The 115,343-nt window shown below is 38.9% G+C and carries 110 protein-coding genes, 2 tRNA genes, 1 pseudogene and 1 riboswitch (2 of these 114 running past the window's edge); of the genes and pseudogenes, 52 read left to right on the top strand and 61 right to left on the bottom strand.

Annotation, left to right across the window (positions count from 1 at the left end):
• Positions 1-1,251, bottom strand: the 5' portion of a protein-coding gene (locus PLEUR7319_RS0115580; RefSeq protein ID WP_019506158.1) for an ATP-binding protein. It extends 1,071 nt beyond the left edge of the window; only the first 1,251 of its 2,322 coding nucleotides appear in the window; its start codon is at positions 1,249-1,251; its stop codon lies off the left edge, out of view.
• A 468-nt stretch (positions 1,252-1,719) separates the two neighbouring features.
• Here PLEUR7319_RS0115580 and purE point away from each other — a divergent pair, with 468 nt between their 5' ends.
• The 3 genes from purE (at position 1,720) to PLEUR7319_RS0115565 (ending at position 4,284) form a co-directional block, all read left to right on the top strand.
• Positions 1,720-2,217 (top strand): 5-(carboxyamino)imidazole ribonucleotide mutase, encoded by a 498-nt coding sequence (gene purE / locus PLEUR7319_RS0115575; RefSeq protein ID WP_202804296.1) that lies wholly within the window; start codon positions 1,720-1,722, stop codon positions 2,215-2,217.
• A gap of 184 nt (positions 2,218-2,401) precedes the next feature.
• Complete coding sequence (gene crtR, locus PLEUR7319_RS0115570) at positions 2,402-3,277, top strand: beta-carotene hydroxylase (protein ID WP_019506156.1); 876 nt, start codon at positions 2,402-2,404, stop codon at positions 3,275-3,277.
• A gap of 68 nt (positions 3,278-3,345) precedes the next feature.
• A complete protein-coding gene (locus tag PLEUR7319_RS0115565; protein WP_019506155.1) occupies positions 3,346-4,284 on the top strand; it encodes an o-succinylbenzoate synthase in 939 nt (312 codons plus the stop codon).
• A gap of 89 nt (positions 4,285-4,373) precedes the next feature.
• On the opposite strand, the gene PLEUR7319_RS0115560 is transcribed toward PLEUR7319_RS0115565, so the two are convergent.
• A complete protein-coding gene (locus PLEUR7319_RS0115560) occupies positions 4,374-4,634 on the bottom strand; it encodes a sulfiredoxin (protein ID WP_019506154.1) in 261 nt (86 codons plus the stop codon).
• A 74-nt stretch (positions 4,635-4,708) separates the two neighbouring features.
• Between PLEUR7319_RS0115560 and PLEUR7319_RS35545 the strand changes: the two genes are divergently transcribed.
• Entirely contained in the window at positions 4,709-5,494 is a 786-nt protein-coding gene (locus PLEUR7319_RS35545; protein WP_083892487.1) for a WD40 repeat domain-containing protein, read from the top strand.
• A 173-nt stretch (positions 5,495-5,667) separates the two neighbouring features.
• On the opposite strand, the gene PLEUR7319_RS0115550 is transcribed toward PLEUR7319_RS35545, so the two are convergent.
• Positions 5,668-6,507, bottom strand: coding sequence for an IS5 family transposase (locus PLEUR7319_RS0115550; protein WP_019506152.1), 840 nt, complete (start codon positions 6,505-6,507; stop codon positions 5,668-5,670).
• On the bottom strand, positions 6,497-8,041 hold the full coding sequence (locus PLEUR7319_RS35540; RefSeq protein ID WP_019506151.1) for a DUF6399 domain-containing protein: 1,545 nt from the start codon (positions 8,039-8,041) through the stop codon (positions 6,497-6,499). Before PLEUR7319_RS35540 ends, PLEUR7319_RS0115550 begins: the two co-directional genes overlap by 11 nt.
• A gap of 84 nt (positions 8,042-8,125) precedes the next feature.
• Between PLEUR7319_RS35540 and PLEUR7319_RS0115540 the strand changes: the two genes are divergently transcribed.
• Positions 8,126-8,527, top strand: a complete 402-nt coding sequence (locus tag PLEUR7319_RS0115540) for a hypothetical protein (protein WP_019506150.1) — start codon at positions 8,126-8,128, stop codon at positions 8,525-8,527.
• Positions 8,524-8,745 carry a hypothetical protein gene (locus tag PLEUR7319_RS0115535; protein ID WP_019506149.1) on the top strand — a complete coding sequence of 74 codons (222 nt, stop codon included), beginning with the start codon at positions 8,524-8,526 and terminating at the stop codon, positions 8,743-8,745. Before PLEUR7319_RS0115540 ends, PLEUR7319_RS0115535 begins: the two co-directional genes overlap by 4 nt.
• A gap of 113 nt (positions 8,746-8,858) precedes the next feature.
• On the opposite strand, the gene PLEUR7319_RS0115530 is transcribed toward PLEUR7319_RS0115535, so the two are convergent.
• Positions 8,859-9,929 (bottom strand): P1 family peptidase, encoded by a 1,071-nt coding sequence (locus tag PLEUR7319_RS0115530; RefSeq protein ID WP_019506148.1) that lies wholly within the window; start codon positions 9,927-9,929, stop codon positions 8,859-8,861.
• Positions 9,930-10,034: 105 nt separating this feature from the next.
• Positions 10,035-10,307 carry a hypothetical protein gene (locus PLEUR7319_RS0115525; RefSeq protein WP_019506147.1) on the bottom strand — a complete coding sequence of 91 codons (273 nt, stop codon included), beginning with the start codon at positions 10,305-10,307 and terminating at the stop codon, positions 10,035-10,037.
• Positions 10,308-10,452: 145 nt separating this feature from the next.
• Here PLEUR7319_RS0115525 and PLEUR7319_RS0115520 point away from each other — a divergent pair, with 145 nt between their 5' ends.
• Entirely contained in the window at positions 10,453-11,625 is a 1,173-nt protein-coding gene (locus PLEUR7319_RS0115520) for a hypothetical protein (RefSeq protein ID WP_019506146.1), read from the top strand.
• Positions 11,626-11,729: 104 nt separating this feature from the next.
• On the opposite strand, the pseudogene PLEUR7319_RS43520 reads toward PLEUR7319_RS0115520, so the two are convergent.
• The 6 genes and pseudogenes from PLEUR7319_RS43520 to PLEUR7319_RS35530 form a co-directional block, all read right to left on the bottom strand.
• Positions 11,730-11,852 (bottom strand): annotated as a pseudogene (locus tag PLEUR7319_RS43520) (IS4 family transposase); the annotation flags it as partial.
• A 551-nt stretch (positions 11,853-12,403) separates the two neighbouring features.
• Positions 12,404-13,060: a hypothetical protein gene (locus PLEUR7319_RS40110; RefSeq protein ID WP_083892485.1), complete on the bottom strand. Its 657-nt coding sequence runs from the start codon at positions 13,058-13,060 to the stop codon at positions 12,404-12,406.
• 293 nt (positions 13,061-13,353) lie between these two features.
• Positions 13,354-14,280, bottom strand: a complete 927-nt coding sequence (locus PLEUR7319_RS38195; protein ID WP_019506143.1) for a DUF5895 domain-containing protein — start codon at positions 14,278-14,280, stop codon at positions 13,354-13,356.
• Between the two features lie 36 nt (positions 14,281-14,316).
• Positions 14,317-14,616, bottom strand: a complete 300-nt coding sequence (locus tag PLEUR7319_RS0115500; protein WP_019506142.1) for a hypothetical protein — start codon at positions 14,614-14,616, stop codon at positions 14,317-14,319.
• 80 nt (positions 14,617-14,696) lie between these two features.
• Positions 14,697-14,927, bottom strand: a complete 231-nt coding sequence (locus PLEUR7319_RS0115495) for a hypothetical protein (RefSeq protein WP_144054318.1) — start codon at positions 14,925-14,927, stop codon at positions 14,697-14,699.
• A gap of 60 nt (positions 14,928-14,987) precedes the next feature.
• Positions 14,988-15,257, bottom strand: a complete 270-nt coding sequence (locus PLEUR7319_RS35530; RefSeq protein WP_019506140.1) for a hypothetical protein — start codon at positions 15,255-15,257, stop codon at positions 14,988-14,990.
• A gap of 304 nt (positions 15,258-15,561) precedes the next feature.
• On the opposite strand from PLEUR7319_RS35530, the gene PLEUR7319_RS35525 reads away from it, so the two are divergent.
• From PLEUR7319_RS35525 to PLEUR7319_RS0115460, 5 genes are all read left to right on the top strand, one after another.
• Complete coding sequence (locus tag PLEUR7319_RS35525; protein WP_083892562.1) at positions 15,562-15,747, top strand: hypothetical protein; 186 nt, start codon at positions 15,562-15,564, stop codon at positions 15,745-15,747.
• A 193-nt stretch (positions 15,748-15,940) separates the two neighbouring features.
• Positions 15,941-18,484 (top strand): VapE domain-containing protein, encoded by a 2,544-nt coding sequence (locus PLEUR7319_RS38190; RefSeq protein ID WP_019506137.1) that lies wholly within the window; start codon positions 15,941-15,943, stop codon positions 18,482-18,484.
• A gap of 95 nt (positions 18,485-18,579) precedes the next feature.
• The gene (locus PLEUR7319_RS0115470) at positions 18,580-18,948 is read left to right on the top strand and encodes a four helix bundle protein (protein WP_019506136.1); all 369 of its coding nucleotides are present in this window, start codon (positions 18,580-18,582) and stop codon (positions 18,946-18,948) included.
• A gap of 333 nt (positions 18,949-19,281) precedes the next feature.
• Entirely contained in the window at positions 19,282-19,524 is a 243-nt protein-coding gene (locus PLEUR7319_RS0115465; protein ID WP_019506135.1) for an AbrB/MazE/SpoVT family DNA-binding domain-containing protein, read from the top strand.
• Complete coding sequence (locus PLEUR7319_RS0115460; RefSeq protein WP_019506134.1) at positions 19,514-19,855, top strand: type II toxin-antitoxin system PemK/MazF family toxin; 342 nt, start codon at positions 19,514-19,516, stop codon at positions 19,853-19,855. Before PLEUR7319_RS0115465 ends, PLEUR7319_RS0115460 begins: the two co-directional genes overlap by 11 nt.
• Positions 19,856-20,027: 172 nt before the next feature.
• On the opposite strand, the gene PLEUR7319_RS38895 is transcribed toward PLEUR7319_RS0115460, so the two are convergent.
• Both PLEUR7319_RS38895 and PLEUR7319_RS0115440 read right to left on the bottom strand, forming a co-directional pair.
• Positions 20,028-21,505 (bottom strand): IS5 family transposase gene (locus PLEUR7319_RS38895; protein ID WP_371265370.1). Its coding sequence is split into 2 segments (ribosomal slippage): positions 20,028-21,071 and positions 21,074-21,505, totalling 1,476 coding nucleotides; the frame shifts between segments, so codons are not numbered across the junction.
• Positions 21,506-22,298: 793 nt separating this feature from the next.
• On the bottom strand, positions 22,299-24,224 hold the full coding sequence (locus PLEUR7319_RS0115440; RefSeq protein WP_019506132.1) for an ABC-F family ATP-binding cassette domain-containing protein: 1,926 nt from the start codon (positions 24,222-24,224) through the stop codon (positions 22,299-22,301).
• Between the two features lie 196 nt (positions 24,225-24,420).
• On the opposite strand from PLEUR7319_RS0115440, the gene PLEUR7319_RS0115435 reads away from it, so the two are divergent.
• Both PLEUR7319_RS0115435 and PLEUR7319_RS0115430 read left to right on the top strand, forming a co-directional pair.
• On the top strand, positions 24,421-25,104 hold the full coding sequence (locus PLEUR7319_RS0115435; RefSeq protein ID WP_026102547.1) for a glycerophosphodiester phosphodiesterase family protein: 684 nt from the start codon (positions 24,421-24,423) through the stop codon (positions 25,102-25,104).
• Positions 25,105-25,128: 24 nt separating this feature from the next.
• Positions 25,129-26,064: a lysylphosphatidylglycerol synthase domain-containing protein gene (locus PLEUR7319_RS0115430; RefSeq protein WP_019506130.1), complete on the top strand. Its 936-nt coding sequence runs from the start codon at positions 25,129-25,131 to the stop codon at positions 26,062-26,064.
• Positions 26,065-26,092: 28 nt separating this feature from the next.
• Here PLEUR7319_RS0115430 and PLEUR7319_RS0115425 read toward each other — a convergent pair whose 3' ends face one another.
• The 3 genes from PLEUR7319_RS0115425 to PLEUR7319_RS0115415 form a co-directional block, all read right to left on the bottom strand.
• Entirely contained in the window at positions 26,093-26,479 is a 387-nt protein-coding gene (locus PLEUR7319_RS0115425) for a response regulator (RefSeq protein ID WP_019506129.1), read from the bottom strand.
• 123 nt (positions 26,480-26,602) lie between these two features.
• The gene (locus PLEUR7319_RS0115420) at positions 26,603-28,105 is read right to left on the bottom strand and encodes an ATP-binding protein (RefSeq protein ID WP_019506128.1); all 1,503 of its coding nucleotides are present in this window, start codon (positions 28,103-28,105) and stop codon (positions 26,603-26,605) included.
• A gap of 536 nt (positions 28,106-28,641) precedes the next feature.
• Positions 28,642-28,992, bottom strand: a complete 351-nt coding sequence (locus PLEUR7319_RS0115415; protein WP_019506127.1) for a hypothetical protein — start codon at positions 28,990-28,992, stop codon at positions 28,642-28,644.
• 169 nt (positions 28,993-29,161) lie between these two features.
• Between PLEUR7319_RS0115415 and PLEUR7319_RS35510 the strand changes: the two genes are divergently transcribed.
• Positions 29,162-29,944, top strand: coding sequence for a DUF3747 domain-containing protein (locus tag PLEUR7319_RS35510; RefSeq protein ID WP_019506126.1), 783 nt, complete (start codon positions 29,162-29,164; stop codon positions 29,942-29,944).
• Between the two features lie 114 nt (positions 29,945-30,058).
• Here the strand turns inward: PLEUR7319_RS35510 and PLEUR7319_RS0115405 are convergent, their stop codons facing one another.
• Positions 30,059-32,098, bottom strand: coding sequence for an elongation factor G (locus PLEUR7319_RS0115405; RefSeq protein WP_019506125.1), 2,040 nt, complete (start codon positions 32,096-32,098; stop codon positions 30,059-30,061).
• Positions 32,099-32,693: 595 nt separating this feature from the next.
• On the opposite strand from PLEUR7319_RS0115405, the gene PLEUR7319_RS0115400 reads away from it, so the two are divergent.
• From PLEUR7319_RS0115400 to PLEUR7319_RS0115365, 8 genes are all read left to right on the top strand, one after another.
• Positions 32,694-33,035, top strand: coding sequence for a hypothetical protein (locus PLEUR7319_RS0115400; protein WP_019506124.1), 342 nt, complete (start codon positions 32,694-32,696; stop codon positions 33,033-33,035).
• Positions 33,036-33,518: 483 nt separating this feature from the next.
• The gene (locus PLEUR7319_RS35505; RefSeq protein WP_144054317.1) at positions 33,519-34,115 is read left to right on the top strand and encodes a hypothetical protein; all 597 of its coding nucleotides are present in this window, start codon (positions 33,519-33,521) and stop codon (positions 34,113-34,115) included.
• 24 nt (positions 34,116-34,139) lie between these two features.
• Positions 34,140-34,607, top strand: a complete 468-nt coding sequence (locus PLEUR7319_RS0115390) for a hypothetical protein (protein ID WP_019506122.1) — start codon at positions 34,140-34,142, stop codon at positions 34,605-34,607.
• Between the two features lie 59 nt (positions 34,608-34,666).
• Entirely contained in the window at positions 34,667-35,617 is a 951-nt protein-coding gene (locus PLEUR7319_RS0115385; protein ID WP_019506121.1) for a VOC family protein, read from the top strand.
• Positions 35,618-36,064: 447 nt separating this feature from the next.
• The gene (locus PLEUR7319_RS0115380) at positions 36,065-36,967 is read left to right on the top strand and encodes an SMP-30/gluconolactonase/LRE family protein (protein WP_019506120.1); all 903 of its coding nucleotides are present in this window, start codon (positions 36,065-36,067) and stop codon (positions 36,965-36,967) included.
• Positions 36,968-36,988: 21 nt separating this feature from the next.
• Positions 36,989-37,483 (top strand): DoxX family protein, encoded by a 495-nt coding sequence (locus tag PLEUR7319_RS0115375; protein ID WP_019506119.1) that lies wholly within the window; start codon positions 36,989-36,991, stop codon positions 37,481-37,483.
• Between the two features lie 95 nt (positions 37,484-37,578).
• The gene (locus PLEUR7319_RS0115370; RefSeq protein WP_019506118.1) at positions 37,579-39,135 is read left to right on the top strand and encodes a GMC oxidoreductase; all 1,557 of its coding nucleotides are present in this window, start codon (positions 37,579-37,581) and stop codon (positions 39,133-39,135) included.
• An 89-nt stretch (positions 39,136-39,224) separates the two neighbouring features.
• Entirely contained in the window at positions 39,225-39,683 is a 459-nt protein-coding gene (locus tag PLEUR7319_RS0115365) for a universal stress protein (RefSeq protein WP_019506117.1), read from the top strand.
• 100 nt (positions 39,684-39,783) lie between these two features.
• On the opposite strand, the gene PLEUR7319_RS0115360 is transcribed toward PLEUR7319_RS0115365, so the two are convergent.
• Entirely contained in the window at positions 39,784-41,562 is a 1,779-nt protein-coding gene (locus PLEUR7319_RS0115360) for a fatty acyl-AMP ligase (protein ID WP_019506116.1), read from the bottom strand.
• Positions 41,563-41,785: 223 nt separating this feature from the next.
• On the opposite strand from PLEUR7319_RS0115360, the gene PLEUR7319_RS0115355 reads away from it, so the two are divergent.
• On the top strand, positions 41,786-42,973 hold the full coding sequence (locus PLEUR7319_RS0115355) for a class I SAM-dependent methyltransferase (protein ID WP_019506115.1): 1,188 nt from the start codon (positions 41,786-41,788) through the stop codon (positions 42,971-42,973).
• Positions 42,974-43,092: 119 nt separating this feature from the next.
• Here PLEUR7319_RS0115355 and PLEUR7319_RS0115350 read toward each other — a convergent pair whose 3' ends face one another.
• From PLEUR7319_RS0115350 to glnA, 3 genes are all read right to left on the bottom strand, one after another.
• On the bottom strand, positions 43,093-44,577 hold the full coding sequence (locus PLEUR7319_RS0115350) for an ammonium transporter (RefSeq protein WP_019506114.1): 1,485 nt from the start codon (positions 44,575-44,577) through the stop codon (positions 43,093-43,095).
• A 744-nt stretch (positions 44,578-45,321) separates the two neighbouring features.
• The gene (locus tag PLEUR7319_RS0115345; RefSeq protein ID WP_019506113.1) at positions 45,322-47,496 is read right to left on the bottom strand and encodes a glutamine synthetase III; all 2,175 of its coding nucleotides are present in this window, start codon (positions 47,494-47,496) and stop codon (positions 45,322-45,324) included.
• A gap of 264 nt (positions 47,497-47,760) precedes the next feature.
• Positions 47,761-49,182, bottom strand: a complete 1,422-nt coding sequence (gene glnA, locus PLEUR7319_RS0115340) for a type I glutamate--ammonia ligase (protein WP_019506112.1) — start codon at positions 49,180-49,182, stop codon at positions 47,761-47,763.
• A gap of 344 nt (positions 49,183-49,526) precedes the next feature.
• On the opposite strand from glnA, the gene apcB reads away from it, so the two are divergent.
• The 4 genes from apcB (at position 49,527) to PLEUR7319_RS0115320 (ending at position 55,648) form a co-directional block, all read left to right on the top strand.
• The gene (gene apcB / locus PLEUR7319_RS0115335) at positions 49,527-50,036 is read left to right on the top strand and encodes an allophycocyanin subunit beta (protein ID WP_019506111.1); all 510 of its coding nucleotides are present in this window, start codon (positions 49,527-49,529) and stop codon (positions 50,034-50,036) included.
• 382 nt (positions 50,037-50,418) lie between these two features.
• Positions 50,419-50,730 carry a co-chaperone GroES gene (groES, locus tag PLEUR7319_RS0115330; RefSeq protein WP_019506110.1) on the top strand — a complete coding sequence of 104 codons (312 nt, stop codon included), beginning with the start codon at positions 50,419-50,421 and terminating at the stop codon, positions 50,728-50,730.
• 236 nt (positions 50,731-50,966) lie between these two features.
• On the top strand, positions 50,967-52,592 hold the full coding sequence (gene groL / locus PLEUR7319_RS0115325) for a chaperonin GroEL (RefSeq protein ID WP_019506109.1): 1,626 nt from the start codon (positions 50,967-50,969) through the stop codon (positions 52,590-52,592).
• Positions 52,593-53,065: 473 nt separating this feature from the next.
• Complete coding sequence (locus PLEUR7319_RS0115320; protein ID WP_019506108.1) at positions 53,066-55,648, top strand: DUF3536 domain-containing protein; 2,583 nt, start codon at positions 53,066-53,068, stop codon at positions 55,646-55,648.
• 211 nt (positions 55,649-55,859) lie between these two features.
• Here PLEUR7319_RS0115320 and PLEUR7319_RS35500 read toward each other — a convergent pair whose 3' ends face one another.
• From PLEUR7319_RS35500 to PLEUR7319_RS35495, 4 genes are all read right to left on the bottom strand, one after another.
• Positions 55,860-56,570, bottom strand: coding sequence for a calcium-binding protein (locus PLEUR7319_RS35500; RefSeq protein WP_019506107.1), 711 nt, complete (start codon positions 56,568-56,570; stop codon positions 55,860-55,862).
• 710 nt (positions 56,571-57,280) lie between these two features.
• Positions 57,281-57,442, bottom strand: a complete 162-nt coding sequence (locus PLEUR7319_RS41335) for a hypothetical protein (RefSeq protein ID WP_019506106.1) — start codon at positions 57,440-57,442, stop codon at positions 57,281-57,283.
• 36 nt (positions 57,443-57,478) lie between these two features.
• Positions 57,479-60,028, bottom strand: coding sequence for a carbamoyltransferase HypF (gene hypF / locus PLEUR7319_RS0115305; RefSeq protein WP_019506105.1), 2,550 nt, complete (start codon positions 60,026-60,028; stop codon positions 57,479-57,481).
• Between the two features lie 360 nt (positions 60,029-60,388).
• The gene (locus PLEUR7319_RS35495) at positions 60,389-61,246 is read right to left on the bottom strand and encodes a CHASE2 domain-containing protein (RefSeq protein WP_019506104.1); all 858 of its coding nucleotides are present in this window, start codon (positions 61,244-61,246) and stop codon (positions 60,389-60,391) included.
• A gap of 444 nt (positions 61,247-61,690) precedes the next feature.
• Here PLEUR7319_RS35495 and pyk point away from each other — a divergent pair, with 444 nt between their 5' ends.
• The gene (pyk, locus tag PLEUR7319_RS0115295; protein WP_036798944.1) at positions 61,691-63,112 is read left to right on the top strand and encodes a pyruvate kinase; all 1,422 of its coding nucleotides are present in this window, start codon (positions 61,691-61,693) and stop codon (positions 63,110-63,112) included.
• Positions 63,113-63,250: 138 nt separating this feature from the next.
• On the opposite strand, the gene PLEUR7319_RS0115290 is transcribed toward pyk, so the two are convergent.
• The gene (locus PLEUR7319_RS0115290) at positions 63,251-64,402 is read right to left on the bottom strand and encodes a glycosyltransferase (protein WP_026102543.1); all 1,152 of its coding nucleotides are present in this window, start codon (positions 64,400-64,402) and stop codon (positions 63,251-63,253) included.
• 241 nt (positions 64,403-64,643) lie between these two features.
• On the bottom strand, positions 64,644-65,789 hold the full coding sequence (locus PLEUR7319_RS0115285; RefSeq protein ID WP_019506101.1) for a hypothetical protein: 1,146 nt from the start codon (positions 65,787-65,789) through the stop codon (positions 64,644-64,646).
• Positions 65,790-66,199: 410 nt separating this feature from the next.
• Between PLEUR7319_RS0115285 and shc the strand changes: the two genes are divergently transcribed.
• Positions 66,200-68,146 (top strand): squalene--hopene cyclase, encoded by a 1,947-nt coding sequence (gene shc / locus PLEUR7319_RS0115280; RefSeq protein ID WP_019506100.1) that lies wholly within the window; start codon positions 66,200-66,202, stop codon positions 68,144-68,146.
• A gap of 275 nt (positions 68,147-68,421) precedes the next feature.
• Here shc and psaC read toward each other — a convergent pair whose 3' ends face one another.
• Entirely contained in the window at positions 68,422-68,667 is a 246-nt protein-coding gene (gene psaC, locus PLEUR7319_RS0115275) for a photosystem I iron-sulfur center protein PsaC (protein WP_026102542.1), read from the bottom strand.
• Positions 68,668-68,913: 246 nt separating this feature from the next.
• On the opposite strand from psaC, the gene PLEUR7319_RS0115270 reads away from it, so the two are divergent.
• Positions 68,914-69,408 (top strand): J domain-containing protein, encoded by a 495-nt coding sequence (locus tag PLEUR7319_RS0115270; protein WP_019506098.1) that lies wholly within the window; start codon positions 68,914-68,916, stop codon positions 69,406-69,408.
• Positions 69,409-69,642: 234 nt separating this feature from the next.
• Here the strand turns inward: PLEUR7319_RS0115270 and PLEUR7319_RS0115265 are convergent, their stop codons facing one another.
• Complete coding sequence (locus PLEUR7319_RS0115265) at positions 69,643-70,455, bottom strand: inositol monophosphatase family protein (protein ID WP_019506097.1); 813 nt, start codon at positions 70,453-70,455, stop codon at positions 69,643-69,645.
• Positions 70,456-70,483: 28 nt separating this feature from the next.
• Positions 70,484-71,011: a hypothetical protein gene (locus tag PLEUR7319_RS0115260; RefSeq protein ID WP_019506096.1), complete on the bottom strand. Its 528-nt coding sequence runs from the start codon at positions 71,009-71,011 to the stop codon at positions 70,484-70,486.
• Positions 71,012-71,100: 89 nt separating this feature from the next.
• Between PLEUR7319_RS0115260 and rseP the strand changes: the two genes are divergently transcribed.
• Both rseP and nth read left to right on the top strand, forming a co-directional pair.
• Positions 71,101-72,192: an RIP metalloprotease RseP gene (gene rseP / locus PLEUR7319_RS0115255; protein ID WP_019506095.1), complete on the top strand. Its 1,092-nt coding sequence runs from the start codon at positions 71,101-71,103 to the stop codon at positions 72,190-72,192.
• 4 nt (positions 72,193-72,196) lie between these two features.
• Entirely contained in the window at positions 72,197-72,910 is a 714-nt protein-coding gene (gene nth / locus PLEUR7319_RS0115250) for an endonuclease III (RefSeq protein ID WP_019506094.1), read from the top strand.
• 13 nt (positions 72,911-72,923) lie between these two features.
• Here the strand turns inward: nth and PLEUR7319_RS35490 are convergent, their stop codons facing one another.
• On the bottom strand, positions 72,924-73,730 hold the full coding sequence (locus PLEUR7319_RS35490; protein ID WP_019506093.1) for a DUF4079 domain-containing protein: 807 nt from the start codon (positions 73,728-73,730) through the stop codon (positions 72,924-72,926).
• A gap of 103 nt (positions 73,731-73,833) precedes the next feature.
• On the opposite strand from PLEUR7319_RS35490, the gene PLEUR7319_RS0115240 reads away from it, so the two are divergent.
• Entirely contained in the window at positions 73,834-75,885 is a 2,052-nt protein-coding gene (locus tag PLEUR7319_RS0115240) for a glycosyltransferase family 2 protein (protein ID WP_019506092.1), read from the top strand.
• A 19-nt stretch (positions 75,886-75,904) separates the two neighbouring features.
• Here the strand turns inward: PLEUR7319_RS0115240 and PLEUR7319_RS0115235 are convergent, their stop codons facing one another.
• Positions 75,905-76,243 carry a co-chaperone YbbN gene (locus tag PLEUR7319_RS0115235; protein WP_019506091.1) on the bottom strand — a complete coding sequence of 113 codons (339 nt, stop codon included), beginning with the start codon at positions 76,241-76,243 and terminating at the stop codon, positions 75,905-75,907.
• Between the two features lie 91 nt (positions 76,244-76,334).
• Positions 76,335-77,051, bottom strand: a complete 717-nt coding sequence (locus PLEUR7319_RS0115230) for an NnrU family protein (protein WP_019506090.1) — start codon at positions 77,049-77,051, stop codon at positions 76,335-76,337.
• Between the two features lie 188 nt (positions 77,052-77,239).
• On the opposite strand from PLEUR7319_RS0115230, the gene PLEUR7319_RS0115225 reads away from it, so the two are divergent.
• The 3 genes from PLEUR7319_RS0115225 (at position 77,240) to PLEUR7319_RS0115215 (ending at position 80,415) form a co-directional block, all read left to right on the top strand.
• Positions 77,240-78,214 carry a LysR family transcriptional regulator gene (locus PLEUR7319_RS0115225; RefSeq protein WP_019506089.1) on the top strand — a complete coding sequence of 325 codons (975 nt, stop codon included), beginning with the start codon at positions 77,240-77,242 and terminating at the stop codon, positions 78,212-78,214.
• A 60-nt stretch (positions 78,215-78,274) separates the two neighbouring features.
• The gene (locus PLEUR7319_RS0115220) at positions 78,275-79,714 is read left to right on the top strand and encodes a serine/threonine-protein kinase (protein WP_019506088.1); all 1,440 of its coding nucleotides are present in this window, start codon (positions 78,275-78,277) and stop codon (positions 79,712-79,714) included.
• A gap of 140 nt (positions 79,715-79,854) precedes the next feature.
• Positions 79,855-80,415, top strand: a complete 561-nt coding sequence (locus PLEUR7319_RS0115215; RefSeq protein ID WP_019506087.1) for a hypothetical protein — start codon at positions 79,855-79,857, stop codon at positions 80,413-80,415.
• A 225-nt stretch (positions 80,416-80,640) separates the two neighbouring features.
• On the opposite strand, the gene PLEUR7319_RS0115205 is transcribed toward PLEUR7319_RS0115215, so the two are convergent.
• From PLEUR7319_RS0115205 to PLEUR7319_RS41650, 3 genes are read right to left on the bottom strand one after another with little or no spacing between them, the layout of a single operon-like run.
• Positions 80,641-83,358, bottom strand: coding sequence for a UPF0182 family protein (locus PLEUR7319_RS0115205; RefSeq protein WP_019506085.1), 2,718 nt, complete (start codon positions 83,356-83,358; stop codon positions 80,641-80,643).
• A gap of 19 nt (positions 83,359-83,377) precedes the next feature.
• Positions 83,378-83,704 (bottom strand): HPF/RaiA family ribosome-associated protein, encoded by a 327-nt coding sequence (locus tag PLEUR7319_RS0115200; protein ID WP_019506084.1) that lies wholly within the window; start codon positions 83,702-83,704, stop codon positions 83,378-83,380.
• Between the two features lie 23 nt (positions 83,705-83,727).
• Complete coding sequence (locus PLEUR7319_RS41650) at positions 83,728-83,889, bottom strand: hypothetical protein (protein WP_019506083.1); 162 nt, start codon at positions 83,887-83,889, stop codon at positions 83,728-83,730.
• A 1,059-nt stretch (positions 83,890-84,948) separates the two neighbouring features.
• Here PLEUR7319_RS41650 and PLEUR7319_RS0115190 point away from each other — a divergent pair.
• The 3 genes from PLEUR7319_RS0115190 to PLEUR7319_RS0115180 all read left to right on the top strand — a co-directional run bounded on the left by PLEUR7319_RS0115190 (position 84,949) and on the right by PLEUR7319_RS0115180 (position 87,132).
• Positions 84,949-86,031, top strand: a complete 1,083-nt coding sequence (locus tag PLEUR7319_RS0115190) for a DJ-1/PfpI family protein (RefSeq protein ID WP_019506082.1) — start codon at positions 84,949-84,951, stop codon at positions 86,029-86,031.
• A 66-nt stretch (positions 86,032-86,097) separates the two neighbouring features.
• Positions 86,098-86,346 carry a hypothetical protein gene (locus PLEUR7319_RS0115185; protein ID WP_019506081.1) on the top strand — a complete coding sequence of 83 codons (249 nt, stop codon included), beginning with the start codon at positions 86,098-86,100 and terminating at the stop codon, positions 86,344-86,346.
• Between the two features lie 438 nt (positions 86,347-86,784).
• Positions 86,785-87,132 (top strand): hypothetical protein, encoded by a 348-nt coding sequence (locus PLEUR7319_RS0115180; protein WP_019506080.1) that lies wholly within the window; start codon positions 86,785-86,787, stop codon positions 87,130-87,132.
• A 123-nt stretch (positions 87,133-87,255) separates the two neighbouring features.
• Here PLEUR7319_RS0115180 and PLEUR7319_RS35485 read toward each other — a convergent pair whose 3' ends face one another.
• From PLEUR7319_RS35485 to PLEUR7319_RS0115160, 4 genes are all read right to left on the bottom strand, one after another.
• A complete protein-coding gene (locus PLEUR7319_RS35485) occupies positions 87,256-88,359 on the bottom strand; it encodes a serine protease (protein WP_083892483.1) in 1,104 nt (367 codons plus the stop codon).
• A 41-nt stretch (positions 88,360-88,400) separates the two neighbouring features.
• Positions 88,401-88,937 carry a COP23 domain-containing protein gene (locus PLEUR7319_RS0115170; protein ID WP_026102540.1) on the bottom strand — a complete coding sequence of 179 codons (537 nt, stop codon included), beginning with the start codon at positions 88,935-88,937 and terminating at the stop codon, positions 88,401-88,403.
• Positions 88,938-89,074: 137 nt separating this feature from the next.
• Positions 89,075-90,124, bottom strand: coding sequence for a cobalamin biosynthesis protein CobW (gene cobW / locus PLEUR7319_RS0115165; protein WP_019506077.1), 1,050 nt, complete (start codon positions 90,122-90,124; stop codon positions 89,075-89,077).
• A gap of 37 nt (positions 90,125-90,161) precedes the next feature.
• Positions 90,162-90,833 carry a HupE/UreJ family protein gene (locus PLEUR7319_RS0115160; protein ID WP_026102539.1) on the bottom strand — a complete coding sequence of 224 codons (672 nt, stop codon included), beginning with the start codon at positions 90,831-90,833 and terminating at the stop codon, positions 90,162-90,164.
• A gap of 299 nt (positions 90,834-91,132) precedes the next feature.
• Positions 91,133-91,284: riboswitch (cobalamin riboswitch) on the bottom strand.
• 111 nt (positions 91,285-91,395) lie between these two features.
• Here PLEUR7319_RS0115160 and PLEUR7319_RS0115155 point away from each other — a divergent pair.
• From PLEUR7319_RS0115155 to PLEUR7319_RS41645, 3 genes are all read left to right on the top strand, one after another.
• A complete protein-coding gene (locus tag PLEUR7319_RS0115155) occupies positions 91,396-93,633 on the top strand; it encodes a ComEC/Rec2 family competence protein (RefSeq protein ID WP_019506075.1) in 2,238 nt (745 codons plus the stop codon).
• 63 nt (positions 93,634-93,696) lie between these two features.
• Positions 93,697-93,783: transfer RNA gene (locus tag PLEUR7319_RS0115150), tRNA-Ser, on the top strand.
• Positions 93,784-93,862: 79 nt separating this feature from the next.
• Positions 93,863-94,465, top strand: coding sequence for a hypothetical protein (locus tag PLEUR7319_RS41645; protein WP_026102538.1), 603 nt, complete (start codon positions 93,863-93,865; stop codon positions 94,463-94,465).
• Between the two features lie 104 nt (positions 94,466-94,569).
• On the opposite strand, the gene PLEUR7319_RS0115140 is transcribed toward PLEUR7319_RS41645, so the two are convergent.
• The 3 genes from PLEUR7319_RS0115140 to PLEUR7319_RS0115130 all read right to left on the bottom strand — a co-directional run bounded on the left by PLEUR7319_RS0115140 (position 94,570) and on the right by PLEUR7319_RS0115130 (position 97,264).
• Entirely contained in the window at positions 94,570-94,755 is a 186-nt protein-coding gene (locus tag PLEUR7319_RS0115140; RefSeq protein WP_026102537.1) for a hypothetical protein, read from the bottom strand.
• A gap of 13 nt (positions 94,756-94,768) precedes the next feature.
• Entirely contained in the window at positions 94,769-95,662 is an 894-nt protein-coding gene (locus tag PLEUR7319_RS0115135) for an SPFH domain-containing protein (RefSeq protein WP_019506073.1), read from the bottom strand.
• 210 nt (positions 95,663-95,872) lie between these two features.
• Positions 95,873-97,264: an RNA-guided endonuclease TnpB family protein gene (locus tag PLEUR7319_RS0115130; RefSeq protein WP_019506072.1), complete on the bottom strand. Its 1,392-nt coding sequence runs from the start codon at positions 97,262-97,264 to the stop codon at positions 95,873-95,875.
• A 56-nt stretch (positions 97,265-97,320) separates the two neighbouring features.
• Here PLEUR7319_RS0115130 and tnpA point away from each other — a divergent pair, with 56 nt between their 5' ends.
• Positions 97,321-97,731, top strand: coding sequence for an IS200/IS605 family transposase (gene tnpA / locus PLEUR7319_RS0115125; protein WP_026102536.1), 411 nt, complete (start codon positions 97,321-97,323; stop codon positions 97,729-97,731).
• Positions 97,728-98,507, top strand: a complete 780-nt coding sequence (locus PLEUR7319_RS35480; protein ID WP_083892482.1) for an RNA-guided endonuclease TnpB family protein — start codon at positions 97,728-97,730, stop codon at positions 98,505-98,507. Before tnpA ends, PLEUR7319_RS35480 begins: the two co-directional genes overlap by 4 nt.
• Before the next feature lie 169 nt (positions 98,508-98,676).
• Here PLEUR7319_RS35480 and PLEUR7319_RS39455 read toward each other — a convergent pair whose 3' ends face one another.
• Both PLEUR7319_RS39455 and PLEUR7319_RS42725 read right to left on the bottom strand, forming a co-directional pair.
• Complete coding sequence (locus PLEUR7319_RS39455; protein WP_083892481.1) at positions 98,677-98,838, bottom strand: dienelactone hydrolase family protein; 162 nt, start codon at positions 98,836-98,838, stop codon at positions 98,677-98,679.
• 193 nt (positions 98,839-99,031) lie between these two features.
• Complete coding sequence (locus PLEUR7319_RS42725) at positions 99,032-99,250, bottom strand: hypothetical protein (RefSeq protein ID WP_019506069.1); 219 nt, start codon at positions 99,248-99,250, stop codon at positions 99,032-99,034.
• A 396-nt stretch (positions 99,251-99,646) separates the two neighbouring features.
• Between PLEUR7319_RS42725 and PLEUR7319_RS35475 the strand changes: the two genes are divergently transcribed.
• The 3 genes from PLEUR7319_RS35475 to sufU all read left to right on the top strand — a co-directional run bounded on the left by PLEUR7319_RS35475 (position 99,647) and on the right by sufU (position 101,193).
• Complete coding sequence (locus tag PLEUR7319_RS35475) at positions 99,647-99,988, top strand: hypothetical protein (RefSeq protein WP_019506067.1); 342 nt, start codon at positions 99,647-99,649, stop codon at positions 99,986-99,988.
• A gap of 172 nt (positions 99,989-100,160) precedes the next feature.
• Entirely contained in the window at positions 100,161-100,763 is a 603-nt protein-coding gene (locus tag PLEUR7319_RS0115100; RefSeq protein WP_036800089.1) for an NTP transferase domain-containing protein, read from the top strand.
• A complete protein-coding gene (gene sufU, locus PLEUR7319_RS0115095) occupies positions 100,753-101,193 on the top strand; it encodes a Fe-S cluster assembly sulfur transfer protein SufU (RefSeq protein ID WP_019506065.1) in 441 nt (146 codons plus the stop codon). Before PLEUR7319_RS0115100 ends, sufU begins: the two co-directional genes overlap by 11 nt.
• On the opposite strand, the gene PLEUR7319_RS0115090 is transcribed toward sufU, so the two are convergent.
• Together PLEUR7319_RS0115090 and PLEUR7319_RS0115085 are read right to left on the bottom strand one after the other, a co-directional pair.
• Positions 101,180-102,466 carry a cell wall metabolism sensor histidine kinase WalK gene (locus PLEUR7319_RS0115090; protein ID WP_019506064.1) on the bottom strand — a complete coding sequence of 429 codons (1,287 nt, stop codon included), beginning with the start codon at positions 102,464-102,466 and terminating at the stop codon, positions 101,180-101,182. The genes sufU and PLEUR7319_RS0115090 overlap by 14 nt on opposite strands.
• Positions 102,467-102,807: 341 nt before the next feature.
• Positions 102,808-102,990 carry a hypothetical protein gene (locus tag PLEUR7319_RS0115085; RefSeq protein ID WP_019506063.1) on the bottom strand — a complete coding sequence of 61 codons (183 nt, stop codon included), beginning with the start codon at positions 102,988-102,990 and terminating at the stop codon, positions 102,808-102,810.
• A 112-nt stretch (positions 102,991-103,102) separates the two neighbouring features.
• Here PLEUR7319_RS0115085 and PLEUR7319_RS0115080 point away from each other — a divergent pair, with 112 nt between their 5' ends.
• Positions 103,103-103,705 carry a Coq4 family protein gene (locus PLEUR7319_RS0115080; protein WP_019506062.1) on the top strand — a complete coding sequence of 201 codons (603 nt, stop codon included), beginning with the start codon at positions 103,103-103,105 and terminating at the stop codon, positions 103,703-103,705.
• A gap of 35 nt (positions 103,706-103,740) precedes the next feature.
• On the opposite strand, the gene rppA is transcribed toward PLEUR7319_RS0115080, so the two are convergent.
• Positions 103,741-104,415 carry a two-component system response regulator RppA gene (gene rppA / locus PLEUR7319_RS0115075; protein WP_019506061.1) on the bottom strand — a complete coding sequence of 225 codons (675 nt, stop codon included), beginning with the start codon at positions 104,413-104,415 and terminating at the stop codon, positions 103,741-103,743.
• A 101-nt stretch (positions 104,416-104,516) separates the two neighbouring features.
• Between rppA and PLEUR7319_RS0115070 the strand changes: the two genes are divergently transcribed.
• The gene (locus PLEUR7319_RS0115070) at positions 104,517-104,867 is read left to right on the top strand and encodes a hypothetical protein (protein ID WP_019506060.1); all 351 of its coding nucleotides are present in this window, start codon (positions 104,517-104,519) and stop codon (positions 104,865-104,867) included.
• Positions 104,868-105,560: 693 nt separating this feature from the next.
• On the top strand, positions 105,561-106,514 hold the full coding sequence (locus PLEUR7319_RS0115065) for an ion channel (protein WP_019506059.1): 954 nt from the start codon (positions 105,561-105,563) through the stop codon (positions 106,512-106,514).
• A gap of 276 nt (positions 106,515-106,790) precedes the next feature.
• On the opposite strand, the gene PLEUR7319_RS41325 is transcribed toward PLEUR7319_RS0115065, so the two are convergent.
• The 11 genes from PLEUR7319_RS41325 to PLEUR7319_RS0115010 form a co-directional block, all read right to left on the bottom strand.
• Positions 106,791-106,955, bottom strand: a complete 165-nt coding sequence (locus tag PLEUR7319_RS41325) for a hypothetical protein (protein ID WP_019506058.1) — start codon at positions 106,953-106,955, stop codon at positions 106,791-106,793.
• A 546-nt stretch (positions 106,956-107,501) separates the two neighbouring features.
• Positions 107,502-108,623 carry a shikimate kinase gene (locus PLEUR7319_RS0115055; RefSeq protein WP_019506057.1) on the bottom strand — a complete coding sequence of 374 codons (1,122 nt, stop codon included), beginning with the start codon at positions 108,621-108,623 and terminating at the stop codon, positions 107,502-107,504.
• Positions 108,624-108,987: 364 nt separating this feature from the next.
• A complete protein-coding gene (locus tag PLEUR7319_RS0115050; protein ID WP_019506056.1) occupies positions 108,988-110,730 on the bottom strand; it encodes a serine hydrolase in 1,743 nt (580 codons plus the stop codon).
• 151 nt (positions 110,731-110,881) lie between these two features.
• A complete protein-coding gene (locus PLEUR7319_RS0115045) occupies positions 110,882-111,247 on the bottom strand; it encodes a VOC family protein (protein ID WP_019506055.1) in 366 nt (121 codons plus the stop codon).
• A 47-nt stretch (positions 111,248-111,294) separates the two neighbouring features.
• The gene (locus tag PLEUR7319_RS0115040) at positions 111,295-111,747 is read right to left on the bottom strand and encodes an N-acetyltransferase (protein ID WP_019506054.1); all 453 of its coding nucleotides are present in this window, start codon (positions 111,745-111,747) and stop codon (positions 111,295-111,297) included.
• Between the two features lie 23 nt (positions 111,748-111,770).
• Positions 111,771-111,980, bottom strand: coding sequence for a hypothetical protein (locus PLEUR7319_RS0115035; RefSeq protein ID WP_019506053.1), 210 nt, complete (start codon positions 111,978-111,980; stop codon positions 111,771-111,773).
• Positions 111,981-112,170: 190 nt separating this feature from the next.
• On the bottom strand, positions 112,171-112,746 hold the full coding sequence (locus tag PLEUR7319_RS0115030) for a hypothetical protein (protein ID WP_019506052.1): 576 nt from the start codon (positions 112,744-112,746) through the stop codon (positions 112,171-112,173).
• 44 nt (positions 112,747-112,790) lie between these two features.
• Positions 112,791-112,872: transfer RNA gene (locus tag PLEUR7319_RS0115025), tRNA-Leu, on the bottom strand.
• A 51-nt stretch (positions 112,873-112,923) separates the two neighbouring features.
• Positions 112,924-113,475, bottom strand: coding sequence for a Spy/CpxP family protein refolding chaperone (locus PLEUR7319_RS38175; protein WP_237743580.1), 552 nt, complete (start codon positions 113,473-113,475; stop codon positions 112,924-112,926).
• Between the two features lie 121 nt (positions 113,476-113,596).
• Positions 113,597-114,013 (bottom strand): hypothetical protein, encoded by a 417-nt coding sequence (locus PLEUR7319_RS0115015; protein WP_019506050.1) that lies wholly within the window; start codon positions 114,011-114,013, stop codon positions 113,597-113,599.
• A gap of 51 nt (positions 114,014-114,064) precedes the next feature.
• Positions 114,065-114,709, bottom strand: coding sequence for a sigma-70 family RNA polymerase sigma factor (locus tag PLEUR7319_RS0115010; protein ID WP_019506049.1), 645 nt, complete (start codon positions 114,707-114,709; stop codon positions 114,065-114,067).
• An 81-nt stretch (positions 114,710-114,790) separates the two neighbouring features.
• Between PLEUR7319_RS0115010 and PLEUR7319_RS0115005 the strand changes: the two genes are divergently transcribed.
• Entirely contained in the window at positions 114,791-115,066 is a 276-nt protein-coding gene (locus PLEUR7319_RS0115005) for an HNH endonuclease (RefSeq protein ID WP_019506048.1), read from the top strand.
• Positions 115,067-115,184: 118 nt separating this feature from the next.
• Here the strand turns inward: PLEUR7319_RS0115005 and PLEUR7319_RS0115000 are convergent, their stop codons facing one another.
• A protein-coding gene (locus PLEUR7319_RS0115000; RefSeq protein ID WP_019506047.1) for a DUF1338 domain-containing protein crosses the window boundary here: on the bottom strand, positions 115,185-115,343 show its end. Its footprint extends 759 nt past the window's final position; only the last 159 of its 918 coding nucleotides appear in the window; its start codon lies off the right edge, out of view; the stop codon is at positions 115,185-115,187.

The raw sequence follows: 115,343 nt of genomic DNA, 5'->3' as shown, positions 1-115,343 counted from the left end.
TTCAGGATAAATCTCTGCTAAGGAATCGGTATAAAATACCTCTTCATTAATATTTTTATAGAGCCACTGTACCAAAAAACTAAGTTCTTCTTCTGTGGGTGTTTCCCCCACTAAAGTCCAATTTCCATTGAAACAAACCGCTGCTCCATCTGCTGCTGCTAAATCGAGAAAATCAGACTCATCTTTGACTAATCCATCGACAAAATTGGCTGATTCTGTCATCTGGTCAACTAGCTGCGATCGCATGGTAGCTAGCTTCATCCGATAGTCATAATCTTCACTTTCTTCTCGATTAGAAATTTCAGAAAAAATAACTCGCCCTAAGAATTCACAGGCTTTTCGTAATTCATAAGGGACGTACTTAGGGGTTAAATGATGGCAGGCAATTAATCCCCAGAGCTTGCCATCTTCAATCAAGGAAATAGTTAATGATGCACCTACCCCCATGTTATGGAGATATTCTAGATGGCAATTATAAGGACTTCTTAAAATGGAGAGCGTAAGATCTACAGAGCGATCGCTGTGGGGGTTTTTAGCGGGGAACAATTCTACAGGTTCGGCATAGGCATCAGGAATAAGTCTGATCCAATTGGAACTAAACAGCTTTCTAGCTGGCTTGGGAATATCGGAAGCAGGAAAATGTAGATTGAGATATGGTTCGAGATGGTCTAATTTTTCCTCTGCGATTACTGCACCATGATCGTCTTCGTCAAACTTATAGAGCATGACTCGATCAAATCCCGTTACTTTGCGCACCTCATGAACAATAATTTGGCAAAAATCTGACAAACTGGCAGTCTCTTGCAATTGATTAATCGAAGCTCTTGCCAGATGATAAAAACTGAGGAAAGGAATATTTTCTTGAGATGCTGCTGGCTCTAACTCTAAGATTAAAATACCATCTTTATTGCGATGAAAAACTCCATCAAAGATGACATATTCATCCCCTTCTTTTCTCGCCCATATTTTAGTTGGGTTGATAAAGTCAAGGTTATCTTGATTCACTCCTCGTTGAATAATTTCAAATTGAAATGGATCGAGTAGCTCTTCTAGGGTGTGCCCAATCATCTCCTCAGGATGAATACCAAATACCGAATAAGAATTCGTAGTTGTCTGGACTATTTTTAGCTCTGGCTCTTGTAGAACCAAAATAACCCCATGAGGCTGAATCAAACTAGAAGTATGAATTGCTTGCTTTTCTAATTCATTTAGACTACTAATACTGGCAAGTCGAATCCTAGTATCTTTCACTATTTTGCTCCTATATTTTAGGTTGTGGTGATGAACAGTAATCGGTAGAGCTTTATTGGTATTTGGGAGACATTGATTGAACTTAAAGTTGCTTAGATTTTTCCTCAGTTAAGTTTTGGCGAGTTTTACCAAATCCCCAATTTTTCTGATTTGATACGAGAAAATGAAATTAAGATTGAGTTAATGATTGAACTAATTAATTTTTTTCGATTTTAAATAGGTACTCTTACTAGAATAATCAACTAAAACTAGTTAATTATTGGGATTAAAATTTGTAATGCACTTCTTAAAGAACAAACACAAAAATTCAATTTAAGTAGTCTAAGATGAATTAATTTAACCGTTTCTTCTAAATTCTTGCTTTTGATTTCCTCTTTATTGCTTTCCTTTTCCCAAACAAGATAAGATACGGAGTTTAGAATTGAGCAAAGAATCTTGAGTGAAAATACATCATTAGTAGGAATTATTATGGGCAGTGATACCGATCTGCCTACTATGGAAAAAGCGATCGCCGTATGTGAATTCTTTAATATTAACCATGAAGTAGCTATTATTTCAGCTCACCGTACTCCTGAAAGGATGGTTAATTATGCCCGCAATGCCCACAAAAAAGGGATCAGAGTAATTATTGCCGGTGCAGGAGGGGCGGCTCATTTACCAGGAATGGTAGCTTCTTTAACTCCTTTGCCAGTCATCGGCGTACCGATTACTACTCGCCAATTAAATGGAGTGGACTCATTATATTCGATTGTGCAGATGCCTAGAGGAATTCCGGTGGCTACAGTTGCTATTGGCAATGCTCAAAATGCTGGTTTGCTGGCGGTACAAATTTTGGCTACTAGCGATCCACAATTACAAAACAAAGTAGAACTATATCGGCAGAACTTATCACAAATGGTACTTGACAAACAAGAGCAACTTGATAAATTGGGTTATCAAGCCTACCTGGCAGGGATGAAAAATTAATAATTTTTCCTGGTGGATCATTTCGATCGAGGTATAACTTCTCTTAATAATTAATAGTTAAACTGATTAATTTTTAAATGAGAAAACATTAGAGTATTCTTTACAATTCTTTACCCGCACTAGAAATTAGTGTAAACTACCTGAGGAAAGTTATATATCAAAAGTAAGAGGAGCGAAGGAAAAGATGCAGTCGGCCCAGACACTGCGAACAGTATCAAGAGAGTATTTAAAAGCTCCTGGTGGATTGAACCCCAATGTGTTGATGGTGATTGCAGCGATCGTGTTGCTGACTATATCGACCGCTGGTTATTTTACAGGGAAGATTCCTGGTTGGTGTTGTTTTATGGCCAATGTTTTGGCATTACATTTGTCAGGAACAGTGATTCACGATGCTTCTCATAATAGCGCCCACAGCAATCGTGTAGTAAATTCGATATTAGGGCATTGTAGTGCCTTGATGCTGGGATTTGCCTTTCCTGTTTTTACTAGGGTGCATCTGCAACATCATGCTCATGTTAACGATCCCGAAAATGATCCCGATCATTTTGTCTCTACTGGTGGTCCTTTGTGGCTAATTGCCGCCCGTTTTTTTTACCATGAATTCTTTTTCTTTCAAAGACGTTTGTGGCGTAAGTATGAGTTACTGGAATGGTTTCTCAGCCGATTAGTCTTAGTTACTATAGTTGGTTTGGGTATCCATTATGACTTTATTGGTTATGTCATGAACTTTTGGTTTGTTCCTGCTTTGGTTGTGGGAATAGCACTGGGATTATTTTTTGATTATTTACCTCATCGTCCTTTTAAAGAACGCGATCGCTGGAAAAATTCTCGGGTGTATCCTAGCCCAATTTTGAACTTGCTAATTTTAGGGCAGAATTATCACTTAGTACACCATCTTTGGCCCTCTATTCCCTGGTATAAATATCAAGCAGCTTACTATGATACCAAGCCTTTGTTAGATGCTAAAGGTTGTGAACAATCATTAGGTCTTTGGGATGGTAAAAACTTTCTCAGCTTTTTATACGATATATTTTTAGGCATTCGTTTCCATAAACATTGATATGAGTTCGGAGTTCGGAGTTCGGAGTTATTAATTTTAGAGTTTAGGTACTCTTTTAAAATTAAATAATGGACGAGAGATTTAAATTCAAATTTGATATTTATCAACGTCGCTTTAAATACCCCTTACGTACTAGTTATGGTGTCTGGAAAGTACGTGAGGGGATTATTATTAGTCTTGAAGATCGAGCAGGTAAAGTTGCTCAAGGAGAAATCGCTCCTCTATCTTGGTTTGGCTCAGAAACCATGACTCAAGCATTAGAGTTTTGTCAGCATTTAGGGAAAATAATTACTGTTGCGGATATTGCTGCTATTCCCGATCGCCTTCCTGCTTGTCAATTTGCTTTTGAATCTGCTTGGTTGGATCTAATACAAGCTCAAGATAATAGACAGCCTGATGATTTAGACTATTGTTATTTATTGCCTGCTGGAGAGCAAGCTCTAACTACTTGGCAAGAAATATATCAAACTCAATCAGCAACTACTTTTAAGTGGAAGATTGGGGTTTATCCTTTAGCAACAGAAATTGAAATTTTACAGCAATTAGTTAGTATTCTTCCGCCACAGACTAAATTAAGATTGGATGCCAATGGAGGCTTAAATCTTCAACAGGCGCGAAAGTTGTTAGAAGTGACGGATACTCTTAAGGCGATCGAATTTGTGGAACAGCCATTACCCCCTAATAATTTTGCTGAAATTCTGCAATTAAGCCAAGAATACTCAACATCTTTAGCATTAGATGAATCGGTAGCTAGTTACGAACAGCTAAAATATGTCTATCAACGAGGTTGGCGCGGAGTATTTGTGATCAAGGCGGCGATTATGGGCTTTCCTAGTAAACTTAATAAATTTTGTCAAGATAATTCTCTGGATATTGTTTTCTCATCCGTTTTTGAAACCAAAATTGGTCGCTGTGCAATATTAAAATTAGCGCAAAAACTGTATCATCCTCGTGCTGTAGGTTTTGGTGTCAACCATCTGCTAAATGACTCCGCTTCAAAATTATAGCAATACCGACTTACATTAGGACACTGATTACTGATTACTTACGAGTAATCAAATGAACTTGTCCTAATACAACTTTGTACGGCTATAAACTATGCCATATGCGCTCTTAATACAGAACGGGGAGCCCTTCGCACCCGACATTTGATTGTTTCTTTCCCTAAAAGTTGATGAGCTTCATAGCGATGACAACCAGAAAAACCGTAATATTGTCCTTCAACTTCCAAGACATCAATCGGTTCAAGTAATCCGTCTTCAGCAATTGAATTAGCTAAGCTGATTACTTTTGCTCGGTCTGTCTGTCTGGGTAGAGGTCGATGAATTTGATTGACTGGAATTTCTCGAATTTGCATAGTAATGAACTCAAATCAAGGTGTAAACTTTTAACTTCTACAACATCAACTACTAATGTCGAGTTGACTTTTTTATGCGAACCACAACGAGAAGAAAGGTTTTAAAATATGGAGTTTTGACGTTGGCAGGAATGACTTTAGTCGCCCTGCTTACAAAAATATTAAAACCATCCTCAGACGAATCTCAATTTGCAATCGAGCTAATTGACAATATTCAGATTACCCCATCAGAAGAAATCTGGTCTTTAGCTATTTCGCCCAATGGTCAAACTTTAGTTAGTAGTAGCGAAGATGAAAATATTAGAAGTTGGAATTTGACAACTGGCGAAACCAAGGGGATAATCTTTGCTCATAATGAGATAGTGTATGCTCTAGCATTTAGTCCTGATGGTCAAGTCTTTGCCAGTGCGGGTAAAGATAAAAGGATAAAAATCTGGAATGCTCAAGATAGAAGCCAGTTAGGATTGCTTCAAGGACATCAAGATGCAGTCAGAGCGATCGCCATTAGTCCTGATGGTCAATATTTAGTTAGTGGTAGTTGGGATAAAACCGTTAAAGTTTGGCAACTAGAAAGCGGTGAGTTAATTACGACTTTTGAAGGTCATCAAGATCGTGTTGTCACCGTAGCCATCAGTAACGATTCTCAAGTTGTATTTAGTGGCTCGATTGATAATACGATTAAAGTATGGAGCATCAAAGAGGCTCAATTAATCACTACCCTCTCGCAGCATGATGATTGGGTTTTGGCATTAGCTACTAGTCAGCAAAAAAATTTGTTAGTTAGTAGTGGCAAAGACAGCACTCTTAAACTTTGGCAATATCAATCAATAGAACTCTTGCAAAAGTTTTTTATGGTATGATAATCGTTTATTTTTAAAAATTTCTGTGGGTTAAAATAATGGAAGTTGAGGATTCTTTGAGTAAGTAAAAATAGAGCGATCGCTAAATAAAAAAAAATGGCAGCATAAATTATTTCAGGAAATTTAATAATGACTGAAATCAGGAAAATTAATCTAGTTTTTCATCAAATTACTTAAGCTAATTCGTAATTATAAATACCTGCTATTAAATTACTTCTTAAACCAAATCTTCGGTGACGATTTCGATAGGGAAAAGATAATATTTTAAAGATTTTTAGCCGACGGTTAACGTGTTCCACGGCAATTCTTAACCGATTTAATTCACGATTATATTTCTTCTGGTCTTTGGTTAACTTTTTCTTTTTAGATTTCTTAATTGGGGTTTCACTCAAATTATGAAGTTTAGCAATTCCTTGATATCCTTTATCAGCTATTACCTTAAGGAATTGATGAAATTTCGTCTGACTATTTTTAAACAGTTTAAAATCATGCATTTTGCCTTTTGAGTGGGCCAAACATATAATTTGATTACTTTTTTGTCCAAAAACTACTTGAGTTTTTAAAGTATGCTCTCTTTGTTTGCCACTATAAAATCTTTTTTGATGTTTGGTAGGTCTTTCAATTGGACTCTCCATAACATCCATTAAAATCAAGTCTTCATCAAGAGACGAATCTAATAATTTCTTCTTTCCTGGCAAACTAAATTTTCGAGATTTAATTAAGATGTTTTCGATTTTTCTAACTAAACGATATACCGTAGATTCAGCTATTTTCCAATCTTTTGATATATGAAAATATGTTCGATATTCTCTCCAATACTGTAGAGTTACTAATATTTGATCTTCAATAATTAGTTTGCTTGGACGACCAGGTTTTTTCTTTTGCTTTTGTTCTGCCTTGACCAACCGTATCATCAGTCGAAAAGTTTGACGTTTTACTCCAGTAAATCGCTTAAATTCTCTTGAAGAAAGTTTACGAACTCGCCAATATTTCCTGCTTAATTTAGTAAACAAGTAAATCTTTCAATATACCATAAAAAACTTTTGCAAGAGTTCTATTGTTCTCAAGATACTCAAACAAGTCGGGAAATTTGCGCCCAAATAATCTCTCAGCCGCAGTAGTGCCATCGGTTCGTTTAAGAGCGAAATTATGAATCACAGTAGAGACTTTTAAACGGTTGCTGGATAGTCCTCGTCGATTATGATGAACTTGAGAAAGATATCCATTACGCCCCTCCACAGCAGAAGAACAACGTTGAAACTTACTGACCATCCAAATCGCCCAATGCTGCCATTGCTCTCGCTCCAAGGAACTCAAACTCATTGTCATCGGATGAATCCGGAGAAACTCTTGTGTTTTCCAGGAAGCTGCTTGATAATCCCCTCTCAAATCAGGATTTTTGGTGCGCTGAACCTGTTGTTGCCAATAAGCTGCGGGCAGTAAATAGTCCTTGACCCAGTGAACAAGATTGATCTCACATCCACAAGCAGCTAAACATTGGTCAACCCAAGACCACCAAAGATCAACTATGGCAGATAATGATTCAATTTGATTTTTCATCGCCCTGAGACTATTGCGAGAATCTTTAAGCTGATGAGTTTGTCTGAGAGTTTGAAGCGTATGAAGGATCGATTGAAGCTCCATTGCAACAGTTTCCGTAGTTTGAGGTCGATTCTCATTAAGGGCAAAAGGATGTAAACAGGTGCTGAGGCGATGACAGCAATTGTCATAGGTGAGCCTTGATTGTTGTAATAGTCTTTGATTGGTTTCTATTTGTGCGATTAATTCTGGTTCGGCTCTCTTCTCTGTTTGCATTTTTAGTTGTTTTTGGAGCTTAGCTCCTAAACAGTTAAGTTCTAGAGCCAGACTGCGGTTTAAGTTATAAAGAACATGAAATAAGTCCGCAATCGAAGTTGTGCCTAAATCTTTAAGAGCTAGTTTGACTATGGCCTTCGCTCGGTCACTCACTAAATATTTAACTGTCAATCCCAATGGTTTAAATACTTGAGTGACTTTTTCTTGCCAAGTCTCAAACTGACAATCTTCCGTGATCTCTTCGACAAAAATATAACCCGAAGGTAAATCGAGCATCACCAAAATAACTTGGTCAAAAAAGGTTTCATCTGCCGCCGCACAAACTTCGACCTGAGATGAGCTGGTTCTTAATTGTTGTTCTTGTTGTCGTTGATAGTCAATGATTTTCAACTCTATTTGAGACCTTAAACTGCGTAATGCCGTGGGTGAAACTCCTATGTGTCGCTGTAAGCGCAGTAAATGGAAAAATTGAGAGAGTCTCTCACAACCAATTCCCCCCTGAAGAGCAAAGACAAAAATGGTTGCTAAAACCAATAAGCGAAGCCAGTCCTGTCCCGCTTCCGTTTCCCATAAAGAAGATTCTGGATGTTGATTTCGCCGTGCTATTCGATGGTATAGTCGATGTGCACTACTTTTGGAGAGCTTCGTTTTCTTGGCCAAACGGCGAAACGATGTTTTACCCCATTCATATCCGGCTTGAAATACAGCTTGACAACGTTGTCGTAAATTCATGATGAGTCAGAATTGACTTTGTTCGCGAAACAGTTTCGCGAACAAAGCTACAATTATATTTAGTCGCACCTCCACATTTCAACCATGTCTGACAAAACTTCACCGGCTCGACAACAGGAAAAACTCAATCGTGCGGAAAGATTATTAGCTACGATTGCTACTCTCGAAGCTCAGATTGAGAAGATTTCGGCATCGGGAGAAGTCGCGCCCCCAGGCTGTTGTCTAGCTCGCTACCAAGCACGAGGTCAGTACAAGGCTTACTGGTATTACAAACTACAAGCAGTAGAACCGATCTTTGTCTCGAAACAAGGATCGGGCAAACCTTCCCGTTACAAACATTTGGGTGCTGCGGGGACTCCTGCTCATGTTGATGCTGTTCAGATGGTAATAAGAAGAGTTCAAATTGATGAACTCCAAAAATCAATTGATGCGCTTCGAGATAGTTGGTCAGATTTATATTCTGATATTTCTGATAAACCAACATGAGTAGTGACAGATTTACTCCACATCAGAAACTAATTATTCAGCGAGCAATTTTGTTCGCAGAAATGATTCGCGAACTCTTTCTTCTTTTTGTCCCGCCTTACGTTGGTTGCCGCAGGATTTATATATCAATACAGGATTTAGCGATTGGCTGCGCCACCGCTGAAAGCGATCGCAATAACCATGGAATGGTTAAGGTCGGGGTAGGGTTTAGGGATTAGGGAGGATCTCTCTTATGTTAAGACGTCTAACATCGAGTTCTTCGATTCAAGTATCCACTTAAATTTGAATTTTCAAACATGCTCTCTAAATATTTGCTAGTGAATTGTAACGACTATAGATCGTCAACTCCTGGATAAGAAGGAATTCCTTTAGCAGCGGTCACAGCACGAAAGATCGCCTGGGATGTTACTTCGGCAGCTATAGAGCCAATTTCTGTCACGTCATCCGAATCTAACTCTCCTGTAGCTACAGAGAACAAAGTATCGCCGTCAAAAGGTGTATGGGCGGGTACTATAGAGCGAGCCAAACCACTGTGAGCCATCCGAGCTATCTGAGTAACTTGAGCTTGATTCAAAGAGGCATTGGTGGCAACCACACCAATAGTCGTGTTTTGTCCAAAATCAACAGTAGACGACCCCAATTGCTGTAAAATCTCTTTTGCATTTAGAAGTTCTTTGCCATCCTGAGTCCTAATACCCGCAACAACGTTTCCCGTTTGAGGATTGATCGCACTACCTACTGCGTTAACCACAACAATAGCTCCCACCGTGATGCCGTTTGTCAAAGTTACAGAATACGTACCGACTCCTGACTTCATCGCTCTTTCGTTACCGAGCAATTTTCCCACGGTTGCCCCCGCTCCCGCTCCTACGTTACCTTCTAAAACTTTTTCCGATGTAGCAGCTAGTGCTGCCTGATAACCACAGTTACTGTCGGGTCTAATTTCTGGGCGATCGCCAACTTGAAGATCGAATAAAATAGCAGCAGGAACTATGGGTATTCTCAATTCCCCCACTGGAAATCCGCTTTCTCTTTCTTCCAAGTACCGCACAACCCCTGAAGCAGCATCTAATCCAAAAGCACTGCCACCAGCCAAAGAGATGCCGTGTACTTCTTGGACTACATTAACTGGATCGAGTAAAGCAGTTTCTCGCGTCCCTGGTGCAAAACCGCGAATATCAACACCTGCAACTGCTCCTTTTTCGATCAAAATTGCCGTACAGCCTGTAGGTCGCTGTTTTAGGGTATGATGCCCCACCTTGATTCCTGCCACATCAGTTATTCCTTCCCCTGGAGAATAGACAACTGATTTTTGCGCCGACGAATAAGAGATATTCAGACCCCAAAAAATAAAAATTGTGGCGAAAAAAAATAAAACCGATCTTAGTTTTGGTTTGAACATTCTATGTAGTAATATAGCCTTTCTCATATTGGTAAGATATACCTGGGTTTGGTTGGAGACTGGAGATTAGATAAGGATGACTAGAAATTAGTTGTTCGTGGATAATTATCCTTCTGTTTGAAGATCGAGCCTAAAAATGCCCTGACCAGGAACGAGAAGCCTTTTGGGATCGAGTTCGGCTTTTAAAGCTGTAAATGTTTTCCAACTGTCGTCAAAGTGACTTATCCAGTCTTCTCGACTAAAAGGCAGGGCGTTAACTGGATAGCTTTTTCCGCCTAGATCTCTGGCTCGCTCGAACAGAGAGCGATTCTTGACTAGCAATGTATTTATTACTTCTGGATCTGGTTTTGCAGTCTGAAGAATACTAAAAAGATACACAATTTCTGGCGTTGTTCAAACGAGGGTTACAGTTGGAGGAAAAATCACTTGCTTAAATAGTACATATGCTCTAAAAGCTCGACAACAAAGAAGTATTGAATATGGTTAAATTAGGGAGAATCAGCCCAATTTATGAGTAAAGCGAGTGAATTCAACTTCTTCTGTAGCTTCTGGTCTTCAACCTCTTCAGCGTCAAGCAATGGCGGTTAAAGTTCTGACCAAACAAGAACCCATAACCGAGATAGCCAAGGAAGAACAAGTCAGTCGTAAGTTTGTCTATCAACAACAAGCCATTGCTCAAATCGCTTTAAATCAGGCGTTTGAGAAGAAAGAACCAGAACAGGAAGTCTTATATTACCTGCCCATCACCCATTCATGGATATTTCAGTTCATTTTAGCGTTGATTCTAATTTGCCACTGCTCTTATCGAGGTGTAGTTGAATTATTAAGGGATTTATTCGATTATTCACTCAGTATCGGAACCATACACAATCGAGTCAAAAAGGCGACAGCCAAAGCGAGAAAAATCAATCACGATCGAGATTTATCCTCAATTGATGTCGCTTTGTTGGATGAACTCTTTCAGAGTAATCGACCAGTCTTGACAGGAGTAGATGCTGACTCTACCTACTGCTTTCTCCTAGAAGCAGTGTCACATCGAGATGAGGACACTTGGGGATATTATCTCCTGGAATTAGAGCAACAAGGATTGAATCCTGATTACACCATTGCCGATGGCGGAAAGGGAATCAGAGCGGGACAAAAAGCAGCTTGGGGAGATAAGCCATGCCACGGGGATGTTTGGCATATATTTGACCAGTGTGAAGCTCTGTGCCGTAATTTAGCTAAAAAAGCCCAAGGAGCAATAACCCCAAGAGAAAAGCTTGAACAGAAGATAAAGGTGGCTAAATTACAAGGCAAAGGGAATCAATTATCAGCTAAGTTAACTCAAGCCCGCAAAAAGATGAAGAAGTCTCTTTCGACAAATGTTTATTGGCAAAAATGGAATCAGCTCTACCAGCAACTTTCCGAGAAATTTCTGCCCGTCAAGGAAGCAGTGGAATCAGCGATGAAATCAACACCCAGAGCCAGTTCTTTAGTAGAAAACCTTAATTCTTGTCTGAGAAATTACTTTTTTCTCAGAAAGCACCTGAATTCTGATTATCTCGACCTCCTCAGATTTTTTCTGAATCATCGTACATTTAGGTCAAGCCGAGTTAGAGAACGAGTTGGAAAAAGTCCTACGGAACTGATGACAGGAAAAAAGCATCCACATTGGTTGTCACTGTTAGGATTTGACCTTTTTCAACGCGCCTGACAATTAAGTTTCAGTAATAATACTTTTGTCTTTCAAGCTAAGTTAAAACTTGGCTCATTTTCACCTGCTTTTGTTACCCAAAATACCTCGTTTTTGAACAACCCCGAAAATAAGATGACATGACCTTGTTGTTGGGTTTTAAGGTGGGTTTTGAGTACAATGACGACATTGAGCTGTTGAGCAAATTCCTTGTGAAGCACTTGTACTTGATAGTAGTCTAGGAGAATCTAAAAATACTTAATACTTAATTATAATCTTACCTAAAAATAGTTAATTATCAATAATATTGCATCAAGATACTATGTATATATGGAAAGAAAAAGAGCGATAGCAAACAAGCTTACAAACTCTTTAAGCATCTAAAAAATCAAAGATTATTTCTATGATTTTTCACGAGAAAACTTTTCTTCAACTTACAACAACTCAACGTAAAAAGGAACAAAATTATGAGTACAAATCCTACAGTTGACAAACAACAAACCACCACGTTTGCAGAAGCCATGAACATAGAGCCGACAGTAACTGTCGCGGGAAGAGCAAACCAGTTCAAGGTGCGTCTGTCTAGAGATGGAGTTGAACTGGGCTGGCTCGGGCAAGACTCTAAGCAATGGGCAAGACTCGTCAAGGAGAATGCAGCGTTGACTCTGGAGCTGTACCTGCACAACAGAGTCACATATTATCGAATCAAGGGTACAAAGCGGTATATGTCCGTGAGCAACAGTGCCTATGTTGGCTTCTACAACTGGAGCGGGGCTACAGGGTTTAAGCGGGACGGATCTTATCTCAGATCCGAATACAACGACCAACGCCTGTCGTACGATAATGAAGAAAACGGGTATCTGACCGCCTGGGATGGATACCTGCCCCTTGACTTCGAGGTGCGATGATTTAAGAAAAACCGAAGCAGGTCGAGATAATCAGAATTCAGGTGCTTTCTCAAAAAAAAGTAGTTTCTCAAACGAGAATTGAGGTTTTCCACTAAAGAACTGGCTCTGGGAGTTGATTTCATGGCGGATTCTACTGCTTCCTTTACTGGCAGGAATTTCTCAGACAATAGTTGGTAAACATGATTCCATCTCTCCCAATAGACATTAGTGGAGAGAGACTTTTTCATTAATAAACAGACCTGTCGCACCTGAAACAGAGAAATCTGAAACTTGTGGGCAATCTCTGCCAGTTTCTGGTCGAGAACTTGAGCAAAGGCTAATAAGTCCGTTTTTTGATTCGATAAAGCAATTCTCAAGGCTCTAATCCCTTTGTGGTCTTGGTCTTCTCGGTGTTGCAGTTCTGAGATGATGAAATTCATCAACTCCATTCTTTCTGACCACTCTGGTCCTGCCAAGGATAAAATATCAATTCTCAACCAATAGAGCAATATTCTGATGTCAGCGAATTTATTTAGCAGTTCTGCTTCATTTTTACGGGCTTGACCCACTTTTCTCACAAATTAAGTTGAAACCAAATTTTAAGCTGAAAAATTGAAGATTTTTTCTAACAAGAAAAATTTGAGATACTGACGATAAAAAATCAGGCTAAATTGTGAGAAAATTCGACAAAAGAAGCTAAAAATTCAGTCATTAAGAAAAATTGACCATGACAAGATAAATGGCAATTAAGCAACAGCCATTTAGGCAACTATTTAATTATCTTACTCAAAAATTAAAATCATCCAGAATCCGTCTATTAGGCGACAATTAGGATGACCGCCCACGAGATGCGCAATGAGATTCAAATTATTAAGGCAGGGCTTGGTTTGAGACTGCCGAGCCAATCTAGGATTGCTGAAGAAATTCCAAAGAGAGTAACTCGCCAATGAGCCGCTGTATCTAGGATTGAATTTCTTGACCATCGTTGTGTCCATGATAAACGGCGGTGCGCTCGTTGGTCTCTTGTGATAAGTTGGTTTGGTTGTTTGGTTATCGGCTTCGTTGCGCTAATGGATTCAATGACAAGTTGTTGCTGTCGTAGCTGATGGCTAAGAGCTCGTCGTAGTCGAGTTGTAGGAAAGTCTAACCACAGTACAGGCCGAGAGGGTTGATTTTTCGAGGAGTTGTCCTTAACTGGTGGGGATTGAACCACAGGTTTACCTAACTGAGCAAAGAAAATGGTTTCAATCTCTTTTCGGAATTGTTGAAGTTCGGTATTAAAAGCAGCACCAACACCAGCATTCATCCCAATTTGAAATGGAACAGAATGTAGTAGTTGATTATCGTCGTCCAAGAATATTACCAAGTAGCGGGTACGGAGACGATAATTTTGGCGATCGCTGTATGCAGATTCACCATAACTAGTTAATTGCCCATGTTGATAAGCTTGTCCGAGATAACGCCAACCCTGAGCAGTCTTTTCTTGAACTTCGATGTTGGATTGGTGAAGAACAACAATTCTAATGTGGGTTGATAGAAACCCATCGACAGAACGAGGACTAGAAGTATCTTCACCAAAAGTTAATCTGGTGGGCTGCCAATCGTCAACAGCATTAAATTCAGCTAATTCAGCTTGTTGTGCGGGAATAAACCAGCCCCAAGGAGGATTCAATTGTTCAATTTGACACAGAGAGAGGTTAGGAGGATTTTGAATCTGGCAGAAGGGAAGTTGAGTGGAAGGAATAACTTCAGATTCAAATTGAGAGAGAAGTGAAGTGGGAAGATTCATAAGGGAAATATGTAGTATAAAAGAAGCAATTTGAGTTCAAAGTCTTCCTCTGGCAGAACTTTCATGACGAACCTTGTAAAGAAAAGCCTGAAATTCAGTACCAGGAAGGATTTGAATATAGAAGAAAAGAGGATAAAGATGGTCTGAATAAAGATGAGGAATGGAGTTAAGGATGGCGGTCTTAATTTCATTCATACCAGAAGCGAGAAAGTAGTTGTTTTCCTCGTCTTGAAAGATAGTAATGGTAGGGAAATGCTGAGGTTCGGGATCGTTCGGGTCAAGAGGTTGAAGAGTGCGAACTTCAAGAGAAATCAAATGTTGAGTTGGTTGAGTCATGGGTTGAGCCGAGTAATGAAGTGAGTAGCAAAAGCTAGTAGGGCAACTGCGATAAGTGCAATTGCCCAAAGAATGATTAGTTAAAAGATGTCTGTGGTGCGGATAAGATGAGATTGGTTAGCCTCGCAGATATCATTCTCAGCTATCGAAATTGACTTAAAATTAGGCTCATAGTTGATTCCAGCTAATTCGTAATACCAGCTAGGTTCAGAGAGATAAGCCTCAGTACTGCGGTAGAGTTCGGCGTTAGCTTCAGGTAGTGGGTAGAAGGTAGTGGGTAGTAGGTAATCAAGACCTGCTACAACGTCCAATAGAAATACTAAAAAACTCAAACAAAAATCACCTCCTACCTCCTACCTCCTACCTTCTACCTATGAAAAGGAAGCCCACTCTGTATGGTGTTCATCAGGATCGATAACTTTAACGGTGCTGTCAATAGCAAACTCAGGATGAGGAGCATCAATTGGATCGGTATCAGCAAAGAGATCGCAATCGTTTGTTCTTTGATGGTGCTTTCTGGCTTGTTGTCCGAAAAGTTGGCACCACCCCCTTCCATTTGACTCGTTGTAGTCATTGAAATGAGAGCATTGTGAACAAGTTTGAGTCTGTGAAACTGGCTTGACAGTTAATTGTTGTGTCATTATAAAAATACCTTAATTTGATTGAGGTTCAGGAGAGCAGATACTTTGGACGGTGGCTGCTCTCCTTTTTGATTTCAAGTCTTATAGAAGGCGATGTAATGATTAGTCTTCTAATCTTTGTGTTGATGGAGTTGATATCTACTCTAGGTTTCTTATCCAATTTTATACTTACCGAGTGTGTATTGTCAACACAAAATTAATATTTAGTATATACTTGATATGTAGTTTTTCGTAAAAAAGAATCAATAGGCGACACTATATGTGTAAGGCTATGGTTCTAGTAATGGTTGAATACAAAGGAAAAATGACCAGAATAAATATCACTGTTCCTGAAGATTTGTTGGAAGACTTCAAAAAGTATTGTGAAAAGCAGTTCAGACCTTTGAGCGCACAACTTCAGTTCATGATGAAGGAAACTCTTGAACAAGAATTAACCAATCAATTAAATTCTTCCATCATCGAAAAAAATAATGATGAAAAGAAAAGCTAAATTTTCGTAATTTTTTCATGTGAAAAGCGATCGCAATTCTTTGGACGGAATGGCGCGACCGCTCTTATACAACATTAGTTCCATAAGGAGGAACGCTAATGATTAATTACATTGTAAAAGGTGGTGTGAAATACTGCACCTTGGGTTTTGCACAGGAACAAGAAAATAGCTTGAATGAAATGGTTGGTGCAGAATGAGTAATGCATTTGCACCAACCATTGATTCTAAGCACGCTGGCGAATGGGTTGCTGGGAGTGGGGTTTCAGAAGAGATAGTCAAGCTGAATCCCAAGAGTATCGAGGACAAAAAAGAAATTGCCAAGTTACTGAACTGGAGCAATTATTTGGGGAGTCCAGGATGGTACGTAAAAGGGGTAGATTTAGAAACGGGACAACAAAGAGAATTTGGACAATTCAAGCCCAATAAACCAATCCAGTTTCCAGATGGTGATAAAGCAGTAAAGTATTTTACGTTTCCCAAAGGACAGGAAAATGAAGTAATTCTGTTGATTCCCGACAAAACAGCATGGGAAAAGATAGCCAAAAGATACAATGTGCCGATTTTGCCAGAAGATATCGACGAATCAAGACTGGACAAAGGGTTTTGGAAATGGATACATAATAACCCTCAAATACCCATCGAAGTAACAGAGGGAGCGAAGAAAGCGGGTTGTTTGTTGGCGAATGGATTGGTGGGCTTATGTTTAACGGGAGTTTGGAACGGAAAAGTTAAGCGATCGCTAAAGGCGATACCGACTCTAGCCCCATTTTTGGCAAATGGTAGAGCAATCCATCTACTGTTTGATTCGGATGTGATTATCAAACCCCAGGTACAAGAGGCACTCAAAACCATTGGATATCTTGCTCAGAGAGCGGGATGTATTGTTGGGGTTGGAACTTGGGAATACACCGAAGCCACGAAAGGACTGGACGATTTGGTAGTAAATCAAGGGGTCGAAGCCTTAGAAGAAGTAATCGAAAATATCACGCCATACAAAGAATGGCTCAAATCTATCTCGCCACAGAAAAACGCTTCAAAAATGCAGTCAAGAATGCAGTCAAGAAATACAGCTACCGCAGCCCTACTAGATTATGTAAGGGATAAATATAGTGATCGCTTACGCTTGAACGAACTAGAAATGCAGATTGAGTTGGATGAGAAGCAGTTCAATTTAGAGCGGTTTTATCTGCATTTGGCAGAACATGATCGCCTGGAGGTAAATAAGACAAAAGCGATAGATGTATGTACAAAAGTAGCAGAAGAAAACGCCTACAATCCTGTAGCTGAATATTTAGATAAAGTTTCTCGCTCTTGTGAGCTGGCGGATATCAATTCATTATCAAGTAGGTTTTTTGGTACATCGGATAAGATTTACGATATTTTTCTGAAGAAGACATTAATAGCAGCGGTAGCGAGAGTCTATGCTCCAGGGTGCAAGCATGACAATACACTAGTGCTTCAGGGAGAACAAGGGATTGGTAAATCAACATTCTTTGATATCTTGGCAGGAGAATGGTTTGGGGATTCGATGAGATCAGGAAAAGATAAAGATGACTTGTTAATCCTGCATAAATCGTGGATTCAGGAGTGGGGAGAAATAGATAAGATATTTTCCAAAAGACAGGCAGGGGATTTAAAAGCGTTTCTGAGTTGTCGAAAAGATACCTTTCGCGAACCCTATGCACGTACTACTAAAGACTATCTGCGTCACTCAATAATAGTGGGTTCGGTTAACGATTCGAGTTTCTTAGTAGATTCAACAGGAAACAGACGTTATTGGGTTATTCCCGTAGAGAAAAAAGAAATAGACACCAAACGATTATTTGAGGAAAGAGACGCGATATGGGCTTCTGCTGTGGTGGCATATCGGGAAGGAGAGACATGGTGGTTGTCAAAAGAAGAGGAAAAAAGAAATCTCAACAATAATTCTCGTTTCCAAATAATAGATGAATGGGCAGGTTTCGTTGCTGATTATATTCGCCATAGAACAGGGGTATCAATATCACAAGTACTGCTGGATGTATTTGATTTTGAGCTGAATAAGATCGGTCGTAGAGAACAAATGCGGGTAGCCAATATTCTCCAGATGTTAAATTGGCGCAAAGTGGGACAGAAATTACATCGAGGAAAAAGGCAAGTGGTTTGGGAGGAGGCTTCGACTATACCTTCGGGAGGTATAGCAGAGGTATTGCAGGCTGAAAGCCAGTCACAGCAAAGCTTGTCTATACCTACTATACCTACTACACCTAATTCTCAAACTAGAAAATTAGAGGTAAGAGAAGTAGTAAATAGTGAAAATATAAACTCTGTAGAAGGCAATAGAGAAACAAGAGTTAAACCCATACAGAATGAGGAATCTATACCTACTGCTATACCTGTTGGTGAAGGTATAGATCGTCCCTTAACATGGTCAGATTACCCTCATCCGAGCAAAGACGAATATACAATCAAAAACAGAGCGAGAAAAGTAGTAGAAAGAATGTTTGCCTGTAGTACCAAGGCAGAGCTAATCAATTTATACGCCTGTGGCAAAATTACCGCAGCCGAAGTTTTATGGCTGAGAGAAAACTATCTGGCTTCTGCTCAATGCGATTGGCTCTGCCACTGCGCGGAGCGCAATCGCCTGACTCAAATAGAGAAGACAGAGCAGGGAAATATTTTCAATCAAAATCAAAATCAAAATCTGTTTTTAGAATTGAAGGAGCAAATAACTCACCAGGTTAGAAGATTAGGCTAGGGAATAGGTAGTAAGTAGTAGGTAGTAGGTAGTAGGTAGTAGGTACTGATTACCTACTACAAGATAAAATAGAAATATCACTTACTATTTTATTTGTGAACAATAATAACATTACAATTCAACAAAGAACTAAACTCTTTGCTAGTAGAGTAATAAAGGCTTATTCGGAAATAAATGAAAGAAATCACTTTAATAGTGCTTGTGCTATTCTGTCAAAACAGTTTTTGAGAAGCGGTACTAGTATTGGAGCTAATATATCAGAAGGAGTTTATGCTCAATCAGATAAAGACTTTTTATCCAAGTATTTAATAGCTTTAAAAGAAGCCAGTGAAACTAAGTATTGGATAGAATTAATGCTTGAAAATGATCTAGTTCCAAAAAACAAATTTTCCGATATGTTAGAAGAGATAGAAGTAATTATTAAAATTCTAGTAGCCATCACCAAAAAACTCAAACAAAAATAACCTACTACCTCCTACCTACTACCTCCTACCTGAAGTAAAGCGCTCGCCTATATCCAAGAAAAGTATGGTGTAAGTAATAGAGTCGAGATGAGCATCGCTCAACTGACGGAGATGAAAGATAGTCTTACTCTTATATCGAGTTGAAGTGACCAATAGATGGTGAAGCTGGAAATGGTTGAAGAATGGGTGGAAATTGGTCGATTAGAGAAGTATGGCAAAGAGGAGAAAGTCTAATGAGCAAGAAGAAATCGAAGGGATGATTGCCCAGTACAGTTCAAGTAATACGGTAATACGGTATAACTAAAGTGGATATTGAGTAAAGAAAAATGAGTTATGACCAGAGCTAAAATCAAACTAACTTCCAAAGTAACTCAAAAGTATCAAGCGACGATTCCCCAAGCAGTAAGAGAAAAACTAGCAATTGAAAAAGGAGATCGCATAATCTTTGAAATAGAGGATGAAAAGGTAGTGTTGAAGAAAGTATCACCAGTAGATTGGGAATATCTAGAGTCAGTGGCAGCGACTTTGGGAGAATGGTCATCAGAGGCGGATGAGGAAGCATACAGTGACTTATAAGCAATTTGAGGTGGTAGTGGTTCCGTTTCCATTTACAGATAGTTCGGCGGCAAAAAAACGTCCAGCTTTAGTGATTTCGGATGGGACGAAATTTAACAAATGGACTCAAAAAAGTGTGATGGCAATGATTACCACAGCGACTCATGCACCTTGGGTATTAGATGAAGCGATAACAGATTTAGAGAGTGCGGGATTAAAAGCCAAATCGATTGTCAGAATGAAGTTATTTACTCTGGATGATGCTTTAGTAATCAAAAAAATAGGCAAGTTGGCAACAGATGATCGTGATCGAGTACAAAAATCGCTACAGCAATTATTAAATATTGATTGAAATTGGTAGGTTAAGAAAGTATCAAAGAATTGAGCAAGAAAGGTGAGCAAGAAGAAATCAAAAGGTATGTCGCTAAGTTGGGTTCATAAGGAAAAAATCGACTCTAGCTAGAGTTTGCTGAAAAAGTAATCGGAAAAATTGACAAGAATCAGCTTGTTTAAAAAATAAGTTTTTATGTTAGTAATTTGACTTTAATATCAGTTTTAATAATAAAAAAGTCAGTAATCGAGCCGAATTTATAGGTATTCAGAAATAAAGACAAAAAAAGACAGCTAACCTGCCTGAGCAGGGTGGAAAGATTGATAACTAAAAAAGTAACGGCAATAGAAGTTTCTGCTGTCTTTGAGAGTTTTGCCATGATACAGTTAAGTCCATAACGTCGTTTTGCTTGTCCGAATTTTCCCTCAATAGCATTACGAAATCTTTCATCATCTCTAGCTTGTTTTTTAGTTGATTTACTAACATTTTTAGGTGGTCTTCCCAATGGTGGTCCACTGATTCTAATACCTCGGTCTTTACACCAAGTTCGATTCTCTCTATTGCGATAAATTTTATCTACATGAACTGAGGATGGATAGTAGCCAGTGAAGTTTTTATAGGCTTCTACTTGTGTTTTTAAATCCCCTGATTCATTAAAGTTATCCCAACTCAAATGATCTAAAAATACATATTGGTCAAAACAGCTTACTGAAATTTTTGCTCCGAATTCCACAGTTTTTCCTGCTTTTCCTCTGACGATAGGACGGATATGAGGTTGAGTTATACTGACGATTCTATCGTCAATTCTGTTGGATTGATTCTCATACATCCACAATTGTTGACGATAAACTTCTGTAACTACCAACAACATTTTATATTGGCTTGGAGATAGACTACTTAAATCAGCCTCGGAATTAACTAAATTCTCTATGTGAGATAAATTTCTTTTGATGTATTGTAATTGTTTGGCGACTGCCGAGCTTCTTTCTTGTCGAGATGGACGACGTTTCTTCGCAACTTTCAAATAATCTTTTCTCGCTTTCTTTCTATAAGTCCTTGGCTTTTTTACTTTCTTTGTTTGACAAGTTTTATAAAGAGAATCTAGAATTTTTTCGGTTTGTCGTCTGGCTTGATTTAATATTCCCAAATCATTGGGATAACTTATATCCCCAGGAGCGCAAGTAGCATCTAATATTAACTTTCCTTGATTTTTAATTGATTTAACTTCTTCTTTTTCGTTTTTTTTTCTGTTTCTTCCTCCTCTTTCTCTCGGAGATTATTTACCATTTTTATATTGATTTTATTAACTAAATCCAGGTCTATTCTTTCTCTAAAATAAACCATCATTGAGGCATCAAATGGGGCTTGATTGCTATAGTCTGACATCCCTAGAAAATACTGTAAATAAGGATTTTCCCTTATTTGCTCTACAGTTTCTCTATCGCTTATTCCTAATTTTTCTTTAATAATTAATGCCCCCAATGCCATCCGAAATGGTTTGGCTATTGCTCCCATTGTTTCTGAGAAATTTTCTGCATATTCTGACTCAAAATCTGACCAAGGAATTAACTCTGCCATAATTACCCATCGGTTTTCTGATGACAACTTACTTTCAAAGGGTAATTCAAAATTTTCTGGGGTAAGCTCCGACTGGCTAGTTTTACGGTACATTTGTTCTTGCTCAGATAAGTGCAAGGGTCTTTTACCAATTTTAGGGGTTTTTCGCCATTTTTACTTAACTTTTTTCTGCGCCTAAAATCCTTATAACCTTTATTGGCTCAAGGTTGTCAAGTTATTCAGCAAACCCTATGTATTATTTTTATCTGAACAGCGTATTGTTTGGCTGTTTCTCCTTCTGAATCAAAATACCAAGGCAGAACATACATCATATTCAGACCGACAATTACAGACATTAAAAAGACTAATTTATATTTTTGAAGAACTAAAAATATAAATGTACAAGTCAGTGAGGCAAATAAATACTGCAGCCTGAAATGTGAAAATAGTTCAATATATCTATGTAAATAATCAAAAACAGTTACAACACTTAGAACGGATGTGAAAAATGCAACGATCTGTATAAAGCCTGTTATCGATACACTTTTATCTGACACCTTAGTACTCATCCTACTTTGTTCTTTGGCTTATAACTATTTATTAGACGGATACTTTCTTGATATCTACTCCAATATATCTTTCTTGATCGCGATCGCCTGAAAGACGAGACGTAAAAATACGCTATATCAGCATCTTAACTTCTTTTAAGTTTTAAAATTGTTTAAGTCCCGCTATTTAAAATGAAACTTTCCTAAATTGAATCCAAAGAAAAAATAGCCTAAATCTCAGATAATTATCAGCTTTGGAAGCTTTGATCTTTTTGAAGACAACAATCAACAATCAACAATCAAAAACCAAGATTATTGACTGTACCTCATTCAAATGAGAACTGCTTGTTTAGGACTACCTAGAACTCTCTTTCTGCTAGTTCCATCCAGCGTTCAGTAGCATTGTCAATTGCTTCATTTAATGTTGTCAATTGTTGGGATAGTTCTTGTACTAAAGTAAAGTCACTACAGTTAATTGCCAGATTACTTTCTAATTTTTCCTTATCGGTTTCCATTTGAGCAATTTTGACTTCTAGTTTTTCATATTCGCGTCTTTCGTAATTTGATAAAGGTTTATTCTTCTGTGAAATTGATTTATCAGTTTTAGTATTTTTCGGTTTACTAGATTGGGGTTGTTCTCGAACCTGTTCTTGTTTAGCTTGTTTTTCAGCTCTCTTTTTGTGTTCCAAATATACAGAATAATTGCCTGGATAGCTACGAATCTTGCCCCCAGGCTCGATCGCCAAGATAAAATCTACAGTTCGATCTAGAAAATAGCGATCGTGGGACACGGCGATCGCACAACCATTAAAGTTTTCTAGATAATCTTCTAATATTGCCAAGGTCTGCACATCTAAATCGTTGGTCGGTTCATCTAAAATTAAAACGTTGGGGGCATCCATTAATACTTGCAATAAAAACAGACGGCGTTTTTCGCCTCCAGAGAGTTTGTGAATCGGCGCATATTGTTGGCTGGGGGGAAACAAAAACTTTTCTAACATCTGGGAAGCACTAATTTGATTGCCATCGGCAGTGGTGACAACTGCTGCGACATCTTTGATAAAATCAATTACTCGTTGTTCTTCATTTAAGGCATCCCAAATGGTATCCGAATGCTGATCGAAATAACCAATGTGAATCGTCTTACCGATATTGACCTTACCCCGATCAGGTTCAATTCTCCCGGTGATAATATTCATCAGAGTAGATTTCCCAACACCATTGCCTCCAATAATACCTATGCGATCGCGGGGAGTAAATTCATAGGTAAAATCATCAATTAGAGTCCGTCCGTTATAGGCTTTAGAAATATTCTCCAGTTCAATGACTTTTTTCCCAATACGTCTCCCAGGAGTATCAATTTCAACTTTACCCTGAGTTTGTTTAAACTCCTTATCCTGCATTTCGCCAATACGATCAATGCGGGCTTTTTGCTTAGTACTACGAGCTTTTGGTCCTCGCTTGAGCCACTCTAATTCTCGTCTTAAAACTCCTTGATGTTTGCGTTCGCTACTGGCAGCAGATTCTTCTTGTAGAGCTTTTTTTTCCAGATAATAGGAATAATTTCCCGAATAGGTGTATAAATCGGCACGGTCGATTTCTAAGATCCGATTAGTAACTTGATCTAAAAAGTAGCGATCGTGAGTAATAAGTAGAAGTGCCCCCTGAAAGCGAGCTAGATATTCCTGTAACCACTCTACCGACTCGGCATCTAGGTGGTTAGTAGGTTCATCCATCAATAACAAATCTGGTTCATTGAGCAAAGCTGTCGCCAAAGCAATCCGTTTCCTGTATCCCCCAGAAAGATCCCCTACCCTAGCATCAAAGTCTTCGATACCCAGCTTAGTTAGAATAATCTTGGCTTTGGTTTCCAGCTCCCATGCTCCTGCGGATTCCATTTTTTCTGTTACCTTAGCTAGCTGAGCCATAAGGGAGTCTAAGTTATTATCGACTGCATGAGCTATCTTGTGAGATAAGTCTTCGTATTCCCTGACCAGCTTCATTTGTTCTCCACTATCAGCAAATACCTGATCGATCACCGTCAGATTTTCATCTATTTCTGGCTGTTGGGGTAAATAAATTATTCGCGCCCCAGATTTAACCAAGCGTTGACCACCATCTATCGGTTCAATACCCGCAATCATTTTGAGTAGAGTAGATTTACCAGAGCCATTTACCCCAATTAAGCCTACTTTGTCATTTGGCTCAATGCTAAAGCTAGCATCGCGCAGTATTTCTTTAATACCGAAATCTTTTTTGATATTTTGTAGAGTTAAAATACTCATTTATAATGCCTCTTATGAATTAGCTTCGTTCAGATTTACTGGTTTCTAGTTTTTGCCTTTAATTTTTAGCTTTAAGCCCTAAAGGTGGGCGTGGAATAAGCTGCTTTAAATCAAACAATAGTAGTTCTGTAGCTAATTTCTTTCTAAGGTAGATGCTAATTGTTCATTATCAATTATTCACTATTAATTATCAATCATGTTATGTATCGGACATCGGGGGGCAATGGGACATGAGCCAGAAAATACTTTGCGATCAATTAGAAAAGCTCTAGCTTTGGGAGTTGATGCGGTTGAAATTGATGTTCATAACGTAGAAAATAATTTAGTTGTAATTCACGATCGCGATTTATCCAGAACGACTAATGGGGCTGGCTATCTGGAACAGAAAAATTTAACTTATTTGCGATCGCTTGATGCTGGCAAAGGAGAAAAAATTCCTATCTTACAAGAAGTCTTGGAGACGATAAATCGACAAGCCATGATTAATATTGAATTAAAGGGACATAGTACTGCTAAGCTAGTTGCTAACCTGATTCAAGAGTATGTTAGCCAAGGTTGGTCGGAACAAGATTTTGTAGTTTCCTCTTTTAACCATTATGAACTGAACCAATTTAGGTCAATTTGTCCTACTGTCAAAATTGGTCTTTTAATTTATGGTATTCCTTGGGGTTATTTAAATATCGCCCAGCAATTAGATGCAAGTATAGTTATTGCTAGTTTGGATTTTGTAACCCAGGAATTAATCACTTCCGTGCATCAACAAGATTTACCAGTTTGGGTTTATACCGTTAATCAGCCTGATGATATTCGTCTTATGAGAAAATTACAAGTCGATGGTATATTTACCAATTATCCTGAACGAGTTGTATCAAGTTGCTAAAATTTATGACTAATTACTTTATTAATGAAGCGCGATCGCCTAACTCGTTTTCTTTATCCTACTCTGGCTGTTGGCTTACTAGTTTTTTCTCTCTGCATACTGAATCAAGAATTGGGTCGCTACAACCCAAAAGAGATTTTAGATAGTTTTTCTACTCTGGAAAAAAGTCAATTATCTTCTGCTTTTTGCTTGACTATTATTGACTATTTAATCATTAGTACCTACGATATCATCGCTTTTCTTTGCCTTAATTATGATTTAAATATTAAGCGTATTCTATTTACAACTTTTATTACCTATGCTGTGAGCAACACTACTGGTTACACTTTACTCATTGGTGGAGGAATTCGCTATCGTTTTTACTCCTTGTGGAGAGTTCCCCGAAGAAATATAGCCAAGGTGACGGCTTTAGGTAATTTGACGTTTTGGTTAGGATTGTTGACTCTAAGTGGAATCACTTTTTTGACTAATTCTTTTAAACTACCTAGCTTTATTAATCTAAATATCTCAATTATTCGTTACCTGGGAATTATCGCCCTCCTATCTGTAGGAACTTATTTATATTTTTGTTGGCGTAGAAAATGCCTGAGAATTAAGGGGAAAATCATCTGTTTCCCGAAACTCACTACTACACTAAGCCAAATTACTATTTTTTCTTTAGATTGGGCTTTAGCAGCAGCAGTATTATATTGTTTAATTCCTGAATATCCTGACAAATCATATTTCAGTTTTTTTAGTATTTATCTGCTCGCTATGTCCACCTCAATTATGAGCAACGTCCCGGGGGGAATTGGTGTATTTGAAACGATAATAATTTTTCTGTTGCCCAAAAGTATTTCTGCCCCAAGCATTTTCAGCTCACTTCTAGCTTATCGGGCAATTCGTTTTCTAATACCTTTGGGGATAGCACTTATTTTGCTAGGTTGTTTTGAACTCAGACGTAAATTAAATCAATCTTGACGCTCTGATACACAGAAAGAATTGAGAATTACTTATTCACTTCAAATTGATTGAGAATCTCAGCAATTTGCTCAGGTAATTGGAGCGGACGAAAAGGTTTTGTAATGATACCAACTATATCTAAGCCAGTTAACTCTGAGGCGATCGCCGATTTGGTTTTGGCAGTCATCAAAATTACAGGGATCTTAACTGTGCTTTGATTGGCTTTTAAATGCTTGAGAGTTTCTTGCCCATCCCAGTCAGGCATCATTAAATCTAAAAGGATCACTTCTGGTTGGCTACTTGCTGCTAATTCTAATCCTGCCTTTCCAGAATTCGCCGTAATAACGTTCCAATCGGCTGCCATTTCTAAGCCCATTTGAGCTATTTCTTTGACATCATCCTCATCATCAATAATTAAAACTTTTTTGCTCATGCTAATTGATCACCCTAGCTTAAATCAACGTAACTAATTTAAACTGCGATCGAGAATAACTAGAGAATTTTTCAAAATTTAAAGTTTCGATTTTTCTTTTCTCTGCATAACTGATTAAACCAATTAATTTAGAGGCAAACTAATATAAAACGTGCTTCCTTTCCCTAAAACACTTTCTACCCAAATCTTACCGTTGTGTCGTTCGACTATATGACGACAGATAGCGAGACCTAAACCCGTCCCTCCTTTACTGCGGGAGTCGGAAGCATCTACCTGATGAAAACGCTCAAATATAGACTCTAATTTATCTTCGGGGATACCTCTGCCAGTATCTTGAACAGTTATTTGACAGCGATCGCCATTAACACTAGCTTTTAACTTGACTATTCCCCCAGGTTCAGTAAATTTAATTCCGTTGCTGAGCAAATTAGTTAATGTTTGCAACATACGATCAGGATCTAGTCTCAGAGAAACGGTACTTGGTTCCAGTAGTACTTGAACTTGAGCTTTTTCTGCCATTGCTTGCATTGTTTCTGTAGCTTGAATTAATAGCGGCACTAAGTCACAATTTACTGGTTCAATCGTAATCTTCCCTGACTTGATTCGTTCTAAATCTAGAATATCGTTCACCAGACGAATTAGACGTTCTATGTTACGTATAGCAACTTTTAAAATTTGTTGACCGCGATCGCTTAATGTACCAAGCTGACCAGAATTCAATAAATCTAAAGCACCAATTGTCGAGGTCATCGGTGTTCTCAACTCGTGACTAACTAGGGAAATAAATTCGTTTTCCAGCCTTTTCCGTTCGGTAATGTCGTTCATAATCTGGAGAGTGCATTTAGTTCCCCCCAATTCAATTAATTCTAGAGAAAGCAGAATAGTTTTAATTTGACCTGATTTCGACTGAAATTCTAATTCTTGATTACGAACGAAATTCTCTGTCTGACATTTTTGTAATACTTGGTCATATTTTTCTGAGGCTGAAAAAGAATAGTATTGACTAATATCTTTACCAATTACTTCAGCTTCTGAATAACCACTCATTTGCAGAAAACTTTTATTTACCTCAAGTAAATGTCCCGACTCATAAGTGGCGATCGCGATCGGATTGGGGCAAGAACGAAATGCTTTGGCAAATTTATCTTCAGCAGCAGTTTTTTCCGCTATTTCTTGCTGTAATTGGGTATTTTGAGCTTGCAGCTTCAGTTGTAGATTACGAATAGTCAGATGAGTATCTAATCTTGCCAGAACCTCTTCGACTTGAAATGGCTTGGTAATATAATCCACACCACCAGCTTGAAAAGCTTTCACTTTATCAAAAACATCACCTAAAGCACTAATGAAGATTACAGGAATATTGCGAGTGCGTTCATCTGCTTTTAGATATCGACACACCTCATAGCCATTCATTTCTGGCATCTTGACATCCAACAGAATTAAATCTGGAGGAGCAGCTTTGGCACCTCTCAAGGCTGTAGAACCTTTAGTTACGCTTCTAACTTTGTAGCCTTTTTCGGTTAACATCTGAGATAGTAAAGCCAAATTTTCTGGCGTGTCATCAATGGCAAGAATGTCAGCTTTAGGAGTCTGGTTGCGTTCTCTAGACATTAATTTGGCAAACATAATATTAACTATCCAGAATCTTACCGCAGCTATAATCTAGATTTAGATTGAGAAGATTGTTCCGCTTATATCTCTCAAATTATCTATTTTTCAAGTCTATTTTTTTAACAAAACGATTAAAAATTTAATAAAATAACCGCTAAAATAATACAACTTATGACAGAAGTTGCTCTTAATAATTTCCCATAATATATTAGATAGTATAAAGAATAAAGAATATTGTACTGGATGGGAGTTATACCGTTGTGACCCATTGCTGGAAACTGAAGGAGAGCGATCGCCAGGTTTTCGGACAGTTCAGAGTAAACTAATCGTTGTGGAGTTTTTATCGCTTCCTCCACTTAACTTTTACCGAGGGAAGGCGCAATCCTTCATCAAAACGGTCTGAGGTAATCGGCGAAAAGTCACTCAATTCTGATTAAATATTTGTTTTAGATCCAATGATCTTTCCCCAAGCTTTTCTCAAAATTATTAGCTTGGGAGTTTTTTATCCGTGTCAATGATTCCATAACTAATACCATGACTAATATAAGAAGTCAGTTATCGGAATCAAGTCTTTGAGGTTGTAGATCTTGATAATTTAGACCCTCGGCTTCAATAGTTTTATCAAGTTTTAAAATAGGTTCTGACTTTTCTTCAGGTAATAAGAAAAGCTGTTCTCTCCCCTGTCGGAAAAATTGCTGAGAGCCACTACCTGATTCAGTGGAAAAACTTGGTTGTCTTATTGGTTCCAAATTATTCAATTGACCTGGAGATAGGCGCAAATTGGGAGTAGTATTACCTAAGTCTCCTGATGGAATTTGCTGAGCTTGAACTATACTACTAGCCGAATTCAAAGATATCACTCCAATTAAAAATAGAGCTGCCTTGATAATCCAATTACTCATGGTTCTGTTCCTAAGAAACTGCATTTATTCTAGTACTTTAGCAATCGTATTGGTGTTGTAAATTAATTTGTACCACTATCAAGATCTGCATATAAAAGAGATTTCTTCCCTAATTAGACAATAAGAAATGAAATTTATATCAATGTTTATCTTATAGAGGCTTATTAAAATGAAATCTTATAATCGTCTCAAATCATTGTTGTTAACTTTATCCGCGATCGCCAGTACTGCTGTGATGGCTGTTCCTCAAGCCAAGGCAGTTTCTTTTCAAGAGCAACGGGTTAATCAAAATCAATTTGCTGTGGTGGCTGTTCCCTTCGGTTATAAAGAACATCGCTTAGAAATTATTGAACAAATACCTGGAGGCAAAAAATGCTGGAATGAGTCTGGAGTAGCTCCTGTTCAAGTAGATCTATCACTATTAAATTTCGATCATACTGATAGCTGTCGCCGAATTTACAATACCAACGGTTACACTCTTCGCCTTAACGGTCAAGATGATCGAGTAGCTCATGTAATGAAGATCGTCGAAAACAATGGTGAACTACAGTTGGTTGCCTTTCATAAAGATCCTTCTCGACCCAACACTGTAATTGGTAAAACCAATGGTATCAGTAATGGTGCCATGAAAATAATCCTTAATCCTGGTTGGCAAATTACCAAGAGGGTTCATCAAGGACAAGTAATCGAGCATCTCTATTTAAGTGGAAATCCTGGTATTACTAACAGCAGCTATTCTGCTACTTCCAGTACTTCGGTTAATAGCAACTCGTCCACTAATAGCACATCTACTAGTAGTACTGTTACTCAAGGTAGAGCTAACACTACTACTCCAACAACTAATAATGTAGATACTCAGGTTTTAGTAGATAGCGTTGAACAACTCTATAACAATGTGGTTAATCCTTTGCTACACAACTTATCCCAAGGAAACACTGGCAACAATCAGTAATCAGTAATCAGTAATCATAAATTTCAGAGATGTTCCAAAAATAATGGCGATTGCCCTCTTTATTATCCGAGTGTCAACCGCCGAAAAATTTATAATTTAAGATAATTAAGAAGATTATTTTTTACCGTTACTTTCAGCTACAGTCAAAATATTATTAGCCAGTTTATCAGGCACTTCTTGTAGGTGATCGTATTTCCAGTCGAAAAAACCAACCCCTAACGTAAGCGATCGCAGCTCAATAATAAAGTTATGCATTTCAGCTTGAGGTAGATAACCCATTACCTTGTCCCAATTTTTCCAGTCGGAAACACTTTCGTAACCTAATATTTGTCCTCTTCGTCCAGTAATTAATTGCAGAGCTTTAGAGGTAAATTCAGTCGGTACGGAAATGGTAATTGATAAAACTGGTTCGAGTAACACAGGATTACACTGCAACATTCCGTCGTTCATCGCAATACGAGCAGCCTGTTTAAAAGCTTGTTCTGAACTATCTACGGAGTGATGAGAACCATCAGTAAGGGTCACGTCAACATCAACTACAGGGAACCCTAAAGGACCATTTTTGAGATATTCTCGGACTCCAGTTTCGACACCGGGAATATACTGTTTGGGAACTACTCCACCCACAATAGTTTGATGAAACTGAAAACCTTCGCCACGAGACAAAGGTTTAATATCCAAATAAACATCTCCAAATGCGCCATGTCCGCCACTTTGATGTTTGTATCGACCATGGGAATTGGTTGAACGACGAATAGTTTCTTTATAGGGTACTTGAGGTAGATGGGTACTCATAGGCAAGCTATACTTGCGTCGTAGACGATCTAAGGTAACTTGAAGATGTACTTCTCCCTGTCCCCATAAAATGACTTCTCGGGTATCACCATGCTGTTCCCAATGTAGAGAAGGATCTTCGTCTAAAAGTTTGCCTAAAGCACTGCTAAGTTTAACTTCATCTTTGCGGTTTTCTGGAGTGATTGCTAGTGCGTATACGGGTGATAGTTTATCTGCTTGGGGCAGTGGTGAAATCGATTTGGTCGAATTAGTTAGGGTATCTCCAGTCTTGGCTACTTCCAAACGACCAAGTGCAACTATACTTCCTACAGATGCTCGGTTAATCGGTTGTTGTTGTTGACCCATTAAGTGATACATTCCCCCGGTTCTCTCTCCATTTAGGGTCATGCCATCAGTTAGCTCTCCTTGCCAAACTCTAACTAGAGATAAACGCCCACCTTGGGAAGTAAAATATGTCTTTAAGACTTGAACAATCGTATCCCCAGTTCCGTCGGTTTTCAGACCACGACGTTCTGCCGTAATCTCAGGAGAAGGTGCTTCTTTGACTAAAGCATCGAGCAGGGGACGCACTCCATAATCATGTTCTGCCATGCCAAAGAATACAGGAACAATTAAATCAGCACTTAATTCTTGCTTAAGATCTTTAAGTATTTCCGATTGGGGTGGTTCAATTTCTTCAATTAATTCTTCTAAAAGATGATCGTCATAATCTGCCAGAGTTTCCAACATTTCCTGGCGTGCAGCGTGTTCTGCTTCTGCCAAATCCTCAGGGAATGGCACTTGGTCAGCAGGGCTATTAGAATGATAGTGATAAGCCTGTTCAGTTACTAAATCGATATACCCAAGACACTGATCATTTTGATGAATAGGGTATTGTTGAGGAATTAAGGGGCGACTAGAAACTTGCTTAAGAGCCTGAATAATTTCCATATAACCGTAGGAGCTACGGTCAATTTTATTTATAAATACTAAGTGGGGAATTTCCCAATCATCCAGAAATTTAAATAAGGGTGCTAAAGTTAAAACTTTTTCGATTACCGGTTCGCAAACGATGATCACAGTTCCGGCACCAACCAAAGCATTATAGGTTTCTTGAGTAAATTCTACTGAGCCTGGACAATCTAAAAAAGTAAAATCAATCTCTTGATATTTAGTACTAGCAACTGATAATTCCACACTCATACTGCGATCGCGTGCTTCAGCGGAACTATCACTTACAGTATTACCGTCTTTGATATTACCTTTACGGGTAATTGCATTAGTAACAAATAAAATACTTTCTAGTAACGTGGTTTTTCCGCTGGAGTATGGTCCGACAATTGCCACATTACGAATGTTCTTGATGCCATTTTTACTCATATTTTAACCCCAAAGTAAAAATTTTATTTTAGTTAAGACATACTTTTGTGCTTCATAAAACTCTTAGCTGTTAGCTTCTGGCTTCTAGACAACAAAATAGCTGGTCAAAAATGTCCGAGATAATAGTTACGTGTCTAGATATTTATTAGTCAATTAAGCACAAATTAATTACTTACTTATGATCGAGATTAACTCTTTAAGGCATCCAGAATAATAGATTGTAATTTCTCGTAATAGGACTTAGTCATTTTTGAGTAAGCAAAAATTGAAATCTGATCACAAATTTTTAGTTACCCTGTTTTAATTGGGATATCTGATAATATTAGGTAAAATATCCTAAAATAAATACAAACAAATTAAAGAATCTTAATCTTTACCGTTGCAGAAACAATAATCAAATTTACTCAATAACGTAAACATCTAAGATTATATCTTTACTTAATTAATATTTGCTGAATTATTGATTGGATTTTTTCAAGGAATTATATATTGTTTTTTCAAGTCCTCTTCATCGTCATCTCAGTAGCTCAAATGAATATGGTAAATGAATCAAGAAAAAGCTTGATTTAATACTAATTTATCAAGAGGAAAAATTATGAAACGTGTTTTAGTTATTGCAATATCAATGATAGCTACTTTAGGAATTTCTTCACCTTTATTAGCCCAAGAAAAAGTGACTATTAACAGTCGAGAAGCACGCAATGTTGTAAAAATCAACCCTTATAATCTAGTGACTGGTAGTTATCAAGGTCGATTTATTGACCAAGGTATTCCTTCTGGTGGTAGATTTCTTGCTGCAGTCAAGTCCAAAAAAATAGATGCTCATGATTTAGTTGAAACTGCTGTCTCAGCGGGTAGGTTGTCAGAAGACACCCTCAACGATAAAAGTTATCTAAGTCATGTGAAATCTATGCTCAACAATCTGGATAAAAACTAGTAAATAAAAATTGAATGTTTTTAAGACAAATCAATTTAGATTAAAAAACTCCAATTTGTAAACTGGAGTTTTTTAATTGATGGATTGAAGCTGATGGAAATAGTAGTAATCCTTATCACTATACTTTAGTAACGTTCTATCAGCGATCGCATCGTCACCATTAAAAAAACTACTAGTACTAGTAAAATCTGTTTCGGCTAGAATTACTGCATCAGCATCATTATCAGCAATTACAAAAACTTCATCATTTTCTACGGTTCCTGTTAAATTTATGACAGTGCCCGCAGTAGTATTACCATTATCATTACTTAATCAGAAGTTCCCACAATTTCAGTATCTTCTAGTTCTGATTCTAGCGTTGTCTCTGTTTCTACTTCCAAGACTTCAAATATTACTTTTGTTGGATTTCATTTAACATATTTTCCTATTAATCTCGAAGCAGTAGGTTAACTGCTAGTAACTTAAAAAGCTATTAAATACATTATGACTATGTCGTACAAAATACAAAGTAATATTGGCAATATGCTTACCTGGACAACTACAGGACTTTTCCTGATAGGCGGAGTATTTTTATTTACCAGACCTGCTCTAAGTCAACCAAAAACTCAATTCTTATTAGCTCAAAATTCGCCAAGCTTAAAGGCTGAAAGCGCTCAACAGGAAACCCTTTATCTGAATAATGATCGCACCTATTCTTATAATCTAATCGCGCAAGAAAGAGGAGTGATTGATAATGTTACTGTTCCAGTAGGTGCAACCATAGTCGGTAAATATGTTCCTGCTGAAGGTGGATTGCGCTATGTTGCTGAAGCAGTAACTTATGGCAACTACAGCTACAGGATTAATGCCTCTTCTGGAATTATCAAAGATGTTAAAGATCCTCGCGATACATCAGCTGGAGCGATCGCTAAAGATGCAGGTATTGGTGCTGCGGGAGGGGTTGTTTTAGGTGAAGTATTTGGTGATGCAGGTGTAGGTGAAATTGTTGGTGGCGCTGCTGCTGGGGCAGCAACAGGAAATCTGACAGCTGATCGAGTGGTGGTCATTGAACCTGATTCAGCGATCTCTCTGTATGAGTAACAAGTAACAAGTAACAAGTAAATAATGACTGATACAAAAAAAGAGTCTAATTCTCCACAATTTAGTTATTGGCATGTTTGGACTGATGGTGATGGTGTTAGTCATCAGACTCAATGTGAATTAACTAACTTTAAACAGGAAAGTATGGGCGGTGATGCGGCTCCTCAATGGAATAATCGCTTGATGAATGCCGAATCTAAAATTGTCTTTGCTGAATTACCCGTAAACTGGGTGGGAGAATGGCACGAAAACCCCCAGCCCCAGTGGATTATTCCTCTATCTGGTAAATGGTTTGTAGAAACTATGGATGGACAGAGGGTAGAAATGGGTGTGGGGGAAATTTCTTTTGGGGGCGATCAAAATACGAAGCCCGACCAAGAGGGGAAACAAGGACATCTTTCGGGAACAGTAGGAGATGAACCTGCCAAATTAATGATAGTTCAGTTAGAAGGCGATCGCTGGATGGGATTAAAACCAGGAGATTTACAGTAGGTACACAGGCTGGGGTCCATATTGGTAGGAAATTTATACCCAATAGAAATTAATTAGTTATGATTAAAATTCAAAGAATTAATGCGATCGCCTTGACGGTTGCAGATATTGCTCGCTCTGTAGATTTTTATACTCAAGCTCTTGGTTTTAAAATAGTTGACGACAGGATATGGGTTTCATCTACTAATAATCAATTATGGTCAATTCCACCTACTGATGTTCGTCTAGTTACCCTACAGCTAGGAGATGAATTTATTGAACTAATTCAGTATCTCGATCTTAAAGCTAAACCCATTCCTGAAGATTCTCAAAGTAATGATCTTTGGTTTCAGCATTTGGCAATTGTCGTCAGTGATATAGATCGCGCTTACGAACATTTACAGGATTTTCCTATTACACCAATTTCTAATCGACCTCAAACCATACCAGATGATAATAAACTAGCTGCGGGGGTGAGGGCGTTTAAGTTTCGGGAATTAAATCATCATAGTTTGGAATTAATTTGGTTTCCTCAAGATAAAGGAAAAGAAAAATGGCACCAAAACAACAATGACATATTTTTAGGTATCGATCATAGTGCGATCGCAGTTAGAGATACGGAAGAAAGCTTAAAATTTTATTGCGATCTATTAAATCTGGAGCAAGAGGGAACGAATCTTAATCAGGGTCAAGTTCAAGCAGATCTCGATGGTTTGCCCGTAGCCAAAGTGCAAGTTACTCCCTTACAACCAATAGAATCTAGTATTGGAGTCGAACTCCTAGATTATCAACAACCTGAAACTGGTCGAGAAAGACCACAAGAATGGCAAATAAATGACATTCCTCATCTACACTATGTCATGGAAGTAACCGAACTAGAAAAAGAAATCGAGCAGTTAAAACAACAAAAAATAGAACTTATTTCACCTCAAGCAATCGAGTTTCCCGAGTTCTATCGTTATAGTCGAGGTTATTTAATTAAGGACCCAAACGGACACGCTATTTTGTTAGCTAGTGATGTTACGCGCTAAATCAAAATATTAGGACTTACGCAGTGAAACAAAAAATCAAGGTTTTAGGGAATAGGGAATAGGGAATAGGGAATAGGGAATAGGGAATGGGAAACAGCAAGTTATAGGTGCTTAGTGCGTAAGTCCTGAGTATGTTTGGGAAATCGATTTTGAATAAATTATCGTTGACGCAAAATTAGACAAATTTACAGCAAGAACAGACAAGATCGATTTAGGTGAAATTTTGTATGCTTTTCCTGATAGATATAGTTATTTGATAAACGTCAGTTCGACAAAGGATATTTGGGTAGCAATTCTCGAAAATATTCTCTATTTTCAATGCTGATAGGAACGAAAAATATAGCCTATTGCCTGTTGCCTATTCCCGATTCCATACTTCTTACCATTAAATTTTGTACTCATCGAATTCACGTTGATAATGCTATAGATATTAATTCGCTATTGAATATGAAAGAGGCGATCGCAGTTTACGACCAACGAATGTACTCAATTATTGACCCAGATGTCCAATTAGAAAAACTAGCCGATGGAGCAAAACATACAGAAGGCCCTGTGTATATTCCTGAAGACGATAGCGTTATTTTTAGTGATGTAAGTGGTAACAAGTTATTCGGCTGGAATGCTAGAGATGGGGTAAGTGTAATTCGCGAACCATCTGAATATCAAAACGGTAATTATCTTGATTTATCAGGGCGATTAGTCAGTTGTTCTCATGGTCAAAGGGCAATTATTAGACGGGAGCATAATGGAGAATGGATTATTTTATGCGATCGCTACCAAAATAATCGTCTAAATAGTCCTAACGATCTAGTAGTAAAAAGTGACGGTACAATTTGGTTTACCGATCCCCCATTCGGGTTGACTCAACCAGGAGAGGGATATGGTGGAAATCAGGAACAAGCGGGAAGTTTTGTCTTTCGCTTTGACCCCGATACAGGGGAAATAGATGCGGTAATTAAAGAGATGGAACGTCCTAATGGGTTAGCTTTTAGTCCCGATGAAAGTATTTTGTATGTCTCCGATACATCTCAAGTCGATCATCCTCAAAGTCATCACTATATTCGCGCTTACGATTTAATCGATGCCACAGAACTGGTTAACAGTAGAGTATTTGCAGTTATTGAACCGGGACAACCTGACGGATTAAGAGTAGATCAACAAGGAAATATTTTTACTAGTTCTGCTGATAGTGTTCAAATATACGCCCCTGACGGTACTCGTTGGGGTAAGATTCTTGTCCCTGAAGTTGTCGCCAATCTTACATTTGGAGGAAAAGATGGTAGACGTTTATTTATTACCGCAGGAAGTTCTTTATATGCGATTAATTTAAAATCAATAAATCAATCTTGAAGCCAGTAAATTCACTAAATAATGCTGAATATCTTAGAATCAATTTTAGAATTGTGGCGATCGCTTTATTTACCCTTTCCTGTAGGAATTCAGGGTATAACCTTACTAGCTTTGCGTGTTGGCTTAGGGATTTTGTTTATTCTGCACGGCTATCCTAAACTCACCCATTTACAACAGTGGTCAAAAGCCTTGAAACTTCCAATTTATCTCTGCTTTTTATCAGCTCTATCGATGTTTTTGGGTGGTTTTTGCCTGGTTAGTGGTTTCTTGACTCCTTTAGCTTGTTTAGCGATCTTATGTTCAATGTTATTTGCTTTAGTTTTAGAAATTACTCAAGGATTACCCTTTGTTGCTAGCGATCCCTATCTTATTCCTCAAGGAGAATACGAAGGAGCAAGTGGTAAAGGGGAACCTCCCAGTCAAGAAAAAGCTTTTATTTATAGTCTGATCTTAGTTGTACTATTAGTTTTTGGTCCTGGAGCATTTTCGATTAATGCCTGGCTGATTAACATTTGAATCCCGAAGTTGATTTGTTATCAGCAAATAGTTGCTCGCACATAACGTGCTGAGACGAAATGTTTATTTGAAAAAGTATTTGATCAAGAGTTTATATGAATCAACATTACGACCTGATTGTGATTGGTACTGGTGCTGGAGGCGGCACTGTAGTTCATGAGCTGGCGCCAACTGGTAAAAAAATCTTGGTTTTAGAAAGGGGTGACTTTTTACCTAGAGAGAAGGAAAATTGGAGTCCTGAAAAAGTTTATCAAGACCATCGTTACTATACTGAAGAACAGTGGTGCGACCAAGAAGGAGAAACTGTTGATCCTCAAACTTGCTATTGGGTTGGCGGTAATACCAAGGTTTATGGTGCAGCATTATTACTCATGCGAGAACGAGATTTTGACGAAGTAGAACACAAAGGGGGAATTTCTCCAGCTTGGGAGCTAAAATACCAAGATTTTGCCCCTTATTACACTCAAGCGGAAAAATTATTTAACGTTCATGGTAAAAAGGGTCAAGACCCCACGGAACCGAAAAGAGACGAGTATCCTTATCCGCCTGTTAGTCATGAACCCCAGATGCAGACTACTGTTGATAGTCTTAAGCAACTTGGCTACTCCCCTTTCAATTTACCTGTTGGACTTAAATTAAATGAAGTAGATCGGAGTTTATCCCAGTGTATTCGCTGCGATACTTGCGATGGTTTTCCTTGTTTAGTTGATGGCAAAGCAGATGCCGAAGTCAATTGTATTAATCCCACTCGTAAATATGACAATGTTACTTTAATGACTGGAGCCAAGGTGCTTAAGCTGCATACCAATAGTACGGGAAAAGAAGTTACGGGTGTGGAAACTGATTTAGGCGATCGCACTGAAATATTTTCGGGCAATCTGGTTGTGGTTGCCTGTGGTGCGATCAATTCCGCTGCTCTACTATTGCGTTCTGCTAATGACTCCCACCCCAATGGTTTAGCTAATAGTTCAGATCAAGTAGGACGCAACTTTATGAAGCATCTTGCTACCACTATCGTTGCTTTAAGCGATCGCCAAAATGAGACAGTCTATCAAAAAACTATCGGTCTAAATGATTTTTATTGGGGAGAACCAGACTTTCCCTATCCAATGGGCATGGTACAAAATACAGGTAACGTCAAAGCGGGAATGATTCCTGCTGAAGCACCTCCTTTACTAGCTCCTTTTGTTAAGTTTTCGCCTGAAAAGGCTTTGGAGATAGTAGCCCAACACTCCACAGGTTGGTGGTTACAAACAGAAGATTTGCCCGACCCCAATAATCGGGTACGGTGGGCAAAAGATCGAGTAGGTCTTGACTATACTCCTAATAACCTCGAAGCAAGAGATCGTTTAATTCATCGTTGGACTGAAACTTTGAAGGCTATCACTAAATCTACCAAGCACGTTATTCCTTTGGGTATATATCCCCGTAGTTATATTCCTCTCTCAGCGGTAGGGCATCAATGTGGTACTTGTCGTTTTGGCGAAGATGCAAGCACATCGGTACTTAATCTTGATTGTCGTACTCACGATGTCGAAAACTTATACGTAGTTGATAGCAGCTTTTTCCCTTCCAACTCAGGAGTAAACCCCACTTTAACAATTATTGCTAACGCGATCCGAGTCGCCGAGCAGCTGAAACAACTTATATAATACTCATATAATTTTTTGCTCGGGACAATAAGTTGAACTATGTTAATAATTGAATAGCGAAACATTTTAGTTATCGTGAGGAACTAATCTTGAATAATATTTTAGCTGCCATAGATTTTTCCGACGTTACTCCTAAAGTTGTTGCACAAGCAGCTGAAATGGCTCAATCCTTTGCTTGCAAGTTATGGTTGATTCATATTGCTGCTCCAGATCCAGATTTTGTTGGTTATGGTACTGGTCCACAATGCGAACGAGACTGGAGAGCTAAAATTTTGAGAAAAGAACACAGATATATTCAAGATCAAGCTTTGCAATTAGAGCAAAGTGGCATCGATGTCACTCCTTTACTCGTTCAAGGGGCGACAGTAGCAACTATTATCGCAGAATCTTCAAGACTCGATGCCGATCTAATTGTTATTGGGTCTCACGGTCATGGTTCCGTCTACAAAACTTTAGTAGGTAGTGTCAGTGAAGGAGTAATCCGCAAAGCTAATTGTCCAGTATTAATTGTTCCAGAGCGACATCAAAGTAATCTTAAAATAGCTTGAAAAAACTTTTATTCTACTTCTACTAGACGAGCTAAAAACTCAGAAAATCACCAGAATTTTTCAGTTTCTAGATATCTGAATTCCAAACTCCAAACTCACCTTAAACTGGTAAGCCTTCTAAAGTATTACTCAAAAATTCGGCCCTACAGGCGTGACGTTGAATTTTACCGCTAGAGGTCTTAGGTAAACTACCTGGCTTGAGTAATAGAGCGGTGTGAACCTGTAAATCGTGTTTTTTGGAAATTTCTCGCCGAATTGATTTAATCAAATCTTTAGCGTCAATAATATTTTCCTGAGTCGAACTGCCATTAGATTTGGCTACATAACGTTGGCTACTCCAGTAACGACGCTCTACTTCTGCTAGTACAATTAATTTTTCTTCTCCCTTGATCTCAACAGAGAAGCTGGCTACACCGCTTGGTCTAATCCAAGAGTTAGTTTCTTCTACAGTTTTTTCTATATCTTGAGGATAGTGATTGCGTCCTTTGATGACAATCATGTCTTTGAGACGACCTGTAAAAAATAACTCACCTTCATCGATAAAACCTAAATCTCCTGTACGCAAAAAAGGTCCTTCTTGGGTATCTTGGAGGTAAGCATTAAAGGTGTTTTCAGTTATCTCGGGTTGCTCCCAATATCCTTGAGCAATACTAGAGCCAGCAACCCAAATCTCTCCAACTTCTCCAGGGTTACAGCTCACCATAGTTTCAGGATTGGCGATCGCAATTTTTTGATCGACTAGGCTACCACCACAGCTAACCAAAGTACGGGAGTGAGATTCATGGGCCTGGGCGATCGCAATTTTATTCTGTTCTAAAGCTCTTCCTTGAACAGTTTTGGTTACTACAGCGGCGTTTTGGGAACCACCAGAAACAATTAAAGTTGCTTCTGCCATGCCATAGCAGGGATAAAAAGCTGATTCATCGAATCCGTAGGGAGCATAGGTTTGGGCAAATTTTTGTAAGGTTTCATGATTGATTGGCTCTGCACCATTAAAAGCTACTTGCCAACTGCTTAAATCTAATCCTTGTGCTTGTTCTGGTTTAAATTTGCGAACACAGAGGTCGTAGGCAAAATTGGGACCACCGCTAGTAGTAGCCCGGTAGCGGGAAACGGCTTTAAGCCAGCGCAGAGGACTTTGTAAAAACATTAACGGCGAAATTAATGTCACGGGAAAACCACCGTACAATGGCTGAAGAATACCACCGATCAAGCCCATATCGTGGTAGGGTGGTAGCCAAATTACTCCCTTACTCTGGGGCGAATGTCTAAAACAGCGATGGATTGCTTCTAGATTATGCAATAAATTCCGATAAGCAATTTTGACTCCCTTTGGTTCTGCTGTTGAGCCCGAGGTATACTGCAAAAAGGCGATATCATTGCCGACAATATGAGGTTCTTGCCAGTCTTGAGCTAAATCGCTGTTTAAGGTGTCTGTTGTAATCCAGCGTAGACTATGAAGCTCAGGAGTACGTTCTAATTGACGCTCCAGACTTAGTAAAGTACTACTATTAGTTAAAGCTAAATTCGACTTGGCGTTTTGCAGAATATTTTGAATGCGGTTTAAAGAACGATTAGGTCGTGGGGGATAAGCGGGAATCGCAATTACTCCAGCGTAAAGGCAACCAAAGAAAGCAGTAATATAGTCTAATCCCGAAGGATATAGGAGTAAAACCCTATCTTGAGGAGAGCTAACAGACTGAAGATAAGCGGCGATCATTTTCGCTTTTTGTTCTACTTGTCTGTAGGTCAGGCTTTGATTTTCTAATTCTCCGTCCGCCAAATAATTATATATAGTTTGATTTGGCTGTTCAATCGCCCTATTGCGGAGGATATCAACTAAATTTTCTGCTTTAATTGTACTTTTTAAACCACTCATTCACTTTTGATTATTTAAATCAATTTACACCATAATCTATTGTTTGAAAATCCAAGTATAAATAAACTCAGGGCATAATTCCGTCCGATGTAATCAAATTCCTCCACAGCTTACATCAATCAAGCTCAAAACAAAGTATAGTTGTGACACCTTGAGAATAGTCCTCTCAGTTACAGATTACTAATTTTAAATACAGTTTTAAATTGATACTATATTCATATTTATGATAAATTTGTCTGAATCATCTCATTCTCAAGAACTAAAGAAGCTTCTTTTTACCCAAATCGATAATTCTCCAGAAAAGCGAATTACTTTTGCTGAATACATGACCCTTGTTCTATATCATCATCACTATGGTTACTATAATTCAGGAGTAGTTAGTATTGGTGCCAAGGGAGATTTTTTCACTTCGTCCTCACTAGGTAAAGATTTTGGGGAATTACTCGCGGTTCAGTTCCAAGAAATGTGGCACAAATTGGGTTGCCCCGATCCTTTTTATCTAGTGGAAATGGGTGCAGGTAATGGTGAACTTGCCCAAGATATTTTAAATTATTTCTATAACAGCGATAATAATTTATTTGTTAAAGCGTTAAATTACGTGATTATCGAGCAGTCAACTGCCTTAATCGAGGTACAGCAGAAATTGCTCAGCTCTTTTAGTGATGTTGATCTAACTTGGAAAACTTGGTCAGATATTGCCGACAACAGTATCGAGGGCTGTTTTTTTTCCAACGAGTTAGTTGATGCTTTCCCTGTTCATTTAATAACCAAGAATCAGCAGCAATTACAAGAAGTATTTTTGAGTATTGAACAAGATCGTCTAACCGAAACTAGCCATCCTGTTTCGACAGAAAAACTGCTTGCATATTTTGATTTGGTTGGTATCAATTTACTAGAGGCGGACTATCCTCAGGGTTATCGTACTGAAGTTAATCTCAATGCTTTAAATTGGCTAACAACAGTTGCAGGTAAACTTAAACGAGGGTATGTCTTGACTGTGGATTATGGCTATACTGCTGATAAGTATTATCGTCCCGCTCGTAGTCAAGGTACTTTACAGTGTTATTTTCAACATCGTCATCATAACAATCCATACGTAAATATAGGTCATCAAGATATTACTGCTCAGGTGGATTTTACAGCTCTACAATGCCAGGGAAAACTACACGGGTTAAGAACTCTTGGTTTTACTCAACAGGGTCTATTTTTGATGGCTTTGGGTTTAGGCGATCGCTTAAATGAACTTTCTAGTGGTAAATATGAGATTGCAGAGATTTTTAAACGTCGTGATGCTTTACATCAATTAATTGACCCCACTGGCTTGGGTGGCTTTGGTGTATTGATTCAGGGAAAAAATCTAGCTGAGCATCAAAAGTCTCTTCAAGGTTTAACCATGCCATCAATGTTTTGAATCAAAGAGATTTGAATCATTGATAATAGCTAGTCAAAATAAATACCACTACGATAGTTACTTAATTAAGCAAAATCGCAATGGCAAAATTTAAAAATCACGCTTTTACTAAGCAACGTCTAGAATTCCGAACCGCTAGCTTCTGCCTTACCAAAGGGAATACTAGAACCACCACCAGCTAAAACATCGGCTTCTTTGACAAATCCACTGTAGGCTTCCATACCATGTTCGCTGATATCTAAACCACGTCTTTCGTCTTCTTCATCCACTCTAATACCAATAGTTACTTTGAGGATAGTCCAAACGATAGCACTAAAGATTACGGTAAAAGCACCAATCGCCACAATGCCAATAATTTGAGTAACAATGTTACCAGTGCCAAAGATACCTACCGCTAAAGTTCCCCAGATACCGCAAACTAAGTGAACCGAAGTTGCACCAACGGGGTCGTCAATTTTGATACTGTCAAAGAAAGCAACAGAGAAAACTACGATTATGCCAGCGATCACACCGATAATTACCGCAGATAAATAGCTAACATCCGCGCAACCAGCAGTGATACCTACCAAACCAGCTAAAATACCATTAATAACCATCGATAAGTCAGGCTTACCGTCTTTAATCCAAGATGTAAAAGTTGCAGCAACACCACCTGCTGCTGCGGCTAAGTTAGTAGTCACAGCAATATAAGGAACATTGGCTGTAGCGGCTAGTTCTGAGCCGGGGTTAAAGCCAAACCAGCCAATCCAGAGAATGAGGCATCCTAGAGTAGCAAAACCCATGTTGTGACCAGGGATTGCACTAATTCTCCCGTTCTGATACTTACCAAGTCTCGGTCCTAAAATAGCTGCACCAACTAAAGCTGCCCATCCTCCCACAGAGTGAACCACGGTTGAACCAGCAAAGTCAGAAAAGCCCATTTCGCTCAACCAACCACCATCCCAAACCCAATGTCCAGTGACCGCGTAGGAAAAGGCTACTAGTAAAGTACTAAAAATTAAGAATGCGCCAAAGTGAATTCTTTCTGCTACCGCACCAGAAACAATAGTTGCTGCTGTTGCCGCGAAAGCCACTTGGAATAAAAAGGAAATTGCTTCGGGAACTGCTGCTGGATAGGGATCATTACCATAAGGAGCAGGATCTCCATTAAAGAAAAAGCCCTTTAAGCCAATAAAGGGAGTGCCATCACCATACATGAGGGCATAACCTACTGCCCAATAAGCCAAAGTTGCGACTCCAAATACGATTAGATTTTTGGCCAGAATATTAACCGCATTTTTTTGACGACAGAACCCTGTTTCTAACATTCCGAATCCAGCATTCATGAAAATTACTAGAACGGAGCAAAATAGCAGAAAGATTGAGTCTAAGACAACTCTCAGTTCATCTAGGTTAGCGGGGGCATCTAATCCTTGAGCGGTGGCGGCTGTATTCCAAACGACAACAATCATTGCTGCTAAAGGAATACATAAAAACCAAGAAGAAGAAAAAGATTTAAATACTGTTCTCAAAGGTTCGGGAAGTAAGTCTTTAAATTGCCGACCAACTCCCGTTGGATTTTTACGTTTGAGTGTTTTTTTAGGTTTTAAGAATTCAGAATTCATTTACACTTCGATTAATTTAGAAAATATAGTTAGTTTGTCTACAAGTTGCAAACTCAATTCTGTCTAGTTTGTGATTTTTTTTCCTTTCTTGCCGTATTTTTGAATACAGTTTGATATAGCAAAAAGAGGTATGATAAAGGGCTATTTTTAATCGATCCAAACTAACACTTAATTAAGATACATCTAATTGATAGCCTTAATTATTAACTACTATGCCTTTCCTGACCAAAAGTCCCGAAAATATATAGATTTAATATCTTTGACCTGTCTAATCTTTACAAAAAAGACATGATGTAAAAGATATTTAGATATAGACATACAAGCAGATAAAATATTTGATATTCTAGCTTAATCGCCTTCTTTTATGCAGAGCTCAGGTTCTACTGCGCTTATAAGCTAGCTAATTTTGAATTCTATAGGCCTTCATAGTATGTCATGTATTTTCGCGACTTAATTATCATTAAAAATAATAGTTAGCAATTGTTAAGAGTTAGATGAATTTTAAATCTTATTTTGTGAGATTAAATCAGACTTAAAATTGGTAATCTTTAAGTATGTTAAAGAACTTAATTTAACTATTCAATCCATATTGTTTATTAACAACAAAAAACCGTCCATAAAGAACGGTTTCATAATAATTACAATCTTAATCTAATTCATCTAGCTATGAGTGGCTAAGTGAATAGGGATAAAGTCAAAAATCCAATTATTTATTCGGGTGTCTAACTGAGTAGAAAAGACAAATTATTTAATAAATAACATTTCTTGATAGGTTGGTAAGGGCCAAAGGTCATCGGAGACTTCTCCTTCAAGAGCATCAGCATCTTCCCGAAGGTCGTCCATCATTGGGCGAATAGTGCTAGCACAATATTTCATGTGTTCCTCAGTACTGGCAAAGTCTTCTTTTGCCAAAGCCGTACTCAATTTTGACACTTTGGACATCATTGAGTTAGTTAACTCGGCGACTTTCTTGATATTATCCCGATCTAAATCGATCCCCATGTCTTTGAGACCAGCAACAGTATTGCCCATCTCAGCTAAATGTCTCATCGCTGCAGGATAGATCGAAGTTTTCACCATATCTATTGCCAGTTTGGCTTCTACTTCAATAGACAGAATGTACTGCTCAGAATATACTTCGTAGCGACTTTCTAATTCTACAGGAGACAGAACGCCAGTTTTTTCAAATAGCTCTTCAATATATTTTTCTGTTAAACAGGGAAGAGCATCTGCAGTAGTAGGTAGATTAGCCAAGCCCCTTTCTTCTACAGCCATTTTGTGCCATTCAGCAGAGTATCCGTCACCACCGAAAATAACCGCACCATGTTTGTGCATTATTTCTTTGAGTACGGCAAAAATAGCAGCGTTAAGTTCTACTCCTTTACCTAGTTCACTTTCTAAAAGATCGCCAACAAAATCTAACGAATCTGCCAACATAGTATTGAGAACAATCAGGGGACCAGAAACCGATTGACTAGAGCCTACAGCACGGAATTCAAAGCGATTGCCCGTAAAAGCGAAGGGAGATGTTCTGTTGCGATCGCCTGCATCCTTAGACAAAGGAGGTAAAGTGTCCACCCCAATTCTCATCTCTCCTCTTTTACCGTAGGTATCATTCATACTACCTGACGCAATCTGGTTAAATAGAGTCTCTAATTGAGAACCTAAATAAACTGACATAATTGCCGGAGGAGCTTCGTTGGCTCCCAAACGGTGATCGTTACTGGCATTAGCAATTACAGCCCGCATTAATGGGCCATATTTATGTACACCGCGAATTACGGCAGCACAGAAAACTAAAAACTGAGCATTTTCGTGAGGAGAATCGCCAGGATCGAGTAAATTGCCTTGAGTAGTATTACTCACAGACCAGTTGACGTGTTTACCAGAACCATTAATTCCAGCAAAGGGTTTTTCGTGAAGTAAGCAGACGAAACCATGCTTTTTCGCAGTCTGACGTAACAATGTCATAGTTAACTGCTGGTGATCGGAAGCTACGTTGGCTGCTTCAAAAATAGGTGCAATTTCAAACTGACCAGGAGCCACCTCATTGTGTCTAGTTTTGGCAGGAATACCCAAACGATACATTTTCTGTTCTACATCTTGCATAAAGACTTGAACCCGTTCGGGAATTGCACCGAAATAGTGGTCATCGAACTGCTGTCCTTTTGCAGGAGGTTTACCAAACAGAGTTCTGCCAGCCAATAATAAATCGGGACGACTATTGGCAAAGTAAGAATCTACTAAAAAATATTCTTGTTCTGGACCACAGCTAGAATTCACAGGAGCAATATCCGTGTGACCCAATAACTTTAACACCCTAGTGGCTGACCTATTCATAGCTGAAATAGAGCGCAATAGAGGAGTCTTCTTGTCAAGGGCTTCTCCTGTCCAAGAAACAAACACCGTTGGAATACAGAGAGTTACACCGTTATCTGTTTCCATTAAGTAAGCTGGGCTAGTTACATCCCAAGCAGTATAGCCTCTAGCTTCAAAAGTAGAACGAATTCCACCATTAGGGAAAGATGAACCATCTGGTTCACCCTGAACCAGTAATTTACCTGCAAATTCAGAAATTGCCGTCCCATCCCCTTGTATAGACACAAAAGCATCGTGTTTTTCGGCGGTAGCATTTGTCATGGGATAAAAAACGTGAGCATAGTAAGATGCTCCTTTGGCGATCGCCCAGTCCTTCATTGCTGAAGCCACAATATCGGCAACAGAAGCATCTAACTGTTGACCTGTTTGAATTGTTTTTTTCAGAGATTTAAAAACAGCTTTGGGTAAACACTGTTTCATTTTGCTCAAGCTAAAAACATCCTTGCCCCACAGTTCTTCTAAACGACTAGGTGGTCCAGCTGGAAATGATTGTCGATTAGTTATTCGATAAATTGCTTGCGCGCGCGATTCGTATCCCATGACAGTTTTGTTTTATTACTAGATATTTAGTGCAATTGATCTTACTTGCTGGGAATTCTATAAAATGTAAAATATGTAACAGATTTATGTCGTGGCTTTGAGTTGCCAAAAACTTGACAGCGGTTAAGATCAATTTAGTGAATACTTTTAATCACCAGATTATCCTCTGATTCTAAGTTATTCAATAAAAATAGAGACGTTGAACCAAACGCCTCTGGCTAATTAATAATTACATCATCTTAGTGTCCCTATCGAAGTATCCCTCTAGCAATCATAGTAAAGAGCAAATTCATAAGGATGAGGACGTAAACGCAAAGGATTTACTTCTGCATCCAACTTAAACTGAATCCAGTTTTGGATAAAGTCTGAAGTAAATACGCCGCTAGCAGTTAAAAATCCGTGGTCATTTTCTAGAGCTTCTAGGGCACCTTCTAAAGAACCAGGAGTAGAGGGGATTTTACTCAGTTCTTCAGGAGAAAGTTCATATATGTCTACATCCAGAGGATCACCAGGATCGATTTGATTTTTTACACCATCGATACCCGCGAGTAACATAGCCGAGAAACCAAGATAGGGATTAGACGTAGGATCGGGACAGCGAAACTCAAAACGCTTGGCTTTGGGATTGCTACCGCTAAGGGGTATGCGTACTGATGCAGAGCGGTTTCCTTGGGAATAAGCCAAGTTTACAGGGGCTTCAAAACCAGGTACGAGGCGTTTGTAAGAATTAGCAGAAGGATTAGTAAATGCCAAAATAGCAGAGGCATGTTTTAAAATACCACCAATAAAATGCAGTGCTGTTTGGCTCAAATCTGCGTAACCATCACCGAAGAATAAAGGATTGCCGTCTTTCCAGATGGACATATGGGTATGCATGCCAGTACCGTTGTCATTAAACAAAGGTTTGGGCATAAAGGTAGCGGTTTTACCATGTTTTCTGGCAACATTTTTAACTATGTATTTGTAAGTTAAAACATAGTCTGCAGCATGAACTAAATCGGAGAATTTGATTCCTAATTCACACTGTCCCGCAGAAGCTACTTCATGATGGTGTTTTTCAATGGGCACACCACATTTTCCCATTGCAAGTAGCATTTCACTACGAATATCTTGCAGAGTATCTGAAGGTGCTACTGGAAAGTAGCCACGTTTATGATCGGTTTTATAGCCTAAGTTTCCTCCTGCTTCAGATGCTCCAGAATTCCAAATGCCTTCAATGGAATCAATGTGATAAAAACCTTCGTATTCTGCTTGACCAAAGCGAATATCATCGAAAATAAAAAATTCTGGTTCAGGACCACAATATACGGTATCACCAATACCAGTACTTTTGAGGTAGTCTACGGCTTTTTGAGCCAGAGAACGAGGGTCACGATCATACCATTCTCCAGTTCGCGGTTCTTTAATGGAACATACCATGCTCAAAGTTGGTATTTCCATAAAGGGATCGATCCAAGCTGTGGTCGGATCGGGAACCATTGCCATATCGGAAGCGTTAATGGCTTTCCAGCCTCGAATACTAGAACCATCGAAAGCTACGCCTTCAGTAAACGCATCTTCGTCAATTAGGCTACGATGAAAAGTACAGTGTTGCCAAATACCAAATAGATCAACAAATTTGAGATCGATTAGCTCAATATTTTGATCCTGAATCATTTTCAAGACCTCTTGGGCAGTCTCAGCCATAGATATTGCTCCTTTTGGATTTACGTCTTACACTGGCAATTTATTTGTAATAGATTGCCTGAAAACTTGTTGTTGATGTTACAGAATTAACACGTTTTATCCGACTCTAAACCTGTAAACTTTACAAAAATGTGACTAAATTAACCAAATTTTTGGTTATGAGGAAGAATTTAAGCTTTGTTTTAATTTTGTCTCGATCTCGATCAAGTATTAAGATAAGATGTCAAAATTTGAAGGGATCGCTAGTCCTCGTCGTGACTTGTGGGATTATAGGTAAATAAAAGTAGGCTTAACTATTTAGCCGATTAAATAAAATTGCTGTTGGGAGAAATCAAAAAATTAAGATGCGAGACGCTGTTACTAACTTAATCAAAAATTATGATATTGCTGGTCGTTATCTAGACCGCAATGCGATGGATAGTCTTCAAGACTATTTTGCCTCTGGAACTGCTAGAGTAGCTGTCGCAACTATGATTAGCGGTAATGCTGCCACTATTGTGCGGAATGCAGGAATTCAATTATTTGAAGAAGTTCCAGAGCTAATCCGACCAGGAGGAAACGCTTACACAACCCGTCGCTATTCTGCTTGTTTGCGGGATATGGACTATTATTTACGCTATGCTAGCTATGCTTTAGTGGCAGGCAATACCAATGTCCTTGATGAACGAGTTTTACAAGGACTGCGAGAAACTTACAATTCTCTGGGTGTACCAATTGGTCCTACTGTTAAGGGAATTCAAATTATGAAAGAGATGCTCAAAGAAATGGCAGTTGATTCGGGAATTAGTAATAGTGATGTTATAGATGAACCCTTTGATTATTTAACTCGGGAGTTAGGCGAAGTTTCTGTTTAGTTATTTCGAGCTATTAGCTTTTAACTATTAGCTCTTAGCTCTAAGTTAAAGATAACTATGGTGATAAACAATTAATTGAAAACTATTTATTCTCTGTCCAGAAAAAAAGATTTCATGTCAAATTAAACGCCGTAACTCATAAATTACTAATGAGAGGCGTTTTTTTATGGCGATTTTTCTGGCAGATCTCTGATTTGCAGTGTAATCATCACTTTGTACGGTAAACCACACTAATGATACCGTTGCCATAAGATACCAACTTTAGCTAAATTAGCACTCGGATGGTGAGAGTGCTAATTGAGAAAATAAGTAGCTTTCCATCAAGGAGAATCTTTGATTATTTAATCAAAGTTAAGCGTTTAGTTATCTGGAGAATATTTGCATGGCAGCTATTAGTATTAACGTAACAACTGTAAAGCCTCTAGGCGATCGCGTATTTATTAAAGTCAGTGCCAGTGAAGAAAAAACTGCTGGTGGAATTTTACTACCCGATGCAGCTAAAGAAAAACCTCAAGTTGGTGAAGTTGTAGGTGTTGGCCCTGGTAAACCCAAGGATGATGGTGGTTATACACCTTTAGAAGTAAAAGTTGGTGATAAAGTACTCTATTCAAAATACGCTGGTACAGATATTAAGTTAGGTGGCGAAGATTACGTCCTGCTATCTGAAAAAGACATTCTCGCTGCAGTTGCTTAAAAGATTGTTTAGTCAAATTCGTACGCTCTCAAGCTATTCCGTTGAGAGGGTCATCAGACTTGAAAGAACTGCCATAGCGTTTGTGCTTTGCGGCGGCGTGGAGTCACTCTTCAAGTTACTTGGTGGTCATTTACCTGAAACTATGATTACTAGAAAATACCATCACTAAGACTTACATCAATAAAGCATTTAATTTATTCACCGTTCACCATATCTATTGAAGGCAAACCAGTTTTATGGCTAAATCTATTATTTATAACGACGAAGCCCGTCGTGCGTTAGAAAAAGGGATCGACCTGCTGGCCGAAGCAGTCGCAGTTACCATTGGTCCCAAAGGACGTAACGTAGTTCTCGAAAAAAAATTTGGCGCGCCCCAAATTGTCAATGATGGGGTAACAATCGCCAAAGAAATTGAATTAGAAGATCACATCGAGAATACAGGTGTATCCTTGATTCGTCAAGCTGCCTCCAAAACTAATGATGTAGCAGGGGACGGCACTACCACAGCTACAGTTTTGGCTCATGCCATTGTTAAAGAGGGTCTCCGTAATGTCGCTGCTGGAGCCAATCCCATTGCAATCAAGCGTGGTATTGACAAAGCGACCGAATACTTAGTTGGTAAGATCCAAGAGCACGCTCAGCCTGTAGGAGATTCGACAGCGATCGCTCAAGTCGGGACAATCTCTGCTGGTAATGACGAAGAAGTCGGCAATATGATTTCCCAAGCGATGGATAAAGTCGGCAAAGAAGGAGTTATCTCTCTTGAAGAAGGAAAGTCAATGACTACCGAACTAGAGATTACTGAAGGGATGCGTTTTGATAAAGGCTATATCTCCCCTTACTTTGTTACTGACACTGAACGTATGGAAGCGGCTTTAGAAGAGCCCTTAATTCTGATTACCGATCGCAAGATCAATCTAGTTCAAGATTTAGTTCCCGTACTAGAACAAGTTGCTCGTCAAGGCAAACCTTTAGTAATTATTGCTGAGGATATTGAAAAAGAAGCCCTGGCAACTTTAGTCGTCAATCGTCTACGGGGTGTGCTTAATGTTGCTGCTATCAAAGCTCCTGGCTTCGGCGATCGCCGTAAGCAAATGCTAGAAGACATTGCCGTACTAACTGGTGGTCAAGTAATCTCTGAAGATGCTGGTTTAAAACTAGAAAGTGCCAAAGTAGAAATGTTGGGTACTGCTCGTCGGATTAACATCACCAAAGACAGTACTACTATTGTTGCCGAAGGTAATGAGGATGCAGTGAAAAAACGCTGTCAGCAGATTCGTCGTCAAATCGAAGCCAGCGATTCGTCTTATGACCAAGAAAAGCTACAAGAGCGTTTAGCTAAACTATCTGGTGGTGTAGCGGTAATTAAAGTAGGTGCTGCTACCGAAACCGAAATGAAAGATCGTAAATTGCGCTTGGAAGATGCGATCAACGCTACTAAGGCTGCGGTTGAAGAAGGAATTGTTCCTGGTGGTGGCACTACCCTGGCTCATTTAGCTCCTGGTTTGACAGAATGGGCAAAAGCCAACCTCAAAGACGAAGCTTTAACTGCTGCAACTATTGTGGCTCGTGCTTTAGCTGCTCCGTTGAAAAGAATTGCCGAAAATGCTGGTCAAAATGGTGCTGTAGTTGCCGAAAGAGTAAAAGAAACAGACTTTGATACTGGTTATAATGCCGCTACCAATGAATTCGTCAATATGTTTAACGCTGGTATTGTCGATCCCGCCAAAGTAACTCGTTCTGCATTACAAAATGCTGCCTCGATCGCCGGAATGGTATTGACTACCGAATGTATTGTCGTCGATAAACCGGAAAAAGATAAGTCTGCTGGTGCACCTGGTGCAGGTGATTTTGATTACTAAGTTAATCTAATCAAGTATTTGTCTGTTTAACACATTATCTGAAAATACTTTCTACAAATAATCTTAAGGCTGTTTAAGCAAGTTTGCTTGACAGCCTTTTTTTGTGCTTTTAATACCTAATTATATTTTTTAAAACAGTTTGTTAATTTAACTTACAAAGAAGCTGAACATTTAAAAACTGGGTTTAAATAAAGAATAGATTAGCCTCTCCTAATCCTTTACTTATAAATTGATAGATTGAAAAAAGAGAAAGAGGACAAGGAAAAAAAGGAGAAAAGGGCAAAACGTAAATCAAGCTATTCCTCAAATCAATTTTGACCCTCTACTAAACTTTTACGTGGAATTCGCATTTTTTTAAATTTTTAGCTTCATTGATAGCGACGTTTTACTCTTCAAATCTGCTTTTCAAACCAAGTGTCAGCAGATTTGATTTTTAAATATTAAACCAATCTAGTTTTAGAAAATATTTTCCTATGGTATCTATTGCATCAATCAACAATACACCATCTCAAACAACGACCAAAATTAAGCAGAACCCCATCCAAACAGCCCAAGGAGTGTACATCACAGTACATGGTCACTTTTATCAGCCACCCAGAGAAAACCCTTACTTGGACACCATCGAAAGACAACCCAGCGCGCACCCATTTCATGACTGGAATGAACGTATCCATTACGAGTGCTATCGCCCTAATGCTTTTGCCCGTATCCTCAATCATCAAAATGAATTAGTGGGGATCGTTAATAACTTTGAGTATCTGAGTTTTAACATCGGTGCAACCTTGATGTCCTGGTTAGAAAAATACGATCCCGAAGTTTATCAACGTATTTTAGAAGCAGATCGCCAAAGCAGCCTGCGGTTAAACGGACATGGCAATGCGATCGCTCAAGTTTATAACCATATCATCTTGCCTCTAGCCAATCAGCGAGATAAAATCACCCAAATTCGCTGGGGTAAAGAAGATTTTCGTTCTCGTTTTGGACGCGATCCCGAGGGGATGTGGCTTGCGGAAACCGCCGTTGATTACCCTACTTTAGAAGCTTTAATCGATGAAGAGATTAAATTTATTATTCTGGCTCCTTCTCAAGCAGAAAGATGTCGTTTACTACCGACAACAGAAGAAGAAGAAACAGAATGGCATGAAGTAGGAGGTTCACAAATCGATCCCACTCGCCCCTATCGTTGTTTTGTTGATGACGGGCGATATCTTGATATTTTCTTTTATGATGGTCCCATCTCTAGGGATATGGGTTTTAACGATGTCCTCAATACGGTAGATAACTTTACTGCCAGATTAGGACAGGCAATCAAAGGGGATCATCGTCCTTCTCAATTGATTAGTGTTGCTACCGATGGGGAAACCTTTGGACATCATAAAGGCGCTACTGAAAAGTGTATTGCCTATGCTTTTAGTGAGCAATTTGCTCAGTATGGTTGGACAGTTACGAACTATGCTCACTATCTGAGTATTTGCCCTCCGACCTGGGAAGTGGTATTAAAGCCAGTGACCGCTTGGAGTTGCGCACATGGGGTTGGTCGTTGGCAAGATGACTGTGGTTGCGCTAAGGGTGGTGGTTGGCATCAAAAATGGCGTCGTCCTCTAAGGGACTCGTTAGACTGGCTGAGGGACCAGTTAATTACTATTTATCAGGAAACGGGAAGCAAGTTTTTCCGCGATCCCTGGTTAGCCAGAAATGAATACATTCAAGTATTGCGCGATCGCTCTCAAGATAATGTCGAAAACTTCCTCCTACGGCATCAGTTAGCTAAACTATCTAGTAGCGAAAAAATAGATGCTTTGCGTCTCTTGGAAATGCAGCGTCATGCCCTGCTGATGTACACTAGCTGCGGTTGGTTTTTTGAAGAAATTTCTCGTCCAGAAGGAGTGCAAATTCTGCGCTATGCATCTCGTGCTTTAGAATTGGCAGGGGAAGTTGCTGGCATACACCTCAAACAAGAGTTTATCAAACGTTTAGCTCAAGCTCCCAGTAATGTTGCCAGATTTACTAGTGGCAAAAAAGTTTATCAGGAATTGGTTGCTCCCTCACAAATCTGTTTTCAGCAAGTAGCAGCTCATTATGCCATCAGCTCTTTGTTTACCAATTATCTGCAACAAGAGCGGATTTACTGTTACGAAGTAGAACAACTAGATTATCAAAAGCAACAGATGGGAACCCTGACTCTTTCTGTGGGGCAGGTGCGTTTAACTTCCGAGATTACTTGGGAAAGTCAGCATATCGTTTTTGCGGTGCTGCATTTAGGGGGATGGGATTTCCATTGCTGCATTACCAGTTTCAATGGTCGTTTAGCATATGCTGAACTGAAAGAACAGTTATTTGCTGATATCAAACACGCCAGTGCAGCTCAGGTTATTTTGACCATGAATCGCTTGATGGTCGGTAGTCACTCATTTAATCTTCAAGATTTATTTGCTGAAGAAAGACATCGTATTGTGCGACTCTTGACAGCTAATACTAAAAAGCATTTGGATCAACTCTATACTCAGGTATATCGGGAAAACTACAGTATGCTGGCGGCTTTCCAAAGAGAAGAATTGCCTGTTCCGCAAGAATTAAAAGTAGCGGCGGAAGTTGCCTTATCTTTTCGCTGTCTGGAGGCAGTAAATAATTTAGAACAAGTGATTGAAGATCCTGTGGCAATGGATAGTTGTCTAGCAGAATTGACTTCCACGGCTACTGAAGCTAACTATCTTGAATGTCAGCTAAATATACCTGAAGCTAAAAAAATCCTTGAACAAATAATTTTGCGTCTCTTATGGCAATTACTTTATGATGGCGATCCCACAACTCTCAAAGAAGATGTGACCAGATTAGAAACAGCGATCGCTCTTGGTGAACAGTTACACCTCGATTTAGCATTAGACCGTGCCCAAGAAATCTACTTTAACTGTTTACATAAACGTATTGTACCTGATTGTTTAATTTCTGAATCCAGTGCCGTTCATCATAGCTGTCGTTGGGATATTACCCAAATCAAGCCTTTGTTGAAATTAGGACAGAAACTGGCGATCGATGTTGGTTATTGGTTGAAATAAATTTTAGCAGCACGATTTAACCAAGTGTGAGAAAACTCTAAGTCCTCGCTTCACCAAAGCTGAGACAGTAATAGCTTTAACGAGGACTAAAAACTTGACAAGGTCACAACATCCATCATCCCCTTGTATAAAGTGGAACTTAATTGACGTTGTGACCCTAATTTCAAGAATGAAAAAATTTATGGACCTAAATTAATCACCAATCTTAGACTTACGTGAAATTATCAGCACTCAAAGAACTGGTATCGAAACCAGTTAAAGTTGCTAGTACTTCATCGCTGCTAGTGATAATAATGTCATTGCCATCAAAGCTGAGGTCGCCAAAAGTCAAACCATCTGCTAAACCAATCACATCATCATGTAGATCAAAGTCGGTGATAGTATCAGTACCTTCTCCCTCAGCCAGAATGAAGGTATCTTGGTCGCTCCCCCCAGTGAGTTCATCGTCACCAAAACCACCTCGCAGAATATCCTGACCACTAGAACCTCTTAAGGTGTCGTTCCCTAAACCGCCGCTGAGTGTATCATTATTACCACCGCCTCTCAGGCTGTCGTCCCCTGTACCTCCCAAAAGGATGTCATGCCCCGCTTTACCCTCGAGAAGGTCATCACCGCTTCCGCCTCGAAGAGTATCGTTCCGGCCACCGCCGTCAAGCCAATCGTCCCCTGCACTGCCGTTGAGAATATCCTTACCGCCAGAACCTCGAAGGGTATCATTTCCGTCAGCACCAGTGAGAGTGTCATCACCATCATTACCCCGCAAGGTATCGTCTCCTGGACCACCGAAGATACTATCATCATCATCACCGCCTTGTAGGGTATCGTCTCCTGGACCACCGACTAAAGTATCGTCACCATTAAGACCATCGAGAAAGTCATCCCCTGAAGTTCCTTGAAGGAAATCGTTTGTGTTTTCATCCATGATTGTGCTACCTACACGATATAGTCATACAAAAGAAGTCTTTGAAATATTGAGATAGAGTTTTTGAGAAAAGGTTAGACATTTGTTAAATCATCACTACCATGGCTATGGCATTAAGATATTTCATTCAATGAAGTTGCCAGAATTTTAAAATGTTATTTTATTGAGCAAGGATTCAACTAAAACTGGCGTTGAAAAAAAATCTTCCAAGTGATGATCAAACTTTTTACTGCTACAGAAGCTGCAGTTGGATAAGGACTAATTAAGACTAATTAAAACGTTAGAGGGATAGTTCTAACAACCCGTACAATTGCAAAAAGTTTCACCGGCAATGAAAAATTGAATTAAAGCAAAATGCCAACACTCGATAAAATAGTGTCTCATTTCTCACTATCAGCTTTATTCAAAATCTCTTAAATCAAAAGCTAAATGTTTCAGGCGAACAATTAAAAAAACGCGTTGTCATTTTATTTCACCTCTATAGTTCTTTAGATTTATCCTGAGGTCTAAAATAATTTGAATTATTAGTAATTTAAACCTACAAATTAAAAATAGCTTTAAATAGTTAACACAAACAACGATAATGACACTGTAAATTATGTTACTTTTTAGTAAATTATAGTGATTACACTGATGCTGAATTTTCAAATCCAAAATAACTTACGAATTGAGTAATCAAGACATATCCCTCTTTCCAGCAACACTATTCGTTAATGGGATTGAGCCACTAGTTCAAAACTCAAAGAAATCGTTTTGTTCTTGAGATTTTTTACCATTGATTCTCGATATTTTTGTTCGTAATAATCAGCACCAGGGTCAGTATAATAAGCTTCCCTGGCAGTCCACAAACTATAAACCATACGATAAACCATTTTTTACCTCAACCCAAACAGTATTGGCACCGAATCTTAATTTTTAGCAAATTGGGCAGCAGCGATCGCAGCTTGACCGAGAGCTAATCCTCCATCGTTGGACGGAACCTGGCTATGGGTTAAAACTGCCAGATTCATTGCTTCAAGGCGAACTTGCACTTGGTTCAGTAAAATCTGGTTTTGAAATACTCCTCCAGTTAGTGCTACTTGCTTAATTTCTAAATCTCTATTGTTAGTGCAAATATGATCTACTAAAGAAGCGATCGCTTGAGCTAAACCCAGATGAAACTTAGCTGCTATGACAGAGTGAGAAGTATTACATTTCAAGTCTTCTAACAATGCTTGCCACATTAACAAAGGTTCAATATAAGGTAAATATAATTCCCCTTCTAAGGTTCTATTCTCGATGTTGAAAGGATAAGGTTCAATTTTTTCAGAATTACTTAAGATAGCCTGTTCTGCTAAAGCTTTTAGAGCGATCGCCCCTTGACCTTCATAACTACAGGACTCTATACAAATACCGATAGCTGCTGCTACAGCATCAAATAAACGTCCGCAGGAAGAAGCTAAGGGAGAATTGATCTCTTTCTCAATCATGCGATCGAGAACTTTACAGGGTTTTTGCTGAAGAAACTTAAATATCTCTAAATTTCCATACTTAAGATCCTGCATTTTGTTCTCTAAATCTCTCAACTGGGCTGATGTTTCTCCTTTAATACTCTCTTGTGCCCCCCAAGATTGGGGGATTATCGACTTATATGTACAGAGTAGCTCCCTTAAATGAGCATAAGCACTACGCCAGGGCTGATAAATTGCCTGTACCCCACCGATCATAGGCACTGGTTTAAAACTACCTAAACGTCTAAAACTGCGATAGTCAGCAAAGAGAAATTCTCCGCCCCAAAATGTACCATCCTCTCCGTAACCTAAGCCATCTAAAGCAATTCCCAATACTGGCGAGGTATGGAAAGGGACTCCATTTTCTACCATACAGGCAGCAACATGAGCGTGATGATGTTGGATGCTATAGAGAGGAAGAGAATTGACTACAGCCAGTTCTTTGCCCAATTTAGTCGATAAATATTCGGGATGAAAATCAACGGCGATCGCTGCTGGCTGGTGTTCTAATAAATTCAAGTACAGATTAAGGGTCTGGCGATAAGCTGCTAAAGCTGTCTTATTGGCTAAATCTCCCATGTGTTGAGAAACAATAGCTTGTCCATCCCGCAGCAGACAGAAGGTATTTTTTAGTTCGCTACCCATTGCCAGGATGAGTGGAGTATGGGGAAAATCTACTGGTAGATTTATCGGTGCGGGCGCATAACCACGGGCGCGACGTAGGATTTGTATTCGGAATGAGTTTTCTAAATTAATAATACGGGCGATCGAGTCATCGATGCGATTAACAATCTCGCGGTTATGGAACAAGAAGTAATCGGCAATTTCTTCTAACTTGGTTCTGGCTTCATTGTTATTGATGCATTGGGGTTCACTAGTTAAGTTACCACTAGTCATAACCAAGGGAATGTCTAATCCGCTTAGAATTAGATGGTGTAAGGGGGTATAGGGTAACATAAACCCTAAAGTATTTTGGTCAGGTGCTACCGAGGTTGCAATTGAGCGAAGCTCACTGCCAAGGGCGATCTCATTATTGGTTTTTGCTTGTTTGCGCTGCAGTAAGACAATTGGAGCCACAGAATTTTTCAGTAGTTCCTTTTCCACTTCACTAATAAGGCAATATTGCTCAATTAGTTTTACATCTCGCGCCATTAACGCCAAAGGCTTGTGAGGGCGATGTTTGCGTTGGCGTAGTTTGTGTACGACTTCTTCATTAGTAGCATCGCAAGCTAGATGAAAACCTCCTAACCCCTTAATTGCTACGATATATCCTTGCTGTAATAAATCAGTAACCCTATTTATCTCATCCCCTAATTCATCTCCCTTGTTACCTTTCTCTCTCTGCTCCCCCACTTTTTCCAACCAAATATGAGGACCACAACTAGGGCAAGCAATAGGTTGGGCATGAAAGCGACGATTGTTTGGATCTTGATAATCTTTCTTACAGTCAGGACACATTTTAAATCTTGCCATACTAGTATTGGCGCGATCATAAGGTAAACGTTTAATAATACTTAAACGCGGTCCACAGTTAGTACAGTTAATAAAAGGATATCGATACCAACGACTTGAGGGAGAGAAAATCTCGCCTTGGCAAGTCAGACAAGTAGCAGCATCAGAAGTAATTTCGGTGTGGATATTACCTTTATTACTTTGAACAACAACAAAATCTGTAAAGTCGTCAACATTAATATTTAGATTAGGACGACGAATAATTTCCGTAATTTTTGCCAATGAAGGACTTTCAGTCTGTAATCTTTGCACCAAGGTGTCAATAGAAGCCTGAGTAGCGATCGCTTTGATCAAAACTCCTTGTCCATCATTACCAATTGTTCCTCGTACTCCGCATTCTTTGGCCAGACGATACACTGTAGGACGAAATCCTACCCCCTGAACTGTTCCTCGTACTCGGATTTCTTCAGCAACTAAATTTTTAGCTTGCTGATTATTTGATTTGAATTGGGTCAAGATTATTTTGTCTTCACAGCTAGTAGTGCCTTTGTATTAAATATTACTAGTTCTAAAAAATAGAATTGTTTCTATTTTAATCCTATAATGGCGATCGCGGAGCCTGGACGGAGTCCAATCGCCTCTGGCGGTGGGCGTAGCCCAATCAGCTTCGCTGGTGTGCGACGCGGAGTTAGTACATGCGGCTTAAGCCTTTGTTTAGGGCGGAGCGCAATCGCCTATTCATCTTTTTCTATTTTTAATTGTCTTAACTGACAAGCTTTTTTTAAAAAGGTTGATAGCTTAAAGAAAAATGGGCGTTGCTGAATTAAGGGAGGAATCGAGAGGGAATAGGCACATCCTTAAACTTCAAGTAATGAATCAACAATCTAAAGGAACTACAGGTAGCCAAAGAGCAAATTCTAAGATTAATAAATAGTAAATAGCAACTACCAATAAACTTGCTCCAGTAATGGCTAATAATAATTTCCAAGGAGACTGACTAAGAATTCTAGCCAAGGCAATACCTAAAAAGCCCCAAGCTAAGATCCAGAGGTATTCCCAAGCATTATCCCAAGCAGTTAATAATGGGCAATCATCTAATACGGCACTGATAATTTGACTAATGGCATGAGCCTGTACTTCTACACCATAAATTAAACCTGGATTATCAGATTTTACCCCTGCAACATTAACATCATCTCTGACACTTAAAGCAGTAATACCAATTAAAACAATGTGATCGTGTATCCATTCTGGATTTACTCTTCCTGCTTCAATATCCGCCAAAGAAACTATTCTAAAAGGCTGTTTTCCCCGATGGAAGTTTAACAGGATTTGATTGCCCCCCGCATCAATATTTTTATAACCGCCAGTATTTGAATGAACTTGGGTTAGTTTAACTTCACCGAATTGCATAGTTTCGGGGTCTTCTGAAGCATTTGTTAAAGATATTCCTTGTTGGTTTAAATATTTTTCTGCCAATCTAATGGTTAAAGAAAATTTGAGTTCGTTATCTCGAACAAAGCTCAATAAACTACGTCTTAAATTACCATCTTTATCCAAAGTTGCATCAACAAAACTAATTCTTGAGGCTGGCAAGGCCGGAGATGGTTTAATTTGAAAAATTCGAGAGTTATTATTACTAGACAATACTTTTTCAATACCAAAAATATTATCTTTCTTTTGGAAAAGTTTATTTAATTCTGCATTCCCTGGAGGCTGAGGTTTATTTGCCATTCTAAGAAGTGAGTGATGATTGACTTTTGAGTATGGGTTGTCTAAGTTCCAGATGTTAATCCCCTAAAAGACTTCTAAAGATACTTTAATTCATGACATTTATGAGAAAAAGCTGTTTCATAATATTGAGGAAGTTTAGTTTTAATCTTTAGCTAATTATCCCTCTCATTTTGTCGTAAATCAATAAAAATAAACTCTTTTTAAGATAGTTTAGTATTTCTATTTTTAAAAGTTTATCGAAAGTAGTAATTATGATTCAATCTGTTTAAGATATATTTTTTCTTTTGAGATTAATATCGATATCTAAATTCATAATCTGGATGTGCTATTTTATATCTTTCAATCAATTAGTTTATTGCCCAAGATAATCCTTCTTCTTAATAAGCAGGAGACAGGCGATCGCTTAATTCCTAACTTTTTTCTAATTCACATCAGGCGTATTCAATGCTCAATCAAATAATGCATCGCACTAAAATTGTGGCTACCATCGGTCCTGCTACTAGTTCAAGGTCAAAGATTGTGCAAATGGTAGAGCAAGGGATGAATGTGGCGCGGCTTAATTTTTCTCACGGTAGCTATCAAGACCACGCAGATATGGTAGCTCAGTTACGTTCGGTTTCGGCAGAGTTAAATACTCCTATTACAATCTTACAAGACCTCCAAGGACCCAAAATTCGCGTTGGTCAGTTACCAGAAGGAGAGATGAAGTTAAAGGCAGGAAATAATTTGACTCTCGTTCCTCAGTCAGAGGCTCATAATGTTCTTGATACAGTTTCAATAGATTATCCCTATTTAGCTGAAGAAGCTCGAATTGGAGAGCAAATTTTATTGGATGATGGCTTACTGGAATTAGAAATTATTGCTATTGATGGTCAGGCAGTGGTTAGTAAGGTGGTGGAAGGAGGTATTTTAAAAAGTCGTAAAGGAGTAAATCTACCCAGTTTGAATCTTCGTTTGCCCTCAATGACAGAAAAAGATCAAAAAGATTTAGAATTTGGTATTGCTCAGGGGGTTGATTGGGTATCTTTAAGTTTTGTACGTCAAGCAAGAGATGTTCGCTTTTTAAAACAATTTCTCGCCGATCGCAATGCTGATATTCCCATAATGGCCAAAATTGAAAAACCCCAGGCGATCGCCAATTTAGATGAAATTATTGCTGAATGTGATGGCTTGATGGTTGCCCGGGGCGATTTAGGTGTAGAGATTAAACCTGAGAAGGTGCCATTATTACAAAAGGAAATTATTCGTAAGTGTAATCTCAAAAATATTCCTGTAATCACTGCAACTCAGATGTTGGATAGTATGATTAACAATCCCCGTCCTACTCGCGCTGAAGCTAGCGATGTTGCCAACGCCATTATCGACGGCACAGATGCAGTAATGCTATCGGGGGAATCAGCAGTAGGAAAATATCCCCTCAAAGCAGTAAAAATGTTAGCGAAAATTGCTACTAGCACTGAACCCAAGCTGCAATTTGTCAATAATCCCCCTGCTAAAACCGATCAAACTCATGCTCTCAGTGAAGCTCTCAATGCAATTGATAAAACCTTAAACCTCCGCTACGTAGTTTGTTTTACCGCTACTGGATATACTGCACGTATTGCTTCAGGAGAACGTCCTCAAGCAATGGTGATTGCTTTTACTCCTAACATTGATGTTTATCATCGTCTCAATTTAGTCTGGGGAGTTAAACCTGTTTATTTAGAGAAAGAAGGGACAACTTTTGAAGAGTTAGTGGCGATCGCTGAAAGTTATTTAGTTAAACAAGAATTGGCACAATCAGGGGATCAAATTCTAATTATGGGAGGAATTCCTACTCAAACTGCCCAAGGAACTAATTTTCTCAAGATTCATGAAATTGGGTAAACAGTTACTAGTATTCTGTCAATTGAAAATTGACGGGTAAAGGGAAAGGGGAAAAGGTTAAAGGATAGTTTTTAACTGTAAAAATATATCCATCATTAATTAGTTGACGCAGCACTAGTAGTTAATAATCCATGCTCATTAATAAGTTCTCCCTTTCCATGCACCGCCTTTGCCTTGCCAATATTTAATTGCCGAGTCGATAGTCATTAAAGTATATAAAAAAGCGATCGCTGGCAAAGTAAATGCCCATGTAATTGATAAGTCATATAATTTGATAGTCGGACTGTAAGCAATAGTCATCAGTAACCAAGTTAAAGAAGTAATTCCCACGACCAGCCAATTACTGGTTAAGATGCTAATTATTAAACCTATGGGAGCTGCTAAATAGACAATGCCCATACCGACCACTGTGCCAATTAAAAGTAACGATGAATAATTTAACTGGGTAAATGCGGTACGAGATATAGTATCCCAAATTGTTTTTAAGTCATTATAAGCCCGAAGGCTAATAGTACTTTTGGTTAAGCCAAGCCAAATATTTTTACCTCTAGATTTAACTACGTGTGCTAGAGAGCAATCATCAATCAAGGCATCTTTAATGGTTGCAATGCTTCCAATTTCTGCTAGAGCAGAGCTACTAATTAAAATACACCCCCCTGCGGCAGCAGCGATAGATTTATCCTGATTATTAACCCAAGGAAAAGGGTAAAGTTTCTGAAAGAAAAAGACAAAAGCGGGAATTAGCAGTTTTTCCCAAATGCTTTGACATCGCAATAGTACCATTAAAGAAACTAAGTCTAATTTTTCTGTTTCAGCTTTAGTAACTAACTGACTGAGATTATTTAAATCATGTTGAATATCGGCATCAGTAAATAAAAAATAATCAGGAGCGGGAATTTGTTGTTTAGCATATTCAATTCCCTGTTGCATTGCCCAGAGTTTTCCTTTCCAACCTTCAGCTAAAGGTTTACCCAAGATAATTTTTAATTGCTCAGATTTATTCAATTTTTGAGCAGTTATTTGAGCAATTTCACTAGTGCGATCGCGACTATTATCGTCAACTAGAACTACAAAAAAGTTTCCTACATAATTTTGAGATAACAGCGAAGTCAAACTAACTGCTATTGCCTCAGCTTCATCTCTAGCAGGAACAATTGCCCATACTGTTGGATAAACTGCCGAATTTTGATTACTTTCAATACGTTGGTTTGCCAACCAAAATCTTCCCCAGAATAATAATAAAAATATCCAGATAATTAACGATAAGCAAACAACAATAATTAAAATCATCTCAAACAAATCAACTAATACCGTTTTAAATTTAAAAGACAACAGATCGTTTGTGTAGGGGCGCATGGCAATGCGCCCTTACGATCAATGTGTAGTCAAAGCTATTCAATTTGGTATAAGTTAGGTGGATGTAATTAAATATAAAATACCTACGGGTAGGGAATAGGGAAACAGCTTAATAGAGGAACTTGGTGTTATCTGAGCTTCAGATAAATTAATACTTATTAGTCACTTTTAATAACTATGAAGTAATTTCGTTAGCAGTAGAAATAAAACCATTCTCATTATTGCTAATGTTTAAAGGCGCAAAAGAAAAATCGGTAGAGGAAACAGCATCATATCCAGACTGATTCATATAGTTCCATATTTGCAAAATTCTTGAATGTTCTAATGTGGACTCAAGTTTAATTAAATTATTTATGTAGTCAAAATACTTGTTTGTACTGTTATTTTTCTTACTAGCTCTTTGGGGATGAAAACAAACAAATAAATCTCGCAAGAAATCGGTTAAACTCTCTCCATTATTCATACTTATTAGTTCATTTAGACTTAGAGCAAGCTCATGCCTAACATTTTCTGTATCAATAGTATTTGTCTGAATAATATGATCCATGGCAAATTCCATCACAGCATATTTGATACTGTCTGGCTCTCTATTAACCAAGAACCAAAAGAAAGGTAATGCATTGGGATAATTAATCAAGAGAAATTCATGATATTTTCTATCTTCATCTTCTAAATCTTGTATGTTAGGGATGTTAACTTGATACTTAATATCTGGCTTCTGATAAAGTTTAATCAGTGCATTATAAGTGTTGGCATTTTGTTGCTGATAGTGTTCTAGCAACTGCTCTCGAACTACGGCATTGTGAACATTGAAGTTAGGAACAACAGTAGTAACATTAGCAGGATAAAGTTTGACTAGTTCTTGATGTGTGGTGCGATCAATAAATTCAATTAGTTGCGCTAGGGTCTCTCCGTTACCAACTTCCTCCTGATTATTCTGTTCAGCTTCCAACTTTTTTGCATCAGTATCTCCTGCAGCTAATGCCGACGTAGAGTCAGTTGAATCATCTAAGTCAGGAATTTCAGGTCCAAACTCATCTTGAAAATACTGGGCATCTGACGTTTCTATTTCTGATTTTATTTTGCTCAGAAGTTGTTGTTTGAAGTCAGATAATTTATCGAGAGATGCTTTAATGACATCAATTTCTTTTTGTTGTTTGATTCTTTGATACTCCTCTAACAAAGATTTGATCTCTGCTTGTTCTGCCTCGATCGCGTTGGCTAAGAGTTCTTTCTCCTTATTGGCTTTTGCTTCTATTTCGCTTAATTGAGAATAGTAATTCGTTAAATTCGGCTTATTTTGCTCCATTTTATCTGTCATAGCTAATATAAACTTGCAGTATTTTGCGACTAAAAAAGCATTATATAACAGTCAGAAAAACCAGGTAGTGCCTAGTAACATTGCCAAGTAAAGTTTTGCTCTCGAATCTACTCACTGATCAGTATACAATTTCTGGGTACCATCATAGTCAGTTAACTGTAAATCTAAGTAATTTTAAAGTATATCTAATTAGGCATCAATGACTCAGTTATTGTATATTTAGCTTCACGAAATCAGTAAGGCTATTCATGGACTCTACATATATTGAATCTAAATTTTAAGTAGCCAAATTTACTTTTCAGCATTTCTCTAACCATAGTCTTAGTTTTTTGTTTTTTTGATTTTTGGCAACATCAACTAAAGATCTGCCATAATTTTTTAGATATTGTGGTGAGGAAGGATTAATTAAAGTGGTACAAGCTAGAGAACAAGAAACTCAGATAACATTAGAACAAGCGATCGCTCTTAGTCAAGCTCATCTATTTTCAATTCAAGATCCAGATGGCTATTGGTGGGCAGAATTAGAGTCTAACGTAACTATTACCGCTGAAGTTGTCTTGTTGCATAAAATTTGGCAAACTGACCACTTGCGACCCTTAGCCAAAGCTGAAGCCTACTTGCGATCGCAACAGCGCGAACATGGTGGTTGGGAACTATACTACGGTGATGCTGGCGAGCTTTCGACAACTGTTGAAGCCTATATGGCATTACGTTTATTGGGTGTACCAGCTGATGATCCTACCTTAGTTAAAGCTAAGAAATTTATTTTGCAACGAGGTGGAATTAGTAAGACGCGCATCTTTACTAAAATGCACCTGGCGTTAATTGGTTGCTATGACTGGCGTGGATTACCTTCGATCCCCCCCTGGATTATGCTTCTGCCTGAAGAGTCTCCCTTCACCATTTACGAGATGTCTAGTTGGGCGAGAGGTAGCACCGTACCTTTGCTAATTGTTTTTGATCGCAAGCCGGTATTCAGTTTAAAGACTCCCATAAACTTAGATGAGCTATTTGCTGAAGGCGTGGCTAATGTGCGCTATGAACTACCACAAAATAACGATTGGACAGATATTTTTCTCACCCTAGATAGTGCTTTCAAATTTGCAGAAGATTTAAATTTAGTCCCCTTTCGTGACGAAGGAATAGCTGCTGCCGAAAAATGGGTCTTAGAAAGGCAAGAAGCTAGTGGCGACTGGGGGGGAATTATTCCTGCTATGCTCAACTCCTTATTAGGTCTGCGTACTCTCAATTACGATGTGAACGATCCCGTTATTCAACGAGGTCTAACCGCTATTGATAATTTTGCGATTGAAACTGAGGATAGCTATCGCATTCAGCCCTGTATTTCTCCTGTATGGGACACTGCTTGGTGTTTGCGAGCTTTGGTAGAGTCTGGTATCGCTCCCGACCATCCTGCCCTGATTAAAGCAGGAAAATGGCTGTTAGATAAGCAAATCCTCGACTATGGTGATTGGGCAGTTAAAAATAAAGGAGTAACCCCAGGAGGTTGGGCATTTGAATTTGATAACCGTTTTTACCCCGATGTAGATGATTCTGCGGTGGTGGTTATGGGTTTATCCCAAGTTGAACTCCCTGATGAAGAGCAAAAAGGTAAGGCGATCGCCCGTTGTGTTAACTGGATAGCAACCATGCAATGTAAACCGGGAGGATGGGCTGCTTTTGATTTAGATAACGATCAAGACTGGATTAATCTTATTCCTTATGGGGACTTAAAAGCGATGATCGATCCCAATACTGCCGATGTCACCGCCAGAGTTCTGGAAATGTTGGGAGAATGTAATTTATCAATGGCAGAATCAAGAGTAGAAAAAGCGATCGCTTATTTAATTAACGAACAAGAGGCGGACGGTAGTTGGTTTGGACGTTGGGGAGTAAATTATATCTATGGCACGAGTGGTGTTCTTTCAGCTCTAAGTTTAATTGCTCCTACTCGATGCCGAACGGAAATTCAAAGAGGTGTAGCCTGGTTAGTTAGCTGTCAGAATGACGATGGCGGCTGGGGGGAAACCTGCGCCAGCTACAACGATCCCAGTCTTAAAGGTCAAGGAACCAGCACTGCCTCTCAGACTGCTTGGGCATTAATTGGCTTAATGGCTGCGGTAGAAGGGATCGAATTTGGCGGACAAGCTGCGATCGCTAAGGGGGTAGAATATTTAATCTCTACTCAAAGAGCAGATGGTACTTGGGATGAAGATTATTTTACTGGTACTGGTTTTCCCTGCCATTTTTATCTTAAATATCATCTCTATCAGCAATATTTTCCTCTTCAAGCACTGGCGAGATACCAAAATTTAGAGCTGGAGACTTCTGTGAGTACCTTACACGATAATTATTAGTTATTAGCTATCAGCTATCAGGTACTACGAATACCGCAAGTCTTATTCTTAATAAGCTTTAAGGCGGTTAATCAAAAGCTGAAAGCTGATAGCTAAGAGCTGATAGCTAATAACAAACAGATCTAAATCAAGCCCATCCACTCCAAAGACAAAATAGTGCCGTCTAATTCTTAGATCACACTTGCTAAAAGTATAACCAGAGAAGCCAGACGACACGCTGTTTAGTCTATTACATAAATATTGGTAAATACCGCCATTTATTATTAGATTTTGTTTTAGTAGGCAAGACCCATACTGCGAGTTGTTTCCGCACCAAGATAGACACGGATACTCAAAAAGTCGGTAGGACAAGCTGTTTCACAACGTTTGCAACCTACACAGTCTTCTGTACGGGGAGATGCGGCAATTTGACCAGCTTTACAGCCGTCCCAAGGTACCATCTCCAATACGTCAGTAGGACACGCTCTTACGCACTGAGTACACCCAATGCAAGTATCATAAATTTTGACGCTATGGGACATTAGAATATAAGCTCCAACTGCGAATGTTCTCTAATCGTATTCTGGATAGAATCAAGGGCTAGTTTACCCCATGCCCCTATTCTCACTCGGCAAAAGACCCGATAACTTTAAATTCTGTAACAACCAGTTCGGCTAATATCCTATATTTGTTGAATTATTTTAATATTTCTTAAGATAGCCAATACTCTTATCTTGATTTGATAGTCAAAGTTCGCTAAACATAAAAAAAAGCAAATTCAGTTAAGCATGGTGAATCCAAAACGCGATTGGCAAAGCCCACGCACCCAGAGTGATCGCAACCGACAAAAATCGATAATCTGCCCACCACAGACTCAGTTAATTAATACCTATTATGATCTGATGGGCTTACATCCCTCGGCATCTACTATCACCATTCGCCGTACCTATCGCCAACTGAGCAAGAAATATCATCCCGATACGACCTCTCTACCACCAAATATTGCCACAGCCAAGTTTCAGCGGATAAATGAGGCTTATGCGGTGTTAAGCAGTCCTGAAAAGCGTTCACTCTACGATCTAAAAATAGGCTATTCTCGCGTTAATGTAATACAAACCCCAAATTGGTCTCAAGCAGATACCGAAAAATGGTCAAAAACGGCATATTTAGACCCTACGGATCGCCCTTTATCCTCTGGTGAAATCTTTGTCTTACTGCTATTGGGATTTACTTTTGTGGGCTGTTTAGCTTTAGTATTAGCGATCGCCTATCTAAGAGGCTAGTGTGATATGAGTTCGGAGTTCGGAGTTCGGAGTTCGGAGTTCGGAGTTCGGAGTTCGGAGTTCGGAGTTCGGAGTTCGGAGTTCGGAGTTCGGAGTTCGGAGTTCGGAGTTCGGAGTTCGGAGTTCGGAGTTCGGAGTTCGGAGTTCGGAGTTCGGAGTTCGGAGTTCGGAGTTCTAAAAAGCTAAAGAATTATGAATTATAAAATTTTCCTGATCGAACTGAAGTTAAATTAGTCATTTTTTAACCACACGCTCTACTAGGGGTTTAAACATAGGTATTAATTCAGCGCGACATAGTCCTAAGCTGGGGATTGATACTTGACCATAGTCTTGACCAACCTGAAGCGGGAATTGAAAATTGTTGTCTAGGAAGACAAACTCTCCGCCTGCGGCTTTGACAATCGCCCAAGCCGCAGCAATATCCCAAATTTTAGGTGTAGCTTCTACTCCTCCAATGACTACTCCCTCAGCGACTAGCAATAAGTTGTAGCTGGCAACTCCAATCATCCTCACCTTGCAGGGAAAAGGTTGCTGGAAAATAGCTGTGCTGCGAGCACAAAGATTAAATAACTGACCACCATCCGGCTGATCTTGGCTAGTATGAATTGGCTGATTATTCAAGTAAGCTCCTGTATAGCCAGTTAATCCAGAATTACCGTACCAGAAGCCATGAAAAGATTGGTTTAACATTGGCACATGAACAAACCCAAAAACTGGAGTCCCTCGATAGAGTAAACCGAGAGAAATTGCCCACACAGGCACACCACGGGTAAAGTTGGTAGTCCCATCTATGGGATCGATTACCCAGCACCAATCATTTTCAGGCAAAATATGGATTGTTTCTTCAGATAAAATTCCATGCTCGGGAAAAGTTGTGGCGATCGCCCTTCTAATTTCTTGGTCTGACCATCGATCCGCTTGAGTAACTAAACTACCATCTTCTTTTTTGCTTGCCTGAATTTTACCAAAATCCTTAATCAGACGTTCACTTATGTTTTGGGTGGTTTGGACGCAAAAGTTAAGGACTTGATCCCAAAATTCATTCATTATTTGATGTTGAAGTTAAATGGATAATTCAATTGTCTGTTGTTTTGAGTCGATCGATCAAATGCTGCAATTGTTCTCGATCGAGAGTGACTTGAATTTCTAACTGCTGTGATTCATCTCGCAGTAAGATCACTCCGCCATTTTTCTTTAAAGTTGCTGCTAATTGTGGATTATTGAGATTTATCTTTTGATAAACAACTTGTGGCAAACTGATGCTAATTACTACCTGAGATTGAGATTGGGGAAAAACATATAGCTTTTGCCGAGTCAAATCCAATTCCAGCTTACTAGGAGTAATATTGCGTTCGTCTGCCATAGGAGAGTTGCGCCAATAAATAGTGATTCCTCTGAGTTGTGTGGTATTGAGTACCAGCTTCTCGTCGAACTTTTGTGGTTGCCAGTCAATTGTTTTCAGATCCCCATTTTCAGGAATTAATCGCTGTTGCCAAGTGACTTCTTGACCGTTTAAATGCGACCACCAATCCGCGATCGCACTCAGATTATCAGCATTGAGAGGATCACTACTATTTTGTTGCCAAATTAAATTATTGTTCACCCTAAGACCCCTTATATGAAGAAGATAACTAGAAGAATGTTCTAAAATAGTAAATCGTACAAAACGTTACTAAAAAAATATTTTTAAATATGTCAGTATTGGCGGCAATTTCAGTCGTGCTTCTATTAATCGTAGTACACGAATTCGGTCATTTCGCAGCAGCGCGATTACAAAAAATTCGTGTAAATCGCTTCTCGATCGGATTTGGACCCACACTTTTAAAATATCAAGGTTCAGAAACAGAATATGCCATTAGAGCCTTTCCTTTGGGGGGATATGTGGGTTTTCCTGATGATGATCCCAATAGTCCAATCCCACCTGATGATCCCAATTTACTGCGTAATCGTCCTGTTTTAGATCGAGCTATTGTAATTAGTGCTGGGGTAATTGCCAATCTGATTTTTGCCTACTTTCTTTTAGTTGGTCAAGCAACTACCATCGGTTTTCAAGAAATTAATTATAAACCTGGAGTATTAGTTCCTCAACTATTAACAGAAGCTGAATCAGCAGCAGCCAAAGCGGGGGTAGAAGCAGGAGATATTATTCTCAAAATTGATAATCTAGAATTGGGTGATTCTGCGGATGCTCTAGAAAAGTTAAGAAATACTATCCAGGCTTCTCCTGAAAGATTCTTGAAACTAACGATTAAGCGCGACACAGAAATTGTTAACTTGGATGTTAAGCCAGATATTGGTCAAGATGGCAAAGGTAAAATTGGTGTGATGCTAGCACCTAATGGAGATATTGAGCGTCACCGAGCAGGCAATATTATCGAAGCTTTCTCTGCTGGAGCGAATGAATTTCAGCGAATTGTCCAGCTAACTTTACAGGGTTTCTGGCAACTATTCAGTAATTTCAGCGAAAACGCTCAGCAAGTAGCTGGACCAGTAGCAATTGTTGCGGTAGGTGCAGAACTAGCTCGCAACGATTTAAGTAATTTGTTTCAATTTGGAGCTTTAATTAGCATCAATTTGGCAATTATCAATATCCTGCCCTTACCAGCTTTGGATGGTGGTCAATTGGCATTTTTAACAGTTGAAGGAGTTACTGGAAAACCTTTACCTAGCAAAATACAAGATAGTATCATGCAGACTGGTCTAGTTTTGTTACTTAGTTTAGGAGTATTTATTATAGTCAGGGATACAGTTAATCTGGCGTTTTTCCAGAACTTATTCCAGTGATTTCATGTCAAAATCTCAACCTGCTTCTAAATCAGCAAATAAGAAGAGAGCTAAAACTAGAAAAAAATCCCCGAGCAAAGCAATTAAACAGCGATCGCTTGAGATTTTTGCTCTGTTATCAGATTTGTACCCTGATGCTACCTGTAGTCTTAACTATGAGACTCCAGTTCAGCTTTTAGTAGCCACTATTCTCTCGGCACAATGTACTGATGAACGAGTTAATAAAGTTACTCCAGAATTATTTGCGCAATTTCCCGATGCTGTTGCTTTAGCAGGTTGCGATCGCGAACAGCTGGAGACTTTAATTCGTTCCACGGGCTTTTTTCGAAATAAAGCTAAAAATATTCAGGGTGCTTGTCAGATGATTATCACTGACTTTGAGGGAGAAGTACCGAGAACGATGGCACAATTACTCAAATTACCTGGAGTAGCTCGCAAAACTGCTAATGTAGTCCTGGCTCACGCTTACGGCATCATTGAAGGAGTCACGGTAGATACCCATGTTAAACGCCTCAGTAATCGCTGGGGATTGACTAAATCGGAACACCCAATTCAAATCGAAAAGGATTTAATGGCGTTGCTGCCGCAACCAGAATGGGAAAACTACTCAATTCGTACTATCTTTCACGGTCGAGCAGTATGTAAAGCCCGCAAACCCCAATGCGAAATCTGCCAGCTAGCCCCTCTCTGTCCTACGGCAGCAGAATATTTAAATTAATCTTCAGAGTATTCTATTCAGGATTAATCCGGGGAGCTTGATAGACGGGATCTTGAATCATCAATAGTGATGTTTTGACAGGAACAATTGTTTCCACGGCAGCTTTTTTCGGTTTCTTTTTACCGACAGGAGGAATTTCTAATAGATCTCTGGCTCCAGTAATTCCTTGACCGATAAATAGTAATAGCGCCAAGCAATTGAGAATTATATGGATATTGCGCATCGTGAGACTACGATAGATATCATCCAAAATGGCGATCGAAAAAATCATTAATACTGATACTGCCATGCCGTAGTAGTGATGAGACCAATACCATTGATCTGCCAATCGCCACACTCCATCTTGCTCACCAAGAATGATTAAACCCATTCCAGTCATGGTGGCAAAGATACCGCGCCATAATTTAGGTTTAGCACGTAGCAAGAGAATTAAAGACGCAATGGTAGCCACAAACAATAAGATAATTAATATTGCCTGGGGATTATTTTTCTCCCAAAGATTCTTTTTAATAAAGCTTTTATAGACAATCGAGTATGCAAGGGCAATTAAGGACGCAATAACGACACTAGAACCCAGCCAACGACCAATCTTTACGTGTTCTCGCCCTACTACAGCGGGAATTTTACTTTTGCCTTGTTTGCTTTCTAATCGACGCTGACGGGTTTGCCAAGCAAAGTTGGTTACGATTCCCACCATCGGAAAGACAAACACGACTACCAGTGCTGGATGAATTAGGGAGACTAAATCTTGACTTCCTAAATATTTAAAAGCCAGATACTTCTGAGGAGCAATTAAATTTGTCCATGTATATATACTCATGGTGTTTACGAAATATTTGTAATTAGTTTAGAGATTTTTCAACGTCTTCTCAGCAAGTTAAAACACAATTATTAAAACAGACTGAATTTCTTCTGATTTTAAAATGTGCCCTAAATCCATTAGTCAAGTTGCTGATACTTCTTTGAATAAGGTTTTAGTTATCATACCCGTCCGTAACGAAGAAGCAACAATTGCTGTTGTAATTAGAGATTTACAAGCCTTAGGTTTGACTAAAATTCGGGTGGTGGATAATGACAGTCAAGACCGCAGTTCAATAATAGCAAAGGAAGCTGGTGCTGAGGTTTTATTTGAGTCTGTTGTCGGTTATGGACAAGCTTGTTGGCGAGGATTACAAAATATTTCTGATGAGATTGACTGGATTTTGTTTTGTGATGGTGATGGCAGTGATGATTTAAGCTGCATACCCCATTTTTTAGACTTACGTAAGCAATATGACTTGATTTTAGGCGATCGCCGTGCCACCGCAACTGGAAAAGCGGTAATGACTCCTGTACAGCATTTTGGAAATAGTTTAGCAAGTTGGTTAATTAATCTTGGTTGGGGATATCGATATCACGATTTGGGACCCTTACGACTAATTCGCAGATCGGCATTAGAACAGATTAAAATGCAGGATCGGGGTTTTGGCTGGACGGTAGAAATGCAGGTGCGAGCAGTTGAGGAAGGTTTGAAAATCTGTGAGACTCCAGTGAACTATTTTCCCCGACAGGGAGGAAAATCGAAGATTTCCGGCACTATCTCTGGCAGTATTCAAGCCGGAATAATTATATTGAGTACTTTGGGAAAACTCTATTGGTCTAAAAAGAAAAGCAGAGAAAAAAATAAGGGAAAAGGGAAAAGGGAAAAGGAAACAGGGGACAAAGAGAAGGTTTTCTTGTGGTTAAGTGTTTTCTGCTTACTGATCGGTTCAGTAATGACTGCTCCCAATGGAGATTTTCGACAGCCAGAAACAGTAATTAGCTTTAGTTATGGTATCGCCGTAATGGGTTTGGGGTTTGTCTGTTCTTGGGGGCTAAAATCTCTGGCAGTATGGTGGTTTTGGTTAGTGGCGATCGCTACCAGATTGATTTTGTTACCCATGTATCCAGGAGATGATATTTGGCGGTATCTTTGGGAAGGTTACATTCAAACCCAGGGCTTTAGTCCTTATGAGCTTGCCCCCAAAGCGGCGGAATTAATTCCCTATCGTACCGAATGGTGGTCACAAATTAATCATCCTGCTGTATCGGCGATTTACCCACCCATTACTCAATTTGGTTTTCGGGGTTTGGCGGCTATTTCCCCTAGTGTTCTGTTATTCAAAAGTAGTTTTGCGATCGCCGATTTATTAACTTGTTGGCTACTTACGAGAAAATTTAGTTATGTACAAACTAGCCTCTACGCTTGGAATCCACTGATCATATATTCTTTTGCCGGAGGGGGACATTATGATAGTTGGTTTATTCTGCCCTTGGTTGCTGGTTGGGTATATTGGGAGCAGAAAGATAAACAATACTGGAAATTACTAGTCAGTGCTTTATTAGTTGGTATCAGTGTCGCGGTAAAATGGATTTCCTTACCAATCTTAGGGTTTTTAAGCTGGAGATCTGAACGCAAAATTAATTTTCAAACGGCAATTATTATCTCTATCTGCGGTACTTTACCTTTGTGTTTGACTGCATTGGCATTCTGTAATGTTGATTCTTGTTCTCTAATTCCTACTAGTTCTACCTTCGTCAGTCACGGGCGAAGCGCTGAATTCTTGCCTCATTTACTAGCAAAAGTATGGCATCCTTCAACCAAAACCAATAGTATTTTTGCTCTACCTTTGGGGCTAGCCACCTTATTTCTGTTGTGGAAAGCTCGCAATTGGCAACAATTTACTGTTGGTTTCTTTTCCTCTTTATTAACTATCTCCCCCATAATTCACGGCTGGTATTTTACCTGGATTATTCCTTTTGCTGTCGGGACTAAAAACTGGGGGATACGTTTAGTTAGCCTCTCGGCATTTGTTTATTTTGTTTTACCCTATCGTCAGGCTTTAGGCGATCATCATTGGAATCTCACTGATACCGAAACTTGGCTACTATGGCTACCTTTTCTTTTAGGTTACAGTTACACCCTTTGGCGATCGCGCTACTCAATAGCCGAATGAGCAAAATTTAAATTCTAGATTATTGACTAAAAAAAGGTTTGTTCATGATCTTTTCTAGTGCAATACGAAGTCGTTCGCGGCTGTTGAAGTTATCTAACTTTTCTAATAATTTGCCATTGTTGAACAGCATAATTGTGGGCAAGTTTTTCAGACGATAAGAATTAGCTAATTTGAAATTTTCGTCAGCGTTAATAGAAACTACTTTTATTAGTTCATCCTTGTTTCCCTGCATTGTCTCTAACATGGGATTAATGAGTTTACATAAGCCACACCAAGGAGTCCAAAAATGTACCAAAACTGGTCGAGATTCTTCTAAAACCTCTCGCTGAAAATTTGTTTCATTAACTACGGAGCGCATAAAATTAAAAATGTTTTTTAGATTAATTTTAGATACTTGAAGTTATGCTACATCTAATTAGGATCAGCTTGAAAGATCTACCTAGATAAATTTACCAGTATGCCTTAGCAGTTACTTGCATTAACCAGGGATGTCCCCACCACAATATCATTACAAAGGCACCTACCCCCACGTAAGCAGGACGTAGAAATTCCTGCCACTTAAGGGTTTGACGACCATCTACAATTGCTACGAAAGGAATTACAGATGTGCGAGCTTTAACTTTGGCGAAGGCTTCACCATATCTATTGGCTAAACGGCGATCGCCGTGCCACACTGCAAATAAATGATGAGCAATTAATCCCAAAGATGTTACTAGTGTAAATGTTGTACCCAACCAGAGAGTATGAGCAATACACCAAATTACTTGCCCTACCATTTGGGGATGGCGGCTAATACGAATAATGCCGGTCTCAAACAAATGTACCTGGGGTTTTTGAACGGCAGCAATTTCTAGTAAGTTAAATGTCGCCGGGTAAAGAAACAAAAAGGAAACAGCCGATAAAATCCAAACTAAAGGTTTAACCCCTTGTATTCCCTGAACCTGCCATAATTGCACCCCATCATAGCGATGATTAAAGAAATAGATAATGAGAATAGTAGCAAAAGGAATACTTACCAAGGCAAAAATAACGCGGTAAAGTCTAGCCCCAATCTTGGTTTCTGCCCAGGGGCGTAAGGCTGCTAAACCACTATGAGCGATCGCAAATCCCAGCAATAAAGCCAGAATTATAAAATGGCTATTTGTTAGCCAGCCGACATTAATCATAGAGATTATCATATAGGTATTATTAATCAATTTTGATAGTAGCAATAATTAAAAGTTAATTACACTCCCAATCATGTTACTGTGCAAATAAAGGTCACGAAAATTATTAAAGATTAAGCACTATTAATAATACGTTTAAATAACACGCTGATAGCTAACTAATTTAATAAAACTGTTACTGGAATTTTATGTCTGATATTCCTTTTACTTTGGATCAACTCCGCATACTTAAGGCAATCTCCACTGAGGGCAGCTTTAAACGAGCAGCTGATAGTCTCTATGTTTCTCAACCTGCTGTAAGTCTGCAAGTACAAAATTTAGAAAAGCAGTTAAATGTGCCTTTATTTGATCGCGGTGGACGTAGAGCGCAGTTAACAGAGGCAGGACACTTATTACTCAGTTATGGAGAACGGGTGATTTCTCTGTGCCAAGAAACCTGTCGAGCGATCGAAGATTTACAAAATCTCCAGGGTGGTACTTTAATTGTTGGCGCATCTCAAACTACGGGAACATATTTGATTCCTCGGATGATTGGTCTATTTCGTGAAAAGTATTCTGATGTTTCGGTACAGCTTCAGGTTCATTCTACCCGTCGTACTTCTTGGGCTGTGGCCAACGGACAGGTAGATTTAGCAATTATTGGCGGAGAAGTTCCCACCGAGCTACATGAAGTATTGAATATTATTCCCTATGCTGACGATGAATTAGCTCTGATTTTGCCTCCTACTCATGTCTTGGCTCAAGAAACAGCGATCCAAAAAGAAGATTTATATAAATTAAATTTTATAACTCTAGACTCTCAATCTACAATTCGCAAAGTGATCGATCAGGTATTGACCCGTTACGAAATCGATCCTAGGCGGCTGAAAATTGAGATGGAACTAAATTCTATCGAAGCAATTAAAAATGCGGTACAGTCTGGCTTGGGATCGGCTTTTGTTTCCACAACGGCGATCGAAAAAGAGTTAGAAATGGGAATTTTGCACCAAGCCAAAATCCAAGATGTCAGAATAGGACGAACTTTGGCGGTGATTGTTAATCCTAATCGCTATTGTTCTAAAGCGGCTGAGGCATTTAGTAAAGAAATTTTACCTAAGTTTTCTACTAAAGAAGAATTTAAAGCGATTGACACTCTCTATAAAAACCCTCTAGAGATCAGATAAAATTTGGACGATTCAAAAATGACAAAAGTACAATAAGCTCATAACTGCTGCTGAGATTGTATGGAAATTATTTGTACTCGTCCAGGTTGTGCTAATCCTCTTAATGTTTTTGGCGATCTTGACCATGAAGCCAGAATCAGAAGTATACAGCAAAGATACTGTACTACTTGTGGGATGCCTCTATTGTTAGCAGATCGTTATATTCCTTTCAAGTTGCTTGGTCAAGGGGGTTTTGGGGCCGCTTTTTTATCACGCGATCGCTATAAGCCCAAGATGCCGTTATGTGTAGTCAAGCAATTTCAACCCTCAGGTAATCTTGATGCTCATGAATTGGCAATTGCGCAAAAATTATTTCAAAGAGAAGCCGAGGTCCTAGAGGAATTAGGACATAAACATCCACAAATTCCTGATTTATACGCTTTTTTTACGCCAATTGTTCCCAATCGCAGTCGCACTGGAGAAGAACAGTATTTTTATTTAGCCCAAGAATTTATCGATGGGCAGGATCTAGAAACGGAGTTAGAGACGAAAGGGAAGTTTACAGAAGCTGAAGTGCGAGAAATTTTGACTGAAATTCTCAAAGTATTGCAGTTTGTCCATGAAAATAATTCTATACACCGAGATATTAAACCCTCTAACATCATGCGGAGTAAACAAGGAGTTTTATATCTCTTAGATTTTGGTGCAGTAAAACAAGTTGCAGCAGGTGGCAGCAATCAGAAAAAATCTACGGGAATCTATTCTATGGGTTTTGCTCCACCCGAACAAATGTCTGGTTCCCAAGTATACCCCTCGACAGATATCTACGCTCTAGCCGTTACCTGTATTAATCTCTTGACGGGAAAGGATACAGAAGAACTTTATGACTCCTTTCATCACAGTTGGAATTGGCACAGTTATGCTCCCCAAACTAGCGATCGTCTGGTAGCTATTTTAAATAAGATGTTACAGGAACCCCCCGCTCAACGTTTCCAATCGGCTACAGAGGCTCTTGCAGCCTTACAGATTAATCAATCTCCAAATACTTCTCCCCCATCTTCTGCTGCCTCGAATCCTGCCATTTCTGCTCCTAAATCTGGTTCTTCTCCAGTCGCTCCCCAAAATTTGCCTACTCCCTCTAAACCCCCAGCTCCTATAAAATCAAGAAAACCTCGTTTTTCTCTAGTGGAAGTTCTTAGTAGTGCAGCTTTTACAGGCTTTGAGGGAGCATTACTTTATATCAGTTTAACTAGTTTATTGACTGTTTCAGGTCTCAGTTTAGGTATCTTTGGCATGACCATGGGAGGATTGATTTTTGCTCAAACCCGTCGCCTGATCGAAAAAATTGATTTTGTAATTTTTGCGGTTATCACCTCAGCAATCATCGCTATGGTTCCAGTCTTACAAGGCACTTTAGGCATTCAATCTGTTTTAATAATTGCTACCATGTCTGCGGCGGGAGCGATCGCAGTTACAGCATTTTTTCGCCTAATTTATCAATTACTTTCCCGATTATTATAATCCTTCCGAACTAACCTATAACTCCGAACTCCGAACTCCGAACTCCGAACTCCGAACTCCGAACTCCGAACTCCGAACTCCAAACTCCGACCAACCCATGCTACCCTATCTATTTTGGCAGTCGATTTAGAACAACAAGCGTGACTAAACAACTAAAGTTATTTGAAGCTAGCACCCCTTACCGAGTAGAGCAACCTAAAAAACTGATGCCTAAAGAGGCTTTACTCAAGTGGAAATCCAGAATATTTAACTATCAGCAACGCATCTTAAAAACTGAACCACCGAAGCAAACCAGCTTGTTTGATGCACCTAAAAGTCACTGTGACAGCGATACAATTAACCCTTTTGAACTAAAGCTACATTCGTCTCAGTTCTACCGTATGCAGGAGCATGGCGATCGCATTTGTATCTATTTCATCATCGACAACACTTTACCTTTACTGCTATACGTCGGAGAAACAATGCAAACTGCCAAGGATAGATGGACTGGAGTTCATGATTGCCGTGACTATATTAGCAATTACATTGAATTACATCGTAAATATGACTTGGATGTCAAAGTATGTAGTGCTTTTTGGTATGACACCCCAGCAAATCGCACTGCCAGATTGAAACTGGAACGAGAATTGATTTTACGTTGGCAGTCTCCGTTTAATAAGGAAAATTGGAGTAAGTATGGTAAGCCATTTGGCAAGATTTGAATTCTAGCAATGAGACTAACGTATATTCTAAGACTCTCCATTATTTAGAGTCAGCTTTGTAAACTCCATCAAAGAATCGGTGCTGGGATCTTCATCGGGTGCAGCAGCATCATCATTAGGTCGAACAAGCATAACCGTGACTCATTACTGCTGGAAATATGCTCAACATAGATGATTTTCACCTCATAATTTAGATGACCGTTCTGACTTAGTTATGGTCAAAATTCAAGGGTGACGATTCTGATTCAATTGCTGTAGCAGCTCGCCTAATTCTTGCTGATAACGTCCATACTCACTCCAATTTCCTTGACGCAATGCTTGCTGTGCTTGTTGATAAGTTTCCCAAGCCGATTTGATTGAGATTAGATCTCGGTTAGTTATGGGACTGGCGATTGGCTTCTCGACTTGCCTGGCTCCAAAAATATTGGCCAAAGATTGTTCGAGATTTTTCTCCATGACTACTGCTTTGTCATAAGCAACAATCACACGCTTGAGTTCTGGTAATTCGCCCTGTTCTGCTCGCAGATAAACTGGTTCAATGTAGAGTAAAGACTGCTCAATGGGAATGACTAACAAGTCTCCTCGAATTACTTTGGAACCTGCCTGACTCCATAGGGTAAACTGCTGCGAAATTTGTGGTGTTTGATCGATTCTCGCCTCAATTTGTCTTGGTCCATAAACCAATTTTTGTTTGGGAAAAGTATATAGCAGTAGCTTGCCGTAGTCTTTTCCATTTGAACGAGCTGCCATCCAGGCGATCGCATTATCTTTTTTAGCCGGGGTAAAAGGCTCAATAAGAATAAATCCGATCTGTTTCTCCCCTGGAAGTTTCACCATTAGATAATATGGCTCTACAGCCACCTCATTCCCTTCATAGATTTGTCGCGGAAAATTCCATAAATCTTCGCGATTGTAGAATACTTCTGGATCGCTCATGTGATAAGAGAGATACATCTGTGCTTGGAGTTTAAATAGATCCTGAGGGTAACGAAAATGAGCTTTAACTTCGGGGGGAGTTGCTTTGCGGGGAATAAAGAGGCTGGGAAAGATTTGGCGATAGGTGGCGAGAACGGGATCTTCTTCATCGACGACAAAAAACTGTAGTGTGCCATCATAGGCATCAACCATTACTTTCACCGAGTTACGTATATAGTTAACCCGACTGCTTCTGGGGAGAATTTCCGTGACTCCAACTGGCTCCGAATAAGGATAGCGATCGCTACTTGTATAAGTATCGATAATCCACTGCAATCTACCATTAATAACTGTCAGATAAGGATCATGGTCGAAGCGTAAAAACGGTGCGATGTGTTTTACTCGTGTTTGAATCTGTCGATAATAATGAATCCGAGACTGATTAGTAAAGTAATTGGAGATTAAAATTTGCAGACTACGTCGGTCGAAAGCATAGGCTAATCTATGCCAAATAGAGGATAGAGGTATACCACCTTGGCCATCATAGTGAGTAAAAGCATTGGCATCGCCAAGGGGGTAATCAAATTCAGGAGTAGTAGTGCCTGTGAAGATATAGTTATTGGTTTCTTCTCCATAGTAGATTGCAGGCTGGTTAATCTTTAAATCTACAGTGGAGACAGGAGGAATATTTTTCAGGTAAAGTTCGGGCAAACCATCAGCAGTAAACCGATTGACTGGACTCATCACCAAACCGTAACCGTGGGTATACTTTAGCCGTTGATTGACCCAAGTTTGAGCTTCCTGGGGAACACTATTAAAATCCAGTTCTCTGGCTGAAAGCATAACCTGTTGATAGTCTCCGTTGAGATGATAGCGGTCTACATCAACATCCCTAAATTTGTAATAGAGGCGGATTTCCTGAAGTTGCTGATAGGTACTGAGTAAGGGACGGTAATCCCAAAGACGAATGTTATCAATTGTAGATTGATTACGGGCTAAAGTCTGACGATCGAGTTGAGCTTCAGCAGCATAATTCTGACGCTGCACATCATCTAGGTGGTAAGCAGCCTGGGTAAATTTGATATTGTGTTCGATATAAGGTGTTTCTTTAGCTAATTCATTGGGATTAACAATTAATTGCTCAATAAACCAGGGATAGAGATGATTAATCAACAATAAAGAAACAAAAAATAGACCGATACCACTCAAGGGTAAGGTGAGTTTCCGTTGCTTGGTGGAAACAATCAAGAAGACTGCGATCAATACGGCTAAAATTCTCAACAATTGGTAAGCTAAGAGTTTGGCATGAACATCCGTATAACCAGCACCGAAAACTACTCCGCTAGTTGAGTAAAGCAACTGATAACGAGCTAACCAAAAACCCCAGGCAACCAAGAGAGCGATCGCTGCTGAGAGTAAACTCAAATGAACTTGGGCAAACTGACTGATTCTAATTCCAGTTCGGGTGAAGCGATCCGATTTGAGCGACCCATTGAAACCATAGGCTAGAACTGACACAATCACTGCCAAGACAATCAACCCCCACAACCAGTAATGAATACCCTCATAAAGTGGTAGTCGAAAAACATAAAAACTAATGTCTTTGCCGAAGATTGGCTCACTACTGCCGAAAGAAGAAGGATGCAGATACTTTAAGACTATTTCCCAGGCATCAATGCTGGCAGTAGCTGCCACCAATGCTACGAAACTAATTAAAATTAACACAGCATAATTTATAACCCTTCTACTTTCTGCATTCCAGCTACCATTGACAAGCAAACGTAAGTAGTTTGGAGGCTGACCACGCATTGCTAGCCAATAGTTACCCCACAAAAACAAAGCGTAGACAACAAAGGTAAAAACCCAAATCAGAATTTGCCAAGTTAGCCGTGTCCACAAAACCTGAGTAAAACCAACGCTATTAAACCACCAGACTTCTGTAAGTAGATGGACTAGGGTGGTGGATACAGAAAATCCTAGTAATAACAACAAAAAGGCGATCGTGATATAAACTTTAGAAGGCTTCATATCTGGTCTAGTAATATTTTCACGATTTTTGAACAGCAGCGTAGTGTTTTAGTTGACGTTGTGCGGCGGCAAAAGCATCACGAATCGCTACATAAAGATCTTCATGAGCATGGTTTTGGGATGAATTTCGAGCGATTACCAACTCTTTTCCAGGTAAAGTTAGATTAATTCGCACGTGATAGATATTACCTTGACGATGATGTTGATGGGGTGCCTCCACCATAACTTGACAGCTAGTAATGCGGTCTGAAAATTGATGTAACTTTTCGACCTGTTGACGAATCTTCGCTGCAATCGCTTCTGAAGGAGGAAAACCACGGTAGGTAATTTGTAAAGGTATTTGCATAGTCTCTCCTAAATTCAATAAATTTAAGAAGCATCTGACCAGTCGCTCAGTAATTCATGCCTTTTTTGGCATTTTGGTTTACTAAGAGGTACTTGAGGAGTTCCTAAATCTAGGTGACGATTAAATCTATCTTTTCGTTTAATGTGTTTGTGCTGTTTTCTAGCAATGGTTTTAACGGCTGCCATGAGACTCACCTTCCGTTGTTGAAGCTAATAACCTATGTTGTTACATTTTGAGCATAGGTCAACAGTTTGAAGAAGCTGTGAGGATTTGTTATTTGTGATTAGCTTGTTAGTTCACTATGTCAGCATTACTGAGTTGATGCTACATATAGCCGTACAAAGTTACGTTAGGACAAGTTTATTTGATTGCTCGTAAGTAATGAGTAACGAGTAACGAGTAACGAGTAATGAGTGTCCAAATAAAAGTTCTTATTGCTATAAGTCAATTAACACCTGTGAGGGGAAAGTCCCACACTATAGTGCCAAGGATGTCCCTAAAGGGACATTGTGCCCTTGTCCTAAAGGATACCGCTTCGCATATGGTATACCGCTTCGCATATAGCACTTAGCGTTGGGACGGAGCTTATAAACGCCTGGGAAACCACAGGCGACAGCCCCTCATGAAAGCGAACTGAGCGGCGCAGTGGGACAGGTTTACCATTGCTAAGAGATAGTGGTAGAATAGTCAGATGATTCTCAACTATCGCTATCGCATATAGTAGATAAGTGGCGCAACCTATCTTTGGATAATAGGGGAGCAAGATCCATTAGCGATAATGGAAGCCCACACTGTAATAATTTTAGAGCGAAAGCGATAAAATAATTCAGTGTTGGGAGGATGTCACTAGTCACTGCAATGCACCAATTTGTTTAATCATTTACTTAGTTGACTAAACAATTACTTTTTTGAAAGTTCTCAAAACTAGAATATATTTCCCTCTCTCACCCTCAAAGTAGATGTAGTTTAAGATATGCTTTCATTGTTTTTATTCAAGAAACAAATTTTGAATTTTGAGAATTGTCTCACAAGTTCCTCAAGGTTTTTCTCTAACTTGAAGATGGAGTTGTCTAACAAATTGCATCAGTAGCCTCAGTCATAAAACTAGCATCTTGCTCGCAACTGATGTCGAACAACGAGCCGAACAGCTCAGATTGGGTCATAAAGCAGTAAGTTAAGTAGTTGTTTAAATTTACTCTGGGCTGGTCAAAAAAATCAACAGCAGATTTCAGCAGGTAAATGAGATGGTATCTACAAATCAAACTAATCCTAAACGCGTGGCGATTCTGATTGAGAATCAGTTTGAAGATTTCTTGTTGCAAGTTCCTTACCAAGCACTTCAGAAAGCAGGAGCTAAAGTTTGCATAATTGGTTCTCGGATGAATGAAGAATATCATGGTAAACGGGGTAAAGTTTCTTATAAACCAGACGATACCGCTACTGAAGTTCGAGCTGAAGACTTTGACGGGTTCTTAATTCCTGTAGGACATATTAGAGCTAATCCCTTTGCCGTTAATCTGATTAAAGAAGCAATGGCTCAAGAAAAAGCGATCGCTGTAATTGGTTATGGCATACAAGTTCTCATCGACACAGATGAATTACAAAGGAAGAGAGTTACTGGTTTAGATTCGCTGTGTAAAGATATTCAGAATGCGGGAGCCAATTATATCGGAGGTCCTGTGGTCGTGGATGGCAATTTAATTACAGCAAGACGACCCAGTGATGTAGCCATTTTGACTAATAGCCTGATGAGATATCTCAAACTAGAGATTAAAGAGAAAACTCCTACCGATCACAGTCATAGCACTTTTGATTGGTGGAAATTAGCCGAAGATTGGGGTGGTTCGAGCAGAAGAGAAATTGTTAATGCCCTGAATACAGCAATAGTAGGCGAACGCTATACTCTAGAAGCTTTCAAACAATATAGCTATCGGGCTAGAAATGAAGACCTACGCTATATCTTAAAAGAAATTAGCATCACTAAACAACATCACGTTAAATTGCTAGAAACTCGGCTCAATAATGCTTTTAACGAACAAGTCACTTGGCAAGCAATAGGTAGCGAAGCCTATGCTGCCTTACATAGCTGGTTACAGTCAAGCGATGAATTGTCAATTCTGCGTCGTGCTTTGGGCGATATTCAAACAGGAGTAATTGACACTTACCATTTGTGTCAGCAACTTACCGATCCCCTGACAGTAGCTATTTTTGACGAAATCAAACGGGATTTATGCCAGTACGAACAAAAATTAGCAGAGTTTTATCGCTCCCGTTCTGGAGACCAAATACAACCTCCGATGCCAACTACCATGGCAGCTGTCAATTAATCGCTCAAAACTCTAAACTGACTTGACTAGGCTTGAACGCCTTTTAGTTATCACTGAAAATACAAGATGACATCACCTAAACCACTTCATGGAATCGAATTACTTGACTGTGCTCAAGCCAATGCCAAATTAGGCTTATCTACTACTACACAACAATGTGGCTATGGAAATAATATCCTAGCTTTTCAAAACGAGTTGCAAAAGGCTGGTAGTAAGATTGGCATTCACATTAACAGTTTAAACGATCTCATTTTAGAGACCAAAGGAATTGAGCGAGAAAGAGATTTTTCACCTGATAGTTCTGGTCGAATTTAAATCCCACACTTGCTAATAACTCATCTGGCGGAGTATTAATAATCATCTACTCCCAGAGGTGTTCGTCAAATCCTTAGCCTCTCTGACTAAAGAAAACATTTAGTTTTTCACCTAGTCTGCTGGACGATTTTGCAGATTAGGTTTTTTCTTTATTGATAATTTTTTTAAAAAAATGTGGGTGTGAGAGTAGACGATACTTTATACGAGGTGTTAAACAAGTTAGTAGCGGGGTTAGATTGGCTGCTGGCGACCACGATAGAGTAAAAAAAATAGCTGAGATGTTAGAGGTAGATGTTAGCGAAGTGATTAGAAAATGTGTGACACATACGATTAACCAACTGGGAACTTCAGATTATCAGATAGTTCGTTTATAGTTCGAAATAACAAGTTGGTAAAAACACCGGAGTATTTGAGAAGTATTTGAGGAGTATTTGAATCATGGATAAAGTATTAGGATTTAATCCGGAGATACAGCAACTATTCAAAAGAGTTGTGCAACATTATCCCGGAACAGGGTTGAATAAGCTTGTAGAGATTGGATTTTTGCTCTCGCAGGGCAATGAAGCTCTCCAACAGCATCTTGACGATCTACATAAAGAAGTAAATAGTCTTGAACTGCTGATAGAAAACTCGTCTGATGTCTTACAACCTATCAAACGAGTGAAATCTCAACTCCCTACTGATGTGAATAGAAAACTCACGGATGAGGAAGAACAAATGCAGAAAATAGCTTGTTTGTTAAAACAAAGAATAGATTTCCTCCAGTCTAAGCATTTATTTCATTAAATACGACTGTTCGATTAAACCTCGCAACACTTTTCTTCGTCTTCTAGGACACCAGACAAAATGATAGTTAATCAATGTGACTGATGTATTTTCATCTATACTGCCTACAAATAATTGATTTTCTTATCGATTGGCTTGGTTGCCGCGCTGAGTGCGATTGAAATCCGTCCAGGCTCGGCGATTGGCAGGGCCACCGCGAAAGGACTTATCGACCATATTTTCACAACTTTGAGTTATTGCTTCGGCTTCAGCTTGCATCTTGGTTATTAGTTCGGGATTTTCGGATATCAGATTAGATTCCCGGAAAAGTTCGACATTAGATGGCGATCGCAGAGATTCTAACAGTGGTGTTAATTCAATACTTTTTTCGATGGGAATAGCTAGGCTAGTGCGGGTAATTAGCTCCTGTAGAGCAGGACAAGGTTGAGAACCATCTTGATAAAGCTCCGGAGATTCCCATAGGGGGTAAGCGTGTTTACCGTTTACTCCCACTACTTCTCCACGACTATTAAACAATGGACCACCACTCATACCTTTTTTGACATCGTTGGTATATCCTATTTGGTAGCCATCTTCCAAAGCCTGATTTAAAATAATGGCGACTCTACCTTGCTTGACCGCCAACTCATGTGAAGAATTACTGTCTAATTGTTCAAAAATAACTGAAGAAGGCAACTGTGCATCTGGATTTACTTCAACAGAGGGAAAACCAGCTGCAAAAATTGGTTCCCCCACCTCTAGATATAGAGACCTACCAATTTTGGCAGTGGGATAGATAATATCAGTCTGAAACTTTAATATCGCTAAATCGTATTCATCCTGATTAACAAACGGATCAAAAACAATTTCTGCTGTGTGAGTTTGCCCATCAGGGGTTTGAATAGTGAAGGGGGCTTGTCCTGCTCTTAAAACATGTTGGTTAGTAATAACCAAATAATTTTGAGCTTGCTGTTTCACAATGAAACCAGAACCCAAAAAATCTTCTCCCAATACCTTGACGCTGATATCAGCAGCAATATTATTGATCTTTTGAGATAAACCCTGGGGAGAAATCGAAGCAAAAGTCTTAGTTTTAAATTGAGAAACGTCTCCAGACAAAAACATCCCAGTGCCGATAAAACAGAGTACTAGCTTTGTTATCTGGGATGTTGAGGTCGAGATATATTTATTAAAAGAGCCGCTCCCAAAGCGATTGTTTTGTGATCTTTTACTGGGTAACCATTTCATTCCCTAGTTTTGTATTGGTGATGATTTCCTTATCTATATTACTAATTATCTACTGGTACTGATTCGAGGAATTTTTCCATATCAACATAAAACTCTCCATCGGAGTAGAAACCAGGATCGTCGGCACTCAAGGTCAAGGTTTGCCCACTGACACTACGACGAAAATCCACTAGTTTTATTAGCACTTGTTCGGGATCGGTTCCTGGCTTCAGGGTAATTAAAACGTTTTCAGTGGGACAACTACCACCGCGAACATTGGCAACGCATAATACGGGTTGTTTATTGATATTACCTGTACGAATAAATTTCAAGTTACCTTGCTCGAGATAATTTTGAAAACGCTGGGAAACCGCAGCGCATCTTTTTGTTGCAGTCCATCCGTCAGAAAACTCATTTTCCCATTTAATTAGGTTAACTCTTCCCCTCGGTGTATTAACAAAGGTATGCCAACCACTATTAAGTTGAGCACAATAGTAAGTATTGTTCTTTTGAGTTTGTGCTGTTGCTGGATTGGCGATCGCGCTGCCGATAGCAACGCTCAATCCAGCCATTAAGACAGCTAGAGATCTTCTCTTCATAGTAATTTTTGAGATATTATGAGCTACGCAAGAATACATTAGGTAATCGTATTCGATCTTAATTGTAGCTAAGATTACTCAGTAAATACTATGAGACCTTGACGAATTATGAAGTGGACACCTGTTGTTAGCGGGTATCAAATTAATACTTTATGATTTGAAACGGTTTGCTTGATCAAATTATGATCCAGGTTACGACCAATAAAGACTAAACGAGTTTGTCGGGGTTCGTCTACAGTCCACAGGCGATCATAAAAAGTATCAAAACGGTTCCCCACTCCCTGTAATACCAAACGCATCGGTTTAGTTGGCACATTAACAAAGCCTTTTACACGATAGATTTCTTGTTTTTGTAATAACTGTTTTAGTTGTTCGATTAATGATTGAGGGTCAAAAGCTTGTTCTAGAGTAAGCTCGATGGAATTAATATCGTCGTCATGTTCATGTTCTGCTTCATGATCGTGATGAGAATGACGACTATCTAAATGATCTTCAACGGCAGCGTTAAATCCCAATAATAGGTTAGGGTCAATTTCTCCTTGACTTATAGTAACTATCTTGACTTCAGGCTTTAGTTCTTGTTTCAACCAGGTTTTAATTGTCTTAAGTTTGTCAGGAGTAACTAAATCAGTTTTAGTTAGCAACACCATATCGGCACAGGCTAACTGATCTTCAAATAACTCTTCAATGGGGGTTTCGTGTTCTAGGTTAGGATCTGCCTGTCTTTGAGATTCTATAGCATCAAGATCTCCGACCAAGTTCCCCGTTGCTAGGGCATGACAGTCAACTACAGTCACTACTCCATCTACAGTGGCACTATTGCGAATTGCCGGCCAACGAAAAGCTTGAATTAAAGGCTTAGGTAAAGCCAACCCAGAAGTTTCAATCACAAGACAGTCAATTTTATCTCGACGTTTAAGCAATTCTTGCATAGTCGGATAAAACTCTTCCTGAACAGTGCAGCATAAACAACCATTGGTTAGTTCTACAATGTTGTCATCAGGATTTTCCTCCCGATCGCAAATTTGGCAGGAGCGTAATAGATCACCGTCAATACCAACCTCACCAAACTCATTAACCAAAACTGCGATCCGTCTGCCTTGATTATTTTGTAATAGATGACGCACTAGGGTGGTTTTTCCTGCGCCGAGAAAGCCTGAAATTACGGTTACGGGTATTTTGTGCATACTGAAAATTCTCAAGTTAAATTCTAAATTTAAATAATTAGCCTAAAATTGCATTAGATAGAAAGGCAAAACCAACACCACAGATAGTAAATCCAGCAAAACGAAGGGGTAGATGGGAGGAGAAAGCAGGTTTTTTGAGCAGCAATTTACCAAGATAAAAAGCGATCGCACTAATGCCAAGTTGAATTAGACAAAAGCCTAATAAATATGCTCCTAAAGCAATAGTTTCTGCTCCGATAATGGATTCGCCATAGGCATAACCATGAAAAATACCGGCGATCGCTCCAATCACAGTTAATAAAGCTAAATTAGTTTTATTTTCTTTGGCTAAAAAGATACCCATGACCAGCACTGAAGCGGAAATAACTAATTCTGGCAGGGGCAAATCAACACTCTGCAAATGAATTCCTGTACCCAGAGCAGTAGCAAGAGCAAAAACCATCGGGATTATTAGACCCAATTTGTTACTCAAGGCAGCTAATAAACCAATGGCAATTACAAATACCAAATGATCGATGCCAATGACAGGATGACCTAAACCAGACAGAAATCCTTCAGCAAAAGTACTGGGAACGTTACCTCCATTGGGATGGTGAGCTAGGGTAGGAGATGCAATAATCAGGATGCTGATACTTGATAAGAAACTGGCAACTAAACCAGTAGCGATTAATCTTAGGGGGAACTTTGCGATCGCCGTATTTTTGTTCATAATAGCCAAAATTTTCGATAAATTAACACATAAACTCATCGCTATCTTCAATACATAATCATTAGATATACCGAATGAAAGCATCAATCAGCTAAATAGTTATTCACAAGCGCAAGAATTATAGTTCAATCCTTGGCAAGAGATTATTAAATAAAAAATTAATAATTTTTAGAGCAAATTATTGTGATTTATTACTACTTGTAAATGCTTAAGAAAAACAGGAATTTGTAGAGAAAATAAAAGCTGGTTGCTGTAATTGAGAATTAACACAATCTGTACCTCGCAGATTTAGGATGAAAACTAGTATTTGTAATATCGGTGGGCATTCTGACTACAGAGCTTAAATCAAGTAAACTCTTCACAGCTGCGGGACAGTGTCAGATTTTCACTGAACTTTCCCCCTTACGTTTAATGACTGTTCCTCATTAAAACCGACAATTTTTTCTGGTTACTTGTGCTAATCTACCACATTGTCAATTGTTGAAGATATCGATTAGTTCATTAGTGCCAGAGTTTGATTGATATGTTTTACTGGGATGCGTTGTCTTAACTTAAGTTTTCCATGGCACGCAACAATTGGATAATTTTGTGTTTGGCATACATCGTCGGATTATTATCCACTAATCTCTTTGCTTTCTCTAGTTCTGGATTTAGCAAAACACATTTCTTGATAATCGCTTTAGGATTAATTGGATTAGCTTTTGTTCAGGCGATCGCACTACACAAGCTCTTAAGAATCTCCTATCAAGTTTGGGCGAGTGCAGCCATAATTGCAATCATGGCAGTGGTCTATTTTCAGTTACGTATTCCTCGGCCCAGCAATAACGATATTAGTTATCAAGTTATTGCCTCTGAAAGCGAGTTGGTTACTGTAACAGGAAGAGTATTGACTGAACCGAGGTTAAACAACAATCAACGTCTTAAGTTTTGGCTAGAAGCCACGGAAATTGATAATCAAGAACAAGTATCCGGGAAGTTATACGTTACAGTACCATTACTGCAAGGAACAGGAATTTATCCAGGGGAAAATCTAAAACTCAAGGGAATATTATATTTACCTCAAGCTGCCAGTAATCCTGGTGGCTTTGATTTTCAGGCGTATCTTGCCCGCCAAGGAATATTTGCCGGATTACAAGGATTAGAAGTCATTTTCGAGCGTCATACTGAACCTCCATGGGGATGGTGGAAACTAAGAAGACGTATCGTGCGCAGTCATATACAAGGTTTGGGCAGTCCTCTGGGACAGTTGGTTAGTTCTATGGTATTGGGTCGCAAAGCAGTGGACTTACCTTCAGATATTCGCGATCGCTTTATTGAAGCTGGTTTAGCTCATGTGTTGGCTGCATCGGGCTTCCATGTTTCTTTGCTGCTAGGAATTATTTTAAAACTGACAAATCGTTTCACTATCAAACCGCGATTAGTTATCGGTATCGGTACTTTATTAATTTATCTGGGGTTAACAGGCATTCAAGCTTCTGTATTTCGTGCTTGTTTAATGGGTGTTGCTGTTTTGCTGGCTTTGGCTATGAATACCAAAGTTAAGCCTTTGGGTTCACTTTTGTTAGCTGCTACCATCATTTTATTATTTAATCCTTTGTTGATTGGCGATCTGGGTTTTCAACTCAGTTTTTTGGCAACTTTTGGCTTGATTGTCACCCTACCAGGATTACAAACCAAATTAGATTGGCTACCACCTACTATTGCTACTTTAGTTGCAGTTCCCTTGGCAGCTTCCGTTTGGGTATTGCCATTGTTAGGATACGCATTTAATTCCGTAGCCACCTACAGCATCCTAGTTAATATTTGCTGTACTCCTTTGATTATCATCATCAGCTTAGGCGGAATGATTAGTGCGATCGCCGCTCTGATCTTTCCCCTTATCGGCAGTGCGATCGCTTGGTTACTGCTTTATCCCACAAAATTATTGATTACCATCATTCATTTCTTCACTAATTTACCAGGTAGCACTTGGGCTGTAGGGCAAATATCTTTGGGTGCATTGTTGATCATTTATGGATTATTTTTATTGGTTTGGTTACATGACCGGTGGCGTAACCAATGGTTACTAGTATTTTTATGCATCTTGACTTTGATTGTTGTCCCCAGAGGTTATCAGCACTTTAATTTAACTCAGGTTACTATCCTCGCTGCACAACCAGAACCAATTATAGTAATTCAAGATCGAGGTAAAGTAATTTTAATTAATAGTGGCAATTCAAAAACTGTTAAATATAGCTTGTTGCCATTTCTAACCCAACAAGGTATTAATCGGCTAGATTACGCGATTGATTTGAATCAAAAATCCCATTCTGAATCTGACTGGTTGCCAATCAGCGATCGCCTTACGATCAAGCATTTTATACTAAACCCTAACTTAGAACATCAATTTACACCAATTAGCAAAAAAACCGTTATTCAAGACTTAAACCAAGCAATTGCTACAAAATCGTGCCAAATATCTTTTGATAGTGAATTATCATTATTGAAACTGGAAACTGCAACCGAAACTTGGCTCATCTTAAGTCAAATGAAACGAGATACTAAACAAATTGAGCAATACATTGAACAAAGCCTGTTAAATCAAAAACCAGTTGTTCTTGTAAGTTCAAAATTTGCTACAGCTTGGTTACAATCACAACCACAAATAATAATCTCTTCTGCTCCGCCTAAAAAAGTCACTTCACAGAATATAGGAAAAACTAAGTTTTACGACCTTAAAAAAGATGGTGCAATTACCTGGACACCCAAACATGGATTTGAGACCAACCAGGAACTTTCCCAAAGCAATTATATTTTTTAGTAAATATTATTAGCCATTTTTTGCTGAATCTCAGTAAAATAACTTGTAGCTTTGCGCTAACTTGGAGAGATGGCAGAGTGGTTGAATGCGGTAGTCTCGAAAACTATTTCAGGGTCATACCTGACGGGGGTTCGAATCCCCCTCTCTCCGTTCTAATGGCAGTTATAGTAATCTTTCTCAAGATGAGCGAAGCAAAGAGTATAGTAAAATTCTTGAGTATGACCTGTCGTTGAATCTGTTGGACGAGTTCTATCCACCTCATGCCATAACAGACTTTCATCAGGGCATTTACCATGAAGGGAAGCTTTGGCTTACCTGCACGATATTAAACGCTATCTATATCTATGACTTCAGTTCTTGGGAAGTCTGGTACCCATTACAAAGTGAAGGAAAAGTGGACAGCGATATCAATCACTTCAATTCCATCACTATTAAGAATAATAAGGCGTATGTCCTCGCTCATAATTTTGGAGAAAGCGAGGTCTATTGTTTCGACATCGATACGAAGGAGTTTTTACACCGGATAACCCTCGGCAATTATGCACATAATGTCTGGTTTGATGACGAGGAAAACATGTGGGTGTGTGATTCGAACAACCATTCGATCATCAACACAAAAGGGGAAAAAGTAGCGTTGGTCGGGTTTACGCGTGGTGTCACAATAGGGCAAAGTGCAATTTATGTTGGGAGTTCCGGGCTGTCGGAGCGTAACAACAGAAAAGATGTGGACAGCGAAGTATTGGTGTTGGAACCGGATTACCAACTGCGTGGACAAATTCCCGTTAATGGGTATGGGCAGATACTGGATATTCAGTTGCTTATTAGTAAATAAACTTCGCGATTTAATTGCTGATGGTCGAGTAGTTCTTCTAGGTGCAGTTAGACAGGAGATTCTTTCTGGTATCAAACATCAAGAGTTGAATTAAGTGGGATTATTTACTTAGGTTCTTTGTTCTGTTCGGAATCATCAGTTTTTGTTTTTATCCGTCCTGCTTGTCGCGTCGCTTTAGTTAACAAATATTCAATCTGAGCATTAACACTACGTAGATCGTCAGCAGCCCATTTTTCTATGACTGCGTACAATTTAGGATCTAATCTCAATAGAAATCGTTTTTTGCTCACTGATTTTCGTCACTTATGTATACAAAGTGCCTGTATTGATAATTGGTTGAGTAGCACCTTCAGAAACGATCGCCACTAGAAGATTATTGACCATTGCAGCTTTGCGTTCTTCGTCTAGTTCCACAACTTGTTTTTCGCTCAGACGAATTAAAGCCATTTCAACCATTCCCATAGCCCCTTCAACAATTCGCTCTTTAGCTGCAATCACTGCAGCAGCTTGTTGACGACGTAACATTGCCTGGGCAATTTCAGGAGCATAAGCTAAGTGAGTAAGTCTAGCGTCAATTACTTCAACTCCCGCCACTTCTAACCTCTGTTGTGTTTCTATTTTTAGTGCATTTGCCATATCATCTGGGTTACTTCTCAGAGATATAACATCCTCTTCGTAAATATCATAAGGATAACGATTGGCTAAAGCCCGAATTGCTGTTTCACTTTGAATAGCGACAAATTTTTGAAAATCTTCAACATCAAACACCGCTTTAGCCGAATCAACAACACGCCAGACAATTACAGCTCCGATCTCAATTGGACTACCTTGAGCATCATTCACCTTGATATAGTCGCTGTTAAAGTTACGTACTCGTAAAGAAACCTTTTTCCGTTCCACAATCCAAGGTAAAGTCCAGTAAAATCCAGGTTTGCGAACACTACCAATATAATTACCCAAGAGAATTAATACCTGAGCTTGGTTGGGTTGAACGATAAATAAACCAGTACTTAAAGCAAAAGCCAAAAGAAAGATAGTTACGCCAATACCGAACAAGAAAGGCTTGACTATTTCATTATTGGCAAAGGAAATAGATTGCAAGAACGAAAAGCCACTGTAAAGAAACCCTAGGGCGATCGCCGGAAGAACAAAAAAACCATTTAAGCTCCAGGATTGGATTTCACGAATCTGATTCATAGGATTTTCATCAAAAATAATATGGCAATGATAGCAAAATCAAACACTTTTTTGATATTAAAATGATATCACTTTAAAATCATAATGAGTTAGAAGTTCGGAGTCGGGAACAGGGAACAGGGAACAGGGAACAGGGAACAGGGAACAGGGAACAGAAGGCTACAAGTGCTTAGTGCGTAAATCCTATAACTCATTTCTTTAGTGATGTACCTACACCGATGCTTCGCATACGGATGTAGGCTTCTCCAGACCCCGTAGGGAAGAGAGAACTAGCTTGGAGGTACTATTAGTAGTAGATGAGATAACTACTGGATTTCCTCTACGCCGTTTTATGGTTGGGAACACATCCAGCCCAACCCTCTTCACGTTAACCGAAGAAGCAATATCTCGGTCAACCCAGAGCTTTAATTCTTCATCCCAATACTTTCTGATACTGACATCGGTAAAGACAAACTCGTCTTTGTAAGGCAATATCATTGAGGTATACGCGGGATTTACTGCGACAACTGAAGCACCAGTTTTTTCGCCTATGTACTTCATAATGTTGAAAAACTGACCGAAGGCAGCATCCGACCAAGATTTATTCAGCCCAGATTTAGCAGATTGACCATTAGGCAAGTATTTGCCTTTGGAATCTTGCTTGGGTTTGTTTCTTGTGCTCAACCCAGCTAGATTGAGTTTTTCATGGAAGAAAACTTTTTTACCAGTAGCCATCAGTTTATGGGCAGTCTTATAAGCATGGTCTTTCCTAGCTCTTGCTATGCGCTGATGTATCTTGGCCTCACGCTTGGCTAGTTGGCGTCGGGGTTTACTACCCACACTTCTATTGGATTTACGTCCTGAGACTTTGGCTAGCTTGTGCTGGGATTGGCGAAAAGACTTGAGACTTGGTAGTTTGACTCCTTCAGAAGTAGCCAGATAATCATTTTCATGCAGAACTGCATCCATTCCCAAAGAATTATCCCAGGTAGGAACAATATCTGCTTGGAAATTAGGAACAGAGATGTCTTCTAGACGAAGGTTAACATACCAACCATCTACTTTCTTTATTACCTGTACAGACTTGAGTTTTGCTCCATCTGGTAATGGACGATGATGCCTGACTTTAATTGGACCAATCTTAGGCAGGGAAACATATAACCATTTTGCACCGACAGAACAAGAGTGTAGCTTCGCTCCCTCAAACACCATCGATCTGTATCTGGCGGTATTTTTAATTCTCGGTTTTCCCGAACGCTTACCCTTCGCATCGCCAGCTATATATCGCTCCATCGCCAACTTGACTCTAGTGCAAACCTCCTGAAGCGTCTGCGAGGGAACGGAGTTAAAGTCTAGTAATTCGCCACTCCAGCCCACAGTTACCAAGTCTTGTTTGATTATAGGTAGCTGCTTTTTTTGTCCGTAAAACTCAGGCTTTTCTTTTAACTGGGGTAAATGGCATACCAAAGGACAGCTATCAGTGTAGCTGCGATTTCTCTTCCACCAATCAAATCTTTCCCCCAGCTGTCGATTGTACCAATAACGACAAATCCGAAGCCAGTCATTAAGGACGAGCTTCTGTTCTGTAGTTAGATACAATCGATACTGGTAGTTATAAATCAATATTGGAGTCAGTTAATTTGATACACTGATAATATCATAGTCGTTCCGAACTATTTATGAAGAAAGATTTCGTATCAAGAGGACGCTCCGTATCTGATTTAAAAGCTCACTTAGTTTTGACTACCAAGTACAGGCATAAAGTATTAACTGCACCAATGATAGATAGACTTCATCAGGTATTTGAATCTTTGTTAGATAAGTTCGACTGCAAGGTGGTCGAGTTCAACGCCGAAAGCGAGCACGCACATTTGCTTTTCCAATATCACCCAGAGGTTCAATTGAGCAAGCTAGTCAATAGTCTCAAAAGCGTATCTAGTCGTAAATTGAGACAGGAATTTTTACCAGAATTGGAGAAAACATACTATCAAAAGAAAGTCGTTTGGAATAGCAGTTATTTTCTCGCAAGCTGCGGTGGAGTTACTATTTCAACACTTAGAAAATATAAGGTAAGTGGTACGCCTCCATAACTGTTAAATGTGTACCAGTCAAAGCACAGACAGGAACGGGTGCTGTCGGCTTAGACTTTGGTTCTTATCATGCTGTGGCTGATTCGGAAGGTAACATTGTTGATCGCCCTCGGTTTATCAAACAGGCTCAGGAAAAGGTCAATCAACTAGCTAAAAAAGGGAGAAGAAAAAAAGCACCGAATTTTAAGAAACGAATTAAAGCTTCTCGTCGTTGGAAGAAAGCTAATAAGGCAGTATCTAAGGTACAAGCTAAGGTAGCAAGACAAAGGCAAGACTGGCAGCATAAAGTGGCGTTAGACATTGTACGCAGTAATAGCTTCATCGCCACTGAGAAATTAAACTTAAAAAACTTAACCAAGAAAGCTAAAAGAGGTAGCAAAAGGAAAAGACAAAAATCTGGTCTTAACCGTAATCTTCTAGATGTTGGTATCGGTAATCTAAAAAGCTTAATTAAGTATAAAGTAACCGAGGTTGGTGGTATTTATATCGAAGTGCCTACTAAAAAGTTAGCACCATCTCAAACCTGTCCTAGTTGCAATGCTAGACGAAAAAAAGATTTGAGTGAGCGCATCCATACCTGTGATTGTGGTATCGAACCTTTAGATCGAGATGTAGCAGCAGCTCAGGTAATGCTTAATTATGCACGGGGGCTAGGAACTAACCTCCTTCAAGACGCAGAGTCGTCAAGCTCTACCAATTGCGGAAGCATGAGGCAACTTGGGGCGAAGAAGAGCGTGGGCGACCCTGGGGTTTCCCCAGCTTGTCGAACCACGTAAGAAGCGTCAGAAACTCGTTCTAAGCGAAGCTTAGGATGAGTAGTTCATTAAACGAGTGCAGTAATTCATACATTTAGATAATCTCTGGAAAATACAGAAATTTAGCAATACTATTCTTTTGTCCCAGGATTTATGATACTGAATTAGTGCGATCGCAGTTAAAGTATCCTTACTCTAAATGCTTTTTTAAAAACGCTGTAAGTTCGTTCCAAGAGTCTTCCGCTGCTAATTGATTATATGAAGAACGTTCATGACAGAAAAAACCATGCTCGGCACGATCATAAACTTTCAACTTATAGTTTTTTCCCAGTTCCTTAAAGCGAGAGTCTATTTGTTTAAGGACTAATTTGAGCGATCGCTATAGCTACTATGAACAATGGATTAATCTAAAACGGCAGTATTTGATGATGAAGGTATGAAGCTGTCCAATAAACGAATCTCAAGTTAGCGATTGCGCTGAGTTGTGAAAGGTTAAATCTTAATCTTAGGTTAATCAAGAAAACAACAATAGCTTTCTGGAAAAATTAATTTTTACCTGGGCAATTTACAGTCTTAATATTAAGCTCTTTAGCAATAACTTCAACTTTGTAGTTAGGAACGAGAATTTTAAAAGTAGTTCGATCTGGTTCTTGAATAATTAGAGAACAATATTTATTTTGGTTGATTTCGAACGCTCGCCAAAGAGTAAACAAGGAAAAGATAGCCAATAAAATAGGCAAAGAATAGAGGTATAGTTTATTCATAAACAGTTTATTGTAACTCTTTAAATTTATACTTTATCTTTGCTTCTCAATCTGCGTAATCTCCGCTTCAATTGACTCCTCACCATCATAAATGAACGGTGAAGAGTAGGTTAAAGGGAAAAGAGAAAAGGGGAAAAAATTAATCCTTTCACCCTTAACCTTTACCCCTTCCCCAATCGTCATAAATGACGAGGCTTTACATTGTGCCCTTGTCCTAAAGGATACCGCTCCGCATATGGTAAACCCATTTATTAAATGGTAAATCAAACTTTTGTCATGCTTTATTAAAAAATAAATTTCGGTAATTTGCATAAAATAATTAGACCATTCGTAACTAGTAAATGTAAGTAAAACACATACTTAAATTTTAAATTTACATTAACGAGGTCTAAAACTATGAAAAAATCTACATTAGGAATTTTAACTGCGGTGATCGCTTTTGCTCCTTTAACTGCTTTAGCTGAAGATTTTCAGGGTTCAACACAAGTAAATAGTAACTCGGCGGCGGCTGTTGGCACCGGTAACGTAGTTATCCAAGAAGGAACTCAAACTAGTATTCAAGACCAATTTGATTTTGGAGCTTATGGTATTTCTTCTCCTGATGCTCAAAATTCAGTACAGATCAACTCTAATGAAGCCGCGGCGATCGGTGAAGGTAACTTCATCCACCAAGAAGGGACTCAAACTAACGTTCAAAGCCAATTTGATGTGAATCAGTATCTTCCCTCCCATTACTAAAACTGGTAAGAAGCGTCCTTAACAACAACAACAAATCATCAAACTACAATCACAGGGGTAATTTATTTACCTCTGTTTTTTTCTATAATTTGGGAGAGATGAGAATCTAGCGATTGGCAAAGCCACCGCGCAAAGCGCGATCGCATCTTGGTAGATGGTAGATTTTGGGAAATTGAATCAAGCTAAAGTTGGACTAATTTTGTTAGCTGCTGGGGAATCGAGAAGAATGGGAACGCCCAAGCAGTTGTTGAATTACAAAGGATGTAGTTTAATTCTCCATGCTACTAAAGAAGCAGTTGCTTCTCGTTGCTATCCAATTATGGTGGTTCTTGGTGCCTACAGCGATCGCATTAAACCCCAAATAGCCAACTTACCCGTTTATTTCTGTCAAAATGATCATTGGCAGCAAGGAATGAGTACTTCTATTTCCGTTGGCATACAAACATTAACTGCGATTGAACCCGACCTAAATGCAGTTATCATTGCTCTAGGAGATCAACCTTTAATTAATACTCATATCTACAATTCCTTGATCGAAAATTATCTCGAATCTGGACAAAAGGCGATCGCTTCAACCTATGCTGATACTCTGGGGGTACCAACTCTATTCAATCAAACTCTTTTCCCAGATCTACTCAGTATGACCAGTAAAGGAGGTGCCAAAAAACTATTACAAAAATATAGCGATCGCCGATTTAATCTCAATGTGCCTCAAGCAGCGATCGATATCGATACCCCTGACGACTATCAAAAATTACTTTCTTATGAATACTAATCTCAAAGATCGACGTTTATATCAACAGGTAATTTTATCTCACTCTAAAAACCCTCGTAATTTCGGTCAGACTAACCCAGTTGATTCGTATCAAAAAAGGGAAAATCTTTATTGCGGAGATAGGATAGAAATAACCATTGCTTGGGATCGTCAAACTCAAAAAATTGCCGATCTTAAATTTCAGGGTTCGGGCTGTGCATTATGTCTTGCCTCTGCTGATTTGATGATCGAGGCAGTCAAAGGAAAAACTGTTGAGGAAACGTTGGCAATAGTCGAACATTTTCATCAAGTAATGTTAGGTCAAGCAGAATTAAATCCCTCCTTAAATAAATTAAAAGCAATAGAAGGTGTCAAACGCTATCCGATTAAGATTAAATGTACTACTTTACCTTGGCATACACTGAAAGCAGCAATTATTAATTTCGTATAGGTAAACAAATCTGAAACGTAGTTCCAACTCCTAGTTCACTCTCAACCCTAATCTTGCCATTGTGAGCCTGAATAATTTGTTGAGCGATCGCTAATCCTAAACCAAACCCCCCTGTTTGTCTGGTGCGGGCTTTATCTACTCGATAAAAGCGATCAAAGATATAAGGTAAATCGGATGGCGGTATACCAATACCAGTATCTTGAACCGTAATTAAAATACGACGGGGTTTGACTTCCAATTTCAATGCAACCTTACCTTCTGCATGAGTATATTTAATTGCGTTGTCCAGTAAATTACCAATAGCCTGTTGTAGAAGATCGCGATCGCCGTAAATTTCTGGAGATGTTTGTGGTGCATCAAGTTTAAATAGGAGGCTTTTTTCTCGTGCTAAAGATTCATACTTATTAGCTAAGGAGTCTGACAGTTTTAAGATGTCAACTTTCATCAGATCTTGAGGGTTTAATTTTCCTTGATGACGAGCCAAAAATAGTAAATTAGCAATTAAAGCACCCATATATTTACTTTGAGTGACGATATTTTGCAAACGTTGGCGGGGTTGTTGATTATTCCCCGGGGGAGAGAGTAAACCAACTTGGGCATTGCTGAGAATTGCTGCTACTGGAGCCCGTAATTCGTGGGATGCATCAGCAGTAAAACGTTGTAATTGTTCATAGGAACGTTTAATAGGCTGCATTGCCAAGCCACCAAGAATCCAGCCTGCTATACCAGTAAAACCGAGGGTAATTGGCACTCCCAAAGCAAAAAATAAACGCGATCGCGATAGTGAGTCTCGAAGAGGTTCAAGAGAAACTGCAACTTGTAAATAGCCCACTAAAGATTGCTCGTATTTCAAAGGAAGAGTAAATTTACGCAGATTTTTTTGTTTAGTATGACCGTTATGATTGCATTTGTATTGTAGGGTTTGCCATCCAACTGTCAGGGAAGACTTTCGAGGAGGACATTTCCCAATAAACTGTAAAAGATTTTTCTGGTAATCGTACCAACGAATATAAACTATTTTCGATTCATTGGGGATTTCGGGATTGGACAAAGATACATTATCTGTATCGATCTGCCAGCTTTGCTTTTGTTTTTGATAAGTTGTTAGTGCAGCAATTTTTTTGGCTTGGGAATAAACTTGAGTATCAAATTCTCGCATCTGTTCTTTTACTTGACGCTGATAAACCGTAAAAGCGAACAGAATTAAAATGCTTCCCATTGAGAGAGCAAATAAATAAGCTAGACGATGACGAGAACGATCAAACTCAAACATTGATAACTTGAGAAATTAACTTTTTGCTATAGCACTACGCTTTAAGCTTAGGACATAATATATTGGTTTAAAGGGAATAAGGAACAGGGAACAGGGAACAGGGAACAGGGAACAGGGAACAGGGAACAGAAAATGTCCTAATGTTTTCTGGTAGTGCTATAAATGATAATTTCAAGTTTAAGCAAAAAAAGAGAGAAAAATCATCATAAATAATATTTCTCTCCGAGCTAATTTTTATCAATGGAAAATTGATTACGTCCTCGAAAGAGGATAATGAACAATGGACAATAACCAAATTATTAATTCGCAATTAATTTGGTCTAAGACCCTTTAATTTACTTCTAGGCTTGAGGCACAGAAGAAGATTCTTCAACAGTAAAACTGCTTTCAGTTTGTTCGGGTAAATTGGACTCAGAAGTACTTTTGTCTTTGTCACCTCCACTACAAGCCTGTGCTGTTAAAGGAACAGCAACCAAAGATAAGGTTATAAATCCAGCCAAGATGGGCATTAATTTTATTTTCATCGATTACCTCTAAAAACTAGGTTTGAATTGTTATTACTTAGTATGAAAAATGAATATGACATCAAAATGACAGCAGAAAAGGTTAATTAATACTATCGATACCAGGTAAATCATGAAAATCGATTTTAAAAAACTATATCTTGCCTCTAAAATCTCAAAAAATTCTGAAAGAGCAGGAGATTTTGCACTGTTAAAGTCTGATGCACTGGGCGTACGAGCGAACCCTGAAATAAAAGCAAAGATGACGCTGGTGAAAAAATATTATCCAGCGATAAATCTGGAAGAACTTAGTCAATTACCATTAGGAACATTTGGTCATGAATATGCCCTTCATATGCAAAAAAATAAGCTAAAACCTTTGAAAATTAGTTCAGAATTTTCAGAGATTGCCGACAGCAATGTATTTGCTTTAAGATATGCTGTAACTCACGATATATTTCATGTTTTGTTGGGATTTGACACCAGTTATGCTGGTGAAATTGGAGTATTAGCATTTGCTACAGAACAAAACTATAGTAGATCACTTAAACTAGGCTTGTTATTTGCTATTTTACTTTACCCTGTTTTAGCTCCGAATCAATTGAAAGTCATATTCGCCAATCTCCGTAAAGGGAAACAGATGGCAAGGAAAGCAAATTTTTTACTAAATTATCGTTTTGAAGACTACTGGGCAAAACCAATTACAGTACTTCGGTACGAACTAAATTTATCATAATTTCGTATGTCATATTTAATTGACATCGTTAATCTTCATCCTTCATTCTTTAAGCGATAACCTATTCCATAAACTGTTTCCAACCAATCTTTTGCGCCTACTGCTGTAAGTCGCTGTCGCAATCTTCTGACCAAAGTAGTTACGGCATTACTTTCCGGTTCGCTTCCCCAACTCCAAAGCGCCTGCTCTATTTGATCACGAGATAACACTTGCTGAGGATGACGCATGAGATATTCCATCAGTTGAAATTCCCTAACTGAAAGTTGAATTTGTACTTTTCCTCGTTCTAAGCTTAAACTGGTCAAATTAAGCTTTAAATCTGCTAATGATAGAGTATCTCCTTGCCATAAGGGGGATCTTCTACCCAAAGCTCTTACTCTTGCCAGTAATTCTAAAACATCCACCGGCTTGACTAGATAATCATCAGCTCCTGCATCTAAACCTTTTACCTTATCCGTTGTTGTATCCTTGGCAGTTAGCATTAATACTGGTGCAGCATTACCCAAATTACGATATTGACGGCAGATATCCACGCCACTAACTTTAGGTAACATCCAATCTAGGATCAACAGATCGTAATCTTTCTCCTTAATTAACCAAATTGCCGTCTCTCCATCCAAGACGGCATCAACTATATGTCCAATCTGAGTTAATGCTACTTGTAAAGGTTCTAACTGTGCTGGATCGTCTTCGACTAACAGAATTAACATCCTTCATTTATCATTGATCGTCTACTATTTATGATGACAAGCATTTAATTTTGTATGTTTTCTACTCAATATCTATTCAATAATTTAATATTGAATCAAAGATGCTACGTATAGAGTTTTGGCTATCTTTACCCCTATTAGGATTAGCTTTTTGGCTAGTTAGCGGATTAGTGACAGAGCATAGCTTAAACTATAGCGATCGCTCTGTAGAATCATTTAAAATTACCCCGGATCAAGCCGAACCAGCTAATAAAATTCTGTCGATCAAAGTCATGGTAGATCGCGATCGCAATTTATCTAGTGTCAAAGTAAAACAGGCAACTCAAGTTTATCAACAGCAGGAATTTGAATTAGCAACTACAGAATTAGAGCAAGTTGAAACAGCTATCAGTCAAAAGCTCGGTTTACCTCCCGAAAAAGTTAGACAGCTATTGCGTTATCAAGTTAAATAAGGTACTTATTGAGTTCTGTGGATTGAGTGCATCCTAAGTTATGTAGTAGTTGACACACTCTCATCCTAAATCAAAGATTTAGAATGAGATTCTCAAGACTCACGACTTGAGTTTCCTGCTTATTTCAGTTCGGCTCTTAACTAACTACGCACTCAAGCATCACCCTAAAATGACTCATGTTTCACCCCGTCAGACCGCCACCACAGGCAACTTAGAAACTGGTTTCTGATCCAGCCCATCCCATGCCCTGGGACAAAATATGTTTTAAATTGGAACTCTTAAAGTTTTACCTAGCAAGAGGATTTGAGGTCGAGACACGCTGAGGTCTCCCCAGCATGTGTAATCGACCTGTTGACTTCAACAAAAGTCAATTAGTTGCTAGAACCACATACTTTAACTATTCAATTTACTAGGTTCTGTACGCAGTCCAGTAATTTAAACTCGTGTCGCGTACAAAAGTATTATACAACGGCTACAACCCTTGTTAGATGAAGATTTCATGTCAAATATGTAAACCCATCCCCTTCGTATTTAAGTTCGATTCACCACCCACTAAATTCCCATCCTTTAAATTTAGTAGGTGTACTCTCTCACACGAAGATAGAAAAACCAATATGGATAAGAGGTTTTCAAATATCAGTAAAATTAATCTTGAGTCTTCATAGCTCCTAGCTCCTAGCTCATAAGAATTTTATGCTACCTCCACCAAATCCCAGAAAAAGACCTTATTTGACAAAAAATCAAGGCAAATATTCTCCAGGGCCCCTAAGCGATCGCAATTTATCCAAATTTCGAATTAATTTTCATGATGGACGCTTTGAAATCCCTGGTGCAGAAGCTTGGTATAACTATTTGCAAGAACCATATTATTTGCTTCTAACTATTCCTTGGTGGGGTTTTTTACTGTTAATGACTTTGTCCTATGTAGCAATTAACGTTATCTTTGCTATTGCATACCTAGCAGGAGGAGATTGTATCGAAAATGCTACTCCTGGTTCATTGGGAGATGCCTTTTTCTTTAGCGTGCAAACTTTAACTTCCATTGGCTACGGCTCAATGTATCCCACCACTACTTACGCAGATATTGTAGTTACAACAGAAGCCTTGATAGGAATTACGGGAATTGCTCTAATGACTGGATTGGCTTTTACCAAATTTTCCCAACCAACGGCGAGAGTGTTATTTAGTCAGGTAGCTACTATATCTAATTACAATGATATTCCTACTCTGATGCTGAGGGCGGCCAATCAACGCCGTAACCAAATAATTAAAGCCGAAATGCGGATCTATTTGATGCGAGATGAAGTCAGCACTGAGGGGGAATATATGCGCCGATTTTACCTGCTCAAGCTATTACGTAACCAAACACCTAGATTTACTCTGAGCTGGACAATCATGCATCAAATTGATGAAAGTAGTCCTTTGTGGGGTGCTACTGCTGAATCTTTGGCACAAACTAAAGCTATGCTGGTGGTTTCGTTAAGCGGTATTGATGAGACTGTCGCCCAACCTATTCATGCTCCCTATTCTTATGCTGCAAGCGATATACTTTGGGGACATCGTTTTTCAGAGATCATTCATCAAACCCCTGAAGGACATCACTTCATAGACTTCACTGACTTTCACGACACCAAACCTTTAGATTGACACTCCGATAAGGTCGAGGTAGCTGTTTCCAGCATACCCCTCCTTTCCGAAACCGTGCTTGTTGTAGGATAGGTTGCCAGCGAGTTATCTTAGTCGATACTTTTCCAACAACCCTCCTCCAAACTACGCATGACCGTTTCCGTATCACGTAGCTTTCCAGTAACATTTACGTTTGAGGGCTTGACCATCGTAGCGACCATATTGAATGTTGTGGTGACAGTCAATCAGGATATTGATGGCTTTAGAGCCAATGAGGAAAGTTTTCTCATAACGGTTTCATCTGACTTTTACGGAAATCAATGAATTTAATAAAAGAGTCATGCGATCGCGAAAACGAAGTAAAAACCGGATAGCAGCGATCGCTATTTTGGTAAATTGTCCCAACCACAAACCAATACCACCCAAGCCAAAATGAAAGCCTAAAAAATAACCTGTAGTCAAGTCGATACACCAAAAGGCAGAAATATTTAAAAGTACGGGAATACGAGTATTTTGAAGTCCTTACAGTACACCATAGGTGATTTTTTGTACCGCATCTAAACTTGGCTCAAATTAGTTGAATTAGCCAAACAACTAACAGTTTACATCTATATTTATCTATTCGTTAATTAAGGTTTCCAAGGCTTTAGAGACAATAATGAAAATTGTCTTATAACAGTTTTATCTGACTTCCACGGAAATCAATGAATTTATTAAGTAGTGGTAATTTTGAATTATGAATGGCGTTCCATATTCCTTGAATAGAGGAATAATATTTTCCCAGATCATCGGATAGTTTATTTGTTGGAGTACTCTAAGACAAGAGAGATGTTTATTAACATCTCTCTTTTAAAACTATTAGTAGAATTGATAGTTGACTTTATAAACCAGCAGTTTTATAAGTCATTTTGCTGGCGATATTTATAACTTTATTTATGACAGTAATCATAGGTTAAAATTGATATTCAATGCTGTGATTTGGAGCACATAACCTACGAGATTTCTCTATTAACCTAAATTAGGATTGGTAAATTCTAAGCGTTTTATAATTTCATCCTTGGTTTCGATGGGCATTCGCTCTTTGGTGTATACTATGTGCTTTGCTAAGTCTTGGTTAGAAGGATGGATAATTAAAAACCTATTTGCTTCCATGCCATTGATGAGCAGAGTATTTCGCTGACGTAGAATGGCAACAGATTCATCTAAATCTGGTGACGGTATTAGTAACACTATATTAGCGTAAGGAGCTAAAAGTTCGCGGACGCGTTCAAAGTCTTCATCCCGTTCATAAATAGAATGTCCTGCTCCAAAGTCAATTACGCAGTCCTGATATTCATTAAGAAGACGCTCTACTGCATGTAGATCGTATTGCTTCCAGTAATGATAAACCCCTGCAAAACCTTCATTCTCTGCTATTTGTTTTTGTTTTTCTTTACTCCATCCTATTTCTTCATAATATTTCCAGCGCAACCGATCCATAGATATCTGAGGCAGATCGAGTTTTTGAGCCAACAGTTGGCCAATTGTGCTTTTTCCTGCTCCCATTGCACCAATTAAAATGATTTCTGAAGCATTTGGGTCGATGTTTGCCAGGATTTCCTCACTAGTTTGTTCTGGCGTTTTGTTTTTGGTATGAAAAGTATACTTGGCTAAATCATAATTGGAGTGATGGGTGAGGAAATGCTCGTTTATTTCCTTGCTGTTAATGATAACGCGATCGCGTTTCTTTAATATTTCTAGGGATTCTGACACATCCTCTGATGGCAGCAGTAACACCACATTACAAGCCTCTAGAACTCGACTAACCCGTTTGAAAAGCTCATCATCATCGTAAACTGATTGTAATGCTCCCAGCTCGATTACATAGTTGGAATGCTCGGCAACACCGCACGCGATCGCATGAGCCTCAAAAGGCATCATATAGTTGTAAACTCCATCGGCTTGGTTATTATCCCAGGCTTGATCGCGTAGTTCTTCCTTATAGCCTATCTCGTGCCAGTACTGCTCAGATACTTCCCATAGATTAATAAAAGGTACTTTTAGCTGCAATGCTAACAACTTCCCAACAGTGCTTTTACCTACAAAACGAGGACCAATCAGAATAATTGGCAGTTTTTTTGAAGTAAGCACAGATTGCTTGCAATCATTTACGTTATTATTGGTTGACATAAAAAATTTTTCAAGAACTACAGCAATGAATTCGGAGTTGGGAATTTGGAGTTCGGAGTTGGGAATTCGGAGTTATAGTCATTCCAATTAGTTGACCTATGATGAGAGATTTTGTTAGACAGATAATTATCGTAGGGGCGAATCGCGATTCGCCCTTACACAATCGTATGGTTTTTATTTGGAATGACTATATAATTTCTTATGGTAAATAATCAGGAATTCAAGCATCTATAAAAAATTTCAAAGTTTTTAGCTTTATTGAATTCAGGTTGAATAGTGACAAACAAAAGGAAAGTTTTGCTTGATTAAATTAAATCGCCCTACTTCAGCAACGTTTTAATATGTATTCGCCTGACGGATCTTTCTGTTTGAGAGCCGATACCTGTCCGTTTTCCATCACAAACTCGAAGGTCATATCAGAAAAACGCTGGACGCGAAACGTAAAGTTATTGTAGGGAATCAGTTTTTCTTCTGGCTGTTCTGGAACTGCTAGGTAGAGAAAATTATCTTGTTTTAGAACAACCTGAAACTTAAAGTCGGTGGGTGTTTCGTATGTTCCTGCAAGCTGCGCTAATAATTGCAAGTCCAGAGTTTCAGCCTGACGGGTAAATATTTCTTCTGCCTCACTTATGGACATAGCTGCTCGATCAACATCACCTTGAGGATTGGTCAGGAAATTTACTGATCGCTTGCCGTAACGCTCATCATCTGGTGTATCGAAGCGGTCATAGTGAAAGTGAGTCAGGGGAAGATTAATCCTGCCAAAGTTGAATTGAAGATTATTATCTTTCATGGCAATCTTGAGAATGCCATAGGCTGGATGTTCATATTCACCAACATAATCGGCTAAAGAATGGGAAGGATTGGTATTGGCAACTCGATCTTCACCGGCTTTAGAACGCGCTTCTTTGCCTGCTTGTTTAGCCTTGAGTCTTATATCCAGCCAGCGATCGCTCCAAGGAGTTGGCTCCAGATCTAATAGACGTTCGTAAATGTTGTAGGTGACGATATCGCTTAGGGATGCACAATGATCACCGATTGCGAAAACAATTGCGCCGAGTTTCGACTGAGGGAGAAAAGATATCTGAGAGTGAAATCCATCGATAGCACCCCCATGATAGGTCAATAAATGCCCGCGATAAGCTACAGTTTCACGACCCATGCCGTAAATAGGGTTAAGCAATTCCCACCAGTCATAGGTTTTACCTAATACATTGGACAGAGCGATCGCAGGTTCTAGAGTGGCATTGAGTATATTCGCAGGGAGAACTTGCCGATCAAAATACTTTCCGTCGTTCATTAATGCTATGAGCCAATGGGATATGTCCTCAATATTAGAGACAATTGCCCCTGCGGGAGCTATGGCTTCTATTTCTTCATAGTGGGGAATCTGATAAATCTCATCACTTTCTCGTTTTTCGTTGAATGGTACCCCATAGTCTGATTGCTGAACCATATCCGCAATGGTATAGACACTGCTGTCCATTTCTAAAGGCTGAAATATTTTCTCCCGGACAAATTCTTCCCAAGTTTTTCCTGAAAGAAGTTGGATAATATAACCAACAGCAGCATACATCAGGTTGTTATAGAGAAATGTCTGTCGTAATGGTGCCTCTGGTTTTAGGTATTTAAGGCGATCAAAGATATCCTTACGAGTTAATGAGTCCTGATGATACCAGATCCCATCGTGGCGAGTGATACCAGTACGGTGAGCTAGCATATCCCGCAGGGTTACAGTATTATCTAGCTCACGGTTATAAAAGCGAATTGTCGGCACGGCGTCGCTGATCGGCTCATCCCAGGTTAACTTGCCTTCTTCTACCAATATTCCCGCAGCGATCGCGGTAAAAAGCTTGGTATTGGAACCGATGGAAAAGAGTGTTTTCGAGGTAAAGGGTAACTTTTCTGCGTAGTTGCGATCGCCATAGCCTTGAGCAAAGACTAACTTATCTTCTGCCACAATTCCGACACCAACTCCTGGTGCATTCCAGTCTTGCAGGAGCTTCTCCATATAAGCATCAAAATCTTGAAGCCGATCAACAATATCTATATCTTGTAATCTATTCACTGTTTTTTTCTCTCATTAGTATTAAAATTGGCTTGACTATGCTTTTACTTAAATAAAAAGCGTTAAGTGCTGCACGTAGCCGATCACCTTTGGCTTTCAATAATTTTTGGGATTTAATTCGCTTTTAATGTGTGAGTATATTTTTACTTGTCTATGGCGATGCATTTATTTCTGACCAAACGGCATATTCGTTACCACTAGGATCACTAAAGTGAAAACGTCTGCCTCCTGGAAATGAAAAGATGGGCTTGACAATCAAACCACCAGCATTCTCGATCTTTGATTGAGTTTGCTCTAACTCTTGGCTATAAAAAACTACAAGTGCGCTGCCATTTTCAGTAGAGGCAGTTAGATCGGATTGAAAAAAGCCACCATCGATACCAGCATTGGAAAAAGCTGTATATTCCGTACCATAATCTTCAAAAGTCCAACCGAAAACTTGAGTAAAGAAAGCTTTCGTAGCTTCTATATCTTTGGCAGGGAATTCAACGTAATTAATTTTTTCGTGTTTATTCATGACTTTACTTTTGTTTTACTACTTCATATGTCAGTTGAACAAAAGTTTCAGAGGATTAGTCTCATTATTGCCTCCTCTTCTTCATATTCCCCCGTCAATTTAAAACCTAATTTTTCATAGAAACCTTGTGGGCTTCCCTCACCTTGAACAACACTTGTTAGCAGTTCAGTAGCATTCGGTCTAGTCTTGACGCGATCGATTAGAAGTAACAGTGAGCGGCGACCGAAGCCCATACCCTGATATCGAGCATCAATCATGAAACGCCACAAATAATATTCTGATTCCTCTGGTTTATCCTCTAACATAAGAAAGCCAACAGGCGTGGTGTCAGCATAGATAGCTCTAAACCAAGCATATTCAGAAAAGTATGCTTGGGCGATGGACATGGCGTTTGGCGCTACAAATTTCTGCTGCTCATCACGAACTGAGAGGTTACAAATCGTGCGAACACTGTCAGCTGTGATTTCACGAAGAGTTACCTTACTACGATTTGACGGCATGGTTTTATAGTAGGGTAAATTGACTATGGATTATTTTTAATAATGTCGTAGCCTGTGACTACTTTTGAACCATCAGGGTATACTGTCCAAATCCACTCTACTGATTCATCTTCAGCTACTTCAACACTAATTATTGTTGAGGGAATATTGATTGCATTAATGGATAAAGAGAAGGTTGATGAAGGTGCGGTAACAATCCTTTTTTTTCTTTCTTGGTTGTAAGTAACAATCATAATTCTTAGTTATTGTTGCTCAATTATCTAGATGGTAAAGGGATTCGCCCTAGCTAATAGCTAATAGCTTTTTAGGGTATTCAAAATAAGTCTTTTTTTTGGAAAGATATCACTAAATTTTGCGTAGGTTATTTTCTGTGGTTACAAAATGTAATTTTTTGTATATACTAATTGCGATGATACAACTCATTTACTTCTGGTTACTTATTACTTGAGCTGCGGGCAACTTAATTTGTTGGGGGCTGATAGCCAGTGATTTTTGTGATTTTTGTTTTAGTTGAGCAATATCTTGTAAAATCTGCTCCTGTTGCTGTTGAATTTTATCCAAACGAGCCACAATTGCTGCTAATTGGTCTGAATCACTGATTACTTCGTAGTTAGTGATTGTGGTATTGGAGGAGGAACTTTTAGACTTGGCTTCCCAGCCAATTAAAAATTTAACCAATAACAAAGGAGATCGCAGAATCCACAACCACATTCGATCAATAGTATTGGCGATCGCACGATAAATCGTTACCAATAACCTTGTTACCAAAATGGCTACTATTAAGCCAGTAATTAAACTAATGACAGGATGACTGACTAGCCACTCGATCATAGGGTGTTGTGCAAGCCAACTATTTAAATAAGTAGAGATGGAGTTACCTAATTTATCCACTAAATAATTATCTAAAGTAATTGCTTTTTTGATAACATTTTGCTGAAGATAAGATGACGTTATTGACTTGATAGGAGCAAAATGGTCGGCTAGATCTTGGTATAACACAGTACTAAGAGTCTAAATTGCGCTCTAGTTGAATGTTAAAAAAATGCGGATGGCGAGAATCGAACTCGCAAGGCGTGAGCCACACGCCCCTCAAGCGTGCGTGTCTACCAATTCCACCACATCCGCGTATTAGCATTATCTAATTTATCACATATTTTAAGTATATTGTTTTTCCAGTTATTGAGCTAGATGAGATTCCATTATTTCTCTAAACTTCTGACGTTGCGAAAGAGTTAATATTTCTCTGGTAGCTAACATACTCTCAAAGCGCAATTTTTCTATCTCTTGACGCAGGGCTAATAATTGCTGATTTTTAGCTCTAATTAATTCAACTGTTTCTGTTCCTACCATCATGTCCGACAACTGTTGTTGTAACACGGTCAAGCTCTGTTTTTTTTGGCGTATTTTTTGCCTATATTTGCGGTGGATTTGTCTAATTTGCTGTTGTTGTTCGCTAGTCAGATTAAGTTGCTGAAGAAGGTTGAAAGGCTTTTGAGACTCTGTTACTGATACAGAACTATCGGCTATGGTTATAGCAACTTTAGAAAGATAAAATACAGCTTGCGCTCGTTGATTGGCGATTTTTTCACCCCAAGCGAGATGATTTTTGGGGTAGGGTGCACGATTAGCTTTAGCAGAGCGTAGAGTGCAATCACTTTTGTCTTCTTCAGAAAAAAATAGCTGTGAAGCAGCTAGCACAGGAGAGCTATGAAGCATGAAGAGTGTCATAGCAGTTATAGATAATGAATATTGCCATCGCATCGAAAACATATTTATGTTCGGTGATATATGAAAAAAATAAAATATATTATCTATTGATTTAAAATTGATTTAAAAATTTAGTTTTGATCTAATTAGCAGAAACAGATAAAGCTGGCTGGGGTTCGTATACGGTAGGTAGTAGCCAATAGTTTTCAGTTTCTTCTGTAGCAGCGTAATAGTTATTGTCTAGAGTGTCTTGCCAATTATTAACCAAGAAATTTTCTAGATCTTTAGGTTCAACAGCAATCCGAGGAGTTCTCCAGCCAAAACTAACAGTGGTAAATAAAAATCCTGTAGCGATTAGCTTCGCTGGCGATCGCAATGCGCTAGTACTAGAAATAATCCAATTAGATTTAAAATCACGTGTATGTCCTGGAGTTGCTCGTGGTTCAAGGGAGTCGATTATGGTCTGTTCTAAATCGGGGTGACTTTGAGGCGGCATTGGTCGATGATGCTGTAAAAAACTGACGAGATTTTGGTGGTTATCGTTGTTTAAGTTAGTCATGATGTTATTCCTAATGATTGAAAAAATGATTAAAAAATACATATTTAATCTTTAAAAAGTTAGCCCTTTTTGTTCTAAAAATTTTTTAAACGAATTTCTGGCATGAAATAAACGAGATTTAACTGTTCCCACAGGTACATCTAGAATTTCGGCTACTTGTTTTTGAGGTAAATCTTCTAAATCGTGCAAAACTAAAACAGCACGATGGTCAAAACTGAGATTATTTAAACCCCTTTGCACCAGATCTTGATAATGCAAATGCATTAAATCTGGTGTATCTTCGATATTAGATAAATTTTTACTGTAACTTAACTGATCTTTGTCCTCAGACTTTTCATTAAAATTAGTTTGTTCTCGACCTCTAGCTAATTTACGCCGTTGATCGGTCGCTACATTCCAGCTTATGCGATATAACCAAGTAGCAAAATATTTAGTTGTTCTGAGTTTAGGTAATCCTTTCCAAGCTCTTAAAAAAACCTCCTGAACCAAATCATCTAACATAGATTTGCCACATAGCTGATAGATAGTTGAGCGCACTCGATGTTGATAGCGTTGATAAAGCAGACGAAAGCTTTGGCGATCTCCTTGCTGACAAAGTAAAACTAATTTTTGTTCTGATTCTTGTTCTGTCTGCACGCCTGTTTCTGATTCTGCATCTGCTGCAATAGCCTTTTCAGTGGCTAACGTTTCGCTCATCTTCAAGAAATACTTAGTTCTTTTTCTTTAGACTGAAGACAGTTAATCTTGGTTCAATTTCTCATCAATTATTTTTCTAGTATGCCCTGTCAATTATGCGATCGCGATGTTAAGCAACTTACGGTTCACCATCTCATCCCCCGACAAACAGTAAAGCGCAAGCAGGCAAATTCGGGAGCGACCATTGATATTTGTTCTCCTTGTCATCGGCAGCTTCACTCTCTTTATACCAATTTAGAATTGGCGAGACAACTAAACACCATTGATAAGCTTAAATCTGAACCTAAAATGCAGAAATTTTTGGGCTGGATTAGAAAACAAGACCCCCAGAAAAAAGTTCGTATTCGTCGGAAATAAGTAAACGCTTGGTGTGAATTAGCTATGTTCATTTGATTTTCTAGCTATCAGCCATCAGCTCTCAGCTCTCAGCTATTTAAGGTAAATAAATTTGTCTAATTCACATGAGACATTTGACTTATTTGGCTTTTGTCATGTCAAATAGATGTTGTGCTTGAGGAGCAATAAAGCCTTCAAACAGGGTTTGGTTTCCAGTGCTATCTGGGACAAGATAACGTTCTGCCAGTTCATAATAGGCATAGCTCCAAAGCATCTCATCTAAGTGTCCATGCTTATT

This window comes from Pleurocapsa sp. PCC 7319 (assembly GCF_000332195.1).
In the GTDB taxonomy this organism is placed as follows: Bacteria; Cyanobacteriota; Cyanobacteriia; order Cyanobacteriales; family Xenococcaceae; genus Waterburya.
The sequence above is the reverse complement of the archived record's forward strand: the minus strand, read 5'-3'. Positions and strand labels throughout refer to the sequence as shown.

What these genes read in the sequence shown, in the direction of transcription:
- purE (WP_202804296.1), top strand. Translation starts at nt 1,720, where the DNA reads ATGGGCAGTGATACCGATCTGCCTACTATGGAAAAAGCGATCGCCGTA.
- crtR (WP_019506156.1), top strand. Translation starts at nt 2,402, where the DNA reads ATGCAGTCGGCCCAGACACTGCGAACAGTATCAAGAGAGTATTTAAAA.
- PLEUR7319_RS0115565 (WP_019506155.1), top strand. Translation starts at nt 3,346, where the DNA reads ATGGACGAGAGATTTAAATTCAAATTTGATATTTATCAACGTCGCTTT.
- PLEUR7319_RS0115560 (WP_019506154.1), bottom strand. Translation starts at nt 4,634, where the DNA reads ATGCAAATTCGAGAAATTCCAGTCAATCAAATTCATCGACCTCTACCC.
- PLEUR7319_RS35545 (WP_083892487.1), top strand. Translation starts at nt 4,709, where the DNA reads ATGCGAACCACAACGAGAAGAAAGGTTTTAAAATATGGAGTTTTGACG.
- PLEUR7319_RS35540 (WP_019506151.1), bottom strand. Translation starts at nt 8,041, where the DNA reads ATGAATTTACGACAACGTTGTCAAGCTGTATTTCAAGCCGGATATGAA.
- PLEUR7319_RS0115540 (WP_019506150.1), top strand. Translation starts at nt 8,126, where the DNA reads ATGTCTGACAAAACTTCACCGGCTCGACAACAGGAAAAACTCAATCGT.
- PLEUR7319_RS0115535 (WP_019506149.1), top strand. Translation starts at nt 8,524, where the DNA reads ATGAGTAGTGACAGATTTACTCCACATCAGAAACTAATTATTCAGCGA.
- PLEUR7319_RS0115530 (WP_019506148.1), bottom strand. Translation starts at nt 9,929, where the DNA reads ATGTTCAAACCAAAACTAAGATCGGTTTTATTTTTTTTCGCCACAATT.
- PLEUR7319_RS38195 (WP_019506143.1), bottom strand. Translation starts at nt 14,280, where the DNA reads ATGAATCTTCCCACTTCACTTCTCTCTCAATTTGAATCTGAAGTTATT.
- PLEUR7319_RS0115500 (WP_019506142.1), bottom strand. Translation starts at nt 14,616, where the DNA reads ATGACTCAACCAACTCAACATTTGATTTCTCTTGAAGTTCGCACTCTT.
- PLEUR7319_RS35530 (WP_019506140.1), bottom strand. Translation starts at nt 15,257, where the DNA reads ATGACACAACAATTAACTGTCAAGCCAGTTTCACAGACTCAAACTTGT.
- PLEUR7319_RS35525 (WP_083892562.1), top strand. Translation starts at nt 15,562, where the DNA reads ATGACCAGAATAAATATCACTGTTCCTGAAGATTTGTTGGAAGACTTC.
- PLEUR7319_RS38190 (WP_019506137.1), top strand. Translation starts at nt 15,941, where the DNA reads ATGAGTAATGCATTTGCACCAACCATTGATTCTAAGCACGCTGGCGAA.
- PLEUR7319_RS0115465 (WP_019506135.1), top strand. Translation starts at nt 19,282, where the DNA reads ATGACCAGAGCTAAAATCAAACTAACTTCCAAAGTAACTCAAAAGTAT.
- PLEUR7319_RS0115440 (WP_019506132.1), bottom strand. Translation starts at nt 24,224, where the DNA reads ATGAGTATTTTAACTCTACAAAATATCAAAAAAGATTTCGGTATTAAA.
- PLEUR7319_RS0115435 (WP_026102547.1), top strand. Translation starts at nt 24,421, where the DNA reads ATGTTATGTATCGGACATCGGGGGGCAATGGGACATGAGCCAGAAAAT.
- PLEUR7319_RS0115430 (WP_019506130.1), top strand. Translation starts at nt 25,129, where the DNA reads ATGAAGCGCGATCGCCTAACTCGTTTTCTTTATCCTACTCTGGCTGTT.
- PLEUR7319_RS0115425 (WP_019506129.1), bottom strand. Translation starts at nt 26,479, where the DNA reads ATGAGCAAAAAAGTTTTAATTATTGATGATGAGGATGATGTCAAAGAA.
- PLEUR7319_RS0115420 (WP_019506128.1), bottom strand. Translation starts at nt 28,105, where the DNA reads ATGTTTGCCAAATTAATGTCTAGAGAACGCAACCAGACTCCTAAAGCT.
- PLEUR7319_RS0115415 (WP_019506127.1), bottom strand. Translation starts at nt 28,992, where the DNA reads ATGAGTAATTGGATTATCAAGGCAGCTCTATTTTTAATTGGAGTGATA.
- PLEUR7319_RS35510 (WP_019506126.1), top strand. Translation starts at nt 29,162, where the DNA reads ATGAAATCTTATAATCGTCTCAAATCATTGTTGTTAACTTTATCCGCG.
- PLEUR7319_RS0115405 (WP_019506125.1), bottom strand. Translation starts at nt 32,098, where the DNA reads ATGAGTAAAAATGGCATCAAGAACATTCGTAATGTGGCAATTGTCGGA.
- PLEUR7319_RS0115400 (WP_019506124.1), top strand. Translation starts at nt 32,694, where the DNA reads ATGAAACGTGTTTTAGTTATTGCAATATCAATGATAGCTACTTTAGGA.
- PLEUR7319_RS35505 (WP_144054317.1), top strand. Translation starts at nt 33,519, where the DNA reads ATGACTATGTCGTACAAAATACAAAGTAATATTGGCAATATGCTTACC.
- PLEUR7319_RS0115390 (WP_019506122.1), top strand. Translation starts at nt 34,140, where the DNA reads ATGACTGATACAAAAAAAGAGTCTAATTCTCCACAATTTAGTTATTGG.
- PLEUR7319_RS0115385 (WP_019506121.1), top strand. Translation starts at nt 34,667, where the DNA reads ATGATTAAAATTCAAAGAATTAATGCGATCGCCTTGACGGTTGCAGAT.
- PLEUR7319_RS0115380 (WP_019506120.1), top strand. Translation starts at nt 36,065, where the DNA reads ATGAAAGAGGCGATCGCAGTTTACGACCAACGAATGTACTCAATTATT.
- PLEUR7319_RS0115375 (WP_019506119.1), top strand. Translation starts at nt 36,989, where the DNA reads ATGCTGAATATCTTAGAATCAATTTTAGAATTGTGGCGATCGCTTTAT.
- PLEUR7319_RS0115370 (WP_019506118.1), top strand. Translation starts at nt 37,579, where the DNA reads ATGAATCAACATTACGACCTGATTGTGATTGGTACTGGTGCTGGAGGC.
- PLEUR7319_RS0115360 (WP_019506116.1), bottom strand. Translation starts at nt 41,562, where the DNA reads ATGAGTGGTTTAAAAAGTACAATTAAAGCAGAAAATTTAGTTGATATC.
- PLEUR7319_RS0115355 (WP_019506115.1), top strand. Translation starts at nt 41,786, where the DNA reads ATGATAAATTTGTCTGAATCATCTCATTCTCAAGAACTAAAGAAGCTT.
- PLEUR7319_RS0115350 (WP_019506114.1), bottom strand. Translation starts at nt 44,577, where the DNA reads ATGAATTCTGAATTCTTAAAACCTAAAAAAACACTCAAACGTAAAAAT.
- PLEUR7319_RS0115345 (WP_019506113.1), bottom strand. Translation starts at nt 47,496, where the DNA reads ATGGGATACGAATCGCGCGCGCAAGCAATTTATCGAATAACTAATCGA.
- glnA (WP_019506112.1), bottom strand. Translation starts at nt 49,182, where the DNA reads ATGGCTGAGACTGCCCAAGAGGTCTTGAAAATGATTCAGGATCAAAAT.
- apcB (WP_019506111.1), top strand. Translation starts at nt 49,527, where the DNA reads ATGCGAGACGCTGTTACTAACTTAATCAAAAATTATGATATTGCTGGT.
- groES (WP_019506110.1), top strand. Translation starts at nt 50,419, where the DNA reads ATGGCAGCTATTAGTATTAACGTAACAACTGTAAAGCCTCTAGGCGAT.
- groL (WP_019506109.1), top strand. Translation starts at nt 50,967, where the DNA reads ATGGCTAAATCTATTATTTATAACGACGAAGCCCGTCGTGCGTTAGAA.
- PLEUR7319_RS0115320 (WP_019506108.1), top strand. Translation starts at nt 53,066, where the DNA reads ATGGTATCTATTGCATCAATCAACAATACACCATCTCAAACAACGACC.
- PLEUR7319_RS35500 (WP_019506107.1), bottom strand. Translation starts at nt 56,570, where the DNA reads ATGGATGAAAACACAAACGATTTCCTTCAAGGAACTTCAGGGGATGAC.
- PLEUR7319_RS41335 (WP_019506106.1), bottom strand. Translation starts at nt 57,442, where the DNA reads ATGGTTTATCGTATGGTTTATAGTTTGTGGACTGCCAGGGAAGCTTAT.
- PLEUR7319_RS35495 (WP_019506104.1), bottom strand. Translation starts at nt 61,246, where the DNA reads ATGGCAAATAAACCTCAGCCTCCAGGGAATGCAGAATTAAATAAACTT.
- pyk (WP_036798944.1), top strand. Translation starts at nt 61,691, where the DNA reads ATGCTCAATCAAATAATGCATCGCACTAAAATTGTGGCTACCATCGGT.
- PLEUR7319_RS0115290 (WP_026102543.1), bottom strand. Translation starts at nt 64,402, where the DNA reads ATGATTTTAATTATTGTTGTTTGCTTATCGTTAATTATCTGGATATTT.
- PLEUR7319_RS0115285 (WP_019506101.1), bottom strand. Translation starts at nt 65,789, where the DNA reads ATGACAGATAAAATGGAGCAAAATAAGCCGAATTTAACGAATTACTAT.
- psaC (WP_026102542.1), bottom strand. Translation starts at nt 68,667, where the DNA reads ATGTCCCATAGCGTCAAAATTTATGATACTTGCATTGGGTGTACTCAG.
- PLEUR7319_RS0115270 (WP_019506098.1), top strand. Translation starts at nt 68,914, where the DNA reads ATGGTGAATCCAAAACGCGATTGGCAAAGCCCACGCACCCAGAGTGAT.
- PLEUR7319_RS0115265 (WP_019506097.1), bottom strand. Translation starts at nt 70,455, where the DNA reads ATGAATGAATTTTGGGATCAAGTCCTTAACTTTTGCGTCCAAACCACC.
- rseP (WP_019506095.1), top strand. Translation starts at nt 71,101, where the DNA reads ATGTCAGTATTGGCGGCAATTTCAGTCGTGCTTCTATTAATCGTAGTA.
- nth (WP_019506094.1), top strand. Translation starts at nt 72,197, where the DNA reads ATGTCAAAATCTCAACCTGCTTCTAAATCAGCAAATAAGAAGAGAGCT.
- PLEUR7319_RS35490 (WP_019506093.1), bottom strand. Translation starts at nt 73,730, where the DNA reads ATGAGTATATATACATGGACAAATTTAATTGCTCCTCAGAAGTATCTG.
- PLEUR7319_RS0115240 (WP_019506092.1), top strand. Translation starts at nt 73,834, where the DNA reads ATGTGCCCTAAATCCATTAGTCAAGTTGCTGATACTTCTTTGAATAAG.
- PLEUR7319_RS0115235 (WP_019506091.1), bottom strand. Translation starts at nt 76,243, where the DNA reads ATGCGCTCCGTAGTTAATGAAACAAATTTTCAGCGAGAGGTTTTAGAA.
- PLEUR7319_RS0115230 (WP_019506090.1), bottom strand. Translation starts at nt 77,051, where the DNA reads ATGATTAATGTCGGCTGGCTAACAAATAGCCATTTTATAATTCTGGCT.
- PLEUR7319_RS0115225 (WP_019506089.1), top strand. Translation starts at nt 77,240, where the DNA reads ATGTCTGATATTCCTTTTACTTTGGATCAACTCCGCATACTTAAGGCA.
- PLEUR7319_RS0115220 (WP_019506088.1), top strand. Translation starts at nt 78,275, where the DNA reads ATGGAAATTATTTGTACTCGTCCAGGTTGTGCTAATCCTCTTAATGTT.
- PLEUR7319_RS0115205 (WP_019506085.1), bottom strand. Translation starts at nt 83,358, where the DNA reads ATGAAGCCTTCTAAAGTTTATATCACGATCGCCTTTTTGTTGTTATTA.
- PLEUR7319_RS0115200 (WP_019506084.1), bottom strand. Translation starts at nt 83,704, where the DNA reads ATGCAAATACCTTTACAAATTACCTACCGTGGTTTTCCTCCTTCAGAA.
- PLEUR7319_RS41650 (WP_019506083.1), bottom strand. Translation starts at nt 83,889, where the DNA reads ATGGCAGCCGTTAAAACCATTGCTAGAAAACAGCACAAACACATTAAA.
- PLEUR7319_RS0115190 (WP_019506082.1), top strand. Translation starts at nt 84,949, where the DNA reads ATGGTATCTACAAATCAAACTAATCCTAAACGCGTGGCGATTCTGATT.
- PLEUR7319_RS0115185 (WP_019506081.1), top strand. Translation starts at nt 86,098, where the DNA reads ATGACATCACCTAAACCACTTCATGGAATCGAATTACTTGACTGTGCT.
- PLEUR7319_RS0115180 (WP_019506080.1), top strand. Translation starts at nt 86,785, where the DNA reads ATGGATAAAGTATTAGGATTTAATCCGGAGATACAGCAACTATTCAAA.
- PLEUR7319_RS35485 (WP_083892483.1), bottom strand. Translation starts at nt 88,359, where the DNA reads ATGAAATGGTTACCCAGTAAAAGATCACAAAACAATCGCTTTGGGAGC.
- PLEUR7319_RS0115170 (WP_026102540.1), bottom strand. Translation starts at nt 88,937, where the DNA reads ATGAAGAGAAGATCTCTAGCTGTCTTAATGGCTGGATTGAGCGTTGCT.
- cobW (WP_019506077.1), bottom strand. Translation starts at nt 90,124, where the DNA reads ATGCACAAAATACCCGTAACCGTAATTTCAGGCTTTCTCGGCGCAGGA.
- PLEUR7319_RS0115160 (WP_026102539.1), bottom strand. Translation starts at nt 90,833, where the DNA reads ATGAACAAAAATACGGCGATCGCAAAGTTCCCCCTAAGATTAATCGCT.
- PLEUR7319_RS0115155 (WP_019506075.1), top strand. Translation starts at nt 91,396, where the DNA reads ATGGCACGCAACAATTGGATAATTTTGTGTTTGGCATACATCGTCGGA.
- PLEUR7319_RS0115135 (WP_019506073.1), bottom strand. Translation starts at nt 95,662, where the DNA reads ATGAATCAGATTCGTGAAATCCAATCCTGGAGCTTAAATGGTTTTTTT.
- tnpA (WP_026102536.1), top strand. Translation starts at nt 97,321, where the DNA reads ATGAAGAAAGATTTCGTATCAAGAGGACGCTCCGTATCTGATTTAAAA.
- PLEUR7319_RS42725 (WP_019506069.1), bottom strand. Translation starts at nt 99,250, where the DNA reads ATGAATAAACTATACCTCTATTCTTTGCCTATTTTATTGGCTATCTTT.
- PLEUR7319_RS35475 (WP_019506067.1), top strand. Translation starts at nt 99,647, where the DNA reads ATGAAAAAATCTACATTAGGAATTTTAACTGCGGTGATCGCTTTTGCT.
- sufU (WP_019506065.1), top strand. Translation starts at nt 100,753, where the DNA reads ATGAATACTAATCTCAAAGATCGACGTTTATATCAACAGGTAATTTTA.
- PLEUR7319_RS0115090 (WP_019506064.1), bottom strand. Translation starts at nt 102,466, where the DNA reads ATGTTTGAGTTTGATCGTTCTCGTCATCGTCTAGCTTATTTATTTGCT.
- PLEUR7319_RS0115085 (WP_019506063.1), bottom strand. Translation starts at nt 102,990, where the DNA reads ATGAAAATAAAATTAATGCCCATCTTGGCTGGATTTATAACCTTATCT.
- PLEUR7319_RS0115080 (WP_019506062.1), top strand. Translation starts at nt 103,103, where the DNA reads ATGAAAATCGATTTTAAAAAACTATATCTTGCCTCTAAAATCTCAAAA.
- rppA (WP_019506061.1), bottom strand. Translation starts at nt 104,415, where the DNA reads ATGTTAATTCTGTTAGTCGAAGACGATCCAGCACAGTTAGAACCTTTA.
- PLEUR7319_RS0115070 (WP_019506060.1), top strand. Translation starts at nt 104,517, where the DNA reads ATGCTACGTATAGAGTTTTGGCTATCTTTACCCCTATTAGGATTAGCT.
- PLEUR7319_RS0115065 (WP_019506059.1), top strand. Translation starts at nt 105,561, where the DNA reads ATGCTACCTCCACCAAATCCCAGAAAAAGACCTTATTTGACAAAAAAT.
- PLEUR7319_RS0115045 (WP_019506055.1), bottom strand. Translation starts at nt 111,247, where the DNA reads ATGAATAAACACGAAAAAATTAATTACGTTGAATTCCCTGCCAAAGAT.
- PLEUR7319_RS0115040 (WP_019506054.1), bottom strand. Translation starts at nt 111,747, where the DNA reads ATGCCGTCAAATCGTAGTAAGGTAACTCTTCGTGAAATCACAGCTGAC.
- PLEUR7319_RS0115035 (WP_019506053.1), bottom strand. Translation starts at nt 111,980, where the DNA reads ATGATTGTTACTTACAACCAAGAAAGAAAAAAAAGGATTGTTACCGCA.
- PLEUR7319_RS38175 (WP_237743580.1), bottom strand. Translation starts at nt 113,475, where the DNA reads ATGACACTCTTCATGCTTCATAGCTCTCCTGTGCTAGCTGCTTCACAG.
- PLEUR7319_RS0115015 (WP_019506050.1), bottom strand. Translation starts at nt 114,013, where the DNA reads ATGACTAACTTAAACAACGATAACCACCAAAATCTCGTCAGTTTTTTA.
- PLEUR7319_RS0115010 (WP_019506049.1), bottom strand. Translation starts at nt 114,709, where the DNA reads ATGAGCGAAACGTTAGCCACTGAAAAGGCTATTGCAGCAGATGCAGAA.
- PLEUR7319_RS0115005 (WP_019506048.1), top strand. Translation starts at nt 114,791, where the DNA reads ATGCCCTGTCAATTATGCGATCGCGATGTTAAGCAACTTACGGTTCAC.